The sequence below is a fragment of the Oleiagrimonas sp. MCCC 1A03011 genome (genome assembly GCF_003267965.1).
In the GTDB taxonomy this organism is placed as follows: domain Bacteria; phylum Pseudomonadota; class Gammaproteobacteria; order Xanthomonadales; family Rhodanobacteraceae; genus Oleiagrimonas; species Oleiagrimonas citrea.
This window is the reverse complement of sequence record NZ_MSPY01000002.1, coordinates 1-115,343: the sequence shown is the minus strand read 5'-3', so window position 1 is coordinate 115,343 and position 115,343 is coordinate 1. Positions and strand designations below refer to the sequence as shown.

The following is a 115,343-nucleotide window of genomic DNA, read 5'->3' as shown; positions in this document are numbered from 1 at the left end:
GATGGACAAGGCCATCGCCGGAATGCTGTCCGGCCTAGATCCGCACAGCGCCTATCTGGGCCGCAAGGGACTGGACAACCTCGCCGAGGACACCAGCGGCCGCTACAGCGGGCTGGGCGTGGAAGTGGCGCAGGTCAACGGCGAGCTGATGGTGGTCGCGCCGCTCGACGGCTCGCCCGCCGCGCGCGCCGGCATCCGCCCCGGCGACGTCATCCTCAAGGTCGATCAGGCCCCGGTCGATCCCGCCGACATCAACGCCTCCATCGCCAAGCTGCGCGGCGCACCCGGCACGCCCATCACGCTCACCGTGCTGCACGACAAATCCGGCCTGCCGGTCGACGTGGCGATGACGCGCGAACGCATCGCCCTGACCAGCGTGACCCTGCGCGAGCTGGAGCCGGGCTACGCCTACCTGCGCGTCAGCCAGTTCCAGGAAGACACCAGCGACGACCTGCAGCGAAAGTTCACCGCGCTGGTCAAGGCGAACGGTCCCCAGCGAGGCGCGGTGCTGGATCTGCGCAGCAATCCGGGCGGCCTGCTTACGGCAGCAGTCGGTGTCAGCGACGCCTTTCTCGACCGCGGCCGCATCGTCCGCACCCGCGGTCGCCTGCCCGATGCCAACATGGCATTCGATGCGCACGCGGGAGATCTGCTGCACGGCGCGCCGCTGATCGTGCTGGTCGACCACGGCACCGCCTCGGCCGCCGAGATCGTCGCCGGCGCGCTGCAGGACAATCATCGCGCACTGATCATGGGTCGACGCACCTTCGGCAAGGGCGTGGTGCAGACCGTCATCCCGATCGACGAAAACCATGCCATCAAACTGACCACCGCGCGCTACTACACGCCGGACGGCCGCTCGATCCAGGCCGAAGGCATTGCCCCGGACATCCGCATCGCCGACCTCGTCGCGCGGCAGGGCGACCACGGCCCGTCACTGATCGGCTCGGAAGCCGATCTGCCCAACCACCTCGCCAACGAGCAGCCGGACGTCTCCCGCCCGACGCCGATCAAGCCCGACGAGGACGGGGCGCTGGCGCGCAGCGACTACGCGCTGGCGCAGGCATTGAACGTGCTGAAGGGACTGGCGCTGAGTCGGCGGCAGACGCCCGCCGCCGCGCACTAGCGCGGCAAGAGCGTCACTCTTACGCGTCGGACGCGGCGTCGTCCGGACGCACCAGCAGTTTCGCCGCCAGAATCCCGGCCTCGAACAGCAGGTACATCGGCACCGCCAGCAGCACCTGGGACATGACGTCCGGCGGCGTTAGCACCGCGGCGGCAGCGAAGCACACCACCACCACGTAGGGCCGCGACTTGCGCAGCTTGTCCACCGAAAGCAGCCCGATCGCGACCAGGATCACCACCGCCACCGGCACCTCGAAGCACAGTCCGAAGGCGAAAAACAGCGTCAGCACAAAGCTGAGGTAGTGGTTGATGTCGGTCATCATCTCCACGCCCTGCGGCGTCACCGCCGTCAAGAAGCGGAAAGCCGCGGGCATGACCAGGAAATACGCAAACGCACACCCGGTGTAGAACAGCAGCACCGCCGACACCAGCAGCGGACGCGCCAGTCGCTTCTCGTGCCGGTACAGACCGGGGCTGACGAAGGCCCAGAACTGGTAGATCACCACCGGCATCGCCAGCACCAGGGCCAGCACGGCGGTCAGCTTGATGGGGGTGAAGAACGGGCTGGAGACCTCGGTCGCGATCAGGTGCCCGCCGTGCGGAAGGTGTCGCACCAGCGGCTCGGCCAGCTCGGTGTACAGCCATTCGCGGAACGGAAACAGCGCCACGAACAGCACCGCCACGGCGAGCACGCTGCGGATGATGCGCGAGCGCAGCTCGATCAGGTGGGAGATCAGGCTCTCCTCAGCCTGCGGCTGCTCGGTCTCAGCGCTCATCGCGACGCTCCTCGCCGGAGGCGGCGCGTGCCGTATCGTCCGGCTTCGGGGATGCATCCGCAGCGGCGGACTGCTCCGCGGGGCGCTCGGGATCGTCGTCCTCGCGCAGCGGCTGGCCCTTCATCGCGTCGGCGGCCTCGCGCACGCGATCGGCGCCTTCGCGCACCGTGTCCTTGGCCTGCTCGCTGGTCCGGCGGATGTGTTCTTGCGCTTCCTTCAGGTTGCGCTTCATCTCCTCGGCCTCGATCTCGCGCTCGACTTCCGCGCGCACGCTCTCCCAGCCGTTGCGCAGGCGGCGCAGCAGCGTGCCGACCGTGCGCGCGGCACCCGGCAGACGCTCGGGACCGAGCACCACCAGGGCCACCACCGCGATCAGCAGCAGTTCGCCGAAACCGATATCGAACATGAGGCGGGACGGAGCCGGTCAGTGACCGGACGTATCCTGCGAGGACTTTTCGCTCTCGCTCTCGCGCTTGGCGTCCGCCGCCGGGGCCGGGGCATCCGCCTTCAGCTTCTCGGAGGCGTCGTCTTCCTTGTCGTCGTCGCTCATGCCTTTCTTGAAGCCACGAATCGCCTTGCCCAGGTCGGAACCGATATTGCCGAGTTTCTTGGTGCCGAACAGCAGCACGATGATCAGCACGATCAGCAGCAGTTGGAAGGGACCTACGCTCACGGGGTTTCCTCAATCAAAACAGCACAGTAAAAGGGCGATCCGCCACGCGGATCGCCCGGTCCGGACCGCCTTCGCGTGCCGGGCTACTTCGCAGTGTACTCCTCCAGGCGGTCGCGGAAATCCACCACCGGATTGGGCACGTTGGTGACGCCGCCCTCGAAGATGCGGCGCGGAGTGATGCCGGGACCGTAGACGGCGGCGTCGGCGTCGTAATCGATACGCAATACCGAACCGTTCAGGGACACGCCGGCGAACAGACCGCGCGAGCGCGAATAGGAGTAGATCTCGGCCTTGAACTGGGCATCGGTCGAGGCATGCGCGTTGCGGCCGACCGGGCCGGCGGCGGCGGCCGCGTCCACGCCCAGCGTGAACTTGCCGTCGACCAGCGAATCGACGCCGCGCTGGGTGCGGAACACCAGCACCACGTCGGTCGCGGACACGCCGGCCTGGAAACCAATGCTGCCGCCGGTCAGGCTGACGAAGACCGGGTTCGACCAGGTGCCGTTGGCCGTGCGCACCGAGACCAGACCGCGGCCGTGCTGGCCGCCGAAGATCAGACCGGCCTTGACCACGTCCGGCACCACCACGATGGCCTTGGCGTTGCGCAGCAGCTCCTGCGGAATGGCCTTGTCCGGCGCCTGCTGGATCTGCGCCAGCACGGTGACGGCCTTGCTGGCGCGCTGAAGCGCTTCGCCGCGATCGTCGGCATGCGCCGCCGCCAACGGAAGGAAGGCGCTGACCGCGACCAGCAGAAAAGCGTGAAAACGCTGCTTGGACATGAAAAGTCTCCGAACGCTGTAGAACTTCAAACGCACCGCCGGCTTCGTCCCGGCAAGCGCGCATGGGCTTGTGGCAGACTGCATCGAATCCCGCGCGAATCCTGGCCCGATGCAAGCATCCACGAACTATACCGGCCTGGCCGGCTATCGCCATGACAGCCTACCGGCGGCAGGTGTACTGCTGGTAAATCTGGGCACGCCCGAAGCGCCGACGGCCAAGGCCGTGCGTCCGTATCTGGCCGAATTCCTCGGCGACCCGCGCGTCATCGAGTACCCGCGCTGGCTGTGGATGCCGATTCTGCACGGCGTGATCCTGCGCGTGCGCCCGCCGCGCTCGGCCGAGGCCTACGCCAAGATCTGGACCGAGCAGGGTTCGCCGCTGCGCGTGTTCAGCGAATCGCTGGCTACCGGCATGCAGGCCGAACTGGGCCGACGCCACCGTGGCCCGATCCGGGTCGCCCTGGCGATGCGCTACGGGCAGCCGAGCGTGGCCGACACCATCGCCCAACTGCAGCGCGAAGGCGTGCGCCGGCTGCTGGTGCTGCCGCTGTACCCGCAGTACTCGGCCACCTCGACCGGATCGGTCCTCGATGCCGTGGCCGACACCCTGAAGACCCTGCGCTGGCCGCCCGAGCTGCGCATCGTCAACGACTACCACGCCGAGGCCGCCGTGATCGACGCGCTCGCCGCCAGCGTGCGCGCGCACTGGGACGCACACGGGCGCGGCGACAAGCTGCTGCTGTCCTTCCACGGCATCCCCGAGCGCTATTTCCACGCTGGCGATCCGTACTTCTGCCAGTGCCAGGCCACCGCGCGCCTGCTGCGCGAGCGACTGGGCATGGGCGAGGACGAACTCGTCGTCAGCTTCCAGTCGCGCGTCGGCCGCGAACGCTGGCTGCACCCCTACACCGACGAAACCGTGCGCCAGCTGGCTACCGATGGCGTGCGCAAGCTGGACGTGCTGTGCCCGGGCTTCGCCGTCGACTGCCTGGAGACACTGGAGGAAGTGGCGATGCAGAACCGCGACTTCTTCGTCGAAGCCGGCGGCGAGACGCTGCGCTACATCCCCGCGCTCAATGACCAGCCGGCCCACATCAGGGCGCTGACCGACCTCGCCCTGCGGCACATGCAGGGCTGGCCGGAAGTCGCCGACGACTACGATCCCGCGAGCGCCACCGAAACACTGGCGGACGCGCACCGCCGCGCATCCGCTCTGCGCGAATCATGATCGAACGTGATCTCGACGCCGCCGGCCTGGCGCTGAAGGCCTGCATCCACGGCCCGGCCGACGCTCCGCCCGTGCTGGCACTGCACGGCTGGCTCGACAACGCCGCCAGCTTCGAACGACTGGCGCCGCACCTGGACACCCATCGCCTGATCGCGCTGGACCTGCCGGGCCACGGCCGTTCCGCACACCTGCCGGCCAGTCCGTTCGTGGCCTACGGCATCGCCGAATACGTCGCCGCCGTGCTCGCCGCGGCCGACGCACTGGCACTGCAGCAGTTCGACCTGCTCGGCCACTCGCTGGGTGCGGGCGTCGCCAGCCTGGTCGCCGCCGCCGCGCCGGACCGCGTGCGCCGGCTCGGCCTGATCGAAGGGCTCGGACCGCTCGCCGACGATCCCGCGCGCAGCCTGCAGCGCTTCCGCGACGCCACCGCGCGGCGACTGCGCCGCGGTACGCGTCGACTCAGCGTCTTCCCCGATGTCGACAGCGCCGTCGCCGCACGTGCCGCCGCCACCGATCTGCCCGCGGAGCAGGCGCAGGGCATCGTCGAGCGCGGCCTGATCCGAGTTGGCGATGGCTACCGCTGGTCCAGCGATCCGCGCCTGACCCTGCCCACGCCGGTGCGCATGGACGAAGCACAGATCCGCCGCCTGCTCGCAGGCATCGCCGCGCCGACGCTCCTGCTGCTTGCGCGCCCGCAGACGCCCTACCTGCCCGACACGATGATGCACGAACGCGCCGCACACGTCGCCGACCTCCGCATCGAATACCTTGCCGGCCACCATCACTTGCATCTTGAACACCCCGAAGCGGTGGCGACCCTGATGCGCGAGCACTTGCGCTGACCCACCATCACCTACCGTCTGAGACAGCACCGCAGATCAGAAATCTTCGCGCAAGCAAACACGCTCTCGTTCACGAGTACGCCTTCACTCAACCGCATTCGCCCAGATCGCCCCCCGGCGAGGACAAGCATCCACTCGTCCATCGCCGCCAGCATTGCGCTACTTTGTAGCTAAATCACAGCCCGGACAGAAAAGGCGATGCCATGCGCATGATGCACAGTGGCCAATATCTGGGGGAAAACCAGCAAAGCCGGAAGGTTGCTGGCATTGTCGTGAGCAAGACGATATACCGACGCGGGGTCTATGAAGGCTGGCATGCCCACAGCAGCACCCATATCACCTACGTGCTGCGAGGCGGCAATCGTGAAGTGCGGAAGACCTCGGAACACGAAGCGCGCCCCGGCAAAGTGCTCTTCTACCGTCAGAACGAACCGCACCGCAACAACAACACGCAGCTGCCCACGTTGAACATCAACGTGGAACTGACCCCGGCATGCCTGCGCAACAACTTCATTTCAGAAGCAGACCTGCACACAGGACTGCAGCAACATCCGAATGCCCGCCTGGTGCTTCTGAAGATGTACAAGGAAACCCTCCTCAACGATGAGCATGTAGACGCATCGCTGCAGATGTTTCTACATACATTGACGACATTCTCGGATCGAAGGTTCTCTCCGGAAACATGGCCGGACTGGATGAAAAAGGTCCACCAATGCATCCACGATCAGTGGCACAGCCGGATTCGACTCGATCAGTTGGCACAGGCGAGCGGCGTGAGTCCGGTCACGATCTCCAAGCACTTTCCGCGCTACCTCGGCTGCACGCTCGGAGAGTACATGCGCAGACTCAAGATCGATCATGCTCTGGCGTGGATGAAGACGAGTGACCGCAACTTGGCGGACATCGCCTATGCATGCGGTTTCGCCGACCAAAGTCATTTCACGCGGACATTCCGCCAGCAGACATCCATGTTGCCGACGCAATTCCGGGCGCTCTAAAGCCAAGTTCAGCCGCCTGGCTTTGTGATTGCCAGGCAAAAACCGTTCTAGCCGCACGTGGCGCCACCGACTACCTTGCAGTCTCTCCGGATAATGATGCTTAGTACCCGAGCATCACCCATTCGGAATCGCTGCCATAGGGACCCGGACCGGAATGCACATCGCACGCATGAAACTCGCAATCGGCCACACTCGATGTCTCGGCCTCTTTCTGGGCCTGGCTCTGGCCGCACCGCCCATGTCGGCATGGGCCTTCCCGCCTCCACCGCCTCCACCGCCCCGTCCAGCTACTAATGCTCCGGTGAAACCTCTGACGCCCGAAGGCGCCAATCCTTCGCCGAAACCTGCGATCCAGGCCATTCTTTCAGCGTTCGATCACTATGAAGTCGTCGCGATGAGCGCCGGTCATGCGGACAAGGACATGGACGATTTCATCTTCAGGCTGATCCGCAATCCGGCGTTCCCTGAAAAGGTCGACGATATCGTCGTCGAATGCGGGAATTCGCTCTATCAACCGCTGCTCGATCGCTACATCGCCGGCGCAGACGTGTCTTTGGACGATGCGAGAAAGGTCTGGCGCAATACGACGCAACCCATGTGCGGTGTCTCGGGTTTCTACGACCAGCTTTTCCCCCTGATTCGCAGGATCAACAGGACGCTCCCGGAACCCAGAAAAATCCGGGTGCTGGCCGGGGATCCGCCGATCGACTGGTCAAAGATACGAAACCACGCCGACCTGATGCGCCAGGACTTCTCGCGTGACGCCAACATTGCAAGAGTCATGGAACGGCAAGTGCTGAGCAAGCATCGCACAGCGCTCATGCTGTTCGGCGTGGATCACCTGTTCCACGACGTGAAGGACTCCGCGGTAGGCAAGTATGAAAGGAAATACCCCGGCAAGACATTCGTTGTCGCCAAGCATGACGGCTTCGGTCTGGGCACGCCCTACGAGAAATACGACCGACCATTCGAAAAGCGCATGGCGTCGTGGCCCAGCCCCTCACTGGTCACGCTCAAAGGCACCTGGCTAGCGGACTTGTTGAGCAAGCTGCCGAGCACGACCTACTCCATGACGACGAAAAAAGGGCCGAATGGTCACGACATCACGACCTATGTGCCGAACGATATCGACAAGGTGACCGCAAAGACCGTCGATGCCTATCTGTATCTGGGACCGGCTCGCCTGGCGCTGAGCGAAGCCATCCCTGCATATATTTTTCTGGATACGAAGTACGTCCACGAACTCCGACGCCGTGCAAGAATCGTCGACAATCCCGTGTACGATCAAAGCCTGCCAAGCCACGTGTTCGATACCGACCACAGTCGATTTCTGCATGCCCCTCCACCTGCGGGCTCCGACTGAGCGGACCTCCCCTAGGCAGGTGTAACGGAGGGAACCCCTGCATGACGCTACTCGTCATACAGGCCTCTCGACCTCGGATCCACTACGAAAGCGGTCTTCGGACTGCGCTCCGCCGATCAGCAGCAAAAGCCTGATCGGCGAAGCATCGGCATCAAGATGTCTAACGCACGGACGATGATGCGCTCACCACACCATCATCCAGTCCCAACACCTTCGCCCCTTGCTCAAAGCGGATGTCGACCGGAATGTCGGCCTGATCCAACCGTTTGAGATCGGACGCCAGCTGCGGGCCGACGACACCCATCGCGTCGCCCATCTTCTTCGCATCGGCGTAGTCGCCGTCGCCCTGCAGGGTCAGGATGCGCGTGGTCAGCGCGGTCATGGCCTGGGTCATCTTGTCGAAGTGCACACGGTAGCGGCCGGTGGCTTCATCGCGGGTGATCGCGCCGTGCTTGAGGAAGTAGTTGAAGCGCAGCATGTTGGCCTGGGCGTGGGCGTCGGTGGCGCCGAAGCGGACCGAGCGCAGCATGCCGGCGAGGAAGGTGACGTAGTTGTCCATCAACTTGGTCTTGTCCAGCTCGCCCATTTCGCCGAGCTTGCGCACCATGTACAGGCCGAGGATGTCGGCCTTGCCTTCCTCGAAGCTGGAGGCGTATTCCTTCAGCGCCTTGCGCACCGTGCCCTTGCCGTCGAGCGTGTTCTTGATGCCCAGGCCGTGCGCCACTTCGTGGAACATGGTGTTCTGGAAGAACGCGTCGAAGGTGACGTGGTCGAGCTGATCCTTGGCGATCAGCGTCGCCGCGATCGGCTTCATGATCTTGTCGAACTTCGCCTGCATGACGTTCTCCAGCTGCAGACGGCGCGTGCCCTTCTTCAGCTGCACCTGTTCGTCGTTGGGCAGGTTGATGGCGATGGTCTTGGCGCCGACATTGGCGTCGCCGGCGTAGTACACCGCGAAGTAGGCGTTGAGATCGGCGTCGGAGCCGGGCTTCTCAGCCTTGTACTTCGCCGGCACCGGCAAGTCGCGCTGCAGCTGCGGCAGGTACTTGGCGAAGCGCTTGAGCCGCTCGCTCCAGGCCTGGTCCTTGATGAGCACGTAGGACTCGTAGGCGGCCTTGTAGCCGAACAGCTGGTCTTCGTAGGTCTCGATCGGGCCGATGACGATGTCGACCGGATTGTTCTTCATGTCCATCCAGGCGAAGTCGCTGGGCTGGTAGTCGTCGGTCTGCAGCGCGTCGGCACGCATCTTCAGATACTTGGCAAAGCCGGGGTCCTCCGCCAGCGTCGAGGCCTGACGCAGCAGATCCGCCGCCTTGTCCAGCTGCGGCTTGTAGGCCACGTGGTAAGGCACCGTGACCAGCTCGCCGGTGTCCTCGCGGTGCAGCACCGGGCGCAGCAGCGTGTACAGGCTGGTCTTGTCCTTGAGCGGCGACTTGTCGAATTCCGCCTTGGTCATGTCGGCCGGATAGAACTGCGCGCCGGGCGGGCGCGGACCGACGCCGGCGACGAAGGGATGATCGGCGTTGAGCCGGTCCCACGGGCCGTAGTTGATGTCGAACAGCTCGCGCGTGGCGTCGTCGTGGATGCGCGCGCGCAGGGCGTCGGCGTTGGCCACGGACTGCTTCCAGTAGATCGGATTCATTTGATCGGCCGCCTGGATCAGCAGACCGACCATCTTCTTCTGCTTCGCATCGAGGTGCGAAAGATCCGCGGTCAGCTTCACCGTGGCGTAGTCGCCGAGATGACGACTGGCGTAACGGGCGCTGCTGGAGGCCGCGGCCGGCGCGACCGTGCTGGCCGCCGGCTTCGCGGCCGCCTGGTCCGGCGTCGCCGCGGGCTTGTCGTGACAGGCCGTCAGCAGCACCGCCGAAGCGAGCAGCAGGCCAAGTGCAGGAATGGACGTACGCATGGAACTCTCCCCCGAACATGGAGAGTCCAGTCTATCGGGATGCCGCGGTCGATACAGCCGTGCCCCGCCGCGCCGTAACGCGACGGGGCACGGACTCGCTCAAGCCGAGATCGCCAGGCGCTCGGAGGCGTAGACCCGCACCGTGGCCAGCACCGCCACCAGCGCGGTCAGGAAGCCGCTGACCAGCACCAGCCCGACCTGCACACCCGTGACCGAACCACCGCGCAGCAGCTCGGTGATGCCCAGCTGCTGACCCAGCAGCGGCACGGCGTACATCCAGTCGGCCGACTTCACCGGCATGAAGCTGAGGATCATCGACGGCAGCATCGGCAGCAGCATCAGGATCGACAGATAGGTCTGCGCCTCGCGATAGCTCTTGGCGAAGGCCGACACCAGCGTCTGCAGCGAAGCGAACAGTCCCGCCAACGGCAGCATCAACAGCAACACCGTGCCGGCGAAGGCCGGCCCCAGATCGATGGCCATGCCCAGCTTGTCGGTCGGCAGAATGTAGCCGGCCAGATGGAACGCGACCAGACTCAGTACCAGACTGGCGGTGGCGAACGCGGCGGTCGCACCGAGCTTGCCCAGCAGGATGCGCCAGCGCGCCACCGGATTGACGAACAGCGGCTCCAGCGACTTGCGCTCGCGTTCGCCTGCGGTCAGATCGATGGCCAGGTACATGCCGCCGATGAACACGCCGACCACGAAGAAGTACGGCATGAAGGCGAACAGCTGCCCGGCGCGCGACTGCGGCGTGGACTGGTCGCGCGTAGCCACCACCACCGGCGTCGCCACCGCGGGCGACAGACCGCGCGCCAGCAGGCGGATCGCACCCTGGGTGCGCGAATACCGTTCCAGCATGGTTCTTACCCGCTTGACCGGAGTGTTCGCGTCACGGCGCGAGGCGTCGTAGATCACCTCGACCTGCGCCGGATCGCCCTTGTTCCAGGCCTTCGTATAGCTGGCCGGAATACGCAGCACAACATCGGCCAACTGCTGCTTCACCGCGGCCTCGGGGTGCTCGATGGCCGGCTCGACCACCAGGCCGTACTGCTCCAGCGCGTGGACCAGATTGGGCGCGCGCTGAGCGCCGATCACCGGCACCTTGAGCGGCGTCTCGGCCTTGTCCAGTTGTTTCTGGATGATGACGTTCATCAGCATCACGAACAGGAACGGTCCCAGCAGCGGGCCCATGACGAGCGCGCTGGTGATGGTGCGGCGGTCGCGCAGGTTCTCGCGGACCTCTTTCAGGAATACGGTCAGGGTGGCGTTCATGCGGCCAGGCCCTCCTCGGTACCGATGATCTTCACGAAGGCGTCCTCGAGATTGGATTCGCCGGTCTGTTCGCGCAGTTGGTCCGGCGACGCGTCAGCGGCGACACGGCCGTGCGCGATCACCACGATGCGATCGCACAGCGCCGCCACCTCCTGCATGATGTGGCTGGAGAACAGCACGCACTTGCCTTCGTCGCGCAGCTTGCGCATGAAGGCGCGCATGGCGCGGGTGGCCATCACGTCGAGGCCGTTGGTCGGCTCGTCCAGGATCACGTGGTCCGGGCCGTGCACCAGCGCGCGGGCAATGGCAGTCTTGACCCGTTGTCCCTGCGAGAAGCCCTCGGTGCGACGGGCGGCGAAATCGCCCATGCCCAGCGCCTCGATCAGCGCCTCGCGCTGCTGCGCGATCGCGGCTTCGTCCATGCCCTGCAGACGGCCGAAGTAGTCGATGTTCTCGCGCGCCGTCAGTCGCTTGTACAGACCGTGCGCATCGGGCAACACGCCCAACCGCTTGCGCACCGCCACCGGGTCGACGGCCGGGTCGACGCCGTCGACCAGCACCTGGCCGCGGTCGGGCGACATCAGCGTGTAGAGCATGCGCAGCGTGGTGGTCTTGCCGGCGCCGTTGGGGCCGAGCAGGCCGGTGATCTCGCCGTCGCGCGCGCTGAAGCTGACGCCATCGACGGCCTTGACCTCACCGAAGGTCTTGTGGAGATCCTTGACCTCGATCATGGCGTGGCTCCGTTGAAATTGACGTAGGGGGGCGTGGGGCCGAGACGATCCAGACACTTCGCGTCCAGCGTTTTCGGATCGGGCTGGTCGATGAAGCGTCGGATCACCTTGGGCATGCAACCGCGCATGAATTCCGAGTGGCCCTGCCCCTTGAGCACCAGCTGCCGAGCGTTGTCGAGGTCGGCCACGATCTGCTTGCCCCATGCGGGCGGCGTCACCGGATCCAGTTGTCCCGACAACACCAGTGTCGGGATCTTTCCGCGCAGCGGCTGATGGAAATCGGCCGGGCGCGTGCCGTGCGGCCAGATCGCGCAGTTGGCCTTGAGTTCGCGTACGAACCCATCGCCCAGCAACGTGTCCTTGTCCTGCGGACGCGGGTGGATCAGGTCGGCGTCCTCCGCACAGGTCACGCTCAAACCCATGCCGGAATTGATGTCGCTGCCGAGATCGCCACTGACCAGCCGCTCCTGTCCCATCAGCGGACCCGGATCGCCGTGCGCCGCCGCATCGATGCTGAGCGGCAGCAGCGCGATGGTTTCCGGCGAATAGGCGAACAGGCGCACCACGGTCGCCAGCGACTTCTGATTGAACATGCGCTGGCTGGGCTTGTACGTGCGCGGATCGCGTACCGTGACCATGTGCGGATGGGCGCGCACGTCGGCCACCAGTTTCTGCAGCGTCCGGTACGGGTCGCCGTAACGCTTCTTGCACGCCGCATTCGCAGTGCACAGCGCGAAGTCCTTGCGCAGCGCGTCCTGCAGATGCTGGGCGATCAACTGACCCAGTGCGACCGTGTTCGGCACCGCCGAGTCCAGCACCATGCTGCGCACCGCGTCGGGGTGGCGCATGGCGTATTGCTGCGCCATGCGCGTGCCGTAGGACACGCCCAGCAGGTCGAACTTCGGCGCGCCCAGCGCCTGCCGTACCGCTTCCAGGTCGGCCACCGCATCGGTCGTGGTGTAGTAGCGCGGATCGGCCTTCTTCTCGACTTCGGCCAGGCACTTTTTCAGGTACGCGGCACGCGCGTCCGGGTCCTGGCTGTAGTCGATGTTCGGGTCGGCGTCCTTCTCGGTCTGCGCGCAGGTCAACGGGTTGGAATCGCCGGTGCCGCGCTGGTCCAGCAGCAGGATGTCGTGGTGCTTGTGCAGTTCCTCGAAGCCCTTGGCCGCCATCACGTATTCACGCGTGGCCGCCTGGCCCGGACCGCCGGCGAGGAACACCACCATGTCCGGATCAGGCACAGTCGCCGCGCTGCGCACGATGGCGAGCTTCAGGCCGATCTTGCGGCTGTGCGGGTCGGCACGGTTCTCCGGCACCCGGAACGGCGAGCACCAGGCCGCCGCGCGCCGGCCGGAACCCGGCCGCGTCAGTTCGCAGGGCTTGAAGGTCAGCCGGCCGCGCTTCCACACCTGCGGCTTGACCTCGACGTGCACGGGCTTGGCCGGCGCCTGTGTCGACGCCGCACCGGCGGGCGCCGACGCGTCGTGCTTGAACACCTGCCTGCCGCCGAAAATCGCCACCGCGATGCCCACGGCGATCGCGATGCGTACTCCTGGTTTCATCTTCACGCTTGATCCCCCGGATCAAAAATGGATTCGATCGACGACCCGAATACCCGCGCGATGCGGAAGGCCAACGGCAGGCTCGGGTCGTACTTGCCGGTCTCGATGGCGTTGACCGTCTGCCGCGAGACATCGAGGCGCTCGGCCAGATCGGCCTGCGACCAGCCGTGTTCGGCGCGCAATGCGCGCAGGTGATTGTTCATGGTTCGCCACCGTCGTAGCGGCGACGGATCCACCACACCGCCACGCCGTACACCGCGAACATGGCCGGCAGCACCAGCACCAGCGCGTTCTTCAGCAGCACCACGCCGGCGGCGGCCATGAAGCCGAGTGCCAGACTCACCAGACCGACGCTGAGACTGGCGATGGAAATGGCTTCCAGCTGGATACGACGTTCGAGTTCATCGCTGGCCAGCACCAGCCGCACCATGGCGCGCACCACGAAGGCCACCGGCAATACCGGCAGCAGCGCGATCAGAACCCGCAGGCCATTCGCATGCACATGCTGCAGCAGCGGCCACACCGAGAACAGGATCACCACATAGGCCACGATGGCCGGGAAGAATTCGCGTGCGTAGCGCCGCTGCGGCGCGCGTAGCGGCTCGTCGCGGGTGAACAGCGAGAACAGCAGCCACAAGCCGCCCAGCACCAAACCCAGAATACCCAGCCGCACCAGCGCCGCCGCGGGGAACAGCATGCCCAGCCATATCATCGTCAGCCCCAGCGCCAGGGCCGCAAGGCCCGCCCAGCGCAGGAATCTTCGCTTGCTGATGGATCGATCGCCCATGTTCCGCTCCGCCGGTTGCCGACTCCGGCATCCAGCGCCGGGCGAACAGACCCGGGCACGTGCGTCGGACGACATGTAAAGTATGCTTGACACAGAGGATGCGCCATCCGCTCGGCGCATGTCAAGGGTCCTTTACTTGGTCAACCAGTCCGAAACGATGCGCGCCGCACGCCCGTCCCGTCGCCTGGAGCGATGTCGCACTAGGGCTGCCGCGACGCCCCGTCGGCTCCGGACGCGTTGCGACCAGCTGGCTTGGGCAGCTCGAACCACTGCGCGGGAAGCGTGCTGTCCCGCACCGCCACGGCGTGCATGACATAGGTCAGACCGGCCACATCGCGACCCTCGAAGGCGAGCACGACGCCGGTCTTGGCATCCAGCCAGAACGTACCCTGATCGGTGCCCTGTGGCCCTTGTCGGCCGGCTTCGCGGTAGCGCCAGCCCAGTACCCGACGCCCGGCAATTTCGCGTTCGCCCTGCTTGTGGCAGACGAAGCCGAGGTGGAAACACGGCGCGTGCAGGGGAAAACGGACCCGCGCGCCCAGATGCAGCCAGTTCGCCGGCAGCGTCCGCCCGGAAGGCAGACGCAGGACCGAATGATCGCCATCGCGGTAGATCCGGCCGCGCAGGCGCGACGACAGTCTGAAATCCACACGCACCCGGTTGCTGTCGCCGGATACGTAGACGGTCTCGACCAGCGTTCCACCCTTTCGCGACGACTCCATCCCCGAGGGAATGCCCGTGCCGGTCAGCACCGCATCGACCCGCAGGTCGGTGGCCTGCGCCGCGGACGCCCCGATGCACGACAACATCATCGCGCAGACCACCCTGAATATCTCTCTGTTCATGACGCCCCTCGGCAATTGCGATGCATCAGCGGATGCGCCGAAGCACGTAGAGCCATCCGTCGCTCAGGTAGACGAGCCTTCGCGCGCCGCCCACATCGACGAATTCGAAGTTGTAATACGGCGTCGGGTCGCGATCGGCGGGACTCCGCACCTGCAGCGTCACGGTCTGTTCGCGCGCGCCTGCGAAGCCGTAGAAGTCGCTCTGCCGCGAATGCGCTGGAGGGACGTCGCCCTCCGCTCGTGCGGCTCGGCAAGCAACACGGTAGATCGGCCGCGCAATCGTGGCGTTCCCGCGTACCGCAGCATGCGCGCGGGACAGCGAAATCATCTGCTGCCCCAGGTGCTGCATGGCTTGCTTCCGTCGGGTCAAGCCGCCGCCGTACTTGTGCACGGCGATCACGCGGTAGTCGCCGAGATACCTCGCCAGAAGCCGGGCTCCGGAGCACGGTGCGCCGACAGCATGCGCCGCTGGCGTCGAACCCTTCGCCGCGAACGCCACCAGCAGGATGCCGATGCACAGACCCATTCGCGCTCCGACCCATCCAGACATCGCAGCACGCCCCCCTACTGCACGAAATCCGCGAGGGGAATCGGAGCCGCCGGAATGCTCGGAACCGTCGTTCTCCGCGGCAAGGCATCACCGCCCCAGGCGATGAATGCACGCACCGGTATGCGAACGCGCGCAGCCAGCGCGCAGACCTCCCGCGTCCGCGTGCAGTCGGCGTTGAAGCCGAGAAGGTCGGCCTGCAGCCAGCGCGCGAACAGCGGAAAGGCCGCCTCCAGTTTCGCGCGATTCGGTGCGAAAACGAGTACATGCGGACGAGCGCCCGCTCTGCGGATACGTTCGCGATAAACCTTCATCGAGCGGATCGCGGGTGTCACCCCATCATCCAGCCGCACCACATTGCTGACAATCACCGCCAGCATCATCCGCCCGTCCGAATCGTAGACTGCGACAGACTGCTGATTGCCCTCGCCGAACTTGAAGCCCCAGGTCACGAAGCGCCCGTCGTGCGTTGCGAGTCCAGACGTCCCGGCTTCGAATCCATCGAGGACACGATCGGCGATCGCCACATCCGCATTCTCGGCATCCGGCGCGATCGCGCCCAGATTCGTACCACCAATCCATGCCCGAAGCACGCGCGCGTCCGGCACGCGCTCCTGTGCCGTGCTCGCCTGGCTCGACGCCAGGGCACCACCGCACGCCCACAGCGCCAGCATGCAGGCCCCGACAAAACCCGCGAGCTGCCGCAAAGCACTCCTGCGTCGACGCCCCACCGCATCGAAGATCGGCATCCACATGGATTCCCGCTCCGAAACCACAGCCACGTTCAGTGCAGGTAACCCAGCGCATGCAGTCGCTTCAGCACGCTCGACTTGTCCTGGTACGGATAGGTAACCGACTTGCCCTCGCGAGTGCCGTCGAAGCCGCCCAGGTTGTCGATCTTCTGTTCCAGATCGGCATACTCCTTCCAGCCCGACGCCGTGCCGGCATCCGGCAGGCCGAAAGCCTGCGTCTGATAGATCGCGCCTTCGGTACCAATGGCGGACAGTTCCGAATGCCACTTCAGAACCAGGAACAGGGTCGGCCCCAGCCCCTTATCCAGCTTCGCGCTGAACAGGACCGCAATCACGGGCGGCTCGCCGCCCTCGCTGTCGAAGTCCTGGCGGCGGGTACGCGCCTGGCCCTGCGCGTCGGTGTAGTGCAGGCACCCGACCAGGGTCGGCCCGTCACCGCTGTCGTCCTGCGGTCGCACGTAGAAAAACTGCAGCCCCGAGCCGGGCTGCGGGAAGTCCACATGCTGCACGGTGGATGCAGCGAACACGTTCGGCATGCCCTGCACCTGCGCGCGCTGGAATTCGATCGCCGGACTCCACGCACGCACGCGCCCGAGCTCGGTCACGGCATGACGGTCGAGGCTACAGAGCTTGTCGGACACCGGCTGTGCCTGCGCACAGCCACTGCACGCGATCGCCAGCAGCACGAACGACAAGCCCCATCGAAAACGGCGGAGAATGGAGGCGCGGCGCATATTTCGTTTCATGGATACGGTCTCTGAACACATGACGGGGATCGCTGGAAAATGGGGTCGACAGATCGGCTCATGGGAACAGCGAACCGGGCAGCTGTCCCTGGAACGGCCCGCCACCGGACTGCGGCAACGAGCAATCGACCTGCTGGAAAGTACCTGCGTTCCAGATGTCCTTGAAATGCTGGCAACGCTGGCTGTAGCTCTTGGTGTAGCGGTTCACGACCCGGGTGATGGCATTCGTCGTCGTGCACGGCTTGGCCGGATCGGTCTGGTCCGCTGTGGTGTCGAGGTTGTTCTGTTTCCAGAATGCCACGGACGTGCGCAGAGCGAACTTGGGCTGCGCGAGCAGGTCGGGATTCTTCACGAAATCGATCGGCGGCTGGGGGCTGAAGGTCTTGTTGTACCAGCCCTCGGCATCCTTGTAGTTCGACTTTCCGGTGACCTGGAACAATCCACGTCCGCGGTAGCTCCAGCCATCGCCGCTGCTCACGTCGCCGTTGCCCAGGCGGTTGGCGTAGGCCCGGTTGGCAATCGCCGCCTGATCGGCGGAGTGCTTGGAGTCGTACTTGGGGTAGCTGCTGCACGCCTTGATGTCGGCACTGCTCTTCACGTATCCGTACTGGCACGCTTCCTCGGGATGGTTCTTGAAGTAGGAAAAGGTCAGTTTCAGTGCGCGCGCGGAGTACACCAGACTCTCCGATGTTCGCAGGGTACTGCCGGTCTCCTCTCTCGCCTGGGCGAAGAACTGTGTCAGGCGTTTGGGCGTGTTCAGGCCGTACAGCATCAGGTTGCCGTTCATCTCGTCGACCAGTTGCTGCAGTTCGGTCTGCGAGGCGCCCGGATAGACGTTGCTCAACTCATTCGTGGTCACGGCGCAGAACGTGCAGGTGTGCTGCGCGGCCCAATCCGCCTTGGCCTGTTTGTCGCGGAAGCACATGCCGGGGTCCGGACAGGCCGAGAGCGTCTGCGGCGAGCTGCTCTGCGCGTGCGCTGGCGCGGGCACGCTCAACACGCCCAGCAGCGTCGCCAGCATCAGCTTGACCAGCAGCACACCGACACCGCATGCCAGTCCCGACGAGAAGCGCTGTCCCGGCGTGTTCGCGACTCCCTGTTTCACGGCTGACCTCATCTTCCTCCTCCCTTGATGCCTCAATGCCTCACTCCCCGTAGGCCGGCAGCGAACTGCGCACGTGCATCAGCACCTGATCGACCACGTCCCGACGCGCGCCGCTGGCACGCAGGATGCGGCCCCTGTCGTCGCGGAACAGAATCATCGGCGTGCTGCCGCCCCACCGCGCCCAGTCCTGCGCAAGCTCGACGTTGGCACGGGGCAACGCGAAATGTTTGCCCGCCGGCGGCAGATAGCCGCCGTGCGAATCCTTGTAGTCGTTGTGGTAATGCAAAAAGTTCGTGTCCAGACTCGCCACAGGGTCCGGCGACTGCAGGATCGCGGCGGCAACGCGCCCGCTGTCCTTCAGCAGATAGTCGATCGGCACCCAACGCACTGCGACACCCGGGTGACCGCGCCGGAACATGCGGTAGAGACGGGCGCAGTACGGACAATTGACGTCCACGATGACCTGGATCTCGACCGGGTCGGAAGCGGTGCCACCGGTGCGAACACCCTCTGCCCGCGACACCTTCTGCCAGGCCGATGCGGGCAGCACCGACATCAGCACTCGCGCCTGCACGGCCGGCCGGCCGGCGGCGAGCAATGGATGCACCGCGAACAGCAGCAGCATCGCCACGACACCGCGCATGAATCGGTTTTCTGCATGCATCATCACGCACCTCCCGGGCAGGTCGGCGGCGGACCGCCGTCTCCCCCGCCATCACCGCCACCGGTGTCACCACCACCCGTATCGCCACCACCAGTCCCGGTCCCGCCGCCCGTGTCACCACCGCCGGTACCGCCGCCGGTATCCGAACCGCCGCCCGACCCCGTATCGCCGCTTCCGCCCGGATTGCCCTCCGGTAACAGATCGCGATCGCGGATCGGCGTCTGCATGCGCACAATGGCCTGGGCCACGATCGGCAGGCTGTAGACGCTGTGGCAGCCGCCCGGCTCCAGGCAGGTGGCGGCGGACCGCACCGCGTCCAGATGGCCGATCAGGCGATCGATCACCGGTACCATCAGCGGATAGTTGTAGCGGACCTTGATCTTCAGCAGGTTGGCGTCCTGCACCGTCACGCCGGCCTTCGGGGCGTTGCCGCGGAAGGCGAGGCTGTCGTTCGGGATCGCCTCGACGCCGTCGTACTGCGGTTCCTTCCAGGCGTCGAACATCTGCTGGGTCGGATTGACGATCTGGATTTTGCTCGCGCCCGTCGTGACATCCAGCCACGCCTTGGCGTATGCCTTCTCCGCCGCAGTGTTGCTCGGCTCGTGCGTGTACAACGGCAGCAAGCCGCGCGTGAGCCCGTCCTTCATCGCGGACATCTGCGCGAAATGCGTGGCGCCGCTACGCGCGGCCTGCAGCGCGGCGTAGTCGACCACAGACTTGGCGCGATAGAACAGCACCGCCTGCAGGATGCCGAGGATCACGGCCCCGAAGACCGGGATCACCACGACGGCCTCGACCAGGCTCTGTCCGCGCTGACGACGTTGAACCGTTGCAGCCTTCATGGCCCCTCTCCCTTGACTGGCCTCCCCATCGCGTTCGGCGCCTGCGCAGCCGTTGGCGTCCCCTGCGCGGGCGCGTGACCGGCATCGGCGCCCGCGATGTCTTCCAGCTTGGTGGCCATGTGCATGCTCTGGTCGCGCAACTCCGCATCGCGATCCGCCGTCCGCGCGCTCTGCACGAACGCCGCAGCGGCCTGATGCAGGTAGATCACGCCCAGGTTGTGCCAGGCCTTGGCGTGCTCCGGATCGCGCTGCAGTACGTGCCGGTAGGCTTTCATCGCCGCATCGGGCTGGTTCAGTCGCGCGTAGACATTGCCCAGACGAAACCACGAAGCGGTGTCGTCGGGCATGTCGTCGGCCAGCTGCCGATACGCCTTGAGCGCAACGGCCAAGTCGCCTTTCGCGTAGGCCCCGGCCGCGCGCTGCTGCAGGGCGACCTCCTGCTGCAGCGCGCGATGCGGCGCCGAAGCGCAGGCTGTCAGCATCAAGACTGCGGCGAGTGCCCCGCCGCATGCACGCAGTCGATTCATTGCATATGCCATTGCCAGGCCTCTCCTGTTTGCGGTTGCAGCGCCGCGATCCCGCCGGGAGCCAGTTCCACGGTGTGACGCGCGCCACGGCAACCGCGGAAACGGCCCGGGCGCAGATGCTCGTGCATGGCCAGCACGCGCCCGTCGCGGTCGAGAAAGACGATGTCCAGCGGATAGCGCATGCCGACCGTGTGCACGCTGCCGCACGGCGTCAGCCACAGTGCCTGGCGTGCCCGGTCGAGCAGCGCCGGTCGACCCAGCAGGCCGCGCATGCGGCTCCATGGTCGATCGGCGCGCCAGGCCTGTGGCACCAGCACGCTGCCATCGCGTCGGATCGTTCCGAGATTCACAGGACACCCTCCTGTTTCATGCGCAGGAAGATGAAGTAACCCAGCACCAGGAAGATCAGCGGGAAAAAGAACATCACCAGCGGCATCATCATCTTGACCGGCGCTTCCAGCGCCAGCTTCTCCGCATACAGGAAACGCTCCTCGCGCCGCTGCGCCGCCTGCGCGCGCAGGGTCGCACCGAGACTGGCGCCGACCCGGTCGGCCTGGATCAGGGCGCTGGTCAGGCTGGAGATCTGCGACATGTCCATGCGCTCGGCCATGCGTGTGAGCGCTTCCGAACGCGGCAGGCCCGAACGCACATCGCGCAGAAAGCGCATCATCTCCTGCGACAGCGGACCGTTCGGCCCCTTGCGCGTGGCCTGCTCGATGCCGCCGTTGATATTCAGCCCGGCTTCCACCGACATGGTGATGAAGTCGAGGAACGTCGGCAGATCCTTGATCACGCGCCGGCGTCGGCGCTTGCGCCGCTCGCTCAGCCACAGCGACGGGTACAGCCAGCCGATGACCAGCCCGAGCACCGTGGCGGTGACGTAGAGACCCACCTTGTCCTTGTCGAGCATGAGCAGCAGCACCCAGAAGAACGCCGCCGCCAGCCCCGCCCCCACCAGGCGCAGGCCGTACAACTGTTCCGGACTGAGCACGAAATCCTGTCCCGCGGTCTGCAGTTCGCGGTGCGCCTTTTCCAGCTTGTCGGGCGTCAGGCGCGGCCCCAGCAGATGGGTCGCCACGTTGACCAGCGGCCAGATCATGCGCAGCCCGTAGGGCAGTGGATCCTGATAGTCGCGGTCGGCCTCGGGCACCTCGCGGATAAAGCCGTACAACGCCCAGAACGCCAGACCGATGCACCCGGCCGCCGTCAACGCCAGAATGAGAATGATCGGGTTCAAATGTCGATACTCATGATTTTGCGGCACATGCGATAGCCGAGGTACTCCATGACCGCGGCGATCGCGAACACGAGCCAGCCCAGCGGCGTGTGATACATGGCGCGCATGGTGTCGGGATAGGCGAAGGTCAGGAACGCGACCAGGGTGACCGGCATCATGGCCATGACGATGCCCTGCAGACGCCCCTGCGCAGTCAGCGAACGCACCTTGTTCTCCATGATGAGACGCCGGCGCAGCGTGTCCGCCAGCGAGGCCATGATGTCGGCGAGATTGCCGCCGACGTCGCGCGAGATGTTCACGGCCGACACGAACAGGCCCACGTCCTGGACCGGCACGCGATCGTGGAAGTGCTGCAGCGACTCGTCCAGCTTCACGCCCATGCGCTGCTGACGCAGGATCAGCGCGAATTCCTGCGACAGCGGCGGATCGACGTCGTGGGCGATGCTTTCCAGCGATGCCGTCAGACCGAGTCCGGCGCGCATGCTGCCGGCCATCATCATCAACGCGTCGGGCAACTGCTGCTGCACTTTGTCGATGCGGCGCTGACGCAGCCAGCGATAGACCTTCTTCGGCAGCACGAACAGCACCACCAGGGCGATACCGGCCACCAGCGGATTGTCGGTGATCCACCACAGCAGCAGCGGCACGGCGGCCAGCGCCACGGCGTTGAGCCGGAACAGATGCCGCGTGTCCATGAACAGGAACAGGTCGGCGAGATTGAAGCGCGCCTGCTCGGTGAAGGTCTCCTGGTAGCGACCCCAGAATACCGTCGAACTGCGCAGCGCGAGGTAGCCGATCAGCGCCACGCACAGGAACACCGTCACCACGATCGGCAGCATGGCGGGATTCATCGATCGTCCTCCCCATCCGGCTTGAAGATCGACAGGTCGACCGGTACGCCGCGGTTGGCCAGCTCCTCGTAGAACTCCGGCACCGCGCCGGTAGCGTGAAAATGCCCGCGCACGCGGCCGTTGGGGCCGCCCTGGTCGCGCGCCTCGAAACGGAACAGGTCCTGGGTCTGGATGGTGCCGCTCTCGATGCCGGTGATCTCGCAGATGCAGGTGACCTTGCGCGAACCGCAGGGGAAGCGGCGCTGATGCACGATCAGGTCCGCTGCCGAGGCAATCTGCTCGCGCACCACCGACACCGGCAGGTCCATGCTCGACATCAGCACCATCACCTCCAGACGCGACAGCGCGTCGCGCGGTGAGTTGGCATGGGCCGTGGTCAGCGAGCCCTCATGGCCGGTGTTCATCGCCTGCAGCATGTCCAGCGCCTCGCCGCCGCGGCACTCGCCGACGACGATGCGATCCGGACGCATGCGCAGCGCATTGCGCACCAGATCGCGGATGGCGATCTCGCCCTTGCCCTCCAGATTCGCCGGCCGCGCCTCCAGCGACACAAGATTGGGCTGGCTGAGCTTCAGCTCGGCGGCGTCCTCGATGGTGACGATGCGTTCGTTGTCCGGAATCGCGTTGGACAGAATGTTCAGCAACGTGGTCTTGCCCGAGCCGGTGCCGCCGGTGACGATGATGTTGCGGCGCTCGCGCACGGCCATGTGCACGAACTCGAGCATGTCCTCGCTGATCGAACCGAACTGGAGCAGATCGTCGCCGGTCAGCTTGCGCTTGCTGAACTTTCGGATGGTCAGGCTGGGACCGCGCAGGGCGACCGGGCTGATGACCGCATTCACGCGCGAGCCGTCGGCCAGACGCGCGTCGACCATCGGCGAACTCTCGTCGATGCGGCGACCCAGCGGCGCGACGATGCGCTCGATGGCGGCGAGCACCGCCTTGGCGCTGGTGAAGGTGACCGGCGAGGTCTCGATGCGGCCCTCGCGCTCGATGAAGATCTCGTCTTCGCGATTGACCATGATCTCGGTCACGCTGTCGTCGTCCAGCAGATCCTCCAGCGGCCCCAGGCCAATGGCCTCGTCCAGCACTTCCTTGGCCAGGCGACGGCGATTGATGGTCTTCGGCAGGCGGTCGGCGAACTCACCCTCGATGATGTCCCGGATCAGCGCGGAGGTCTTCTCGCGCAGATCGCTGTCGCTCATGCCGCGCACATCGACCCGGCGCAGGTCCATCTGCCGCACCAGCGACTTGTGCACCTGGGTGCGCCACTCGAGCATGTCCTTGTCCACACGCACCGCGGGCAGGCCGGGCTTCTCCTCGACCGCCGCCGGCTTCGCGTGCTTGTGCTCGGGCGCCTCGCCGGCCGGGCGCGCGTCCGTTTCCGCGACGGCTTCATCGGCGCGGGCATGATTGGCCGCCTTCTTCGGCGCCTCGACCGTCTCGGTCTCCACGGCACGGTCCAGCAACACGCGCAGCTCGTAGGCGCCGATGCTGACCACGTCCTCGCGGTGCAGCGGGCCGTACTCGCCGTCCACGCGCGAACCGTTGACCGCCACGGCCGCGCGTCCGCCGCAGACCTGGATGAACACGCCGCCGTTGCGGAACTCGAACACCGCGTGCTCACGCGCGATGTTCCAGCCTTGCAGCACGACGAGATTGTCCTCGCCGCGCCCCACCCCACAGACTTCATTGAGGCAACGCACCTGACGCGGCGTGCGGTTCTTGGTTTCGATCAGGACTTCGAACACGTGCGTCTCCTCACTCGACGATGTCGCGACCGATCGTCTTGCGGAAGTCGTCGCGCAGACGGTTGCTCTTGCCGATCATCTTCTTGTTCTCCGGCGAATCGGGATTGACCACGAACGGCGTCACGAAGATGACCAGGTCGGTGCGGTTGGCCTGAAAGTCCCGCGAGCGGAACAGCGCGCCGAGAATCGGGATCTGACCGAGCCCGGGCATCTTGTCGAACGACTTGGCCGCATTGGCGTCGACGAGTCCGGAGATGACGATGGTCTGCCCGGTGTGCACGTTGACCTCCGCCGTGGCGCGGCGAGTGATGAAGCCCGGATAGCCGTTGACCGTGACGCTGGGATCGATGCGGCTGATCTCGGTTTCCAGATCGGTCGAGATGTCGCCAGCGCTGTTGACCACCGGCTCGATGTGCAGCTTGATGCCGTACTTCTTGTACTGCACCGAGGTCGTGCCCAGCCCCTGCTCAACCGGGATCGGCACTTCGCCGCCGACCAGGAAATCGGCCACGCCGCCGCTGCGCGCGGCCAACTGCGGCTCGGCCAGCTCCCAGGCGTTGCCGGTCTGCATCATCAGATTGATCTTCGAGGCGATCGACGTCGCGATACCGAAATAGGCGGCCGTTCCGGACACCTTCAGCGGCAGGTCGCTGCCCATGAACTTGGTCGGCGTCCGATACAGCGAATTGGTGTTCCAGTCGTGCACCAATCCGCCAGTCGGACCATCGATGACCGAATCCCACTTGATGCCGATCTTGTTCATGGCGTTCTTGCGGAACTCCATGATGCGCACCTTCATCATCACCATCGGCTTCATCTGCACCGCGTTGGCGGTGGTGAAGTCGAGCACCTGCGGATACATCTTCTTGATCGCCGCGACATGCGCCATGTCGACCTTCGAAAGATTGCTACCGGTCAGCACGACCTTTCCCGCAATACCGTTGACGGCGATGGCCGAGTCCGCGCCCAGCAGCTTGCGTACCAGCACCGCCGTCTGGCCGGCGTTGCCGGCGCCGATATGCACGGCGACGCTGCGCTGCGAGCCGTCGCGCATCCACAGCTGCAGAGACGTGTCGCCGGTCTTGTTGGCGATCAGCACCATTTCCCGACGACCGATGGTGCGCACCTCCAGCAGCTTGCCGTTGCCGACCGCTACACGACGCAGCGGTCCCGGTGCCATGCGCACCAGCGCCTGACCGCTGTACATGGTCACCTGGTCGGCAATGACAGGCGTCGCGGTCACCTCGGCCGCCGCCGATGACGGCGGAACATGCGCGTACCCGAGCAGCGTCAATGCGGCGATCGCGAGAGCGTGTGTAAATCCTTTACGAACGTCCATGAATCAACCATTCCCCCCGATGATGAATTGGATGCCGCTGCCGCGCGCGCGTCGCTGCATGCGCAACAGATCGGCCTTGCTGAGCAGTTTCAGATGGAACGGCTCGTTGCTGTTGGGCGGACGCAGCATCACGCGCAGAGCGCCGACTTTCTTCGCGATGCCCACACGCTGCGCCTCAGTTGGCGTCAATTCGAGCGTGAGGTTGGAATAGTGGTCATCGCCACTGCCGTCACTGCGCACGCCCTTGGCGCGGCGGCCCGTCGCCAGCACCAGCACGTCACCCAGCAGCGGCCGAATGCGGTCGTTCTTGTCCTCGGACGTCAGCAGCATCAGATCGATGTGATCGCCGGGCGTGATCAGGCCGGAGATCGAGTTGGTGTTGTTGACCTGGATCGAGTAGGCCACCTTGCCCGGCGCGATGATGTTGGAGAAGTGATCGCTGAGCCGCTCCACCGCACTGGCCGGAATCGGCGCACCGTGCTGCAGCGGCGCGCGCAGCACCTGCCCCAGATAGTTGCGGTAATCGGCCGGCGTGATCGCGTCGGCCGGCACGAATTCGGCCGGCACGTCACGAGCGGCGACGCCGCTCGCGCTCAGCATGTCGCCCTTGGCCAGATCGCGCACCGGCACCACCACTTTCACGGTGCGCTGCGGCGTGGTGTGCGTGCGCTTGGCCACCTGCGTGTTCACGTAGTGCACCGCCAGGACGCTGGCCATCACGCCCAGCAGAACAGCGACCCCCAGAAAAATGAAATTGCGATTGATCTTCGGCATGTCGAATGCAAGTCCGTCCTAGAACCAGGAAATGGAAAGTGTGTAGACAAAGCTGGTGTACGCATCGCGCAGCGCATCCACGAGCTGGGTGACCGGCGCGGGATTGCCGGACGTGCCGACGAGGAGCGCGAAAATCAGGATGCCGACCACGATGGCGTACTCGACCACCGCACTGCCGCGCTGCCGGTCCCGACGCCACGGACACCGTTTCCTGACGATCAGCATGCGTACCATTTCGCTCCCTCCCTCACGGCCGCTGCACATTGATGATCACCTTCGAATACCCGGACCGACCGCGCTCGGCGACCAGCGTCAGGTGGCTGTCCCCACGCGAGTAGTGCTGCACGCAGGCATCCGGGTCCGTGCAGCGCTGCCGGCCATCGGGCTTCCAGCCGTCGCCCTCCAGGCGCTCGCGGAAGTAGCCGGCGTTCTGCAACGGCGACAGGGTATTGGTCATGGCCACCGTGCGCGCCGGCACCGGGTCGTCCGGATAACGAATGTCGTTGAAGACCTTCGAACCCATTGGCCGCGGCAGCCCCTTGCCGGGTTCGAAATGCTTGGGCGCGTCGCCCACGTCGACGATGCCGATCTCGCCCTTGCTGCCGCCGGCGTAGTCGCTGACCTTGATCGTGATGTAGTAGTCGCCCTCACGATGCCCGATGACTTTCGCCTCGCCCATCGGATTGACCACGGCCTTGCCGTGCCAGGCCTTGCGGTAGAAATCGATGATCTCGGCCTGGCTCTTCTGCGAGCGGAACATCCGCGCCTGCATGTCCAGGCCGTTGAAGATCATGCGCCGCGCGACCATCGTCGACTGGGTCGCTTCCGGCACCGGAACCTTCGGCCAGGAAGCGGCCGCCACGATCAACGGCCACGCGAGCGCGAGCGCGAACCACTTCTTACTTGGCATCCTTGTACTCCACCAGTTTGTCGTGCGGCATCACGTCAGGGGCGGTCTTGCCGAAATGGAATTGATCGAAACCGGGCGTGAAGATCCAGTTCACGATCGGAATCTTTCCGAGCACGTTGACGATGGTGTTGGTCGCCTTGTCGAACTTGTCGCCGACCAGCGCAGTGGGCACCAGCGGACGGATGACATTACGCACGGTGCGCCGATTACCCGAGCCCGCGCCCTCGCCGTCGAGGCTCTCACCGCCGCCCGCCGCGTCCCAACTGTCGGCCAGCACCACGGTCCTGGCCGAGAAGTCCAGCTTCTCGGTCGCCAGCGATCCCAGGAACGACAGCGGCGTGCCGCCCCGTCCAACAATCTGTTCAGGCTGGACATGCACCTCGGCCGTGACCAGGCCCTTCGTGTTGGGCGGCAGATTGCCCAGGTGCTTGGTCGCCTTGCCGATGATGTTCAGTCCCTTGTCCAGGTAGCTCGGCGAAGCCGCCTGCGAATACACCGAAAGCGTCACGCCTTCGGGCTTGAGCAGCGGCTTGTCCGCAAACGTGGTCAGCATCGGGTCGCCCAGGGTTTCCGGCGCCTGCACGTCGCTCTGGATGGCGGCGTCGGCCGAACCGAACTGGCGCGCAAGGATCACCGTCTGCATGTGCTCCTTCTGCGGCAGCGATTCGTCGATCAGCGCCGGATCGGCCGTGGCCGCCCAGGCGGCTTCACGCGCGGCCGCCTGGGCACGCTGACGCAGGTGGACGTACTGGCCGATCAGCGCGATGCCGGCGGCCAGCGGCACCAGCGCGACGAGCATGATCGCCATCTCGGCCAGGCTCTGGCCGCGTTGGCGATGCCGGGCGCATCCTCGGCTTGCAGCGCCCTTCCAGTGTCTTGTCGATGTCCTTGCTTCCTGCACGACATGTCCCCTCGGGCCGCAGCCCACTTCGTTCAGCGCACCGTGTCGGGCACGCTGAATACACGTTCGTCAAAGGGCTTCCCCACCGTGATCGACTGCGTCGTCAGATAGGACCCATCGCCACCGTCAGCCGGCTTCTCCCACAGGTTGATGGCGTCGGTGTACGGCGAATCGCCATATGCGCCACCGGCTCCCGCCACATCGTTCGCCCCGTCGAAGCCCCAGTCTTCGGCCGCCGACAACGCGCAGTAGCGCCGTGTGGTGTCGACGTGCACGGTGCAGAGTTGGCCGTCCACCTTGCGCTGCCCTTCCTGCTTGCTGGTGCCGCCATAGCCGCGCTGATGCAGTTCGGCCATCACCTCGGCTTCCTCGTCCTTGTCGGTCTGGGTGACCGCCGCCTTCGCGCGATGCACCACAGGGCCGCCCAGGTAGACAATGTGCGCATCCGCACCCTGGCCCAGCTGATGCTTCGCGCTGCTCAGTCCGGGCTGATAGAACCAGCGCTGGGACAGGTGCGTAACCTTGAACACACACGGCTGCTGACCGGAAAGCGTGAAACCCCAAGTATCGGCCTTCACGCTCAGACGGTCGCCTTCGTACCAGGCCTCGTAATAGGTGCGCCCGAGCTTGCCCACGTCCTTCGCCGGAATCGGCGTGAACCCGCTGGCATGCCCGCAATCCGCGCTCGCCTGCTGATACTGGTGCTGCACCACGGGCTGGCCGTCACGCAGGGTCACCGCGGTCTGGCGTAGATGGATCGGCGGCGTCTTGCTAGCCACGTTGACGGCCGCATCACTGGATGAAGGCGCGTCCCCGGCGCTGCATGCGCTGATGGAGACCAGACTCGACAAAAGGACAGCAAGGGCGATCGGACGGTACATGTAGTTCCTCGAAACAGATGGGGTATTCATGATCAATGCAACAGGCACGGCAAGGGCACCGGTGTCACGCCGCTGCCGGCATACAGCACCTCGATGCCATGACGCACACTGCATGGCGTGTCCACCAGCCGCGCCTGCCAGTACGGGCTGAACAGGCTGCCGAGCTCGCGCCTGCCCGGACTGACCAGATTCGCGAACAGACTGCGCGGACGGCTGAAGTAGACCTGTGCGGAACCCACGGCCGTCATCTGATCGGCGAGGGTCTTGTCCGGTACTTTGAAGTTGGGCTTGGCCAGGGCATTGCTGCTGGCCGAAGTTGCCGGCGCATCCGTACTGCCCAGTCCGTCCAGATTGTCACTGGTGTGCACGGTATTCATCGGCTGCTCGACCAACACGGTGAAGATCGGCCCGACATCGTTGGCTTCCACACCATTGTCCGCGGCACTCTTTCCGTTGAGGTACGGCACGGTGGCCTTGTTCGGATCGATGTCGTCGTAATCCTGCAGCCCCGGCGCGGTGCCGTACGTCTTGATCCAGACCTTGTCCGAACCGCCCATCGCAGGGCTGCGCAGCACCAGACTGCTGGCCGCATTGTTCCTGAGCGCACCCGAATACGGGGCGTAGTGCCGTTTGTCGGTCTCGTAGCCCGCGTCCCATCCACTACCACTGTGATAGCCGGGACTGGCCAGACTGCGGAACGATTCCTGCGGCGGATTCTTGACCGCGGCGCCGCCGCCCCAGGCCAGCGGCACATTGAGGTTGATGAGACAGCCCCAGAAGCCGCACCCCCACTTGAACCGCACGTTCAGCGTGTCGATGCCGACCCAGTTCTTGTAGTCGATCAGATCGGTGCCGCCGCGCTTCTTGATCGGACCGAAGCTGCCGTTACGCTGCTTGGAGAAACCGTCGCGGGCCTCCATCACCACGTTGGCGAAGCGTTCCGAACCGTCGCGATCCGCACTGCGGGTGCTGATGTGGTAGCGGCGCGTGTACGTGATGGCCTGCGTGATGCCCTTCATCAGGATCGAGCGGCCCCGCCAGTCCAGCTTGGCCTTGCCATCGGTGTTTTTGGCGACGATGTCGGGCACGATCTTCTGCGCTTCCAGCGCTTCACCGACAGTGATGACCTGCGATGCCTTGGAATACGCGTCGTTGAGGATCGCGATCGCGGTTGTGGCCACCGATAACGCCTTCTGCAGGACATCGCGCGTCTTCTGCACGACCGTCTTCACTTCGTTGAGCACGGTGACGACTTCCTGCAACATGGTGCCGACTTCGGCGCCGACGATGCTGATGTCGAACAGGATCGCGATGGCCTGCACCGCATCCTTGAAATTGTCGGTGCCGCGCAACGCGAAATTCATCCATGAGTACCAGCTGACGAACTGCGCCACGGCCACTTCGTTGGCGACTTCCGCACGGTTCATGTAGGCGACGAGGTTGTACGCGCGCGCCTGCTGCACCGCCGCGCTGTAGGCGGCCGCATCCGCGGCGTTCACCAGCTGCACTTTCTTGTTGACCGCCTGCCCGGTGTTGAACAGCACGATCACGCCGATACAAAGAACCAGCAACGCGATCATGCCCAGCACCAACGCCTGGCCGCGCATGTGCGATGCGCACGCGACCACGCGCAGGCGGTTCACGGCACGTGCCGTGAACACCGGAACTCCATTTCTGATCCGTGCAAGCATGATGTCCCCCTTCCCCGGGGCAACGCGAAAACAATGCCCCGCATCGCGCTGCATCCGACGCACGCAGTTCCCGTTCTCGCTTCTTCCTGAGTTCGAACAGTCAACGCGCTCCAACGCGCTCACTGCCCGTTTCGAATCGACGGAACCCCGCGCTCCCGACCCGCAAGTCGAGAACGTTCAGACGCAGCGTGTGATGTCTTGAGTAAAAACCGGGAGCGATATCCGCATTTTGCGCTGACCGACAGCCGAACCGCGGTCAGCGCAAAATTGCGCGAAGATCAGCCGCCACCAGCGCCTTTGTTCACTTCGCTGTGATAATTGGCGAGATTCTTGGCGGCATCGCCTTCTCCAGCCGCATTGCTGGCTTGCGTGCCTGCGTTGTCCATCTGCGGCTTGCCCGAATTACCGGACAGTTCCTGAGCCATGGCGCCGACTTGCTCGCGCGCGGTGTGGCCGAAGTAGGTGACCGCGCCGATGGCGGCGATGGCGATCAGTGCGGTGATGATGATGTACTCAGTCATTCCCTGACCGCGCTGCCGGACGCGGATTCCGTTGCGACGTTGGCTGTACGATTTCATTGTTGCTTCCCCAATTGCGTATCCAGATTCCAAAACACCCCGCGAACCCCTCGCGAGACGAACTACTGAATCAGAAACGCCCCCTGTGCGATTCATCATGAATCACGTTTCACCTGGCCCCCTCCAGGGGCCTGGCGACTTCCAAACTACACCGCAATGGCTACAGTTCCGTGAAGACGCACAGGCCTGGTCCTCGATTTGAGGACCTCGTCGCAAAATATCGGGACAGCCACCCGGATGCAACTCTTTCGCGCGCAAGCGATGCGTAGACTGCCCGCGAGTCGCCACGCACGACAGGATGTCCCATGCCCGCTTCCCACGCCTCCTTCATCCATGCGCGCCGCAACGCATGGTTCCTGATCGCCGGATGGCTGCTCGCATGCGTCGCGCATGCCGCATCGACGCCATCCGGGGACCTGCCCGGAAGCCATGACAGCAAAGTCATCCATCGATTTGCCGGCTCGAGCATCGTCGGATACCAGGCGGCCGATTACGGCGAAATCACGCTGCCTCTGGGCGCCTATCGCGGTCACCGGCTGTCGAAATCCGAAGCGGCCCGCGGCGAGATTCGTCGCATTGCATACATCGCGCCAGCTGGTGTCTCGGCACTGGAAGTGTTCCACAATTTCCACCAGGCCATGCTGCAGGCAGGCTTTCACACGCGCTTCCGCTGCCATGGGAACAACGGATGCGGAAGCGGCTATGCCATGGCCAAGGCGATCTATGCCCCCGTGGCAAACCAGCTCAGCGGCGGCCTGCATCAGAAGATCCTGCGCAACAACACCTTGCTGGCCAGCGGTGGCGACGTATACGTGGAAACCACACGCCTGAAGAAAGCCGACGGCGTCCTGGACAGCGTGCTGCTGGTCAGTCACCAGAACGGCAGACCGACCGGCATCCTGATCCAGACGGCACGTCACGCCCCCATGAAGACCGGCGAAGTGAAGATCGACGCGGACGCGCTGGATCGCAGCCTGACGTCCTCCGGCCACATGGCCCTGCGCGGTATCCACTTCGCGCATGACCGCAGCACACTGACGAAGACCTCCGATCCGACGCTCTCGGCGATGGCCGAACTGCTCAAGCGCAAGCCCGCACTGAAGGTTTTCATCGTCGGTCATACGGACAATACCGGCACGCTCGAGCACAACCTGTCGCTATCCCGCCGCCGGGCACAGAGCGTCATGCACGCGCTGATCCAGCGATTCCACATCGCCGCGACACGTCTCGCCGCCGAAGGCGTAGGTCCGTATGCGCCCGTGGCCAGCAACGCCACCGCAGCCGGGCGCGCCATGAATCGCCGCGTGGAAATGGTCGTGCGCTGATCGGCAACGCTCCTACTCACCTGGGACTCGGCCGCGCTCATCTCACGCGCGGCGAGCCATCCCGCCTCACTTCAACCATCCGCCACGCATGCACGGCCCCTGCGCCGCATGCCGGGTGACGACCGGGACTCGCCGAAACCGTGCCGGACTGGCAGCGCAACCGCGCCCTGCCCCTCATCCGCAAGTCCGCGCGCGAACGCTTCACTGGCCGCACATGCAACGACGGCTCAAATCGGCATTTCGTCACAATTTTCATGATTTCACGACGGCACGCCCACTTGCCCGTGCACGCGGCCCGACATCGCCTCCACGTCATTGGAGAACTCGGTCACAAATCCGGCCAGCGCGCACTCCGCGCCCAAAGCAAGGGCAGCTCGCCTCGCGTGAACATAAGTTCATAATTTATTTTAGAATGTACGACTTTTGACGCGGAAAATCCCGCCTTGAAAGGCAAATCCCTCCGGCCGAGCGCTTCTCGGCGAACCTCGGAAAATGTGACGCGCTTCGCACATGAGGTGCCGAAGTTTGTCAGTTTTCTCCTACTTCGCCCTCGGACAGCGCCCGCACCGATCTCGAAAAATTCCAGCACATGCCTTGACATGTGATATGTCAACAATAACTGGCATAACTTTTGCTTTATGCCTTTTGCCCAACCAACACACCGGGGAAACCAGTAATGAAGATGAAGTACAGCCTTCTCGCCGCCGCCCTCGCTCTTGGCCTGAGCGGCGTCGCCAACGCCGACCAGAACTCGGGTCCGGACGGTAGCATCACCATCAACGGCAAAGTCATCGCCCAGACCTGCCAGGTCGACGGCAACGCCACTGGCACGGCGGACAACAAAGTCGTCAACCTGCCGGACGTGCTGACCACCGCACTGGCCAGCAGCGGCGACACCGCCGGCGACACCAGCTTCAGCATCAGCGTCACCGGCTGCGACTCGAGCCTGTCGTCCGTGCAGACCTACTTCAGCGGCGGCAACATCAACACCGGCGACGGCTACCTCGACAACATCGCCGCCAGCCCGGCCAGCAATGTCCAGGTGCAGCTGCTGAACGCCTCTGGCACCCCGATGGATCTGAGCGGCGCCGACGCCACGGCCCAGGGTTCGCAGCAGGTCGCCCTCTCCGGCGGCGCCGCAACGCTGAGCTACAAGGCGCGCTACTACGCCACGGGCGCCTCCAGCGCCGGTGCGGTGAAGTCGACCGTCGACTTCACGCTGATCTACCAGTAAGTCTGGCGTCCCTCGCTGCGGCGCACCGCCGCCGCAGCGACAGGGGGCACCGGGCGAAGAGTGAGCGCCATGCTCCCGTGATTTTTGTCTCATCCGGTACATGTCCCCATGAATTTTTCTTCGCGCATCCTGTGCATCCTCGTAGCAGCTCTCTGTTTCTGGACCGGCACCGCCCAGGCCAACGTCGTCATCGGCGGCACGCGGGTCGTGTTTTCGGCCAGCCAGGGTGAAACGACGCTTCGCCTGAGCAATCAGGGCAAACAGCCGGCGCTGGTCGAAGCCTGGATCGACGAAGGCAACCTGCATTCCACCCCGAACAACACGCACGCCCCGTTCCTGATCACGCCGCCCCTGTTCCGCATGGAGGCCGGCAAGGACCAGAGCCTGCGCATCCTGTTCACCGGCCAGGCGGACAGCCTGCCGAGCGACCGCGAATCGCTGTTCTGGCTCAACGTGCTCGAGATTCCGCCCAAGCCGAAGCAGGCCGCGGACAAGAACATCCTGCAGTTTGCCGTGCGTTCGCGGCTGAAACTGTTCTATCGGCCGGCCAATCTGGACGGCAATCCGCTGAAAGCGCCGGGAAAACTGATCTGGAAGGCCTCAACCGACAGCCAGGGCGTGCAGCTGACTGTGCATAACCCCACGCCCTACTACATCACCATCACCAAGGTGTCGCTGAAGAGCGGCGATACACAGGTCACGGCGAAGTCCGGCATGGTCGCCCCGTTCGGCGATCAGCACATCGCACTGTCCGATCTTCATCACGCGCCGGCCGCGGGAACGCACATTGCGTTCACCACCATCAACGACTACGGCGCCGCAGACGCCCACGAAGGGGCCATCGCCGCCCAATGAGCCGCCGTCGCGCCACGCACCCGGTCTCGCCAGCTCGCGGGCAGCTGCCCGCGCGGCTGGCCTTGGGCGTGGCGATGACCTCCGTACTGCTCGGCCTGTCCAACGCGTCGCTTGCTGCCGCGGCGGGACCGGCGAGCGCGGCCAACACCTCCGCCGAAGGCGGTTTTGCGGACTTCGACCCGAGCATGCTGTCCGGTGGCTCGCATAACGCCATCGACCTCCGCCGCTTCGAGCGCGGTGCCGTGGTGCTGCCAGGCATCTACAACCTCGATGTCTACCTGAATCGAGACTGGGTCGGTCGCCTCAATGTGCATTTCATCGCACCGAAACCCGGCGCCAGCGCGCTGCCCTGCATCACGCCGGAACTGATGGATCGGATGGGGCTGAAGCCGGCCGAGGGTGCACCCGCTTTCGGTCCGGATCACGCCTGCATGCAGATCGAGCAGCTGGTGCCCGGCGCCCACGCGCACTTCGACCAGCCCGACCTGCGCCTGGACATCAGCGTGCCCCAGGCCTACATGCACCAGCTGCCGCGCGGCTATGTGAACCCGTCCTCGTGGGACGCCGGCGTACCCGCCGCGCTGCTGAACTACAACTTCAATGCCTATCGCACCGACAGCAACGGCATCAGCCAGACCAGCACCTACCTCGGCCTGAATGCCGGCCTGAACATCGGCCCCTGGCACCTGCGGCAGAAGTCGACCGCAACCTGGCAGTCCAGCAGCAACGGCGCCCCGTCGCGCCAGCGCTGGAACAACATCGCCGCCTATGCGCAGCGCGACCTGCCTTCGCTGCGCTCGACGCTGACCGTCGGCGACAGCTACACCGACGGCACAATATTCGACAGCCTCGGCCTGCGCGGCGTGCAGCTGGGCACCGACGACCGCATGCTGCCGCAGTCGCTGCGCGGCTACGCGCCGGTGGTTCACGGCGTAGCCGAGACCAATGCCAAGGTCACCGTGACCCAGAACGGCGTGCAGATCTACCAGACCAGCGTCTCGCCCGGTCCGTTCACGATCAACGACCTGTACCCGACCGGGTACGGCGGCGATCTTCGCGTCACGGTGACCGAGGCCAACGGCCGCACGCACAGCTTCTCGGTGCCCTACGCCTCGGTCTCGCAGCTGCTGCGCGCCGGCACCACCCGTTTCGACGTCGCCTTCGGCCGGCTGCGCAACCTGGCCATCGACCACGAGCCGAACCTGATCCAGGCCACGGTCCAGCACGGTTTCAGCAACCTGTTCACCGGCTATGCCGGCCTGCAGGGATCGCAGGGATACGCCGCGGCACTGGTCGGCGGCGCCTTCAACACCCGTTACGGCGCGTTCGCGATGGACCTGACCCAGGCCGGCACCACTCTTCCAGGCCACCGGGCCATGGACGGTCAGAGCATCCGACTTAGCTACAGCAAGCTCATCCCGACTTCGAGGACCGCGCTGACCGTGGCCGCCTACCGCTATTCCAGCAGCGGCTACCTGAGCCTGTCCGACGCCGTTCGCGCGCGCGACTACGCGCGCCGCGGCCTGAGCCTGACCCAGTATCTGCCTTCGGAGCAGACGACCGTCGACGGCGTTTCCATCATCAACGGCCTGACGCCGGCCCAGCAGGCCGCGCTGTCCGGCAACGCCTCCACCAGCTCCATCACTCCGGTAGCGACCGGCCTGATACACCGCCGCAACCACTTCACACTGTCGCTCAACCAGCAACTGGGCGGCGATGCCGGCTCGCTGTACGCCAATGCCTCGATCAGCGATTACTGGCAGCGCAGCGGCCACGACACGCAATTCCAGGTGGGCTACAACAACCGGTTCCGCGAGATCAGCTACAACGTCTCGGCTACACGCACGCGCGGTCCGCTGGGGCGGTACGACGATCAGTTCTTCGTCGGCGTCAGCATTCCGCTCGGCGAATCCGCGCGTGCGCCGAGCTTCACCCTGAACCTCAATCACGATGACGCGAACGGTTCGCAGCAGCAAGCCATGGTCAATGGCACCCTAGGCTCAGCCAACCAGTTCACCTACGGCGTCACCGCCTCGCATGCCGACAACGGCGCCGGAAGCGCCGGCTCGGTCAACGGCACCTATCGCAGCCGCTACGCCGTGTTCGGCGCCAGCTACGGAAAGGGAAGCTCGTATTCACAGGCGTCATTCAACGCCAGTGGCGCGGTGGTCGCGCACTCGGGCGGCATCACGTTCGGGCAGCCGACCGGCGACACCATCGGCATCGTCCACGCACCCGGCGCTGCCGGTGCGCGCGTCACCAATGCGCCCGGCGTGCGCGTGGACGACTCGGGCTATGCGCTGGTGCCGTACATGAACCCGTACCAGCTCAATACCGTCCGGCTCGACCCGCAGGGTCTTTCCCTGGGCGTGCAACTGGGCAGCACCAGCGAGCAGGTCGCGCCCTACGCTGGCGCTGTGGTCATGCTCGACTTCAAGACCAGCCAGGGGCGCGCACTGATCGCGCACCTGCATCTGGCCGACGGAAAGCCGGTGCCCTTCGGGGCCGAAGTCGTCGATGCCGAAGGGCACAACCAGGGCGTGGTCGGCCAAGGCGGACTCGCATTGCTGCGGGTGAAGGACAAGAATGGACGCCTGAGCGCGAAGTGGAAAGGACCGCAGGAATCCTCCCACCGCTGCCAATTCGAATACGCGCTGCCTGCCGACGCCAGCCGCCCGAATGCCCAGTCGGTGATCGACGTCACCTGCGACGCACATCCGGCCACGCCGTCCAGCGAGGGGAAATCATGATGCGCCACGCCACCACCCCGAACCGCTCCTCCGGACACCTGCGCCAGGCCCTGCTGCTGGTGAGCCTGCTGCTCGGACTGCTCTTCCTGCCGCGCGCGGCGCGCGCCGATTGCGGGTTCGTATCGGGCTCGGCCACCACCGTGACCTTCAACGCCGGCACCATCACGCTGACCCCCAGCACGCAGGTCGGCGCGGTACTGTGGACATCGAACTCGGCGAGTCCTGCCAACCCGCCCGAGCTCGCCTGCGACGGAAACACCAACGGCGGCATCTTCAACACCATCGCCGCGTCGACCCCCGTGAACGGTGACAACAGACTCTTTCCCACGGGCATCCCCGGCATCTCCTATCGCCTGCTGCACCCGGACTCCAGCACCCTGCTGGCGCTGTACCCCTACTACCCCACGGGAAGCGGCACGTTCAGCGTGCCCACCAACCTGCAGCTGGTCTACACCGGCCCGTACCTGCCGCCCGACAACAGCACACTGAGCGGACAGCTTTCGCAGTGGAAGATCGATATCTGCGACAACCCGCGCATCAACGGCAATCAGTTCTTCGGGTACTCCTACCGGGGATGTCGCGGCTCCGTATCGCCGCAGCCGGTCGAAACCTTCAACGTCAACGCCATCATCCACATCCAGGTGCCCACCTGCACGATCGATCCGGGCTCGGTCACCAAGTCGGTCACGCTGCCGTTCGTCAATACCCAGCAGTTGACCGCCCAGGGCACCACCGCCGCCAGCACACCCTTCAGCCTGCTGCTTACGCAGTGTCCAAACGGCCTGCACGTGTACATCACGCTGGACACCAGCAATCCGCAAACGGGCGCCACCGGCGTGATTGCCCCAACCACGGGAACGGGCTACGCGAGCGGCGTCGGCGTGCAGATCCTTCAGGCGGACGGTGTCACGCCGGTCACGTTCGGCACGGCCATCAACACGGGCACCACGGCGGCCAGCAGCTACACGATCGACCTTTATGCGCGCTACTACCAGACTGCCACCACGGTCTCCAGCGGCAACGTCAAGGGCGTGGCCACCTACACGATCAATTATCAGTGACCCGATTCCGGGCGTGACGCCCCTGCCTGCACACCGAACCGCTCGACGCCACCATCGGGCGGAACCATCGCACGAACCGCGCCATCGAGCCGAAGCGGTCAACGCCATGCGATACCGGCAATGTCTGCGCGAAGTCGGCCCGGTCTTCGTCAACGCTATCCCGGACCGAACTGGCAGACTCACGACGCACATAGCTTGCAGCCCGCCGATCAGTCGCTTAGTGCGATCGACCGCGCCGTGACTCACTCGAAGCGCTGCACCACCAGCTTCATCGCGCCGCGATGCTGCAGATAGTCCGGGAAGTATGCGCGCACGCGGCCGTCGAGGAGATTACCGGGCATCGGCATGACCTCCATCGAATACTGCCGCGCAGGTGCCCCCTCGGCCGGACGCCGGGCGCTCGGGCAGGCGTGAAGTGTCGCACCCTGCACCGAACCGGTCACAGGCAGCACGGGACTGCACGTCGGCGCACGCACCCCGCCATGGAACGTGATCCGCCCATTGGCGGCCTGCGCCGCCGGCACCATCAACACAGCAAGACACATCGCACCCAAGGTGCGCTGAACCCATTTGTTCCTGCCAATTAGGTCGGGCATGTCCGTGTCCTCGCAACATCTTGACGCTGGAAGCGCGAGTACAGGATGTAACCGTTTTCACTCGAAATTTCGTGACGAATTCCGCACAATTTTGCGAATAGACCTTTCGGTCGATGCCGTGTTGTGCGCTACGTCACGCTTTTTTTCGTGCCATGCACGTTTTCGGAAACAGATCTCAGATCCATGGCCATCCGATCTGGGGGATGCGAACTGCTTCACGGAGGCCGTCAAGGCGCCTAGCGCGAGGAAATGTACTTCTCGCGACGGATCTGACGCACCGAAAGGCCGCGTTCCTTCAGCTCGGCGAAGGCCGCATCGACCATGTTCGGGTTGCCGCAGAGATAGGCGATGTCACGCTCGGGATCGGGCTCGAATTCCGGCAGGATCGCCTGAACGTAACCCAGACGGTCGTGCGGACGCGGATCCGGCCGCGCGCCGCGGCTCAGGCAGGGGTGGAAGTGGAACCCCGCGTGCTCGCGCGCGAACGCCTCGAATTCCTCGCCGTAGAGCAGCTCGGTCTCGTTGCGTGCGCCGTACAGCAGCACGACCTCGCAGCCGCGCTCGCGGATGAGCTTGCCGATTTGCGGAAGCATCGCGCGGTAGGGCGTGACGCCGGTGCCGGTGGCGATCAGCAGATAGCGCCGATTGGCGTCCTCGTCCATCAGGCAGAAACGCCCGTAGGGGCCGCTGGCCTCGATCTCCTGCCCATGCTCGAGTTCGCCAAGCAGCTGGGTCGCCGCACCGCCGTCGACGTAGCTGACCGCGATCTCGATGCGCTGCACCGATTCCGCGCCCTCTTCGCCCACGGTCGCGACCGAATAGCTGCGCTTGGTCGGCTTGCCGTCGTCGTAGTGGAAGTGCACCTGCAGGAACTGGCCGGGTTTGAACGACAGCGGCGCGCCGTCCGTGCGCTCGAAGGCAAGGTGACGGACCGTCGACGCGAGCATGAAACTGTCGACGAGGCGAAGCGGGAAGTGTTCGATCATGGATTCGGCATGCCGGGAAACGCTGCGTGCACGGCACCGGCATGGTGCGTGTGGACAAGCCCGCTATCATAGAAGGCTATGCTCCGGCTGGAAACCGCCGCCCGGGAACGCGCTGCACGCGCTTCCGGGGGCCGAAACCGCGCCGGTTGCTTGATTTTCCCCGCACGGCCATCACTCTCGATGGCTTGAACCTTCGGAACCCCGCGCCATGACCCAAGCTCCGGCACTGGAAATCACCGATCTGCGCAAGACCTACGGCAACGGCACCGAGGCGCTCAAGGGCGTCTCGCTGACCGTGCAGCCGGGCGACTTCTTCGCCCTGCTCGGCCCCAACGGCGCAGGCAAGTCGACCCTGATCGGCATCATCAGCTCGCTGGTCAACGCCAGCGGCGGCACAGCGAAGATCTTTGGCGTGTCGATCCACGAGCAGCGCAGCCAGGCCATGCACTTGATCGGTCTGGTGCCACAGGAAATCAACTTCAACCAGTTCGAGAAGCCGTTCGACATCTGCGTCAACGCCGCCGGCTTCTACGGCATCCCGCGCGCCGAGGCGGTGCGTCGCGCCGAGAAGTACCTCAAGGAACTGCGCCTGTGGGACAAAGCCCAGCATCCGGCGCGCTCGCTGTCGGGCGGCATGAAACGCCGCCTGATGATCGCCCGCGCGATGATGAACGAGCCCAAGCTGTTGATTCTGGACGAGCCCACCGCCGGCGTGGACATCGAGATCCGCCGCTCCATGTGGCAATTCGTCACCGGCATCAACGAGGCCGGCACCACGGTGATCCTGACCACGCACTACCTGGAGGAAGCCGAGCAACTGTGCCGCAACATCGCCATCATCGACCACGGAACCATCGTCGAGAACACCGGCATGAAGCAGCTGCTGGCCAAGCTCGACGTGGAGACCTTCGTGCTCGACACTGGCGAACTGCCGCAAACCCTGCCCAGCATCGACGGCATCGAACTGCGCCGCCGCGACGACCACACGCTGGAGGCGGAAATGGCGCGCGGGCACGATCTCAACTCGTTGTTCACCATGCTCAACCAATCCGGCATCACCGTGACCTCGATGCGCAACAAGGCCAATCGCCTGGAGGAACTGTTCGTGCGTCTGGTCGACAACGGCAAGCAGGAGAAGGCCGCATGAGTCATACCTTCGCCCACAACCTGGTCGCGCTGAGGACCATCGTCCGCCGCGAAGTCATGCGCATCGTGCGCATCTGGTCGCAGACGCTCATTCCGCCGGCGATCACCTCGACGCTGTACTTCATCATCTTCGGCACCGTGATCGGCAGCCACCTGCACAAGATCCACGGCTTCGACTACATGACCTACATCGTGCCGGGCCTGGTCATGATGAGCGTCATCACCAACAGCTACGGCAACATCACCAGCTCGTTCTTCGGCGCCAAGTTCCAGCGCTTCGTCGAGGAGATGCTGGTTTCGCCGATGCCCAGCTGGGTGATCCTGTCCGGCTACATCATCGGCGCGATGGTGCGCGGCCTGGCGCTGGGCGTGATCGTGATGCTGATCTCGCTGCTGTTCACGCACCTGCATATCGAACACCCGCTGATCACTCTGACCACGGCGATGCTGACTTCGATGGTGTTCGCGCTGGCCGGCTTCGTGAATGCGGTGTTCGCCAAGAAGTTCGACGACATCGCCATCATCCCCAGCTTCGTCCTGCAGCCGCTGATCTACCTGGGCGGCGTGTTCTACTCGATCGACCAGCTGGGCGAACCCTGGCACACCATCTCGAAGGCCAACCCGATTCTGTACATGGTCAACGCCTTCCGCTACGGCTTGCTGGGCGTGTCCGACATCCACATCGGCGTGGCCTATGCGGTGATGGTGTTCTTCGCCGTGGTACTGGGCGGCTTCGGTCTGTTCCTGCTGCACCGCGGCATCGGCATGCGCAGCTGAGGCGGCCCGCGAACACCCGCGAACCGCCTCGCCACACGGGCGTCCGCGAACGGTCAACCGCCGTTTCGGCCGCCCCGGCCGCCGCCCTTGGCGCCGCCCTGCTTTTGCATCATGCCGCCGCCCTGGCCCTGTCCCTGCATGCCGCGATGCATCGGCCGCATCGGCATGTCCGGCAAGGTCATGCCACGCGCCCGCGCGCGCTCCTGCATGGCCTTGTGATGCTCGGCGCGAATGCGCGTGCGCTCAGCCTGGGTCTTGGCCGACATCATGCGCTGCCGGTAAGCGGCGCGCTCCGCCGGTGTCATCATCTGACTGCCGTAGATGCGATCCTGCGTGCGTGTCTGATCCTGGACACGGGTCTGATCCTGGCTGCGGGTCCGGTCCTGCGTCTGCGCCATGACCAACGGCGTGACCGCCAACAGCATGGAAAGAAGAACGATACGTTTCATGACCTGAATCTCCCAATGGAAATCGAACACGACACAGTGCCTGTCGGGCACCGTTCGATAAGCATGCGCGCCGTACGCACGGAAAATCTTGACCCCGGTCAATTCCCGCGCCGAAGAGCGCTACGCGTTCAGCCGGCAGCATGAAAACCTCCGCGAACGGTTACCATTCGGCCATGCAGACCCCGCATTCCCCCCAAGAGGCTCCCAGCCTCGCCTCCCTGGCCGAGCATGGCTATGCCTTCGTCCAGGGCCCGGCGCTTCACGCGCTGCTGACCCACACCGGCGACCTGAGCGACTGGGATGCCTTCGCCGACAGCTGGAACCGGCTGCAGCTGGACACCCACATGGCGGACCAGGGCCGCTACCGGCGGCGCAGGCACGCCGCGTTCCGGATCGATCGCGAGCACGGCATCCAGGCGCAACCGCCGCAGCCGCACTTCCAGAGTATCGAATACAACCGCCTGAACGGCGGGATCGAGCGCTGGTACCAACCGGTGGAACCGGCCATCGCGTCCGGCCCGACGCTGACCACGGTGCTGAAATATGCCTGGTCGCTGTTCGGCACGCTGGCACCGACAGTGGCGGCCTGGCACGTGGAAGTCCACCAGTTCCGCATCGAGGCGCACCCCGACTGGGCCGGCCGACCGACGCCCGAGGGCGTGCATCGCGATGGCGTCGACTATGTGCTGGTGCTGCTGGTCGACCGCCGGAACATCGACAGCGGCACCACCACCATCCACGCTCCGGACGGCACCGAGCTGGGCAGCTTCACGCTGGCCCGACCGCTGGACGCCGCGCTGGTGGACGACGCCCGCGTGTTCCACGGCGTGACGCCGGTGACCCCGCACGACGCGAGCCGCGAGGCCCATCGCGACGTGCTGGTGGTGACGTTCCGCCGCACCTGAAAACGAAACGCCCCGGCCGCAGAGCGACCGGGGCGTTATCGATGCAGCGGTTACGACGGCTTACTTGCCGTTCTGCTTCGGCAGCGGCGCCAGGCTGAAGCTGATGGTGCTCATCTTGGCGTCCAGCGCCTTGACCACGTCATTGGTCAGATCGTTGGCTTCGTTGCCGCCCAGCACCGAGTCGCGGTCGACCAGGATGCCGCATCCGCGGCGCTTGTAGATGCCCGACAGCAGCGGGCCGATCTCGTTGCCAATGCGGTTCATCGCCTTGCCGCGGGTGATGCGCAGACGCTGGTCGTACTGCTGCGCTTCCTGCTGCACCGTGGCCATGCGCTGCTGCAGTTGCTTCTGCTTCTCCGCACGCTGCTGCGGCTGCATGCTCTGCGCCTGCTGCTGGAACTGCTGGATGTCCTTCTGCAGCGGCTCGCGCAGCTTCTTCACCGTTTCGCCCGCCTGCTGGGCAAGCTGTTGCATGCGCGCGCTGGCGGCCTGACCGACCTTCGACTGCGCCAGCACCTGATCGCGCGAAAGCATGCAGACGCCGGCCACCTTGCCGCCCAGCGAGGACTGCGCGTGGGCCGGGAGCGCCGGCAGCGCGAACAGGCCGGCCAGTGCGGCGGCGATCACGACACGATGTGAAAACATGGTAGTACCTCTTTGTGTTGAATTCGTCGGCGCAAACGCCGATTCCAATGCGTGCAAGTTGTTCAGCATAGCAAGAGCCTGGCCCGAAGCGGCTGAACCGCGATGATCGGACCGGCCCATGCTCACTTCTGTTTCTTGGCGTCCTTCGCCTCGCGCAGCGGAGCCAGCGACTCGAACTTGCTGGCATATTCGTCGGTGATCTCCTGCGCGTCGCTGCTGCTGGTGATGACGCGTGGCGTGATCAGCACGATCAGTTCCGTGCGGTTGCGATGCCGGCTGGTGGTGCCGAACAGGCGGCCGATGACCGGAATCCGGTTCAACCCGGGAATGCCGGTGTCCGTCTTGCCTTCATCCTGCTGGATCAGGCCACCCAGAAGCACGGTCTGACCACTCTGGACCGCAATCTGCGTGTTCAGTTCCCGCTTGTCGATGGGGAAATTGCCGAATTTGTCGGCAATACCGGGCTTGCTGACCACCTGATCCAGCGTCAGGTAGACCAATCCGCCCGGATTGACGCGCGGACGCACCTGCAGGATGACGCCAGTGTCCTTGTAGCTGACCTGGCCCAGCGTGCTGAGGTCATTGTTCGAGCCCGTGCCGATGCCGCCGGCGATGTAGGTCTGGTTGACCGGCACCTGCGTGCCGACCTGGATCTTGGCTTCCTGGTTGTTCATCACCACCAGCGATGGCGCCGACAGCACCTTGGTGTTGCCGCTGGTCTCCATCGCGTGCACGGCAGCCTGCAGATTGTGGTTGACGAACGAGTAGAAGAAATTGTCCGTACCCGGCACGAAACTCGCACCGCCGCCGCCCAGCGCCCACTGCTGCTGGTTGCCCGGCTGGCCCGGGGTGAAGCCGCCGCTGCTGTTGGCCTGGCCGTTGATGAGGCCCTCCAGATACCACTGCACGCCGAAGCTGAATTGACCGGTCAGCTGCACCTCGAGGATGCGCGTCTCGATCTGCACCTGCAGCGGCACGATGTCCAGGCGCTGGATGGCCGACTCGATCTCGGCCCATTGCGAGGGCCGGCAACGCACCAGCAGCTGGTTGTTGGCGTCCACGGCGGTGATGCCGATGCCGCCCTTGTCGGCCTGGCCCAGGGTTCCGGTGGTGGCCTGCGCCTGCTGCCGCTGCGGCAGACCCGAACCGGAAAACGACGACGCACCGCCGCCGCTATCGCTCAGTCCCGAGCTGCCACCCAAACTGCTCGACGAATTCATGTTGCCGCGCCCCGAAGACGTGCTGCCACCCGTCTTCGAACCATCACCGTTGCCGGCGAAGCCGCCGATGGTGCCACTGCTCAGGCCCGGCCCAACCGACCCGCCGGTATCGGAACTCCCACTGCTGGAGGTGCCGTTGTAGATCTGGTTGAGGTAGTCGGCCAGGTACGTCGCCTGCACGTTCTTGACGTCGTACACGTAAAGCTGCGGCTGGTTGCCGCCGCCGCGGTCGATGCGCTCGATCCAGTCGCGCACTTCGCTGAGGTAGGCCGGCTGCGGCGTGATGACCACGATCGAGTTGGTGCGCTCGATCGGGATGAAGCGCAGCATACCGGCCAGTGGCGTGTCGCTCTTCGGGCCGAACATCTTGTCCAGCTGTGGCATCAGCTTCGCGACATTGGCCCGCTGCAGACCGAACACGCCCACCGACATGCCCTTGAGCCAGTCGACATCGAAGGTGCGGATAGTGCGCTGGTAGTTGGCCAGCTCCTGCGGCGTGCCGCCCATCACCAGCAGGTTGCGCGCCGGATCGACCAGCAGGAAGGCCTTGTCGCGCGCGAACGGCTTCAGCAGCTTCTGCATCTGCGTGGCCGAGATGTAATGCAACGGGAACAGACGCGCCTGCATGCCGCTGCTGGGCGCAGCCGCGCCCAGGCTCGGCGAGATGTTGCCGGCCACGGCTTCCTTCGCCGGCAGCACCAGATAGCTGCCGTTCTTCTCCACCAGGGCGTTGTCGGTCCACGACAGCAGCGTCTCCAGGATCGGCAGCGCCTGGTTGCGCGCGACCGGCTGCGAGGTCGAGAACGTGATGCTGCCCTTCACGCCCGGAGCAATGGCGTAGTTGCGCTTGAGCAGATCGCCCAGCACCGCCTTGACCACGGCCTGGATCGGCTGATTCTCGAAGTTGAACGTCACCTTGCCCGCCGACTCGGCGGCCTTGCCGGCGCCGGCGCGCGTGTTGCGCACGAACACCCCGGTGCCCTTGGCGATCTCGCTATTGGGCGGCGCCACGGGCGGATTCTGTCCACGCAGGGGGCGCGCTGGCGGTTTCGGCGGTGGCTGATCGACCCCGGCCATGGCTTCACGCTGCAGCGCGCTGTTGTCGCGCGGCTGCGGCAGGGTGCTGCACCCGGCAAGCAGGGCCACCAGCGCGGTCAGGAGAATGGCGATCGACTTTTGCATGGTTTTCATTGTCCCTGATTCTGTTGCGCCTGCATCTGGCGGCGTCGGGCTTCGATGCGTGCTTTCAGCGCCTGGATGCGGCGCTCCTTTTCGCGTTGACCGGCCTGGTCGCGCGCCGAAGACGCCGCTTTCCGGCCCTGCGGCGTTCGCTGGAACTGCAGGGCGCGCCCATGCGGTCCGGTTTGCGGCGGCGGCTTGTTCGACGACGACGGCTGGACCTCACTGGCCTCGGCCTTGCCGCCCCCGCCCGGCTGGCCGGGGCCGGCATTGGCATCGATGCTCTTGGCCACTTTCAGCTTCAGCTCAGTGCGCTGGCCATTGCCGGTGAACACGGCACTACGCGGCGAAAGCTTGGACAGCGTCCAACTGCTGTCGGCCAGCGTAGCGCCTTCGCGCACCTGCACGTCCTTGCCCGAGCGGTCGTGCATCAGGGCCATGCGCAGATCCGGCGTGATGATGATGCCGGTCAACTGCAGGTCGCCCAGGGCGACGTTGCCGCCGCCGCTGTCGCTTTCCGGCGCAGGCTTGCGGTCGGTGGTGAACAGCGGTTTTTCCCAGGTCGTGGCGAAATCCTTGAGCGGCGGCGCCGCGCGGCGCGCCACCGAAGCGGTCGGCGGCAGCTTCGCCGCCGGACCCGGCGCGTCCCAGTGCACGGTGCGGCCCAGTCCCATGGACAGGGCCGCCAGCAGCCCCGCGCCAAGCGCGCAGAGCACGCCCAGCACCGGCGTCAGGCGACGTTGATCGGCGGCGTTCATGACTTGCCTCCCGCCGATGCCGGCTGGCGCAGGTAGCCGCTGAGACTGAACTGCACCTGCAAGGGCTGCAGACTGCCGTCCGGGCTGTGCACCGGGCTGCGGTAGGCGCTGAAGTTATCGATGAACAGGTAGGGCGTTCCCTCTTCGAGATCGTGCAGCACCCCGGCCAGGGCATGCATGCCGCAACGCAGGCTGATGTTCACCGTGACCTTGCGATAGGGGCCGTCGCCGGGGTCGCTCTGCACCGGCATCTTCTGCGTCACCGAGCACGGTCCAAGACCGGTATGCGCCGCGGCCACCTCGACCGCGTGCTGCATCAGATTGGCCGACGCCGTGCTGGGATCGCTGTCGGCCAGCAATGCACTGCTGGTCGCCTGCCCCTGCTGCAACTTGGCCAGGCGCTTCTGCAGATCGACGCGCTCGGCGATGATCGCCGCGTAGCGGTGCTCATCGGCACGCAACTGCTGCATCTGGTCGGCCATGCCCAGCTGCGGCGCGACGAACCACCAGTGCACCAGCAGCAGATAGGCCAGCGCCAGCGTCAGCAGCGCCAGAAACACAGCAAGCACGCGGCTCTCAACGGGTTTGAGCTGCATCGTCGCCCCCCTTGTCGTTCGGCTTGCCGGCGTCGTCGGTCTTCAGATGCGCAGTCAGGAAGAAACGCTCCTTGTGCGTGCGCGGATCGGTCTGGATCACGCCCTGGAAGCCCGGTTCGGACAGATACGGCGACTTCTTCAGCAGATCGACCAGTCGCGCGGCCTGCGGACTCTGCCCCTGCATCCCGACGCTGCCGTCGTTACCGATGTTGAAGCGCTCCAGCCAGGTATCAGTCGGCAGGCGTTTGCTGACATCGTCGAGCACGGCCAGCACGGTCGGTGACTGCGATCGCTGGCGCGCCAGGAATCCGGCCGCGCCGGCGCTGGCAACCAAGCGCTGACGCAACTTCATCACGCTGCGCGCCTGATCGTGCATGGCGTCGACGTGCGCCTGCATGGCGTCGATCACCGCTCGGCGGTTGTGCAGCCACTGGCCCATGGCCAGCACCACCAGCAGCACGAACAGCGCGCCGAGCGCCAGATTCAGTCGCTTGCGCGGGTGCACGCGGCGACGGCGCTGGTCCGGCGGCAGCAGGTTCGCGCCCAGGCGTCGGTCGCCATCCAGCGCATCGACGGCGTCGAGCTCAATGCCGGCCTCGCGCAACTGGGTCAGCATCGGCTCCAGACGCTGCCGCGGCGCCGCCACCAGTTCCACCTCGAGCGGGCCGGACGAACCGCCGGATGCTTGCTCGAACGGGTCGAAATACACCTGATCGGCCGTGAACGGCGTCTGCCGATCCATTTCGTAAGCCACCACCTGACGCAGATTGGCGGTGGCTGCCGTCGGCAGTTTCAGATGCCGGCGCAGCACCGCCTGCGCGGGCAAACACAGCGCCAGGTGCAGATCCTGCGGGTCGATGCCGGCACAGGCTTCGCGCAGAGCGGCCTGCTGCTGGGCCGGAGACAGGCTGGCGTCGATCTGCACCAGCACCGCTTCATCGCCGGGCGCGCGCACCTGCCAGCGTGCGCCGTCCGGAAGCAGTATCCGCCATTGCGCGCCGCCGCTCAGGCTGGCGCGCCAGCGCGCCGGCAGACAGGCGCGCAACTCCGCGCCCCACCAGCGCAGGAATCCGGGCAACGGCGAACCGCGCCAAGCACGGCGCACCTGTTCGAGCTGCGGACGCATGGACTGCGCCAGAGAAGCCATCATCCCTCCCGGATCATCATCAGCACGCACGCCCCCCTCCGTGCGCATTATCCCCACACGCCAACCGTCGAAGCAGCCTCTGCGGCGCATGAACCCGGAACCATACTATGAGTGCGCGGTGTTTTGCTTGCACCGACGCACGAAGCACATCCAGATCGTAAAGCCTCCGACCGCGAGCGCGAACAGTAAGTTCAGCGTCGCCTGCACAGCACCTCCATGGCGTGAAGCCCCTCGCAAACCGTCGTCCGGATCGTAGAACAACCATCCGGCGCAAGGTGACAGGTTCCGCCGGCATCTGATAGAACTTGCCTGACGCCGGCGCGGGAGGCTCCGGCGGTGAAGGATCACTGGGGAAATCACGATGTTTCGTCGCATGACTGTGGCCGCGCTGGCCTGTCTTCTGCTGTCCGCATGGCGGCCCGCGCTGGCCGGAAGCCAGCCGCTCAGCGCGGACCAGGCCCGCGCCTTGTTGCACGCGCTGCAGTTCCGGCAGGGGCGCATCGCGATTCCCGCCGCGCACGCCTCGCTCCAGCTCACGTCCGGCTTCAGCTTTCTCGACGCCGCCGACGCGCGCAAGGTGCTGGAACAACTCTGGCGCAACCCTCCCGACACGGGTGTACTAGGCATGATCGTTCCCGGCAAGGACGCGCGAGGTCTGGTCGCGGACGATGGCTACGCCGTGGTCATCACCTACACCGGCGACGGCTACGTGTCGGACAAGAACGCCGCCGACATCGACTACGACGAATTGCTGGAGAACATGCAGAAAGCGACCCGCGACCGCAACGCCGAACGCCGCAAGCAGGGCTATCGGACCATGACGCTGGTCGGCTGGGCCGAGCCGCCGCACTACGACCGCAGCCATCACAAGCTCTACTGGGCCAAGGATCTGCGGGTCGACGGCATGCAGAACGACGCACTGAACTACGACATCCGCGCACTGGGCCGGCACGGCTACCTGAGTCTCAACGCGGTGGCCGGTATGGGGCAGCTCGCCAGCGTGAAGACCGGCATGCAGCAGATCCTGCCGATGGTCGATTTCGATCAGGGGTCTCGCTACGCGGACTTCGATCGCCATTCCGACCACATCGCCGCCTACGGTATCAGCGCCTTGATCGCGGGCGGTCTGGCGGCCAAGGCCGGACTGTTCGCGAAACTGTTCGCGGTGCTGCTGGCGGCCAAGAAGCTAGTTATTGCAGGCGTCGCCGCCGCCGCGGCCTTCCTGCACAAGCTGTTCAAGCGCAAGCAGGCCTGAATGCGCCTCATCGTGCATGCCGCCACTCGTCCCGACTGGCGCCGCATGCGGGACAGGAAAACGCCATGATCCAGCGCTACCGTGATCCACATGCAACATCAGATGAATGGTCCACGATCGCATGAAAGAGCCACTTCGTCGTAGCGGGTCGTGGTATCTGAAGTGGCTCTTGGCCAGCTACGCTGCAAGCTATGCGCTCTTCTTGTTCATGGTCGTGACAAGCCTCCCGTTCTGCGGCTACCGGTTCTCGAATTGGTGGTTCACGCCCATCGGTGGCAATGTTCAACTCGGGGTGGCCATGCTGGTTTCGCCCTTCGTCTACAAAAGACTGCGGTGACGATGTCATCCGGCCGTTCATGCAAACGGACATCGTGAAGCGCGCCGTATGATCTAAGAGTTAGGCTCCAAATGGAGAACGCATGAAAATTGATCATGACTACCTTAAAGGTCTGCTGGAAGCATTCGAGGCATCTCCTGACCCTATTACCGACATTAATTCGTTGAGAGCATCCGGCTACGACTACGATAATCGACAATTCATATTCCACATGGGGATTCTTGAAGATAAATGTCTTGTTCAAAGAGACGATGGTGACGCAGGATTTGGGATGGTTCGTGGAATCGATGGACATATCTCATGGTCCGTTCTTCCTTTGAGGCTGACCGCGAATGGTCATGAGTTCATTGAGGCCCTTCGCAACAAACAAGTCTGGGCGACGATCAAGAAAGATTTCAAAGAAGCCAGCATTGAAACTTTGTGGCAAGTATCCAAAGACCTTCTAGAAGGTTACACAAAGAAAAAAATTGCGACGCTAACCGGTGTTGGCACCTAATCACTTACTCAAGCGGACAAACTGATGCATGCCGCTTAATTCAAGAAATATCCACTGCCAGCATCAGCCCATTCGGAGGCACTTGTCATGAAACGCATCCTCGCCGCTGCTCTTGTCGCCGTGGGACTGATCGCCGGAGGCTGGTTCGTCGGTCACGGTTTCGAGGCCGGCCGCTCGCATCGCGCGGTCACCGTGAAGGGCCTGGCCGAGCGCGACGTGAAAGCCGACCTGGCGCTGTGGCCGATCCGCTTCGTCGAGGCCGGCAACCACCTCAAGGCCGTGCAGACCGCGATCCAGCGCGACGACACCAGCGTCGACGCCTTCCTGAAGCGGCACGGCATCGGCGACGACGCCATCGACTTCCGCCAGCTCGAAGTCACCGACCGCGCCGCGCAGGCCTACGGCAACGCCAACTACCCGAACCGCTTCATCATCACGCGCACGGTGATGGTGCGCACGCCGAAGGTCGACACCGTGGCCAAGGCCTCGCAGGCCACCGGCGAACTGGTCGACGCCGGCGTAGTGCTGAGCGATCAGAACGGCGGCAGCGCGCCCAGCTACCTGTTCAACGGACTCAACCAGCTGAAACCGGCGATGATCGCCGAAGCCACGCGCAACGCCCGCGCCGCCGCCGAGCAGTTCGCACACGATTCCGGCAGCCATCTGGGTGGCATCGTCCAGGCCAACCAGGGCGTGTTCCAGATCCTGCCGCGCGACAAGGCGCCGATGCTGCAGGAACAGCGGCAGGTACAGAAGACCGTGCGCGTGGTCGCCACGCTGCGCTACGCGCTGCGCGACTGATCGCGCGCGGCCGGAGGTCCGACGGAACGGGCCTTCGCTTCAACGCCCCGCATGCCGGCGGGTGCGATGCGTGGGCGTGGCCGACCACGGATCGTCCGGCCACGGATGCTTGGGGTAGCGACCTTTCAGTTCCTTCTTCACCTCGGGATAGGTGCGCTCCCAGAACCCGGCCAGGTCCTGCGTGACCTGCATCGGACGCCCCGCCGGCGACAGCAGATGCAGCGTCACCGGCACGCGCCCGCCACCCACGCGCGGCGTGTCGGCCAGACCGAACAGTTCCTGCAGCTTCACCGCCAGCACCGGCGGCGCATCGGGCGTGTAGACCAGCTTGTGCGTACGACCGCTGGGCACGGTCAGCGCCTCGGGCGCCTGGGCGTCGAGCTGCTGGCGCTGGCCGTAGTCGAGCAGCGCCAGCAGCGCCTGCGACAGCTCGGCCGCGGATAGCGCATCCAGCTTGCGCTTGCCGTCCAGATACGGTCCCAACCAGGTCTCCAGCGTGGCCAGCAGGGTGTCGTCGGAGACATCCGGCAGGCCCGATTCCGGCATCCAGCCGCGCAGTGCCTGGATGCGCGCACGCAGGCGGCGTGCCGCGTCGCTCCACGGCAGGCTTTCCAGCCCGCGTTCGCGCACGCGCGCCAGCAACGCCGGCAGAGCATCCTCGGCGCGCACCGGCACGCTGCGGCGTTCCAGCACCAGGGCATCGAAACGACGCTCCTCGAAGGCCTCCACGGCCTCGCGATCGGCGTTCCAGCGCACGGCGCGCTGGGTAACGAAACGCTCGCCGTAGTCGCGCTGCAGCAACGCAGGATCGAACGGCGCGGCGGCGAAGATCAGGCTGTCGCGGCTTTCCAGACGCAGATCCAGCACCACCAGCCAGGGCTCGCCGAGCAGCGCCGTCGCCTCGTGCAGGCGCGCACCGCGACCGTTGCTGAGCTGATAGCGCAACGGCTGTCCCTCGACCTGCATCGCGATGCGATCGGGGAAGGCATGCGCCAGCAGATCGCCCACCGCATGACTGTGCGGCGTGCCGCTGGCCGCCGCGCGCGCGCCGATGCGCTGCCGCCAGCCGCGCGCCGCGCGCTCGATGGCCGCCAGTGCGCCGGCGTCGGCGCCGAACCGTCGCGCCGCCGAGGCCCCGCCATCGCGCCAGACATGCAGGGCCTGGACGCGCTGCCGGAAATCGTCGTTGCGCGCATGCTCGCCACGCAGCGGCGAACGCGCATCGAGCAGCGCCAGCAGATCCGCCATCAGGCCGTGCTGCGCTTCGTTCGCACGCGTGACCGCCGCCGCCAGCCGTGGCGTCGCGCCCAGCGCATGCATGGCGCGCCCCAGCGCGGTAATGCGATGTTCGGCATCGAGCGCACCGAGGCGGCACAGCAGATCGCGCGCCTGCGCCAGCGCGCCGGACGGCGGCGGGTCCAACCACGGCAGCGCGTCGTGGCCCCAGGCAGCCAGCTCCAACGCCAGACCGGACAATTCGGCCTGAGCGATCTCGGCGATACGTTCGGCGTCCAACCGCTGGCTCTGCGGCCACAAGCGATAGGCGACGCCGGGTGCGACACGGCCGGCGCGGCCGGCGCGCTGATCGGCCGAATCGCGGGCGACGGTCACCGTGCGCAGCCGGGTGAAGCCGGAATTCGGATCGAACTGCGGCACCCGCGCCAGTCCGCTGTCGACCACGGCGCGGATGCCGGGCAGCGTGACGCTGGATTCGGCGACATTGGTGGCCAGAATCACGCGGCGACGCGCATCGTCGGCCGGCGCCAGCGCAGCCTGCTGGTCGGCCAGCGCCAGCTCGCCGTGCAACGGCAGCACTTCGATGTCCGCGTCCAGCTGCTCATCGAGCAGCCGGGTCGCGCGGGCGATTTCGCGCTGTCCGGGCAGAAAAGCCAGCACGTCGCCCTCGATCTCGGCCAGCGCCTGCCGTACCGTGCGGGCGAGATGCTGTTCGGTCGACTCCTGCGCGCGCGCCGGCGGGTGCTCGATGCGCACCGGAAAGCTGCGGCCCGGACTGCTGATGCGCGGCGCATCCAGCCACTGCGCGATGCGCTCGCCGTCCAGCGTGGCCGACATCACCACCAGACGCAGGTCCGGACGCAGCCCCGCCTGCACGTCCAGCGCCAACGCCGCGCCCAGATCGCCGGCCAGATGCCGCTCGTGGAATTCGTCGAACAGGATCGCGCCGACATCCTCCAGCGTCGGATCGTCCTGGATGCGGCGCGTCAACAGGCCTTCGGTGATGACCTCGATGCGGGTCGCCGCGCTCAGCCGCGACTCGAAGCGGATCGCGTAACCCACGCGACGGCCCACCGCCTCGCCCAGTTGCCCGGCCATGAACGTCGCCGCCGCGCGCGCGGCGATGCGGCGCGGTTCCAGCAGCAGGATGCGCTTGCCGTCCAGCCACGGCGCCTCCAGCAGCGCCGGCGGCACCTGTGTGGTCTTGCCCGCGCCCGGCGGCGCCTCCAGCACCAGGCGTGTGCTGTGTTCCAGAGCCTCGAGGATCTGCGGCAACAAGGGAGTAATGGGGAATTTCATACCTGCGCAAGTGGGGACGGAGGGCGTTAAGCAGCAGCTTAACGCCCTCCGTCCCCGACCACTTACAATGTGCGTTTTTGCCAAGCCAGCCACGCATGGAATTGATCGACATCGGCGCCAACCTGACGCACGAATCCTTCGCGCACGACTTCGACGCCGTGCTCGAGCGCGCCCGCACACACGACGTGGCGCAGATCATGGTGACCGGCGCCAGCCGCGAGGGCAGCGAACAGGCGCTGGCACTGGCGAAGACGCATCCCGGCCGGCTGTTCGCCACGGCCGGCGTGCACCCGCACCATGCAGTCGAGTACGACGCCGACACCGATGCCCTGCTGCGCCGCCTGGCCGACGAGGCCGAAGTGAAGGCGGTCGGCGAAACCGGCCTGGACTACCACCGCAACTACTCGCCGCGTGGCGTGCAGCTGGAGGCGTTCGAGAAGCAGCTCACCATCGCCGCCGAGCGCGGCATGCCGGTGTTCCTGCACCAGCGCGACGCACACGCCGATTTCCTGGCCCTGCTGAAGTCCTTCCGCGACGCCCTGCCGGCAGCGGTGGTGCATTGCTTCACCGACACCCGCGAAGCGCTGTTCGACTACCTGGACCTGGACTGCCACATCGGCATCACCGGCTGGCTGTGCGACGAGCGCCGAGGCACTCACCTGCGCGAATTCGTGCGCGAGATTCCCGAGGGCCGCCTGATGATCGAGACCGACGCGCCCTACCTGCTGCCGCGCACGGTGCGCCCGAAGCCCGATCATCGCCGCAACGAGCCGATGTTCCTGAAGCACATCTGCGAAGAACTGGCGCGCGACCGCGGCGAGACCCTGGAACAGACCGCAGCCCACACCACCGACACCGCGCGCGCGTTCTTCGGCCTCGAAGCGCCTGCTTCCTGAGCAGGCGCCGTTGCGCAAGAGGAAGGCGCAGCGACGACGGCGCGGGATCTGTTCTTGTTTCCCTCGCCGACGCAGAAACGACGTCATTGACCGGAAACCCGCGTAACAACCGACCATGCTGACAAAGCGACCGTCTGACTGACGCTGTCGTCTTCGCGCTAGACCTCGGCCTTGAACGTCCGGCCCAGCGACGGGCCGCCGCCGACGTAGTGGCGGAACACGTAGAGCAGCGGACGGAAGCGCTGCGGGTCGACATGATCGCTGCCGGCGAGCGTCATGTCCGCATGGGCGTGCACGCGAAGCACCTCGGTCTCGACGATGGCGAACCCACCCGCCGCCTCGCGCCAGGCCGGTAGCGCGCGCCGGCGGATCTCGACCACGCGCGCCTCCATCTGCAGCGGACATTCCGCCACCCGGGGCGGAGCCACGATCTCCGAGGGCCGCGGCGTCAGTCCGGCCAGCGCGAACTTGTCGGCGGCATGCCGGTAGCCCGCCTTCCAGGACGGCACCGGATCGCATCCGGTGGTCGGCGCCAGCGCCTCGACCGCGCGCCAGGCATCGGGACCGGCCACGTTGAGCGTGCACTCACCCTCCCGTTCGAGATTCGCCAGTCCCTGACCGCCGCCGGCCAGACCCAGCACGACGCGGTCGGCCAGCGCCCACGCCGAGGACATCGGCGTCAAGTTGGTGCCGCCGTCGGCGTTGCGCGTGGCGATGAGCAGGACCGGCGTGCCGAAATAGAGCACGCGGGGACGAATGGTGCGGAGGGCGATCGAATCGGACATGGCCGCATGATGCGCGGCCAGACACGACCGACGTTTCGACGGCGGACGAATCATCGGTGTGCGCCGCACGCTAGCATGGCGCGCATGGCCGTCGTCCCCACCCGTTACCAGCTCGCCGAGATCGGCAGCCTGCTCGCCGATCCCTCGCGGGCGGCGATCCTGCTGGCGCTGGCCGACGGTCGCGCACGTCCGGCCGGCGAACTGGCGCGGATGGCCCGGATCGCGCCGAGTACGGCCAGCGCGCACCTGGCGCGCCTGGTCGCGGGCGGCCTGCTTAGCGTGCTGCAGCAGGGACGGCACCGCTATTTCCGCATCGCCAACGACACCGTGGCCCATGCGCTGGAAACCCTGCCGCTGATACGACCGATGCCGCGCGATGTCCCGGTACCCGCCAGTCAACGTCCGCTACAAGAGGCCCGCACCTGCTACCGCCACCTCGCCGGCCGCCTCGGCGTGGCGCTGCACGACCGGCTGCGCGAATGCGCGTGGATCGAGTTGGGCGAGCGCGCGGTCCATCTCAGCACATCCGGCCTGCGCGCACTGGCCGATGCCGGTCTGCTCACGACGGAGGATTCGCTTTCGCTCGCGGGTCGGCAGTGCCTGGACTGGACCGAACGGCGGTTCCACCTGGGCGGCCCGCTCGGGGTGACGCTGACTGCACGCATGCGGCAACGCGACTGGCTGCGTCCGCGCGACGGTTCGCGCGCGCTGCGTCTGACGCCGACCGGGCGGACCGGACTGAACGCGCTCGGCGTCGCGCTCGACTGACGATGCCGCTCAGCGCGGCGCGCGGCCCGCGCGGACGTGGAAGTCCCAGTGCACAACGCGGGTCGTCTCCGGGTCGCCCCAGGCGCGGCACAGCGCCTTCTCGATCGTGGCGACGGCATCCTCGCCCGTGGCCTTGCGGTAGCGCTGGCTTCCCGACCATGAGCGCAGATAGGCCAGGAACTGTTCGGCCGTCCACGACGCCTGCATGGCGAAGACCGGCGTATCGACCGTCTCCAACGGCATCGGGATGTCCGCGTAGCCGGACTCGACCAGACGTCGCTCGGGCGGCCAGTAAGGCGCGGTGAGCTCGCCGTAGACGCGCTGCTTCAGGACGTCGATCTCCGGCGCGACATGGCAGTCGGCATAGGTCCAGGCGGCGAACAGACCGCCCGGCCTGAGTACCCGACGCACCTCCGCGAAGAAGCGCGCGGCATCGAACCAGTGCAGCGCCTGCCCGACCGTGACCAGATCGACCGACGCATCGTCGAGACTGGGTTGCTCGGCCGGCTCCACGCGATAGTCGATACGCGCGTGCGGCGCGGCTTGCGCGACCTGCTCGGCGCTGGGATCGGTCGCCCTCACCCGCGCGAAGCGCTCGGCCAGCGCCACGGCCACCTGGCCGTTGCCGCAACCCGCGTCCCACGCCAGCGTGGTGCCCGGCGCCTGCACGGCGAGCCAGTCGAACAGCGCCGACGGATACACCGGACGCGCCTGCCGATAGAGTTCGGCATGGCCGGAAAAATGGTCCTTGAAGCTCATTTACGAGGTACTCCATCCGTGCGCAGGGCAGCCGCAGCATCGCCCTGCAGTTCGGTCCAGTCGCCCGGCGCCAGATCGCCCAGCTCGACCGCGCCGACGCGGGTGCGCACCAAGCGCAGCGTCGGCAACCCGACCGCGGCCGTCATGCGTCGCACCTGGCGGTTGCGGCCCTCGCGAATCGTCAATTCGAGCCAGGCCGTGGGAATGTGCTTGCGGAAACGCACCGGCGGATCGCGCGGCCACAACCAGCCCGGCGCGGTCGCGCGCAGTTCGACCTGCGCCGGACGCGTCATGCCGTCCTTCAGCCGCACGCCGCGCTGCAGCTGCTGCAACGCCTGGGCGCTCGGCGTGCCCTCGACCTGCACCAGATAGGTCTTGGGTTGCTTGTGCCTGGGATCGGTAAGGCGATGCGCCAGCGGGCCTTCGTCGGTCAGCAGCAGCAGACCTTCGCTGTCGCGGTCCAGCCGTCCAGCCGCGTAGACGCCCTTCTGCGCGACGTAATCGGCCAGCGTGGGGCGTCCCTCGCGATCGGTGAACTGGCACAGCACGCCGTACGGCTTGTTGAGCGCGATCAGCATGCCTCGCGGGCGCACCCTTCGTGCGGGCGCGCCATACTCCGTCGCCGCAGCCGACTCATTGCGCGGAAGACGTCGCGGCCGGCAGCACCGGCTTGACGAAGCGCAGCGTCATGCGGTCCGACTCGCCGATGGCCTGGTACTTGGCCTTGTCCTGATCGCCCATGGCCAGCGTCGGCGGCAGCGTCCACACGCCCTTGGGATAATCCTTGGTGTCCTTCGGGTTGGCGTTGACGTCGCTCTTCGCGTCGAGTTTGAAACCGGCCTGCTCGGCCAGCTTGATCACGTAGTCCTGCGGCAGGTAGCCGCTGCCCCGGACCGAGGCCAGCGTGACGTCGGGCGCGGCGCGATGGTCGACCACCCCAAGCGTGCCGCCCGGCTTGAGCACGTCGTAGAACGCCTTGAACATGGCTTCGGCGGTGCCGGCCTGCACCCAGTTGTGCGCGTTGCGGAAGGTCAGGACCATGTCCACCGAACCGGGCGTGCCCAGATTCGGCGTCTTCGGATCCATGCGGATCACGCGCGCCTTGCCGAACACCTTCGGCGCCGAGGCGAACAGCGCCTTGAGCGTGTCGGCGTCCTGCTTCGCCTCGTCACTGGAGGACGGCATGAATTCGGCGGCGATGTACTGGCCGTTGTCACGCAGCAGCGGCGCCAGGATGCGCGCGTACCAACCGCCGCCCGGGGTGATCTCGATCACCGTCAGATCGGGGCGAATGCCGAAGAACTGCAGCGTCTGCAGCGGATGGCGATAAGTGTCGCGCGCCTTGTCCGTGGCCGGGCGCCAGGCGCCGGCGAGCACGGCGCGGATACGCTGGGCCGACATCTGGCTGGCCGTGGTCGGCGGCACGATCTGATTCGGCTGATCGTCGGCCATGGCCGAGGCGTTGGACGCCTGCGCCGCCCCGGCCGCAGAGGCCGATGAGGCCGGGCTGTCGGACGACGCGCCCTGCTGCGCGGAGCCGCAGGCGGCGAGCAGGGCCGCCAGGCCCAGAATCCAAAGTTTCTTCATGACGTATCCCTCGACGACGTCGTTCCACCCCGGCCCCCGCCGCAGATTACCATGCCGCAATGCGCACACTCCGGCGCGCACGCGCTACATGACGCAAATTCAGTAGGGCCGCGGACAGACCGACTGCAGGCCGTCGACGTGCTCGTTCAATTCGGCGGCGATACCCTGCCACATCGGATCGAGGATGAAGTCGATGCCCTCGCGGCGGGCCAGCTTGGCGGCCGGAATGAAATCGGCGTCGCCGGCCACCAGCACGATCTGGTCGACCTGGCGCTTGTACGCCATCGAGGCGATGTCGATGCCGATCTTCACGTCGACCTGGGTCTGGCGCATGTCCAGTTCGTAGTGATCGTCGCGCAGATCGTCCCAGGACAGCGCGCCTTCGCGCAGGCTCTGCAACGCGGCGCGCTTGAGCTGCCACTCGCCGCCACGATCGCTCAGACGACCCAGACGCAACGCCATCTTGCGCTGGCGACGCAGGTTGTCGTGAAGGTCCCAGCGAAAATGCGCCATGCCGCTGTCGCCGAAGTCGATCTCGTTGCCGCTCACCGGACGCTGGAACACCTTGTCCAGCGGCTCGCAGTCGTAGAAAAAGATGCGGAACAGCGCATCCTTGGGCCGATCCAGCGCGCGGATGTGCTCGATGGCCATGGTGAAGGCGGTCTTGGCCACGACGCGCGGATCATTGGCGTCGCGATCGGTGTAGACCTTGCGGAAACGGGCGAGAAAGAACGCCCCGTCGATGAGAACGGCGGTCGAAGGCATAGAACTGGATGTCCATAATCGTGAATTGGGGTCTCGCGCGCGCTACGCGCGCACGAAAAGAGGCGATATTACATAGGCCTGGACCGGAAGCGTCAAGGCATCGCAGCGCTTGCTGCCCACTGGCGCACACACGAATTTCGCTCCGATCTGCCTACGGCACAGGCACCCGGCGCACCGTTCAGCAACCCCTGCAATCTACCGAGCGGATCTCTTCTCCAGCTTATCGCCGAATCGCGGTCCGGGGCAGCGGCCCGCGATTCGGCGTCCAGACGTCGGCTCAGTAGCGGATGACCGAGCGGATCACCTTGCCCTCGTGCATCAGGTCGAAGGCGCGGTTGATGTCCTCCAGCGGCATCACTTCGGTGATCATCTCGTCGATCTTGATCTCACCCTTTAGATACCGCTCGACGTAGCCGGGCAGCTGCGTGCGGCCCTTCACGCCGCCGAAGGCCGAACCGCGCCACACGCGGCCGGTGACCAGCTGGAACGGGCGCGTGCTGATCTCCTCGCCGGCGCCGGCGACGCCGATGATGGTCGACTCGCCCCAACCCTTGTGGCAGCACTCCAGCGCCGAGCGCATCACGTGCACGTTGCCGATGCACTCGAACGAGTAGTCGACGCCGCCGTCGGTCATGTCGACGATGACATCCTGGATCGGCGTGTCCGGGTAGTCCTTCGGGTTGACGAAGTCGGTCGCGCCGAGCTTCTTCGCCATATCGAACTTGTCCGCATTCAGGTCGACGCAGATGATGCGCGAAGCCTTGGCCATGACCGCACCCTGCACCACCGACAGGCCGATGCCGCCCATGCCGAAGATGGCCACGGTGGAACCGGGTTCGACCTTGGCGGTGTTGAGCACCGCACCGATGCCGGTGGTGATGCCGCAGCCGAGCAGGCAAACCTTGTCCAGCGGCGCTTCCTTGGAAATGTTGGCCAGCGAGATCTCCGGCACCACGGTGTACTCGGAGAACGTGCTGGTGCCCATGTAGTGCAGGATTTGCTTACCACCGAGGGAGAAGCGCGAGGTGCCGTCCGGCATCACGCCCTTGCCCTGGGTGGCGCGCACCGCCTGGCACAGGTTGGTCTTGCCGGACAGGCAGAACTTGCACTTTCCGCATTCGGCCGTGTACAGCGGAATCACGTGGTCGCCGGGCTTGAGCGAAGTCACGCCCTCGCCGACTTCCTCGACGATGCCGCCACCCTCGTGGCCCAGGATCACCGGGAACAGGCCTTCCGGATCCTTGCCCGACAGTGTGTAGGCATCGGTGTGGCACACGCCGGTAGCGACGATGCGCACCAGCACCTCGCCCTTCTTCGGCTTGGCGACTTCGACTTCCTCGATGGACAGCGGCTTGCCCGCTTCCCATGCAACGGCGGCTCTGGATTTCATGGAGGATTCCTCTCTCGGGAAAGTGCACGTCCGCGCGCAACGCAGACGGAAAAGGGAACGTTGCACGGCGCCGGCGACGCCCATGCGTTTCGACGGCGGCCGCTACCGGCCGGCAGCGGCTCGCGATGCGCTCATCGTAACCGGGATGGCCGCACATGCCGACAGTCGTTTGTCGGTCAGGCGCGCTCGACCGGATAGCGTCCGTCGCGATAGCGATCGCCGTGATAGCCCTTGATACCCAGACGATGCGCCATGGCGCCCAGCACCGCGCCACCTTCGCGCACCCGCGCGAGCACGGTCGCGAAATCGTCGCGCGGTTGCCAGCCCAGCGCCTCACGCGCCCGGGCATTGTCGTAGACGCGATCCAGCGACGGCGCCATGCGCCAGCCCAGCGCCGCGTAGGCCTCACGCCAGCCGGGCACGCGGCGATCCATCACCGCGGCGGGGTCGCGCCGCAGGGCCGCCGCGTCCTCACGCCGGAACGGCGTGGTCGCGCTGATGATGTAGCGGCCGAAACCGAGCTGCGGCGCGCGCTCGATGGCGCGCAGATGGGCATCAACCGCATCCTCGATGGCGACCCGGCGATGCAGGAATTCGTTGGTTTTCAGATTGGCGTCGGCAAAGGTCTCGCGCGACGCCGGCAGGTCGTCGGCCTCGGGGAAGAAGCGCGAGGTGCGCAGGATCAGACAATTCAGCCCCTGGTTGCGATGCGCCAGCCGGCACAGATCCTCGGCAGCCAGCTTGGTCGCGCCGTAGATGTTCTTCGGCTGCGGCACGGTGTCCTCGGTGATCCACGCCGCCGGCGCATCGGGTGGCGGCGTCATCGCGTCGCCGAAACTGCTGGTGGTGCTGGTGAAAACGAACGCGCGCACGCCGACATCGACCGCGGCATCGAGCAGATTCAGCGTGCCGGTGATGTTGGTGTCGATGAAATCCTGCCGCGCGTGCGTGGCGATGTGCGGCTTGTGCAACGTGGCGGTGTGCAGCACCACGTCGATGCCGCCGACCGCCGCGCGCACGGTGGCGGCATCGGCGATGGAACCGACACGGTCCGTGCAGGGCGAAGCCACGCGATCCAGGCCCACAGCCTCCTGTCCGTCCGCGCGCAACGTGCGCATCAGGGCTTCGCCCAGATGGCCCGCACTGCCGGTCACCAGTATTCGCATGCCGTTTCTCCTTGTCGAAAGACATCGGCGCCGCACGAACCGCGCGACGCCGATGTTCCATGATGGATCAACGGTCCCGGTCAGACCGGACGTCGATCACACCGATTGCGACAACTTCGCCAGCGCGGCGTTGAAGGTCTTGCTCGGACGCATGGCCTGACCGACGCGGTCGAGATCCGCGTGGTAGTAGCCGTGCATGTCCACCGGCTGACCCTGCACCGCGTTCAGCTCGTCGACAATGGCCTGCTCGTTCGCCGCCAGCATCTCGGCCAGCGCGCCGAACACCTGCTTCATCTCGGCGTCGTCGTCCTGCGCGGCCAGGGCCTGCGCCCAGTACATCGCCAGGTAGAAATGGCTGCCGCGGTTGTCCAGCTCGCCGACCTTGCGCGAAGGCGAACGGTTGGCATCCAGGAACTGGCCGGTGGCCTTGTCCAGCGCATCGGCCAGCAGCTTGGCGCGAGCGTTGTCGTAGGTCTTGCCCAGGTGCTCCAGCGAGGCCGCCAGGGCCAGGAATTCGCCCAGCGAATCCCAGCGCAGGTGGTTCTCCTCGACGAACTGCTGCACGTGCTTGGGCGCGCTGCCGCCAGCGCCGGTCTCGAACAGGCCGCCGCCGGCCATCAACGGCACGATCGACAGCATCTTGGCGCTGGTGCCCAGCTCCATGATCGGGAACAGGTCGGTGAGGTAGTCGCGCAGCACGTTGCCGGTCACCGAAATGGTGTCCTTGCCTTCGCGAATGCGCGCCAGCGAATGCTTCGTGGCCTCGACCGGCGACAGAATCTGGATGTCCAGACCGTCGGTGTCGTGGTCTTTCAGGTAGGTCTCGACCTTGGCGATCAGCTGCGCGTCGTGGGCGCGGTGCTTGTCGAGCCAGAACACCGCCGGCGTGTCGCTGTCGCGGGCGCGGGTGACGGCCAGCTTGACCCAGTCGCGCACCGGCGCGTCCTTGACCTGGCACATACGCCAGATGTCGCCGGCCTCGACGGCGTGCTCGAAGACGACGTTGCCGTCGGCGTCGGTCACCTTCACGGTGCCGTCGGCCGGGATCTGGAACGTCTTGTCGTGCGAGCCGTATTCCTCGGCCTTCTGCGCCATCAGGCCGACATTGGGCACGCTGCCCATGGTCGCCGGATCGAACGCGCCGTGCGCCTTGCAGTCATCGATCGTGGCCTGATACACGCCGGCGTAGCAACGATCGGGAATGATCGCCTTGGCGTCCTGACGCTCGCCCTGCGCGTTCCACATCTTGCCGGAGTCGCGGATCATCGCCGGCATCGAGGCGTCGATGATGACGTCGCTGGGCACATGCAGGTTGGTGATGCCTTTGTCCGAGTTGACCATCGCCAGCGGCGGACGCTCGGCGTACAGCGCGTCGATGTCGGCCTTGATCGCGTTCTGCTGGTCTTCCGGCAGCGATTCGATGCGCGCGTACAAGTCGCCGATGCCGTTGTTGGCGCTGAAGCCGATCTGCTGGAGCGCGTCGGCGTGCTTGTCCAGCACCGCCTTGTAGAACTCGCCCACCACGACGCCGAAGATGATCGGATCGGAGACCTTCATCATGGTCGCCTTCAGATGCACCGAGAACAGCACGCCGGACGCCTTGGCGTCGGCGATCTGCGCGTCGATGAAGGCCGCCAGCTGCTTGCGGCTCATCACTGAGCCGTCGACGATCTCGCCTTCCAGCACCGGCACCGATTCCTTCAGCACCGTGGTGCTGCCGTCGGCGCCGTGCAGGGTGATCTTCAGCGCGCCGGCCTTGACCATCGTGGCGGACTTCTCGCTGCCGTAGAAATCGCCGTCGTCCATGTGCGCGACGTGGGTCTTGGAATCCTTGCTCCACGCGCCCATGCGGTGCGGATGCTTGCGTGCGTAGGCCTTGACCGACTTCGGTGCGCGGCGGTCGGAATTGCCCTCGCGCAGCACCGGATTCACCGCACTGCCCTTGACCTTGTCGTAGCGCGCGCGGATCGCCTTCTCCTCGTCGGTCTTCGGCTCGTCCGGGTAGTCCGGCAGCGCGTAGCCCTGGCTCTGCAGCTCCTTCACCGCCGCCTTGATCTGCGGCACCGAGGCGCTGATGTTGGGCAACTTGATGATGTTGGCTTCCGGCGTCTTGGCCAGCTCACCCAGCTCGGTCAGGTCGTCGGACACCTTGTGCTCGTCCTTCAGCATGTCCGGGAACTGTGCCAGGATGCGTCCGGCCAGCGAGATGTCGCGCGTCTCCAGCGCCACACCGGCGGTATCGGTGAAGGCGTCGATGATCGGCAGCAGCGACTGCGTGGCCAGGAACGGAGCTTCGTCGGTCAGCGTGTAGATGATCTTCGGGGTCTTGGACATGAGTGCTCGGGCTCTCTTGCGAATTCAGGGGGCGGCGCGACCCGGCGCGTAGCGCGGAACGGCGCGAATGCGCATAGGGACATGCGGGCGGATGCGGGCGTTGCAAGCATTCGACGCGACGCACGCCAATGCCCATTGTCGCGGTTTCGCGCGGGCGGGGCAAAGCGCCCAGCCATGGCGTCTTCTGCACGAGGCCGCGAACGAGCGCATGGCGAAGCACGCACGACTACCATGCAAGACACCACATGGGCACGCCTGCGCAGGGTTCGGACTCCATGCCGCAGATCGACTGCGGATCAACAAGCGCCTTCAGGCCATGCGCAGCCGCCGTTGCCGACGACGTTCGCGTCGCCGCGCGCGGAAGCCCTTCCAGCGCTCGGACAGGCATGTGAAGACGAGATAGATGGCCGGCGTACTGAGCAGGGTCAGGCTCTGCGAAATGAGCAGGCCACCGATCACGGCCACGCCCAGCGGACGCCGCAGTTCGGCGCCCGCGCCGAGGCCGATCGCCAGCGGCAGAGCCGCGAGGATCGCCACCATGGTGGTCATCATGATCGGTCGGAAACGCACGATGCAGGCCTCGAAGATGGCGTCGCGCGGCGACATACCCTGCTCGCGCTGCGCGACCAGGGCGAAGTCGATCATCATGATTGCGTTCTTCTTCACCAGCCCGATCAGCAGCACCAGCGCCATCATCGCCACGATCGACAGCTCCATGTGCGCCAGCAACAGCGCCGCCAGCGCGCCGGTGCCCGCCGAGGGAATGGTCGACACGATGGTGATCGGATGGATCAGGCTCTCGTAAAGCATGCCCAGCACGATGTAGACCGCGAGAATCGCGCCCAGCAGCAGCACCGGCATGCTGGCGGCGCTTTCCTGCAGACGGCGGAAGCCGCTGCCCAGATTCAGCTGGATGTCGCCCGGCAGACGCATGTCGCGAATGGTCTTGCGCACGGCCGCCATGCCCTCGCCCATACCCACGCCCGGCGCGAGATTGAAGCTGAGGTCCATGGTGGTGAACTGGTCTTCGTGCGTGATCTGGGTCGGTGCCAGCCCCGGCTCCTGCCGCGCCACAGCGGAAATCGGGATCATCGTGCCGTTGGTCGTGGTGACGTAGACGTGATCGAGCGCCGCTGGCGTGGCGGTTTGACTGGGCAGGGCATTGACCACGACCTGGTACTCGCTGGTATCCGAGTAGATCGTCGACACCTGCCGCTGGCCGAAGGCGTTGTACAGCGCATCATCCACCGCCGCCGGCGTGACGCCGAGGCGGCTGGCCGTGGCGCGGTCGATGACGATGTTCTGGCGCAGACCGGATTCGTCCACGTCCGAACCGACGTCGCGGAAGATCGGATTCTTCTTCAATTCGTCGACCAGCTTCGGCAGCCAGACCTGCAGCTGCTTCAGGTCGTTGCCCTTCAGGCCGACGCTGTACTGCGCGCCCTGACTGGTACCGCCGCCTCCGCCGCTCCACAGGTCCTGGTGCGCGCGCATGCGCACTTCCAGATCCGGGAATTTGGATGCCTTGGCGCTGAGCCGCGCCACCACCCGCTGGGTCGAAACGCGCCGCCCCTTGCCCAGTGGCTTGAGCTGGATGCTGAATCGGCCACTGCTGCCGTGCCGCCCGCTGCCCAGATTGGCGCCGACGTACTCCACCGCGGGATCGGCCAGGAACATCTGTGTGATGCGTTTCTGGCGCGCCTTCATGTCGGCGAAGGACAGCGTGGCGCCGCCGCTGGCGCGGGCCCAGATCAGGCCGGTGTCCTGCGGCGGGAACAGGCCGGCGTGGATGCGGCCGAACAGGAACACGGTGACGAAGATCAGGATCAGCGGTGACAGCGACATCAGCAACGGATGCCGCAACGCCCAGCGCAGCGAGCCGCGGTAGACGTTGAGCATGCCGTCGTGGAAACGCTCCAGCACATGGCCGACGCGAGTGGTCTTGGCCGCCGCCGTCGGACGCAGGAACACCGCGCACAGCGACGGCGTCAGCGTCAGCGACACCACCGCCGAGACCAGAATCGCGGCGACCAACGTGACGGTGAACTCGTTGAAGAACAGCCCGATGAAGCCGGGCGCGAACATCAGCGGAATGAACACCGCGACCAGCGAGGCGGTGATCGAGACGATGGTGAAGCCGATCTCGCGTGCGCCCTTCAGCGCCGCCTCGCGCGGCGGCATGCCCGCATCGACGTGCCGGATGACGTTCTCGATCATGACGATGGCGTCGTCGACCACGAAAGCGATGGCGATGACCAGCGCCAGCAGCGACAGGTTGTCCAGCGTGAAATGCAGCAGATACATGGCGATGAACGCGCCGGCCAGCGACATCGGCATGGCGATGGCGGCGATCACTGTCGGCGCCAGGCGGCGCAGGAACAGCGCCATGGTCAGCACCACCATGCCGAGACTGATCAGCAGGGTCAGCTGCACCTCGCGCACCGAATCGCGGATGGTCGGCGTGCCGTCGTAGTACGGCGTCATCTTCGTGCCCGGCGGCAGCAGCGTGCGCACGCCCGGCAGTGCGGCCTTGATGCTGTCGACGGTGTCGATGATGTTGGCGTCCGGACGCTTGAACAAGTCCAGCTCGATGGCCGGTTTGCCGTTGAACCAGGCCGCCTGGAAGCTGTCTTCGGCCCCCTGGTAGACGTGCGCCACATCTTTCAGGCGCACCGGCGTGCCGTTGCGCACGGCGATGATGAGGTTGGCGAAATCCTCGGCATTGTGCAGCTGGTCGTTGGCGGTCACCGCCATGGTGCTGTGGCCGTCGTCGAGGAAGCCCAGCGGCGAGGTCACGTTGGCCGCGGTCAGCGCGTTGCGCAGTTCATTGGACGACAGACCCATCGCGTTCAGCGCGCGCAGGTTCACGTCCACACGCACGGCCGGCTGCGCGCTGCCGGACACGTCGACGTTGGACACGCCCGGAAGCTGGCTCAGACGCGGTGCAAGCAGCGTGCTGGCGCGGTCGTAGAGTTCCGACAGCGGCTCGGTGTCAGAGGTCAGCGCGATCTGCAGCACCGGATCGTCGTTGGGATTGGCCTTGCGATAGACCGGCGGCGAAGTCAGGCCCGAGGGCAGATCCGGCTGCGCCGCGTTGATCGCCGCCTGCACCTGCTGCGCAGCCTGGTCCAGGTTCACCCCGCCCTGGAAGAACAGGATGACGAACATGCTGCCTTCGGAACTGCGCGAGCGCATGCGCTCGACGCCCGGCACCTGGCCGAGGTGGCGCTCCAGCGGGGCCGCCACCGTCGTGGCCATGGTCGAGGCGTCCGCGCCGGGTTGGCTGGCGGTGACGAAGATCGCCGGGAAGTTCACCTGCGGCAGCGCGCTGATCGACAGCAGGCGGTAGCAGACGATGCCGGCGATCAGCACGCCCAGCGCCAACAGCGAGGTGCCGATGGGGCGGCGAATGAAGGGCGCGGAGATGTTCATGTTCGATCGCCGCCGGTCACGCCGCTCCCTGCCGCTCGGCCAGACGCAGCGCATGACGCTCGCGACGCGCGGCCAGCCAATCGGCGAAACGCTCCATGTACAGATAGATCACCGGCGTGGTGTACAGCGTCACCAGCTGCGACAGCAGCAGGCCGCCGACGATCGACACGCCCAGCGGCTGACGCAGCTCGGAACCGATGCCGGTGCCGAAGGCCAGCGGCAGCGCGCCGAACAGGGCCGCGAAGGTGGTCATCATGATCGGCCGGAAACGCAGCAGACAGGCGCGTCGGATGGCGTCGTGCGCGTTCATGCCGGTGCGCTTCGCCTCGATGGCGAAGTCGATCATCATGATCGCGTTCTTCTTCACGATGCCGATCAGCAGGATGATGCCGACGATGCCGTCCACCGACAGGCTCATGCCGAAAATCATCAATGCCAGCAGCGCGCCGACGCCCGCCGGCGGCAGCGTGGAGATGATCGTCAGCGGATGGATGTAGCTCTCGTAGAGCACGCCCAGCACGATGTAGATCACCACGATGGCCGCCAGCAGCAGCAGGACCTCATCGCCGACCGAGGACGAGAACTCAGCCGCCTTGCCGATGAACTGCGCCTGCACCGACGCCGGCGCGTTGAGCTGATTCTCGGCCTTGTGGATGGCGTCCACGGCCTCGGACAACGAGTAGCCCGGAGCCAGATTGAACGAGATGGTCACCGCCGGCAGCTGGTTCTGATGGCTGATGATGAGCGGCGCGTTGTTGACCTTCGCGCTGACCAGACTGGCCAGCGGCACGTTGCCGCCACTGCCCAGCGGAATGCCGGTGTTGGACTGGCCGATACCGGTCGCCGTCGACGAGTTGGCCGACCTCACCATGCCGTAGCTGGTCGCGTTGGAACCGGTCAGCGCACCGCTGCCGTTGCTGCGCACGGTGAGCTTGTTCAGCAGGTCGGCGCTGTTGCGGAACTGCGGTGCCACCTCCAGCACCACGCGGTACTGGTTGAGCTGGGTGAAGATGGTGGAGATCTGGCGCTGGCCGTAGGCGTCGTACAGCGTGTCGTCGATGGTCTGCACCGGCACGCCGAGACGGCTGGCCTTCTCGCGATCGATGGTCAGGTGCAGCGCGCGGCCCTTGTCGGCCAGGTTGTTGTCGACATCGGCCAGCTGCGGCAGCTGGCGCATGGCGTCGGTCATCTTCGCCGCGTAGGTGGCCAGCTCGTCGCTGTTCACGTCCGACATCGCGTACTGGTACTCGGTAGCGGCCACGCGCGTGTCGAGGGTGATGTCCTGCACCGGCTTCAGGTACAGCGCCACGCCGGGAATATTGGCCACGTCCTTCTGCAGCTGCGCGACCACGCTCTGCAGGTCGCCGCGCTCACCACGCGGCTTCAGCACGATACTGAGCTGGCCCTGGTTCAGCGTCGGATTCACCGAGCCGGCGCCGATGAAGGCGGCCACGCCGGACACGGCCGGATCTTTGCGCAGCGCGTCGGCAACCGCGCGCGTGCGCTGCTCCATCGCCTTGAAGGCGATGTTGTCGTCGGCCTGCACCACGCCGGTGATCATGCCGGTGTCCTGCTCCGGCAGCAGGCCCTTGGGGATGGCCATGTACAGGCCGACCGTGACCAGGACAGACAATCCGAACACCAGCATGGTCAGTCGCTGATGGGCCAGCACCCAGTCCAGGCTGCGCTCGTACAGGCCCACAGTGCGCGACCACAGGGTGCGCTTGCCGGCCTTGGCCGCGCGCTCGTGCGCGTCGTCGCCCTCCGGCAATGCGTCGGCCTTCAGCAGGTAGGCGCACATCATCGGCGTCAGCGTCAGCGAAACCAGCATCGAGATCGCCACCGCCGCCGTCAGCACCCAGGCGAATTCATGGAACAGGCGACCGGTGACGCCGGGCATCAGCAGCAGCGGCAGGAACACCGCGATCAGCGAGACGGTCAGCGACAGCACCGTGAAACCGATCTCGCGCGCGCCGAGCTCGGCGGCCTCGGGACCATCCTTGCCCTGCTCGATGTAGCGCACGATGTTCTCGATCATCACGATCGCATCGTCGACCACGAAACCGGTGGCCACGGTCAGCGCCATCAGCGACAGGTTGTCCAGCGACAGACCGGTGAACGACATCACCGCGAACGTGCCCAGCAGTGACAGCGGCACCGCCACCGACGGAATCACCGTCGCCCACAGTCGTCGCAGGAACACGAAGATCACCGCGACTACCAACAGAACGGTGAGGATCAACGTGAACTGCACATCGCGCACCGAGGCGCGGATGGTCACCGTGCGGTCGGCGAACACGCCCAGATGCACGCCGTCGGGCAGCACGCTGCGCAGCTGCGGAATCATCCGGTGGATGCGCTCGACCGTACCGATGATGTTGGCGCCGGGCTGGCGACGGATGTCCAGCAGCACCGCCGGCTTGCCGTTCGCCCAGGCCGCCAGCTGGTCGTTCTCGACGCCGTCGATCACCTTGGCCACGTCGCGCAGATGCACCGGCGCGCCGTCCTTGTAGCTGATGATGACGTCGCCGTATTCCTTGGCGCTGGACAGCTGATCGTTGGTGCCGATGGAATAGGTCTGGGTAGCGCCGTTGAGGGTGCCCTTGGCGGCGTTGACATTGGCGCGGGTCAGCGCGCTGCGCACGTCCTCCATGGTCAGGCCGAGATTGCCCAGCTGCGCCGGATTGACCTGCACGCGCACCGCCGGCTTGACGTTGCCGGCAATCGACACCAGACCGACGCCGGATACCTGCGACAGCTTCTGCGCGATGATCGAGTCGGCGTAGTTGTTGACCTCGCGCAGCGGCAGGCTGTCGGAGGTCATCACCAGAGTCATGATCGGCGCGTCGGCCGGATTCACGCGGTTGTAGACCGGCTGGTACGGCAATCCGCCCGGCAGCCTCGCGGCGCGCAGCGCGGACTGCACGTCCTGCGCGGCGACGTCGATGTCGCGCTTCATGTTGAACTGCAGCACGATGGTCGACAGCCCCGCGGAGCTGTCCGAACTCATCATGTCGATGCCGGAGATCTGGCCCAGCTGGCGCTCCAGCGGCGTGGTCACCAGGGTGGCCACGGTCTGCGCGCTGGCGCCCGGATACTGCGTCGTCACCACCAGCGTCGGCGCGTCGATTTCCGGCAGCGCCGACACCGGCAGGGCGCGGTAGCCGAGGATGCCTAGCAGCAGCACCGCCGCCATCAGCAGCGAAGTGGCGATCGGACGGCGAATGAAGATGCTAGAGAAGCCCACGCTATGCGATTCCTGCGATTGGGGACGAAATCCTGTCCATGAACGTTCTGCGCGACCGGATCAGCGCCGGCGCCGCCCGCTGTCCTGCGCCGCCTTCTTGATTTCCTCGGCGGTTGGCGCCTTGGGCACTTCGCCCGGCTTGTAGGCCTTGACCTTGCGTCCCGGCTTGAGGCGGAACTGGCCCTCGGTGACCACACGCTCGCCCAGCTTCAGTCCGCTGCCGATCAGCGACTCGGTGTCACTGGCCTCGCCCGAAACCTGGACCGAACGCATCTGCACGGTGTCGTCCTTGCCGACCACATATACGTAGTCGCCGTCCGGGCCGCGCTGCACCGCCTGCGTCGGCACCACCAGGCCGTTGTCGACCGTGTTCACCTGCATGCGCACATTGACGAACTGGCCCGGCCACAACTCGTTGTGGGCGTTGGCGAACTCGGCCTTCAACTGGAAGGTGCCGGTGCTGGTGTCGATCTGGTTGTTGATGACCTTCAGCTTGCCGCCATCGGCCACGACATGGCTGTCGACGCGATCGAGCGCGGTGACCGGCAGACTGCCCTGCGCCGCCTGCGCGCGGCGCACGCGATCCAGGTCCTGCTCGGGCAGGGTGAAGAGCACGTTGATCGGATGCACCTGGGTCAGCACCACGATGGTGTCGCTGGTCGACAGCACATTGCCCGGGTCGGCCTGGCGGATGCCGGCCAGGCCATCGATCGGCGAGGTGACGTCGGTGTAGTCCAGATTGATCTTGGCGTCGCGGATGCTGGCGTTGTCACCGGCCACCGCCGCCTCGAGCTGATGCACGGTGTTGCGCTGCGTATCCAGATCCTGGCGCGAAATGAAGCCCTTCTTGATCAGGTCCTCGCTGCGCTTGAGATTGCCTCGCGCGGTCGCCAGCTGGGCCCGGTCCTGATTCCGCCGGGACACGGCCTGATCGTAGGTGGACTGGTAGGTGCGCGGGTCGATCTTGGCGATCACCTGCCCCTTCTTCACCGGGTGACCTTCATCGAACGTCAGCTTCAGCAGCTGGCCGCCCACCTGCGGGCGCACGCTGACGGTGTTCAGTGCCTGCACCGTGCCCAGCGCGGTCAGGTAGACCGGCACATTCTTCTTGGTCACCGGCACCACGGTGACCGGCACCGGGGCGTTGTCACCATTCTGACCGTCTGCCTTGGCCGCCGTCGGCGCACCATTCTTGCCGTCCGCTGCGACGTTCTTCGCACGGTGTTGGCACATGCTCAGACCGAGCAGGGCAAGAACGATGACGACAATGACGATCAGCGCGATTTTCCAACGCGACATGGAATTGCTCCGTTTATGAAATGCCCAGCGCGCTTCGATCCGCGCCCTGCATGAGTCCGTCCGCCACGACACGTCGCCGGACCGTTCCCCGCTCCCGCGGAAATGGTGTCGACGCGCACTGCAAAGCGGCCTTCTTGCCCATCTTTGCGCGTAGCATAGAAGGTCCTAAACGTTCTGTAACACTGCCAGTTGACACAGACGCGACATGACTGATGGCACAAGCCATCGGCGAATCGCTTCCGGATGCGCTTTTTCCACCCCGCCCGGCCCGCTATACTCGCAACCTTTGCATGCGCTGAGCCGGCAGCTCTCCGGCCGTATTCAACACAATGAGGAACGACGAGTGAGCGGTCCTATCAGCAAATCCGACCAGAGTTTTCTGCGTCAGTTCTCCATGGTCATCTTCTTCCTGGTGCTGGTTGCGCTGGTCCTGATCTTCCTGGCCTGGCACATCTATAGCGATGCGCCGAAGGATGACGTTCCGGGCGCACGCCAGGTGACCGAGCAGCGTATCGCGCCGGTCGGCGGCGTCTACGCCGGCAAGTCCGGTTTCGCCGCCATGCAGGCCGCGCAGGCCGCTGCCGCCAAGGCCGCCGCCGCACAGGTCGCCTACGGCGGCACCACCGACGGCAAGACCATCTACGGTCACCTGTGCCACAGCTGCCACACCGCCGGCGTCGCCGGCGCGCCGAAGCTGGGCGACAAGGCCAACTGGGCGCCGCGCATCGCCCAGGGCATCGACACCCTCATCAAGCATGCCGAAGAGGGCTACACCGGCCCGGACGGCAACCACATGCCGGCCCGCGGCGGCAATCCGTCGCTGTCCGACGCACAGGTCGCCGCCACCGTGAAGTGGATGGTCAGCCAGTCCAAATAATCTTCGCGGGCGCGCATCGCGCCTGCCCGTGGACTTGAAATGCCGCCTTCGGGCGGCATTTTCGTATGCGGACCCGCTCCACCGCAGCGTGCAGCGGCTTTGCACAACATGACTGGCGACCCTTGCCGCTCTCCGGGAACCCGGTTATTAATCAAATTCAATCAGACACTTGTGGAATCGCGCTCCGCCCACCTCACGCACGCGGGCAACGGCGCGGTTATGATGTTGCGATGACCGAAACCACCCTATCCCCCGCACCCGAGACGTTTCCGGACGCGGCGTGCAGCTTCGCGCTGCGCGGTCCCGTCGGCCGGCTCGAAGTGGCCGTCGACCTGCCGGAAAGCAGTGCGCGCCGCGGTGTGGCCATTATCTGCCACCCGCATCCGCAGCACGGCGGCACCATGCACAACAAGGTCGTGACCATGCTCGAGCGCAGCCTGCGCGAATCGGGTCTGGCCACCGTGCGCTTCAACTTCCGTGGCGTCGGCGCGTCGGAGGGCGAGTACGACGAAGGCATCGGCGAGGGCGACGACCTGGCCGCCGTGGTCGACTGGGTGCGCAGCCGCCGCACCGACGATGCAATCTGGCTGGCCGGCTTCTCCTTCGGCAGCTACGTGGCGCTGCGCAATGCCGCGCGCCTGGGCGCCGACGCACTGATCACCGTGGCGCCACCGGTCGGGCGCTGGGACTTCGAAGGCTTCGAGATGCCCGCCTGCCCCTGGCTCATCGTCCAGGGCGAAGAAGACGAGGTGGTCGATCCGGACGCCGTGTTCGACTGGGCGGAAAAGTTGAAGCCCGCGCCCAACCTGGTACGCATGCCCGAAACCAGCCACTTCTTCCACCGCCGTCTGATGGACCTGCGCGGCGCGATCAAGAACGGCGTGCGCAGCTGGCTGCCGAGCGAGCGCGATGCCTGAGTTCGATCCGGCGCCGCACGCAGACGCCGACCACGCGATCCGTCCCAGCCAACGCTACCGCGAAGGCGTGGCCGCGCATCGCTGGGAGAGCGATCCGTCCCAGCAAGCCGCGCTGGTCGAGTTCGACCGGCTGCACGACGCACTCTGCGCACGCCCGCGTCCTGAACGCGGCGTACTCGGCCGCCTGCGCTCGCTGCTGAACAACGATGTGCCGGACGCGCCCGACGGCCTGTACCTGTGGGGCCGTGTCGGCCGTGGCAAGACCTTTCTGATGGACCTGTTCGTCGCCGGCCTGCCGCAGGGCGTGGCGTTGCGACGACATTTCCATCGTTTCATGCGCGAAGTCCACGAGGCCCTGCGCGAGCACGAAAAGCGCCAGCAGAGCGACCCGCTGCAGCAGATCGCCGCCGACCTCGCCGCGCGTGCCCGCGTGCTGTGCCTGGACGAGTTCATCGTCGACGACATCGGCGACGCGATGATCCTCGGCGGCCTGCTACGCGGCCTGTTCGCGCGTGGCGTGGCGCTGGTCACCACCTCCAACACCGCGCCGGCGAACCTCTACGCCGACGGTCTGCAGCGCGCGCGCTTCGTGCCCGCCATCCGCCAGATCGAGCAGCACTGCCGGGTGCTGGAGATGACCTCGGGCCACGACTGGCGCCTGCGCGCGCTGGAACAGGCGCCGATTTATCAGACGCCGCCCGGTCCCGAGGCCAGTCACGTGCTGCAACGGATCTTCGCCGATTACGCCGAGGGCGACGTCGACGAGGGCGGCGAACTGCGCATCAACGACCGCCCGATCGCCGTGCAGCGTCGCGCCGACAACATCGCCTGGTTCGACTTCGACGCGCTGTGCGACGGCCCGCGCGGCAACGACGACTACATCGAACTGGCGCGGCGCTTCCCCGCCGTGGTCATCGGCAACGTGCCGATCTTCGGCCTGTACAACAACGATCCGGCGCGGCGCTTCATCCATCTGGTCGACGAGTTCTACGACCGCCACGTGAAGCTGGTGCTGTCGGCCGCCGCACCGATCATCGACCTGTACGAGGGCGACCGCCTGCGCGCCGAATTCGGACGCACCGAATCGCGCCTGATCGAGATGCAGAGCCAGGACTATCTGGCGCTGCCGCATCGCCCCGACTGACGCGCGCTCAACGCAGGTGACCGGCCTTCACGAAGACCGTGCAGCCCTTGTCGCTGGACACCGACTGCCGCGAGCCGCGCGGAAGCCGCAGCCAGGTGCCGGCCGGATAGGTGCCATCGTCGTCCCGCAGTGCGCCGCCCAGCACTAGCAGTTCGCAGCCGCCCGCATGTCGGCGCAGCGGCACGCGCGTGCCGGACGCCAGCCGTACAAGCGCAGCGCGCTCACCATGGAAACCGCCCAGCGGCATGATCTCCAGTCCGCGCACGGCACTCGCGCACCAAGGGCGTTCGGCAGTGTCAACGACGACCCGCTCGGATTCCAGCGGGTGCATGTGCCGCAGCTTGACGAAGATCGTGCAGCCTTCGTCGGTGCGCGGCGCGTGGCTGGAACCTGGCGGATTGCGCAGGTACGTGCCGGGCGGATAGTCGCCGAACTCGTCGCCGAAGGTGCCCTCCAGCACCAAAATCTCCTCGCCGCGCGGATGCGTGTGCGAGGGAAAGCGTGAATCGGGCGCGTAGCGCACCAGCGAGGTGGCGCGCGCGGCCTCGGCGCCATCGCGCTCGATCAGGCGCCGCTCGACGCCGGCCGCGGGCGAAGGCGTCCACGGCAGCGCGAACGCGTCCACGCAGGCGCGCAGATCGAGATCGGCGTGCAGTTTCAGGGGCGCGGTGACGGTCATGGCTCCACTATCGACGCGGGCGCGACGCCGATCAAGCGCCGCGCCCGCCTCCGGGGATCAGCGTGAAGGCGTGTAGCGCAGCGTCAGGTACGCCGTGCGGCCGGGCTGATTGAAGTAGTAGACCGTCTCGTAATCGCGGTCGAGCGCATTGGCCAGGCGCGCCTGCAACTGCCAGCGCGGACGGAACTGCCAGCTGGCGCGCAGATCGACCGTGGTGTAACCGCCCAGGCGATGCAGGTTGGCCGCATCGTCGTAGCGGTGGCCGTAGGCCGACACCGTGGTCCCGACCGAGAACGCGCCGAACGTGCGATCCAGGTCGATGCGCGCGCTGCGTCCGGCGCGGCGCGGCAGCCAGTTTCCATCGTTCGGTCCGCCGTCGCGGTTCTCCGGCTGCAGCCAGGTCGCGTAGCCGGCCACGCGCCAGGCGCCGACGTCGCCGCCGACCTGCGCCTCGGCGCCGCGGATACGCGCGCGGCTGATGTTGCCTGGCGTGAAGTGGCTGTCCAGCGCGATCAGGTCGCGGATGGTGTTGCGGTAGGTATCCACGCGCCAGTGCCAGTGCGTGTGCACCGCGCCCAGGCCCAGCTCGAGATTGCGCGACTTTTCCGGTTTCAGGTTCGGATCGGCGCTCGGCGGAAAGCCGGGGTACGACGGGTAGTACAGATCGTTGAAGGTCGGCGCGTGGAACGCCGTGCCGTACGACGCTGTCAGCAGCAGACCGCCGTCGAAGTGATAGCCCCAGGCCAGCGCGCCGGTGTTGTGGTTGCCGAACTGCTGGTTGTGGTCACGGCGACCGCTGATCTGCACTTCGTTGGCGCCGAAGCTGGCCTGGTACTGCGCGTACGCGCCGACGTCCTCGCGCGCGGTGCGCAGGTAGGCGGTGTCGCTGTCGATGTGCTCGTGCTGATCGTCGAGACCGACGGTCAACAACTGGCCGTCGCCCAGCGCAATGTCGTTCTGCCAGCCGAACTGGTTGCGCCGCGAATCGCCGTAGCCGACGAACGTGCCGTTCTTGTAGTTGCTGGCCTTGTCCAGACTCTGGCCCGCGGTCAGCGTGACCGTCCAGGCCGCGGTCGGCTGCAGGCGCAGACGCGCGCCGGCCACCTGCTGCACGTGGCGGCTCTGGTTCTGGTAGCTGCCGTCGTATTCGACGTAGCTCTTGTTGCGCAGGAAATTGCCGGCCAGCTCGGTGCCGTTGTCCCAGCGGTAGCCGACGTTGAACAGGCCGTTCCAGGAGCGATAGCCGTCGGCGTCCGGCTCGTTGGTGAAGCAGCCGGCGAACACGGTGCCGGCGCCTTGCTTGCAGCTGTTGATGCCGCGCGTATAGGTGCCGCCGACGCTGAGGTTGTACCAGGCGTGCCGCGTGCCGCCGGACAGACCGACCTGGCCGTCGCGATAGCCGTGCCCGCCGCCAGTGAGGCGGAAAGACGGCGTGATGCCCTCGCCGGCCTGGCCGTGGCGGGTGAAGATCTGGATCACGCCGCCGATGGCGTCGGCGCCGTACAGCGACGAACGCGGGCCGCGCACGACCTCGATGCGCTCGATCTGGTCGACCGGAATCTGCTCGAACGCAGCCAGCCCGGCACTAACCGAACCGACGCGCACGCCGTCGATCAGCACCAGCGTGTGGGTCGAACTGGTGCCGCGCAGGAACAGCGACGTCTGCTGACCGATGCCGCCCGAATTGGCCAGGCTCACGCCCGGCAGACCTTCCAGCAACCCGACCAGCGAGGTCGGCTGCAGGCGTGCGATGTCGTCGCGAGTGAGCACGGTGACCGGCGCCAGCGTATCGTCCAGCGACACGTCGGTACGGGTGGCGGTGACCACCACCGGTTTCAGATCGCTGGAAGCGGGCATCGGCGATGCAGCCGTCGCGGCGGCCGATGCCGTCAGCAGGGTCAGAAACGCGAACGGCGCGCCCGGAATCTTGATGTACATGCAACGTCTCCTCGCCGTGCGCCCCGCGCGACGGCATGGTGCGGATGAAGGCGACACGAGGAAGAGAAAACGGACGGACGCGGAAACCCGGAACGGGCGCGGCTCGATCCGCCTTCGCCCTCCGCGAAGCCACCGGACAATGCGCCGCGGCGCAAGCCGCAGTCGCACGTATCGGGCCGGTCTCCGGGCTTGTGGCGGATCCTCCAACCTCGGACCCGGCGTGACCGCCTTCCCATGCCGCGAAGCACAGTGGCGGAAGGTCACGCCGCGGCATCCATCGATGCCGTCGCGCACTCACCGTTGCGGGGGCAGCGCCGGATTCACACCGGCTTCCCGTTTCATCCCGCGTCGCGAACACGCCGCAGGACACCCGAAACGAGGGCGCAGCGTAGCGCCCGCGCGCGTCGCGCACAAGCGCCATGCGGCACGCAACATGTGCCGGAACGGCAACTGTCTGATTTGCGAAGCATCTCCATATTTCGCGTTGACCCACCCCGCAAAACCCCATATCTTGGGTTCGTCGGTGTTCGCCTCGCGGCGGACACAATAGGGAATCCGGTGTGAATCCGGAGCTGCCCCGCAGCGGTAAGCGGTATCGAACGCCTTGATGGGATCACTCCCGCGCACTGGGTCGCTGTACCCGGGAAGCGAAGGCCAGTAGGTGAGTCGCACGACTCGAGCCGCAAGCCCGAAGACCTGCCGACACGCCAGGCCGTCCGGCCGTCGCAGTCCGTGAGATGCGAGGGACCGAACCTAGAAGCCGCCTGGTGCGGGTGACCGCTTCCGCGGGGAGGCGCGTCGCTGAAGGGACCGGTCCACCCCGGTCCGTTGGCGAGCGTGATCCGCATGGCGACACCCTCAGGCCCTGCGCGAGGGAGCAGGCGTTTGAGTCACGGACCCGTCGCGCTATCCCAGATCGGCGCGGCGGGTCCACCCATCCGGAGGTCCGCCATGGATCCACTCGACACCCTGCCGGAAACGGCTTCATCGCCCGTGGACGCGGCGTCTGCCGACGCGTCCGTCCCACCCGCATTTTCGCCGTCCACCGCCGCGCGCGGCACGGACGAATCCTTCCGCCTGACGCCGGCGCACAACGCCGCACAGATGCACGTCGCCAAGCGCAACGGCGCGCACGAGCCGGTCGACGTCAACAAGATCGTGCGCGCGGTGCAGCGCTGCGCCGACGGCCTGCACGCCGTCGACCCGATGCGCGTCGCGCACAAGACCATCGGCGGCCTGTACGACGGCGCCAGCACCCGCGAACTGGACGAGTTGTCCATCCGTACCGCCGCCGCGCTGACCGCCGAGGAACCCGAATACGGCCAGCTCGCCGCGCGCCTGCTGGCCGCCACCATCGACAAGGAAGTGCGCGGCCAGGACATCCAGTCGTTCTCGCAGTCGGTCGCGCGCGGCGCCGAGCTGGGCCTCATCAACGAGCGCCTCCAGACCTTCGTGGCCGCCAACGCGCGCAAGCTCGACGACGCCATCGACCACGACGCCACGCGCCGCTTCGAGTACTTCGGTCTACGCACCGTCTACGACCGCTACCTGCTGCGCCATCCCGAAGCGCGCCACGTGATCGAGAGCCCGCCGTACTTCTTCATGCGCATCGCCTGCGCGCTGGGCGGCGGCGACATGGGCGAGACGCTGGCGCTGTACGGCCTGTTTTCCTCGCTCGACTACATCCCCAGCTCGCCGACGCTGTTCAACGCCGGCACGCGGCACGAACAGCTGTCCTCGTGCTTCCTGCTCGACTCGCCCGCGGACACGCTGGAAGCGATCTACGACAAGTACGCCGACGTCGCCAAGCTGTCCAAGTTCGCCGGCGGCATCGGCCTGGCCTACTCCCGCATCCGCTCGCGCGGCTCGCTGATCCGCGGCACCAACGGCCACTCCAACGGCCTGGTGCCGTGGCTGAAGACGCTCGACGCCTCGGTCGCCGCGGTCAACCAGGGCGGCCGCCGCAAGGGCGCGGCCTGCGTGTACCTGGAACCGTGGCACGCCGACATCGAGGAATTCCTGGAACTGCGCGACAACACCGGCGACGACGCCCGCCGCACCCACAACCTCAACCTCGCCAACTGGATCTGCGACGAGTTCATGCGTCGCGTCGAGGCCGGCGCGGACTGGTCGCTGTTCGACCCCAAGACCGTGCCGCAGCTGGTCGACCTGCACGGCGACGACTTCGACGCCGCCTACCGCAAGGCCGAGGCCGACGGCCTGGCCGTGCGCACCCTGCCCGCACGCGAGCTGTACACGCGCATGCTGCGCACGCTGGCGCAGACCGGCAACGGCTGGATGACCTTCAAGGACCGCGCCAACGCCACCTGCAACCAGACCGCCGTGGCCGGGAACACGGTACACCTGTCCAACCTGTGCACCGAGATTCTGGAAGTCACGTCCAACGATGAGACCGCGGTGTGCAACCTCGGCTCGATCAACCTGTCGCGCCACCTCGCGCGCGACGACGAGGGCCGCTGGTCGTTCGACTTCGACAAGCTGGCCGACACCGTGCGTCTGGCCGTGCGCCAGCTCGACCGCGTGATCGACCTGAACTTCTACCCCATCGACACTGCGCGCGCGGCCAACATGAAATGGCGTCCGGTCGGCCTCGGCGTGATGGGCCTGCAGGACGTATTCTTCCGCCTGCGCCTGCCGTTCGACAGCGACGAGGCCCGCGCGCTGTCGGCGCGCATCGCCGAGGACATCTACTTCCACGCCCTGGACACCTCCAGCGAACTGGCCGCCGAGCTCGGCGCGCACCCGGCCTTCGCCGACACCCGCGCGGCGCGCGGCCAGCTGCAGTTCGACCACTGGACGGACGCCGCGCCGCACGACGCCGAGCGCTTGCAGACCCTGCGCGAAACCATCCGGCACACCGGCCTGCGCAACTCGCTGCTGATCGCCATCGCGCCGACCGCCACCATCGCCTCGATCTGCGGCTGCTACGAGTGCATCGAGCCGCAGGTGTCCAACCTGTTCAAGCGCGAGACGCTGTCGGGCGACTTCGTGGTGGTCAACCGGCATCTGGTCGAGGAACTGAAGACACTGGGCCTGTGGACTGCCGAGGTGCGCGACGCCATCAAGCGCGCCGAGGGTTCGATCCAAGGCATCGCGGCCATCCCCGAGCCCCTGCGTCGCATCTACCGCACCGCGTGGGAACTTCCTCAGAAGGCGCTGATCGACCACGCCGCCGCACGCGGTGCCTACATCGACCAGAGCCAGTCGCTGAACCTGTTCATGGAGAACCCCAACATCGGCCAGCTGTCGTCGATGTACATGTACGCGTGGAAGGCCGGCATCAAGACCACCTACTACCTGCGCTCACGCCCGGCCACGCGCATCGCGCAGACCACCGTCGGCCACGCCGCCGCACAGACGAAGCCGGACGACAACGCCGCCGTGGTCTGCTCGCTGGAGAACCCGGAGTACTGCGAGGCCTGCCAGTGACCGACGCCTCCGTCTGACCCCTTCGTAGCCATGGACGAACCCGCCGCACGGATGCGGCATCACGGACGACCCGACGACACGGATGCGCATGGACGACGCCTGCCGCACGAACGCGGCACCCGCCTCGGGTCGACCGACACGCACGCACAAGGAATGCCCATGAACCCTTCATCCCGCCTGCTCGACCCCGGCTTCGCATTGACCCTGCGGCCGATGCGCTACCCGCAGTTCTACGAGATGTACCGCGCCGCGATCCGCAATACCTGGACCGTCGAGGAAGTCGACTTCGGCATGGACACCGCCGACCTCAAGCAAAAGATGAGCGACGCCGACCGCCACCTGGTCGAGCGCCTGATCGCCTTCTTCGCCACCGGAGACACCATCGTTTCCAACAATCTGGTGCTGAACCTGTACCAGCACATCAACGCGCCCGAAGCGCGCATGTTCCTGTCGCGCCAGCTGTACGAGGAGGCGCTGCACGTGCAGTTCTACCTGACCCTGCTCGACACCTACCTGCCCGATCCGGAGGCGCGTCACAAGGCGTTCGCCGCCATCGAGACCATCCCGTCGATCCGCGCCAAGGGCGACTTCTGTTTCAAGTGGATGGATTCGGTGCAGCAGCTGGATCGTCTGGAGACGCACGAACATCGCCGCCAGTTCCTGCTCAATCTGATCTGCTTCGCCGCCTGTATCGAGGGCCTGTTCTTCTTCGCCGCCTTCGCCTACGTCTACCACTTCCGCGCGCGCGGCCTGCTGCACGGCCTGGCCGGCGGCACCAACTGGGTGTTCCGCGACGAATCGGGCCACATGGCCTTCGCCTTCGCCGTGATCGAGCAGGTGCGCAAGGAAGAGCCGGACCTGTTCGACGAAACCATGCAGGCCGACGTCGAAACAATGCTGGAGGAGGCCATCGCCTGCGAAACGCAGTTCGCCGAAGACGTGCTCGCCGGCGGCGTCGCCGGCCTGTCGCTGAAGGACATGCGCCAGTACCTCGAATACGTCGCCGACCAGCGCCTGCGCCAGCTCGGCATGACGCCGAAGTACGGGGTCGCCAATCCGTTCGACTTCATGGATCTGCAGGACGTGCAGGAAGTGACCAACTTCTTCGAGCGCCGCGTGTCGGCCTATCAGGTCGGCGTCGAGGGCGAGGTCGCCTTCGACGTGGCGTTCTGAGCATGGCTGCCACCGATACCGATGCAGCACCGCGCGAGGCGGTGCTGATGGAGATGGTGTTCCCGCACCACACCAACCACCTCGGGACGCTGTTCGGCGGCCAGGCGCTGGCGTGGATGGACAAGGCCGCCTTCATCGCCGCCTCGCGCTACGCGCGCCGGACCGTGGTCACCGGCCGTTCCGAGCAGGCCGACTTCCACGTGCCGGTGCGCCAGGGACAGCTGGTCGAGCTGCGCGCGCACGTCGCCGGCGTCGGCCGCAGCTCGATGCAGGTCGAGGTGACGCTGACGGCCGAGGACCTGCTCAGCGGCGACCGCCGCGTGTGCACGCAGGCGCGGTTCGTGATGATCGCGCTGGACGCGCACGGTTCGCCGACGGCCGTGGCCGGACTTCCCGATGCCCCCTGATGTCCACACGCATCCGTACGCCTACCGGGCGGCGCATAATTTCCGCAACATCCATCAGATGGGCATGTCCCGTCAGCCCGCACCAGCCTTACAAAAGGGCCTGCCCGGTTCCCCGGGCAGGCCCTTGATATCGACGCGGCCAACGTCATGCATGATGGCGAACGGCCAACGAACTCGCTCACTCTAAACCGCATGCCGACGATGACCTGTTGCCGTCGCCAGCAGCGCGAACTCAGTGACGATGCATCTTCTTCATCCACTCCGGCAGCTCGAAGTGGAACGCCGGCGGCGGCGTGTCGCCGGCGAGATGCTTCACGAAGTAGTCCCAGCGACGGCGCATGGCGTACATCGTGCCGGTCAAGCCGTAGCCGTGGTGCACGTTCGGAATGATCAGCATGTCGAAGTTCTTGTTGGCCTTGATCAGCGCATCGACCACCAGCAGCGTCTCGCCGGTCGGCACGTTGTCGTCGATGGAACCGTGCACCAGCATCAGATGGCCCTTCAGGTTCTTGGCGATGTCCTGATTGGCCTGGTTGTCGTAGTTGGTGCTGCCGTCCTTGTGCTTGACCAGCAGGCCCTGGTACTTCTCGCCCCAGTCGTTCTCGTAGTTGCGGTTGTCGTGGTTGCCGCTCTCGGCCCAGCCGACCTTGAAGAAGTCCGGGTAACGGAACAGCGCATCCGCGGTGGCGTTGCCGCCGCCGGAATGGCCCCAGATGCCGACGCGTGACAGGTCGATCCACGGATAACGCTTGGCCAGTTCCTTGATGCCGGCCACCTGGTCGGGCAGCGTGTTGTCGCCCATGTCGCCGTACCACGTGGTGTGGAACGACTTGGAGCGCCACGGCGTGCCCATGCCGTCCAGCGCGATCACGACGAAACCGAGATCGGCCAGCGCCTGGTTGTCACCACGCGAGGCCAGGAAGTTGCGGCCGCGCACCGAACCGGTCTGCGGGCCCGGGTAGATGTAGTCGACGATCGGATACTTCTTGTGCGGATCGAAGTTCGCCGGCTTGAACATCATGCCGTACAGCGTGGTCTTGCCGTCGCGCGCCTTGACCGTGAACGGCACCGGCGGCACCCAGCCCGCGGCCTTCAGGCGCGAAATGTCGGTCTTCGCGATGGTGGCGATGACATGGCCGTCGGCGGACGAACGCAGCACCGTCACCGGCGGCGTGGTCGGCGTCGAGTAGCGGTCGACGAAGTACGTGCCGTCCTTGGACATGGTGATGTCGTGGTCGGCGTCTTCCGGCGTCAGCAGCACCGGCTTGCCGCCGTCCAGACTCACCTTCCAGAACTGGCGGTAGTACGGATTCACACCCGACGTGCGACCGACGCCGACGAACCACAGTTCGCGGTTCTTGCGGTCCACGTGACGCACCTGGGTGACGTTGCCCTCACCCGTGGTGATAGCGTGCAGTTCCTTGCCGGTCTTGAGGTCACGCAGGTACAGGTTGCCCCAGTTGGTGCGCTCGGAGAACCAGATGGCCTGGTCGCTGGCCGGCAGGTACTGCCAGTTCACCATGCCATGGCCGCTTTCGTAGAAAGTCTTGACCGAATCCTCGAACACGGTGCGCACGTCGCCGTTGGCGGCGTTAACCACGTGATACCACTCGTGATGACGGTCGCGCGAGGTGGTGACGATGGCGAAGCTCTTGCCGTCCGGCGCCCACTTCACGTCGTCCCAACTGCCGTCGCGGTTGCAGTCGATGTCGTCGCACAGGCTCGACAGGCGCTGCTGCGGCTTCATCTTCACGCGCACCATCTTGTGCGTGTCGACGTCGATCACCACCGGCTCGATCATGAACACGTGCTTGTCGCCCGGCAGCGGGTACTTCCAGGCATTGAGCTTGGGATGTCCGACCTGGGTGCGCAGGGTGTACATGTCGCCAACCTTGCGCTGGTCCTGCTGGTAGGTGACCACGTGCGTCGAGTCCGGCGACCAGCGCACGATGGCGCCGTTCGAATGCAACCAACCGGCGTTATCGGTGGCGTAGCCGAAGTTCTTCACGCCGTCGGTGGTCAGCGGGAATTCGTCACCCGTCTTCAGGTCGCGCACCCACAGGTTCCAGCGGCGCACGAACACTTCCTTGGTGCCGTCCGGCGACAACACGCCAGGCTCGTCGCGCGTGTCCGACATCTTCTTGCGCGACGCCTCGGTGCGCACGGCGCGCCCTTTCACGCAGACGTCCCTGGCGCCAAGTCCGCAGGTATACCAGCCACCGAAGGCCGAAACCTGCAGACGACCGTCCTGACCGAAGCTCCAGTCGCGCACGGGCAGATGCCCGGCATCCACCGGCTTGCCGGACGCCGCCGCGAGACGCGTGGCCAGCTGCGCCGGATCGAAGGCGACGCGCGCCTTGCCGGTCGCGGCATCCATGCGCATGTAGGCGGTCTTGCCGCCGGTCTGTTCCCGATACAGAACGACGTGGTCGTTCTGCCAATGCACGCCGCTGACATCGTGGTCGATCAGCGGGTTGGTGTGAATCGAAAGTGCCTGCGCGGCCTGCGCGTAATCCTTGGCGTTCAGGGTGCGGCCCTGGGCGGCGGCGGCCGTGCAGGCCAGCGCCAGACCGAGGCCCAGCAGCGTACGGGAGGTACGGTTCAACGAATGCATGAAAATCCCCTTGGACAAACTGCGGACGCAGCGCAAGCGAACATCCTAGCGCGGACCGGCCCACACCGACCCGTGCCATGAGTTGATCTGAACGAATGCCGCGCCCGCCGCCATATCGCCCCGAAGCAGCGCGTACAATGCGTCATTCCGTCCCGCCGAATCCGCCATGACCACCCCCGAAGACTCTCAGCTCGGCAAGGCCACCGCGTACCGCAACCGCTACGCGCCGGACCTGCTGTTCCCGATTCCGCGCAGCAAGGGCCGTGCGGAACTGGGCCTGCACGGCAACCTGCCATTCCAGGGCGTGGACATCTGGAATGCCTACGAACTGTCCTGGCTGGACCCGCGCGGCAAACCGGTGGTGGCGCTGGCCGAATTCCACGTACCGTCCGATTCGCCAGCAATCATCGAGTCGAAGTCGTTCAAGCTGTACCTGAACAGCTTCAGCGGCGAGCGCCTGGACGAGGCCACACTGGTCGAACGCCTCGCGCGCGATCTCGGCGAGGCCGCGGGCGCGCCGGTCGCCGTGCACCTGACCCCGGCGGCGGATTTCGGCGCCCAGCGCATCGAGGAACCGGAAGGCGTGCTGATTGATGCGCTGGATCTCGACATCGACGTCTATGGCCCGCCCGACCCGTCGTTTCTGCGCGCGGATACCAACGCCGCACCGGTACGGGAGACCCTGCTGTCGAACCTGCTGAAGTCGAACTGCCCGGTCACCGGCCAGCCCGACTGGGCCAGTCTGCGCATCGACTACGTCGGCGCGCCGATCGACCGCGAAGGCCTGCTGCGCTACATCGTCTCGTTCCGCGAACACCGCGAATTCCACGAGCACTGCGTCGAACGCATCTTCATGGACCTGATCCGGCACTGCGCGCCCGCGCGACTGGACGTCAGCGCACGCTATACGCGCCGCGGCGGCCTCGACATCAACCCGTTCCGCAGCAGCGAATCCGGCCACACGCCCGGCAACCCGCGCGGGGCGCGCCAGTGAACTGGCATGCGCTCATCGAACGGGTCGCGCACTTCATACTGACCTACGGCTTCCTCGCCGCGCCACTGGTCGGCGCGATCGCCTTCGCCGAGGGCATCGCCGTCGTCGGTTCGTTCGTCCCCGGCTCGACACTGCTGGTCGCCATCGCCACCAGTGCCGGCTCGCAGCATGTCTCGCTGACATGGCTGATCGTGTGGGCCACCCTGGGCGCGGTCGCCGGCGACCTGCTTTCCTACGAGCTGGGCCGCCGCCACGGTTCGCGCATGCTGGCGATGCGCCCGTTCGCCTACCGCCCGGAATGGACCGCGCGCGCCACCGACCTGCTGGCCCGCCGCGGCGACGTGGCCGTGTTCGTCGGTCGCCAGGTCCCGCCGCTGCGTGCGCTGATGCCGGTGCTGGCGGGCATGTCCGAACTGACGCTTCGCCGGTTCCTCCTCGCCGACGCATTCAGCGCCGTGGTCTGGGCCGGCCTGCACCTGGGCTTCGGTGCGATCCTCGGTCACTGGCTGTTCTCGCTGCAGTAGCCTGCTCCACAGCAGCGGTTCTTCAGAAACCGCCTGGCGCACCATTTCCGACCTCGGAAAACGGCGCGCTGAGTGCCCGAACGGCGCCGAATCATCCTCACCCTCGGGAGCACCTGCCTAGGCAGGTGTCCGGTTCGCGGGATTTGGCTAGCCTGAGCGCTCCCAACGACCCGCGACCGCTTCACGTATGGAAACCACCGCCGCGGCTCCGGCCGGCAAAGGCGCGCTGCCGCGCCAGATTCCCTACATCATCGGCAACGAGGGATGTGAGCGCTTCAGCTTCTACGGCATGCGCAACATCCTCACGCCGTTCCTGATCTCCAGCCTGCTGCTGTTCGCCCCTGAAGCCGAGCGTATCGGCATCGCCAAGGACGTGTTCCACACCTTCGTCATCGGCGTGTACTTCTTCCCGCTGCTGGGCGGCTGGATCTCGGACCGTTTCTTCGGCAAGTACAACACCGTGCTGTGGATGTCGCTGGTGTACTGCGCCGGCCACGCCTGTCTGGCGATGTTCGAGGACAACCGCACCGGCTTCTACACCGGCCTGTTCCTGATTGCGCTCGGATCGGGCGGCATCAAGCCGCTGGTATCGGCCTTCGTCGGCGACCAGTTCGACCAGTCCAACAAGCACCTGGCGAAGGTGGTCTACGACGCCTTCTACTGGATCATCAACTTTGGCTCGTTCTTCGCTTCGCTGCTGATGCCGATCATCCTGCGCGAATACGGTCCGACCTGGGCCTTCGGCATTCCCGGCATCCTGATGTTCATCGCCACGGTGATCTTCTGGTCCGGCCGCAGGAAATACGTGGTGGTGCCGCCGGTCGCTTCCGACCCGCACAGTTTCCTGAAAGTGGTGCGCACGGCGTTGTTCGCCAATGCGCCGGACAGGGGACGCCCGGGCCTGATCCTGGCCGTCACCGGCTTCACCTTGGCCCTGATCGTGCTGGCCTGGCTGGCCGTCGACGACTTCGTCATTGCCGTGCTGCTGGCGCTCGGGCTGATCATCGGCTTCGGCGGCGCGGGCGCGGCGATGCAGATGGAGCGCGCGCGCAGCGTGCATCCGGAAAGCGCGGTCGACGGCGCGCGCGCGGTGCTGCGCATTCTGGTGGTGTTCGCCATCGTCACGCCGTTCTGGTCGCTGTTCGACCAGAAGGCCTCGACCTGGATCATCCAGGGCAACGCCATGGTCATCCCGCACGATCAATGGTGGTGGCCGAGCTGGCTGGTGAAAGAACCGGCGCAGATGCAGGCGTTGAACCCGATCCTGGTGATGCTGCTGATCCCGTTCAACAATCTCGTGATCTACCCGCTTCTGCGCCGCATGGGCATAAAGGTCACCTCGCTGCGCCGCATCGGCGCGGGACTGGCGTTCTCCGGCGTCGCCTGGGTGGTGGCGGCACTGATCCAGCTGCACATCGACGACGGCGACGCCGTCTCCATCGCCTGGCAGATCGCGCCCTACGTGCTGCTGACCATGGGCGAGGTGCTGGTCTCGGCCACCGGCCTGGAGTTCGCCTACAGCCAGGCGCCGCAGCAGATGAAGGGCGTCATCATGAGTTTCTGGCTGCTGTCGGTGTCCTACGGCAACCTGTGGGTGCTGATCACCAACGCCGCGGTGCGCAATGAGGCCGTCACGCACCAGATCGCGCAGAGCGGCATCGGCGAGAACGCATTCCTGATGTTCTTCTTCGCCGGCTTCGCCTTCCTCGCCGCCCTGGTGTTCGCGCTCTACGCGCGGCGCTATCCGCTGCAGGATCACTACCGCACGGCGTAACCCGGTCGACCAAAAGCACGCGAGGTGTACACCGTCGCGCGTGCTACGAAAGTCATGTTGTTACTTTATAACATCAGTTTGATAATGGCTGGACGGCGCTCTGCGCGCATCTCAAAGGGAGGCATATCATGAAACGACTCGCTCTGACCCTGCTCACGGGTCTGCTGCTCGCCACGGCCGGATCGGCCATGGCCGACGAGGGCATGTGGACGATGAACCACCTGCCGATCAAGCAGATGCAGCAGAAATACGGCTTCACGCCCTCACAGCAGTGGATCGACCATGTACAGCGCGCCGCGCTGCGTCTGGCCGAGGGCTGCTCCGGCTCGTTCGTGTCCGCCAACGGTCTGGTGATGACCAATCACCACTGCGCCAACACCTGTCTGTCGCAACTGTCGGACAAGAACCACAACTACATGCAGGACGGCTACGTCGCCAAGGACGACAAGGACGAGCCGAAGTGCCCGGACATGGAGCTGAATCAGCTCGAGAAGATCACCGACGTGACCGCCCGCGTGAACGCGGCCACCGCCGGCAAGAACGGCGCGGCGCGCATCAAGGCGCAGCGCGCCGTCGACAGCGCCATCGAGAAGGCATGCGTCAACGGCGATCCCGACACCTGGCGTTGCGACGTGGTCACGCTGTACCACGGCGGTCGCTACGCGCTGTACAAGTACCGCCGCTACCAGGACGTGCGCCTGGTGTTCGCGCCGGAACAGTCGATCGCCTTCTTCGGCGGCGACCCGGACAACTTCAATTTCCCGCGCTACGACCTCGACGTCACCTTCTTCCGCGCGTACGTCAACGGCAAGCCGGCGCATACACCCGATTTCTTCCAGTTCGACCCCAAGGGTCCGAAAGCCGGTGAACTGACCTTCGTGGTCGGCAATCCGGGTTCCACCCAGCGCCAGACGCCGTGGACCTCGCTCGCCTACATGCGCGACAAGATCCTTGTCCCACTCTTCGGCTACCTGTCCGAGGAACGCGGACTGCTCTGGCAGTACAGCCGCATGGGCAAGCAGCAGGCCAAGGAAGCCCAGGATTCGCTGTTCGGCATCGATAATTCCCTGAAGGTGTACAAGGGCTGGCTGGAAACGCTCAACAACGAAGCCTTCGTGGCCAAGAAGAAGCAGGAAGACGCTTCGCTGCGTGACTGGATCAATGCCGACCCGGCACGCGTGAAGAAATTCGGACATCCGTGGAAGATGCTCGACAAGGCCCAACAGCGCGGCGCGCAGCTGCGTGAACGCTACGCCATGATCGAGCGCGGCCAGGGCTTCGGCAGCACCCTGTTCAGCGATGCGCGCATGCTGGTCCGCGCCGCCGCCGAACGCACCAAGCCCGACGCCGACCGTCTGCCGCCGTACCGCGACGCCAACCTGCCGGCGATGCAGCAGCGGGTGGAAGCGAAGACCCCGTTCTATCCGCAGTACGACGAGACCAAGCTGGCCTGGACCCTGGAGAAGATGCGCCAGGCCCTGGGCGCGGACGATCCGTTCGTGCACGAAGTGCTGGGCAAGAAGTCGCCGGAACAGCTGGCCCACGAGCTCGTCTACAACAGCAAGCTCGGCGATCCTGCCGTGCGCAAGCAGCTGTGGAACGGCGGCGAGAAGGCCATCGCGGCCTCGCACGACCCGATGATCGAACTGGCGCGCAAGATCGACCCGGTCGCCCGCAAGCTGCGCAAGCAGTACGAGGACGAAGTCGATGCGCCGATGCGCAAGGCCTCCGAGGCCATCGCCCAGGCCCGTTTCGCACGGGACGGCGCGTCCAGCTATCCGGACGCCACCTTCACCATGCGTCTGTCCTACGGCACCGTGAAGGGCTGGATGGAGAAGGGCAAGGAAGTGCCGCCGTTCACGCACTTCGCCGGACTGTACAAGCGCGCCACCGGCGCTGATCCGTTCAAGCTGCCGGAGAGCTGGCTGAAAGCCAAGTCGTCACTGGATCTGTCCACGCCGATGGATTTCGTCACCGACAACGACATCATCGGCGGCAACTCGGGCAGCCCGGTCATCAACAAGGAAGGCCATGTCGTCGGCCTGATCTTCGACGGCAACATCCACTCGCTGGGCGGCAACTTCACCTTCGACGACAGCGTCAACCGCGCCGTCGCCGTGGACACCGCCGCACTGGATCAGGCACTGCGCAAGGTCTATCACCTGCCGCGTCTGGCCGAGGAACTGGAAAAAGGGCACCAGTAAGCCCCATGCGCCCGCCGCGGAATGACTCTTCCGCGGCGGGCGTCACGCTCCTGCACGCTCAATGCGTGCGGGGCGGTTTGTAGTCCTTTCCGGGTTCCAGCGTGGTCACGTACGGCCCGCTCCAGTCATGGTCGAAGATGCCGGTGAGCGTTTTCGCCGGCCCGGCCCCATGCGCGAACACCGACGCGTCCACTGTGTTGTTGAAGTAGCTCCAGCCCCAGTTTCCGGTGCCGATGTACACACTGCGATCATCGGCCACCGCGTACTTGGCGTGCTCCACGCGGGCGTAGTCGATGAAGCCCTGCGGCGACGGTGGCAGATGACTGAACTTCACCGTGATGTGCGGCAGCACCGCCAGGCTCTTCAGATAGGCCTGCATGGGTTCGCGCAGGGCCCAGTCGGCGACGATGATGCGCACATCGACACCGCGCGCGGCAGCATCGCGCAGAGCCGCATCGACCGGCGTCCACCAACCCTTCGGGCCGTACTGCCGGATCGCCGTCAGCGTCATCACCTGCACGCGCAGAACATGGCGCGCGTCGTGGATCATGCGGACCAGCGCCGGCTGCTCGGCGCTGACGCCATGCGGAATCAACGATGGCGGGCTGAAGGCCGGAAAAGCGCTCAGGGCTTCGCCCGAGGTATCGTGCAGCGTCACCGGATCGGCCGCGGTCACCGGCGCGAATGGCAACGAGCGTTCGGCCCGCTTCGCCAGTTTCGGCATGTCCGGATGCGCCGCCGCATGCCAGTCGAAATCGAAACTGGCCTCGAAGGTGCGCGCGAAGCGGGCATTGCGAATCCGCGCGCCGATCTCGTGAATCTGGGTCAGCGCGCGCCAGTCCCAGTTGGCGCTGCCGACGAACACCTCGCGGCCGTCGACCACCATGTACTTGGCGTGCAGGACACCGCCCGTCAGCGCGTCCATCGGCAGCACGCGCACTTCGATGTTCTTCACCTTGCGCAGTCTGTCCACGCTGTCGCGGCTGTATTTCATGAACGTGCGATCGAGCAGGAAGCGCACTTTCACACCGTCGCGTGCACGAGCAATCACGGCGTCCAGCACCGGCGCCAGCGCACTGCCCGGCTTGTCGGCAAGGTAGAACGCGGCCACGTCGATGCGCTTGTGCGCGCTGTGGATCATGTCCAGCCACACGGCCTGCGTGCGCGGCACGCCCGGCGCGCCGTAGTTCGTTGCCTCCGGCACGCTTTCCACTATCTGGAAGCCCGGCGTGATTTCCGGTCGTGCCGCCCCGGCGACGCATACAACGCCCCAGAGCAAGCCTGCTATGGTGATCGACCATGTCTTTCTTTGCATGTGCATCCGCCCCGATCTCTGCGCACGCGGCTGAACTTGCGCGGCCGCATGATGACTAAGAACTCAATGTACGTGATCGACCAGTGCCGCCGCCCACATGAACACCACGCCGCCGATCATGCCCACTGCGGGCGCGAGGCGGCTGCGTGCGTCGAGCCGCTGCCACACCGCCGGCAGCACGTCGACGCAGGCCAGATAGATCGTGCATCCGGCGGCGAACGCGAGACCGTAGCCGACGAACCCGCTCGCGCTGCCCAGCCCGAGCGCCAGCCCGGCGCCCAGCGGTACCCCGGCGGCCGCCAGGATCGACAACCCGAACGCGCGCACCGGCGCATAGCCCCCGGCGACCAGCACTCCGGCGTGCCCCACGCTGCGCGGAAGCTCGTGCAGCAGCACGGTCACCGCCACGAACACGCCCAGCGAAGTGTTGGCGGTGAAGGCCGCGCCGATGACCACGCCGTCGACCACGTGATGCAGCGCATCACCGAGTACATCCATACGCGCGAACGCCGCCACATCACGGCTCGACGCCCATACGCGCACCAGGTTCTCCACACACACCAGCAACAGCACGCCAAGCGCGATCACGCCGCCGGCCGCATGGCCGGGCACGCCGTGGGACATCGCTTCCGGCAACATGTGCAGCAGACCGTCGCCGAGCAGCAGCCCAGCCGTCGCCGCCTGCATCCACGGCAGCCACGCCTGCACCCGACGCATCGGCGTCAACACGACCCAGCGCGTCGTCACGCTGGTCGCGGCCACCGCGACGCTGGCCAAGAGGGCGGGAATCCATGGGGACATATCGGCTTGCCGCATCACTAAACGTTACGTTATAACATAACAATTTATCGCAAAGACACCATGAAGTACATCGCCACTCCCTTGCTGCTCGCGCTGACGGCACTTTCCGCCCTGTCCGCATGGAGTCTTGTTGTCGCATGGCATCCGCAACCGGACACCCTCTCACCGCGGACTGCCCAAGCGAACCCGACACAGCCGGCGTCTCCAGCCGTTCCGCTGGCGCCGCCGCCCCCGTTCACGCCGCCGGCCCGGCATCTCGCGCACAATGTCGCACTCGCCGCCGCGCATGCACGGCACGTTCCGGTCGCGAGTGTCCGCGCCCTGGTGGCGCGGCTGCGTCACCGCGACGTGCGCTGGACCACCATCCGCGCCGCGCTGGCCTACGTGCACCGCTACTGGGCGCACGCTGGCCGCTTGCCGCATCACGCACGCGTCGACATCCGGTTCGGCAAAGCGCCTACCGACGACCACAGCGCCTATCTCGCCCTCGCGATGCGCCACGGCGATCGCAGCCAGTGCGTGTTCCTGGTGCGTGAGTCACACCACGGGCTGCTGCTGGCCGACGGCCACGGGCGCATGCTGCAGGCGATCAATCTGCGTAACCCGGTCGTGCACACCCGCATCTCGTCCGGCTGGGGCTGGCGCACGCAACCCGTGCTGGGCTGGCACGAGTTCCACAAGGGTATCGACTACGCCGCACCGATCGGCACCCCGGTCCGCGCGGCCATGAGCGGCGTGGTCGATCTGGCGCGATGGCACGGCAACTACGGCCGCCTGGTCGAAGTCCGCCACCCGGACCATCTGGCCACCCGCTACGGCCACCTGTCGCGCTTCGCCAAAGGCGTCACCCGCGGCACGCACGTTCGGCGCGGGCAGGTCATCGGCTATGTCGGCACCACCGGACTGTCGACCGGCCCGCATCTGTACTTCGAGCTGTGGCGGCACGGACGGCGCATCGACCCCCTGCGCGCCGCACTGGTCCGCATCCACCCGCGCACCGCCTCGCACCGAGAGTTGCTGGCCTGGGTCCGGCATCAGAAACACCGGTCGCCCGCCTCGGAACTCGCCGCGCCCTGACGAAGCCGGCCGCATCTCGCGTCGACGGTCTTGCAAGGACTCCCGTGCGTGGTCCGCGCCTGCGCGACACGCCGAGGACTAGACGAACCCCACCGCAGACCTCCGCGCACGTGCTCGGCGCGGACCACGGAAGTTCTCGCGAAGCGCGAGCTGAAACACAGCGCACCGCACCGCGCCACGAAATCCTGCACCCAGGCGCAGCAACTGATCGGGGGATGCCTGACATCGCCGCCGAACAGCGCGCGCTCCGCTCGAGGACAGCTCGATGGACATGTGCCCGACGCTGCGTCCCGACGTCGTGTGGAAACGAAAATGATCGTCCGCCGCGGAATGCACGACACGGTTTCACAACCAGAACGACACGCCCTGCACGGCATACAGCGAGAGGCTGCCCAGCGCGCCACCGATGACACACGCCGCCAGCACGTCGCTGGGATAGTGCAGACCGAGCACCACCCGCGACAACGCGACCAGCACCGTGAACGGCATCAGCACGGCGGCCAGCACGGGGAAATACGCCAACGCCACCAGCGTGAACGCCACAGCCTGCAGGGTGTGCCCGGACGGGAAGCTGAATTCGTCCAGTGGAGGCACGTGCGCGATCACCCCCGGACAGGCCCGGAACGGGCGCGGACGCTTGGTCCACCCCTTTAGGGCGCGATAGAGCAGCAACGCGGACAAGCCGGTCGCCGCCATGTGCACGGACGCCTGCAGTCCGCGCGCGCCGCCGAAGATCGCCAGCGCCGCCATCGACGCGTACCAGAACATGCCGTCGCCGAGCCGGCTGACGACGGCGAAGAAGCGTCCGATCGCACGCCGCGTGCCCCAGCGGTTGGCACGGCTGCACAGCCGTGCGTCCAGCGTCGGATGCGGCGCGACGGGGGGCTGGATCATCGGGTTCATGTGCGTGCTCCGCTGTCCCGGGGATGACCGCTGAAACCCAGCGCACGCGCCTGACGCGTCGTGCGCCCCGGCGCGCTGACGCCGAGTAGGAGGGCTTCGAAATCGGCGATCACGGCGTCGGGGTTCAGCGCGGCCACGCTGCTGCGCGCACTGGCGCGCATGTCCCGATACCGCTCGTCGCGAATCAGCTTGACGCAGGCCGCGGTGAATGCCGCCTCGTCACCGTCCTCGATGCAGTACCCGTTGTGACCGCTGCGCAGATGCTCGTGCGCAGCGCCGCTGTTGAAGGCGACCGTGGGCAGACCGCTGGCCAGCGCTTCCAGGATCACGTTGCCGAACGTCTCGCTGCGACTGGGAAACACGAACAGGTCGGCACTGGCGTAACAGCGCGCGAGCGCCTCGCCATGCTGCATGCCCATGAACACGAATTCGGGGTGAGCGCGCTGCACCGCCTCGCGCGCCGGACCGTCGCCGACCCAGACGTAGCGCAAGTCCGGACAGCGCTTGCGCATGGCGTAGAACGCGTGCACCGCCAGCGGCAGATTCTTCTCCGCCGCGATGCGCCCGACGTACAGCATCACCGGCGCCCGCGAACCGGCGCCCCATCGGGCACGCAACTCGGCGTCGCGATGCGCCGGATCGAACTGTTCGGTATCGACGGCGCGATGCAGCAGGCGCACATTGTCCACACCCAGCCTCCGCAGCTCGCGGGCCAGTGCGTCGGTCGGCACCAGCGTCGCTGCGGCGCGCCGGTGGAAACGGCGCAGATAGCCGCGAACCATCGGTGTCAGCCAACCCACGCCGTAATGCGAAGCGTAGTGGTCGAACCGGGTATGGAATCCGGTCGTCGCCGGAATGCCCAGGCGGCGCGCACAACGCAGCGCACTGGCGCCGAGCGGCCCCTCGGTCGCGACATAGATCGCATCGGGTCGCCGCGCACGCCAAGCCCGAAGAAGTCGTCGATCCGCCGGCAGACCGAAACGCAGGCCCGCATAACCGGGAATCGCGGCACTCGGCGTGAGCATCGCGTCCGCCTCGGGCACGGCGTCCTTCGCCTCGCCGTATTGCCGCGGACGCACCAGCATCACGCGGTGGCCGCGCGCGCGCATGCCCTGCACCATGCTCTGCACGGTCAAGGCCACGCCGTTGGTCTCCGGCGGATAGGTTTCCGTAACGATGGCGATCTGCATGCGGCACGCCCATGGGGTCTCGTGTCCGCAGCATGCAGGGTTCATGTTGCAGCGACTTTATCCGCGCATGACGTTGATATGACTGAAAAATCGATGCCACCCCTTCCATTGGCGGTCATCACGAAGACATCCGAGCCGATATAATCGCCCCTCGATGGGCCGCGCCCCGCCGGCAAGACACTGCAAGGACACGAAGGTCTGCATGCCGAACTCAAGCTCTGCACACGCAAACACGTCCACGCGACGGGCCATGGCGCTGCTCGCCTGCCTGCTGGTTCTTCTAGGCTTCGCCTTCCAGGGCACGCGCCCGCTGTGGAGCCGCGACGAAGGTCGCTACACCGGCAATGCCCTGCAGATGATCGCCAGCGGCGACTATCTGGTGCCGGCCTACAACGCCGACCGCACCAACTTCAACAAACCGCCGATGACGGCCTGGCTCATCGCCGGCTCCATGCGCACGTTCGGGCAGAACACCTGGGCCGTGCGCACGCCTTATGCGCTGGCCTTCATCTTCACCGCCCTGCTGCTGGTCGGCATGGGACGCACGCTGATCCCGGACAAACCCTGGCTACCGGGACTGGTCTATGCCTGCACGCTGTACCCATTCCTGACCGCGAACATCGTCAGTACCGATGTCTTCCTGACGCTCTTCGAGGCCCTGGCCGGCTTCGGCTTCGTCCGCGCCTTCCTGGACCAGGACGCGACGCATCCACGCAGATGGCGCGTGCTGATGTGGCTGGGCTTCGGCCTGGCTTTCCTGACCAAGGGACCGCCGGGACTGATGCCCCTGCTGGGCATGGTTCCGTTCGTCGCGCGACGCGACGGCTGGCGCGGACTCGGCCGCTTGTTCACGCCGCTCGGCCTGCTGGTCTTTCTGGTGACCGGCCTGGGCTGGTACGCCGCCGTGGTGCTGACGCATCCCGGTCTGCTCGAGCACTATCTGCGCTACGAGGTCTACGATCGCATCTTCACCAGCGTGCACGATCGCCACGGGCAGTGGTACGGCTGGATCAAGGTCTACGTGCCCGCCCTGATGCTGGGCACGCTGCCGTGGTGGTGGTCCCTGCTGCGCGGCCTGCGCCGCACGCTCGCACCGAGCCGGCTGCGCACGCTCTGGCGTGTGCCCGGACCGCGCCTGTTCCTGCTGCTGTGGTTCGTGCTGCCGCTGTGCGTGTTCATCCTCGCGCGCTCGCGCCTGCCGCTGTATCTGCTGCCGCTGTTCCTGCCGCTCTCGCTGCTGCTGGCCTACGTGCTGCGGACGCGCATCGATCTGCGCCGTCGATCCCAGCGCGTACTGCTGGTCGTGTGGGTGCTGATCCTGATCGGCCTGAAGGGGGGCGTCTCGCTCTACGAACACCCCAAGATCGACAACCGCCTGCGCACCCGCGAGCTGCTCGGCATCACCCGCGACGTGCACTTCGATTCACTCGTCTTCGTGCGCAACAGCGACTCGGAAAGCGACGTCGACGAAACCACGCCGTGGGGCATGCGCATGTACCTGAACCGCCCCCTCTACGGCGTCGCCTGGCGCACCGAAGGCAGCCAGCAACGCGCCTGCGAGCTGGCCAAGCAGCACCCCGACGCGCTGTTCGTGACCGGGAGGTACATGCCGAACGGAGCGTTTCAGGCAGGACTGAAATCGGTGTGTCCAGCGCTGAAACCGATGCCCGTCGGGGTCTGGCGCAAGCAGAAACTCTGGCGATTCCGCTGAATCGAACCCGCACTCCCTCAGCACAGTTATCGCGAAACCACGTCACACTTGGTTCGACGTGGTGGTCACTCCGTTGACGACCCGCTCCACGATGATGTTGTGCCGACGCACGTACTCATTGAGCGCATCGAGCAGTTCCGCGTAGTCGTTGTCGTGCCTCGAGAAATAGATCTTCCGGGTCTTGGGCCGGGTCATCGAGTGATCGCGAGGCATGATGTTGTACCCCGTCACAGTCACCTTGTTGCCGGACTTTCGCAGCGGAAAGACTTTTATTTTCGCCACGTTCCGCCAGTCGATGGACTGCACGATTTTGCCGAAAAGCGCCCTTGAGACAGCACCGTCATCCAGAACCATGTCCGCTCGCGCAAAGGCGTAAATTCTTCCTATGAATGTCAGAAAAGCAATCGCGAGAATCAGGATCGCGACCATTCCGACACCCACTCCACGCTCCTGCACGAGTGACACGACAAGCACCACCACGAATGAAACCAGCATGCATGCCAGAACGAGAAGCGGGAACCAGAGCCCTCCGAACTTGAAACTGCGGGAAGAGTTCGCGCCTGCGTCATCGCCCATGATGTCGGACACCTTTTTCCAGCCCTGATCCTACGGAAAGATTCCGTGCTCACTCCTGGCCCGAAAGTGTTGGGTTCGATGGCAACGCGGATGGTGCGCCGCTTCACGTGTCAGTGCTTCGCGAGAACCGCGGACACACTGTGACCCGCTCGCGAGTCCACCGGGCATGAGCGGAAAGCCCTGAAAAGATGGCTCGGCGTCTTTCGAATACTACTTACAAGTAGATGAAATAATGCAACATAGAGTGCCGCACACACTCTGCTTACTCACTATCTTACTCACTTCTGATTTTTCGCCTTAGCGAACATCAAAGAACCCAGTGCCGGCACGCGAAACAGGTCCGCTGACGACCGATCCTCAGCCAGAAATTTCGACCCATATGGTGATCTGCATGCCTCGGTGAGGTGCCTTGCAGCCATGCAATATGGCTACAAGACACCCATTAGATCCTGGTCGATTCAGCCGCCCACACTTAACTACCAGTTCTCATCCTGGTTTTGAGCTTTCGCCTTCTTCGCCAAAGCATGGTGCTTGATGGTCAAGTGCTTGTGGGCCCTGCCTCCAGCCTCATGATCATGCGCTTTGGCGGCCTTGGTCACGACTACCCCCCGAAGCTCCATGCTTCCAGGCTTGAAGTTCATGGGAGCATGGAAGGATTCGTCGACTATGTGACCGTAAGACAGCCTTAGGGTCACCCGATCGATCTGAACCGTGCAGCAAGGGGTTTCCGATGGCCCCAGGGAAATGCCAGACTGGGGATCGACCAAATTCTTGCCCAAGTAAACAGCCTGGTACTTCGCACCTGCCTGGACCAGATCACCGCCCTGATTGATCGTCACTTGGCGACCATTGAGCTGAAGTACCGCAGGTGGGAATGTGTTCTGCAGGATTGTTGAAATGATCTCGTGATCAAGTGCCCCCATCATCTTCGAGGCCAGGGACGCTCCATCAGCTGATGCTCCCAGCGTGGTGGGCTCGGAGTCAGGCAGTTGATACTTGAACGACTGGGACATTACCAGCTGCCCAGTCGCTGCATTCACCACGCGGAGTGAAATATTTCCGCCACCCGTGTACCACTCCAGCTTCCTACCACTTAGCCGCAAATTTCGGACGTGGCGGCGATATTCAAACCGGTCGATGGTCGGTATCACGATCAAGTCGGTAGCAAGCATCTGACCGAGTCGGGCCGTATCACTGACACTCGCATTGCCTGAACGCACCAGGTCCAGCTCCTGCTGGATGTTTGCGTTGTCCTGACGATCCAGCACCGTGAAACGATGCGTCTGGGTCAAGGCATCATCAAGGTTCGTCCGTATCTCCTGCGCGACCTTGGTAGCAGCGATATGGCGATCACCAACTTCGTATTCGGTTGTATCAGTGTGCGGAAGAGCCACTACAACACGAGTTAGCTTGGCACCCGCTGCATGCCGATACTTGGCCACGTCTACGCCAATGCGTACTTTCCACAGCGTCACGTATTCGGTGTGTTTGGCGCTGTACTCGACACTCTCCGGGCCGGATGCCCGATCCCAATGCCCACTCAGCGAGCCTTGGGTATGGCCTTCCGCCAACGCGTCACCGGCCTTGGCTTTGCCACTGGCTTCTGCACTAGCCGAGATATCTCCACGATCATGGCTAGCACCACGACTTGCCTTGAGGCTCTCCTCACTGACGCTCTTCTCCGGATGCAGTTGCGACTGGGAGAGTATCTGGAAACCTGTCACGGCCCCGTGAGTTTGCATCGAAAGCCACTGGCTGTATGCCGGCGAGCCTGGCGAGGAGCCCTGCTTTTCTGACAGGAACTGCTGCGAAGTCAGCAAGGATGACAAGTCGCCTCCAACTCGCACTCCATTGACCTGCTGCACCGCCACTCGAAGTGCATGGTCTATCGCCGCCTGCAGCGTTGGACCAGTAGCCGACACTTCGACGTGCTGACGGGAAACGCCTCCAAAATCTGGAGCCTTGCGAGGCGCGCTTTCTGCGGGGGCCGGGGCTGATCCGACTGCCTTGGGCGGCGAATTGACCTGGGCAGAGCCCGTGTCTGCGTGCTTGTTGCACCCGACAGCCAGCAGTGTGAAGGCAAAGATGCCGCCACACCTGAGGAGTCCAGGCAACAGAGGCGTTGCCCGGTTACTCATTCACCCAACCCTCCAAGGGCGTCTGTGGCATTGGCAGGAACGGTGACGCCATTCTTCTTGCCAATCATCACGGTCTTCTTGAAGACGGTGTACAGCTCTTTCGAATAGCCCGGCGTTGCCTTGGCGATGTACAAGCCTTCCTTCAGCTTGCCGAAGCCTGAAGCAAGACCCGCCAAACCGCCACCCGCCGAAGACTTGACCGATGAAGCGAACTTTTCAGCTTCCTGGACCGTCTTGCGCGTACCAAGTACCCCCTTGGCGAAGTGCGGCAAGCTCGCCGAATAAGCCTTCTTTTCTTCCGCATTGAGCTTGACTTGCTTGGCCTGCTTCTCGGCAATCTTCTTATTGGCTGCCTTGGAAATTTCCACGGTTTTTTTCAGCGAGCTCTCATCGACGGACCCGCTCGAAAGCGCTTTCTGCTCAGCCTCAAGCTGCTCAGCCTGATCTTTCATTCCGTAGGCACGGGAAAGCAGGGCCTGAGCTGTCAGAACCTCCTTCTGGGACCCCACAAAATCCTTGACGAGAGCATCCTGCGAAGCAGACATATCCGTGTTGCTCTTGGAATGACCAAAAACGTGTGAAAGCTGCGGTGCAGCCTGCACGAAAGGAACCATGGCAAGGGACACGGCAAGCGCGGCGGCAACAATCTTTTTCGAAGTCTTGATACGCATTTCTTCCTTCCTTTTACCTGACTGGAAAATGGACTCAGTGGATACCGCGGTTGGCAAGCTCATCGACCATGTGCTGTGACGCTTTACGTGAAGCAATGGTCAGCGCATTCGTCTTCGCCACTGTGGAATTCGGGCCAAGACCGGCGTACTGAACGGGGCCTATAGAAACCAATGTGCGCGCGAATCGGCCGGACACGTCATAGACCTTGCCCGTCACCGTGACAAACACGCGAGTGTTCCCGCTCACCGGATCCTTGTCCGGCAAGCCAACGTCCAGCGTTCCGATAGCCAGCAACTTGATGCCTGCGGCATGCACCCCCTGGGTTGTCTGGTACATCAGCTTGGACGGCAGGTCGTTGCCTGTGCTGTAGGCCGCACGGATCTTTGCAATGTCCAGGAGTCCATTGCTCGCACCTTCCACTTGGCCGGCATCAATCACGTCATAGCCAGCGTTGGCAAACGTACCCGTCATGGCCGTATTGATCTCGCCGGCCTGAGCGACGGTCCACTGCACTTTGTCCGCCTTGTTTAGAGTGCTACCACCGGAAACGGTGCGAACACTTGCGTGTTCCTTGATGCCACCGGAGGTTTGCACGTCATGGCGGCGGATGGCTTCCCCTTCATCGGTGTGACGGCTCGCGGAAACATCCACATCAGCGCGCTTATAGACCCTGCTATCGAACTTCTGCACGCTCGACTGACTGCGTGCCACAAAGAGAAACGTCAGCATCTCGTGGCTCTGCGATGCGATCTTGTTCGCTGACGCCGCACCTGCTCCAAGATCATTGAGCAACCGAGTGGTGTTGATCGTTGCTCGGACCACCACAGTGTATGTTTTTGCCCCTTTGTCGCGCTGCTCGGACAAAACGGTGGCATCCAGGACGTAATCACCGATGTGCGATGCGAATTCGGCTTGCCGAGACTCGAACATCTGCGATCGTGCACTGTCGGTATTGGCGATGTAGCGCTCCAGTGCGTTGACTTCCGCCTTCTTCATTGCCTCCTGCCGCTGTACGGCAGAAAGCCGCCACCCATAGGTCACCATACCCATGCCCTTCTGGGACACGGTCTGAGCGAAACAAGGCTGAACGCCTACGATGAGCGCAAGTACAAACAGGAAAGCATGGGCTGGCCTTAACGACATGATTTGATGAGCTCCCGTAGGGTAGATAGCTGCTTCTCTACATCACGACCTTTCGGCATGGCTGAGTGCACCCAGGGCGCGCCAGGGGTAGAGATGGACTTCGTGAAGTTGTTGAAAAGCATCAGCAGGGTTTCGTAGGAAGCGGCCCAGTCATCCGTCGCTTTCTGGGACACAGGAACGATCTTCGATGCTCCCTGGCGCATACGCTGCGCGAAATACACATGCCCCGATAGTGGCTCGGTCACTTTCACGTCTACGAATGCTCCGTAGAGGTACACAGTGGCCGCTGCATCGCTGCTACGCGCAATCTTCTTGAACCCTGCGACATTCAGGGCAATGTCGTAGTCGGCATCCGGGATCTTCAGCTGATATGCATCGCCTTCAGCAAAACGGGCCGGCATCGACCCACCCAGCGCCTGGTTACTGCTGTACGGGAGCAATGAAATGCCCTGGTTGGTCGCAAGGAATTTCCCAAATTCCTGGGCAACCTGCTGCTTGAGCGCAGTAATGTTTTCGTTCGGGGCCACCCTGGCCAAATACTTGATCGTTCGTGGTGAAAGCGTGACCTTGCCCACCCTCAGATGACGGATCGAAGCATCTGGCACATGCGCGCGCTGGATCGTCTTGACGAATTCGGACTCCAGAGACGGACGCCCGGACGCGCCGAAAATCAGGCTTTGGTAGAGACCCTTGATGTATGCATCCGATGGAGGGGTGTCCCGCGCATCGATGTATTCCAAGGTGAAAGGGAAGCCGCCTAGGATCTGCTTGTCTTTGAAATTGAAGAAGAGCGCTTGGGCACCAATCTCTACGCGCACCTTGTAGGTATTACCGATACGCTCGACAGAAGTCGATTCCCTGTCGATGGCCAAGGCAAGCGCTGTGGCCTTCTGCTCATCGCTTGTGGACCCAAGCGAATCGAAGGAAATCTTCAGGGGAAGACTCTGGTCGCTCAGAAGCCTGTGCAAATCTCCGTCCAGGCGGACCGTGCCATCCGCAGACAATGCTTCGGATATGTGTGGATACGTGCTCGTGATGTCCGCGGCGTCGCTTGTGTACGCCACGCCTGCAAAGTAGACGTGCGAAGCATCTTGCGCGGAAGCACATGAGAGCGCGCCTAGAAAACAGAGCAGAACAACCGCACAAATTTGGCGCGATAGGCTCCGCAAATTGGGCACACACACGTGCCACATCTTGCGACTCATTCCTTATACCCCCTGTCACCACAGATCCTTTCAAACATTTCTGTGACGAACATCCAATCTTGCAGACCCTAACTCAGAATTTCTTCAGGTGGAAGTGGGTGCGTCTATCATGCACAACTAGTGGGCACGGCCCTATCAAGGCTCGCACTGCTTTTATGTCTAATGAGATTGGGTTGCGAGCAGGCCGCGCACCCACATCGTTCGGACAACCGAGCTCTTAGTCTGTGGGAGCAAGGCATAGTCCATGCCAACATTAGCTCAGATGCCCCAAACAACGCATTTGAGGCCCTGTCGCTGACTCACATCGATGACGGCCTACCCCTGTGGCGTGCAGGAGACAGCCATGGCTTTGACCGACCGGAAGGACTTGAATCGTCTAAAAATGCTGGTACAGGCCACTGAGCCGGCGACCAAGCTGGAAAATCTAGTCGCAGGACTAATCGGCGACTTGATCGGGATCAGCGTGGCGGTAGCGAAGTCTGGGTTCCAACACGGGGCGGATGCCGGCACGACGGGCCGCCAGGGTCGCTTCCTGCGCATGGAATGCAAACGTTACCGCGATACGACCAGCTTAGATGAGCGGCAGTTGCTCGGCGAGATGGACCACGCCTTTGCCCGTGATGCTGCGCTCGAGCTGTGGATCCTTGCTGCATCGCGTGAAGTACCCGAGCAACTTGAAAAGAGCCTGACGGCCAAGGGCGAGGGGCATGGGGTGCCCGTATTGATCTTGGACTGGAAAGACCACGAGACGCCATCATTGGCAGTGCTGCTGGCCTCGCAACCAAGCTTGGTCGAAAACTTTGTGAACAAGGAGGCCAGCGAAATCGCGATGCGCCTTCAGGCAGCCGTCGGCCCACGGATCGAGCAGCTGCGTCGTGAGTTTGCAGGCTGGCAGATTGGTGCAGCTATGTTGCGGCGCTTGTCGTGGGAACGACTCGACTCGGTGTGGAAGAACCCGCGCCAGTCACAGGCGCATTTTGGCCAGGTGGTCTCGGGCGGGAAATTGGCTCTCATCCACAGGGATCAACTGTTGCAGAAGCTCGACGCTTGGTGGGACGCGCCACCTGAGCTGGGCTCACCGATGTGCGTGAACGGGATGATGGGCGTCGGCAAGACCTGGGTGGTAATCGACTGGCTGATCCAGCGAATGGATGCATTGCCCAGCGTCTTGCTGGTGCCCGCGTCGGCTCTACGGGGAGCTGGCAATGGATTGGGCTCCGCGTTCGGGGTCAAGAGCTTTCTTGCCGAGTGTTTGCGGGACCTGGCGCAGATTAGGGACCTCGGTTATTGGCGTGCGCGGCTGGAGCGCATGCTACGGCGACCGGAAGTGGAAGGCTGCGCGCTGGTAGTGGTGTTCGACGGCATGAACCAACAGCCGACGGTCGATTGGGTCGCGTTGCTGAAGGTGCTCCAGGCCGATGAGTTCCGTGGTCGCATCCGCGTCGTAACGACCACACGATCCCATCACTTCGACAACCACCTTCGCCGGTTGGGAAGCTTGGCGGACCGAGCCGTACCAGTCGAGGTAGGCGTCTATGATGCGCAGCCCGGGGGTGAGTTTGACCAGATGCTCGCGCTTCACACGCTAACCCGGAGTGACCTGCACTCGGACCTGCACGAATTGGCGCGTAACCCGCGCCTGTTCGACTTGGTCATTCGATTCCGCGAGCGACTGGTCGATGGTGGCACCGTGACGCTACATCGGCTGCTGTGGGAATACGGTCGCGACACCGCCGGCGAATCGCACAACCGGGAGTTTTCGGAGGCCGAGTGGGAAGAGTGGTTGCAGACCGCTGCCAAACGGCTACGCGATGGGATCCGGACCTACACCACGCAGGAACTCAGCGAGCTCACGGCTCGTCCTTACCTCGATCCTAATGCCATCTATAACCGCTTGAGCGAGATCATCGACACGCCGTTCGTGAAGGCAGGGGCCGACCGTACGCTGGAGTTGTCTCCCGTGCTTGTCGCCCACGCGTTGGGTGCCACGGTGGTGTCTTTTCTGGAGTCGACTGGAGGGGATGACCGCAGCGAACTCGAGGAGATACTTGCCAAGTGGCTTGACCCTATCGCCGGCCTGGACCAGCGCGCCGAAATCCTTAAGGCGGCTGTGGCCATCGCGCTGGAGTCCCACCAAGCGAGGTTACTGCTGGGAGTCTTGGTCGCTGCGTGGCTGCAAACGCAAAACCTAGGGGAGGCGCATGTGCGCGAGGTGTACCTACTGGCGGCGGAAATGCCAGAGGCCCTGCTCGATACGATCGAGCTCTCGAATCGACACACACATGCTTCTAGTCAGCACCATGCGGTCAACGCTCTTCGCAGGATAAATCGAGATAATACGCGTGCCAGGGAGCAAGTCCTGACCCGCGCGGCGGACTGGTTGCGCGTAGTGTCGCGTAACGTCGACCCCCGAGCCCAACCCGAGCCTGAAGTCGAACGGCATAGACACGAACGCCTGATGTCGCGACTGGGCGTGGATGAATCGGGTGAACAGTTCATCCTAGGCGAAACTATGCGTCTGGTGGATCGCGATGACACCCTATGGGCCGAACACGTGCCGGCGCTTCTGGAGGGCTACCCACTGAAGGCAGGCGTCCCGCTTCTGCAAATCGCGGCCATCGCCGCTTCGGTTGCTTTCAATCATTCGGCTTGGAAACAGCTGCGCTGGGCGCTCCTGCTCAATCCAATTGACCCGCAAGAGGTGGCCGACGCGGTCCGCGCAGCAGCGGCAGAGATGCAAACCCGGGTGCCCGAACCGGGGCGCCATCCGAGCTTGCCGGCTCTGGCTGCCGAGTTGTTGTTGCACATTACCGGTCGTCGACACGACGACGAGGCCGCGGCAGCGCTCAAGGTCGAGTTGGGCAAAACCTACGACTATAACCTCGACTACCTGGCCAACCCGGCGCGCAGCCTGTTCGCGCTCGAACGTCGGCATGCGATGGACGCGCTGAACGACCCCTCGCTGAGTCTCCGTAATCGGGTCGGTCGCTGCGGCGACATGTGGTTGGATCCTAGCTTTGAGGCCCCTTTGGCCGTGTGTCAGGAGGTAGCAAGAGCAGTCCAGGAGATCGACGTTAATCAGCTTTACACCGGGCGCAATGTCACCCGGGAGGACCAAGACTTCGAAGAACTCCAGGCCATACTCGCGCGATGCGCACCCAGTGAGCTGGCGGCGCTGCGCCGTCGTTTGGCGCGCGCGCCTGCCACCGTGAAGGAACGTGCCGCGCGGTCGTGGGAAATCAATCGCGCCTTGCTGCTCTACGGGCCGGATGAGGCGGCCGGCGCCCGACAGACCCGCCTACAGGGGCGCGAAAGCCGCGAGGGTGATGAAATGGTGGCGACCTCAGAGCTTCTCCTTCCTGAGCTCGTCGGCAAGGATGCCTTGACTCAGGCGGTGACGGTCATCGAGGCGGATATAGCACACATTCCGATATCGATCGCTGACGCCGTCGAACCGTTGACTGGCAATCAAGCCGACCAACTCATTCGACTTTTCGAAGCGGGCTCCTCGAAGCAGCGGCGTAACGTGCTCGCCCTGCTAGTTACGTCGCCACCTGTACTGAGCAATTTCGCTTGGGCGTGGGTGTACGCGTACACCGCGTCGGAGGATGAAATCGACGTTCGACTGGCGTACATGGCATTGGAAGCTTCTGATCCGATGCGGCTAGGCCTCGATCTCAATAAGCAGGGCTGGCGGTTCACTGCTGGCGTGGACGCTTTCCTGGCGCATGCGGCCTCAGGGGCGCTCATCACCGCGACCAAAGCCCTACCGTTTGAGCAGGTCGCCGCACGGCTGGCACCTTGGCGATTGCTAGAAGCCGTGCGCCATCGCGGCGGGGATCCCTCCGAAATACGCCTCGCTGCGGAGTTGCTTGATGCGGTCTTAGCAAGTGGGCCTGCGCAAACGCTGGATGTCGGCGCACAGCTGACGGTGCGTAGAGACACAAACTCCACTTCACCCACTTGGTACTCGATCAATCCTCACCCACCAGCCGACCCGAATTCGGCCGAAGCTATGCGTCAGGTTTTTAATACGGAGGCCAGGATAGCGGCATTCGACCGTGCCAGCGAAGTGGCAAAGGCGCGAATTCACAAGGCACGGCAGGAAGGCGCGAGCCTGTTCCTGGAGTTCGTGACATACGAGGACGGCCTCGCGCTATGTCGTCATGCCCCCGAAGACGTGGAGCGCTGGGTCGCCGGTCATGAGGATTTGAGCCCGGATTTTGTACGTCGCGTGGAACAAGCCGAGGGCTTATTCCTGGCCATCTGCGAGGCGCTGCTAGTCATCAAGCCTACGCTAGGCGCAAGCTTGTGGCAGGCTCTGCGGCGCTCACTCCGTACGCACATCGAGGGTCCGGCAAAGTTGCCGGAATTGCTGCACTTGCTGTTCCGCGCCCCGGACTCACCCTCAGTTTTGGAGGCGCGCCATGACTTGTTGTCGTTGACTTCAGCTAACACCGATGCTGATCTTTACGAAGTCGCGCTTGTCGCCACGCTGAACGGGCATAGCGATTGGGTGGAGGCACACATCGCAAGCGATGCGGCGTCTGACCTACCATGGCGTCAACTGCGCGCCGCCACGCTGGCTGGCTTTCGGATCGGCAACACGCTCCCCGTCGCTGATGCCTGGCCTGAAGGTCCACCGACGTCGTGGGCGGAGGATGTGGAGCGTCGCTCGGCGCGACTTCAGTTCCTGGAGGCCTGTGCGCACCACTGGTGGAGCGAGTATTGGCGCCGCGAGGATCTCGACGAGGCTTACGCCGCGTGGGTGCTGTTCTGCCAATGCGCCGACCGGCGAGCCGTGGCTTGGATGGCGTCGGAGGCCGAGCGCTCAACAAACAGCGAGGCACTTAAGACTGCGAAGTTGCGTCATTGGCGTGCCAACCGGCTGGGATGGAAGCACGGAGCCGATAAGAGCAATCTCAACCTTGATCGCAATTTTCTATGGCGAACCACCGAAGACAAGGTCTGGCCTTGGCGTGCAGGCTGACTGGGCCCCAAGTTAGTTCCCCCTGCGCGGATGTGAGTGTCGCCCCTCAAGGAATTGATCGACCCGCCGCGCAATAATGCGCAATGAGGGAGCAGTGGGAATTAAGGCCTCGTTGTGGTCCGCTTCAGATCGCACGGTGCCTCTGAGGTTACATGGGCAGCATACGGCCACGAGAGGACACTAAACGTCCTAGCAGCTTGCGTTAATATCGGCCCTCAGGCCAATACTTGAAGAGTTGTTGTCTGAACTGAAGCGGACGACATCGCACTACCTAACAGGGAGGGGGAAACATGGACCATTTCGAGCAGCAACCCTTTGCGGATGCTGAGTTTGCGGAAAATCCTGAGCAACGATGCCCCTGCATCTTGCTGCTGGATACATCGAGCTCCATGAATGGAGCACCGATCAATGAACTGAACGAGGGACTCCAATCGTTCAAAGACGAGCTTCTCGCAGATCCACTAGCGTCCAAGCGCGTCGAACTGGCTGTTGTGACATTTGGTCCAGTGAATATCAGGACAGAATTCACGACCGTCGATAGCTTCTACCCGGAGATGCTGGAGGCCAACGGCCTCACCCCGATGGGTGAAGCCATCACTCGGGCCCTGGATCTCTTGGATGAGCGCAAGGATCGCTATCGCTCGAACGGTGTCAAATACTATCGGCCTTGGGTCTTCCTCATCACGGACGGCACCCCGACCGATGAATGGCACGCAGCGAAAGGGCGAATTCACGAGGGTGAAGAACAAAAGAAGTTCATGTTCTACGCCGTCGGCGTCCAGAGTGCGGACATGTCCATCTTAACGGAGCTCACCACGCGGAGGCCACTGAAGCTCAAGGGCCTAGCGTTCCGAGAGCTGTTCTCTTGGCTGTCGAGTTCACTGAGTGCGGTGTCTCAGTCCAATCCTGGCGACCTCGTCGCTCTGCCCAATCCCGCGGCTCCCGATGGGTGGGCCGTTGCTGGATAAGCAGACCTGGCGCTGGGCAGCGGCATCGAGAACCGGCACATCGCATCTACGAACAGGGACCAGAAAGCAGGACGCTTACCGCATCGTCCAGTTTCCCCAGGGTGCGCTCTGTGCGGTCGTCAGCGACGGTGCCGGCAGCGCCAGCCATGGCGGTCAAGGCGCATCTCTCGCCTGCAGGCACCTTGTGGCCTGCATGAAGGCTTGGTTGCTCGAACATGAGCAACTGCCCGACCTCGGAGAGGTGCGATGCTGGATTGATGATCTGCGTGATCGCTTGACCGCCATCGCGAAGCGGCGCGAACTCAGACTCCGCGATTTCGCATCCACGCTGGTCATGCTGACCATTCATGGTGACCAGGGGCTCGCGCTGCAAATCGGCGACAGCGCTTTAGTGGCCCGCAAGGAAGGCGTCTGGGAAGCCGTGTGTTGGCCGGAAAATGGGGAGTTTGCTTCGACCACGTACTTCATCACGGACCAGCCCGAGGTCCGTCTCCATGCTTTTCCGTTTGACCTCGAACACGACGCCTTTTCCCTCTTTTCCGATGGTCTGGATTCCGTGGCTCTGGAGCAGGCGAGCCAGAAGCCTTTCTCCCGCTTCTTTGATCCGATGATCAAGCCCGTCGACGAAGCCGAAGGTCAGGGAAAGTTGGCCAATCTTTCGCAGGTGTTGGGCAACTACCTCGACAGCGAAAATCTGTGCGAACGCACAGACGATGACAAAACCCTCATCCTGATTTCAGGAAGATGAGCACCCCATCCATTCGCATCGGGGGCAAAAGCATTCCCTTGGGCAAGAGTCTTGGGAAGGGGGGCGAAGGTGATGTGTTCGCATGTGCTGCCAGTTCAGACGTTGCCATCAAGGTCTACAAGGAAAGACTTCGCAACTCCCGTGAAGGGAAAGTGCGGGCGATGGTCGAGAGCAAACTTGCCAGCCAGTCCAGCCTGGTTGCGTTCCCGGCAGCCGTGGCTACCGATGCGAAAGGTCGCTTCGCCGGATTCGCAATGCGGCTTGTCTCGGGATACAAGCCCGTCCATGAGCTGTACAGCCCCAAATCTCGCAAAGTTCACTTCCCGAACACCGACTACCGCTTCCTGATCCGAGTCGCGCAGAACATTGCTCGGGCCGTGGCAACCGTCCACCAAACCGGATGCGTGATTGGTGACTTCAATCACTCCGGCGTCCTGATCTCCAAGGACGCCACTGTCGCGTTGATCGATGCCGACAGTTTCCAGTTCAGCCTGAATGGACAGACATACCCATGCGTGGTCGGCACCGAAGATTTCACGCCACCAGAGCTACACGGCAAGCGCCTGGCTGAAGTCACACGCACACGGGCGCACGATAACTTCGGTCTCGCCGTGGTGATCTTCCAGCTCCTGGTCATGGGTAAGCATCCATACGCCGGGCGATACAACGGTCCCGACATCGGCCTCGGGGAAGCCATCGCTCAGAATCGATTTGCCTATTCAATTCTTCGCCAACGCGAGACCCAGACGATACCGCCACCGGCGTCGCTGAGCCTGGACCAATTCCCTCGACCGATCGCGCACGCGTTCGAAGAAGCTTTCGGACTCACCCCTTCATCCCGCCCTTCCCCATCTATCTGGATCACGCTTCTCGAAGAGTTGGAGAAGAGCCTGCGGCGCTGTGCCTCCGTAAAGACCCACTTCTTCCCACATGCCTCCGGCCGCTGCATCTGGTGCGAGTTCACCCAGCGCACCAGCGTTGAGCTTTTCCCTGACACCTCTGGCGCTGGATCTATCCCCAGATCCGGCCCATTCGACATTAAGCGCGTGATGGCGGCCATTCGATCCATCCATCTTCCGCGTCCGGAAGATCTGATGCCGAAGTGGAGTGGCAAGCCTGGCCCTCCCACATCAGCAATGGACGAAGCCAAGCAGTCTCGTAACGCTCAACGCGGCGTCGGCACAGTGTTGGTGCTTGCGGCAACCGTCGCTATGTTCGTGGCGCCAAAGTTGACCTTGATCTGGCTGGCCATGGGTGTTTTTGGCTTCACCCGCCTGTTGAGTGGAAAGATCGATCCCGCACCGTTGATCAGGGCTTACACCGACGCGGACCATCGCATTCACTCGGCCATCGAGTCCTACTTGAGAAGCACCGGGTACACCGAAGCTTATGGCTTGCGGAACCAACTGCAGGACCATGTAGCTCAATACCAACAACTCGATCAACAGCTGAATGCGGCGCTCAACCACCTACAGTCCACGCGAAGAGAGCGGCAACTCGACGAGTTCTTAGATGGCATCAAGATTCGTGAAACAAAGATCGCGGGGATCGGGCCATCTAAAACGGCCACATTGTCATCTTTCGGGATTGAAACCGCCGCGGACGTTGTCTACCGAGACGTGCTCAGCGTGCCTGGTTTTGGACCGGCACTGACTGGGAACCTCGTCCAGTGGCGCAAGAAACATGAAGCACGGTTTCGCTACAACCCGACGCCGAATGCGTCAGACAAGCAAGCAGAGAACTCCGTTCACGTGGCCGTCGCCAAAAAACGCATCGAACTGGAAAGCAAGCTGAACTCAGGCGTGGCCGCCTTGAACGCGGCGGCATCCAGACCCGCGACACGAAAAGGCGCCGCTGCCTGGCCAGAGCTCACGGAGTTGTTGGCCAAACGTGCTCGGCTCGAAGACGAAGCCAAAGAACACGGAATCAAACTGCCAGCCAGGAGGCCTATCAGTGCTCCGGTTCCGCAGCCAGCTCCGGCATCGGCATCGGCACCGAGCCCATTCCAGCAAACCAGGCCGCCTCAGCCCTCCTCACAGCACGCTTCAACCCGCCAACACACGCATACGGCCAGTTCTGGCGGAACGCCTACCTGCCCCATCTGCCAATCGCAGATGATTCGTCGAAAGGCAAGAAGAGGTCCGAAAGCGGGGAAATACTTCTGGGGGTGTTCGCGCTACCCCGCATGCCACGGCACTAGGAACTAAAACGGCAAGAGCTATCCCATCGACTGGACAGTCATTCGACGAAGATGGAAGCCCGCGCGGCCCTCACTTCACCTATATTTCCCCAAATTAAAAAATTTCAGATCCATATCACGACCAGGAGAACGGAAGACTTGTTCTCAACTAAGGCGGGACATCCTTCCCCGCGATCTTGCTCAAGGAGCCTTTCGTGATATCCATTGCCTCTCCCCTCGAGTATCTGGCTGCGTTCGCCGTGGTCTTCCTGGTCGGACTCATCTCTGGTGCGAGTAAGCACCTCTGACTGAGTCATCGTCCGTACGACCAGAACCACCACGTTAACGATCAGTTGCTGATCGTCTCAAGACCTCAGCTACCAACCTCTCGAAATCACACGCAGAAGCGCACACGGGCCGGCATTCGCTGGCCCGTGTGCGTTATGCCGTGTCCAAAAGGAGCACTTCCATGCCTTCTATTCCGTCTTCACTTTCCTCCACCTGCCGCCCCATTGGGGAACACGCCATTCTCGCGGCTGCCGAGCTGATTCTCTCGAAGAAGCTCAAGCGGCTTGGGAAGATCAACAACCCAACCGATGCCGCTGAGTTTCTCCGTGCCCGTATGGGCGGTCTCATGCACGAGGAATTTCATGTGATGTGGCTGGACAACGCGCATCGCATTCTCGATTGCCAACGGCTCTTCACCGGCACCATCGACGGCGCCAGCGTGCATCCTCGCGAGGTCGTTCGGGCTGCCCTGCAGATCAACGCAGCGGCCGCCATCTTTGCCCACAACCATCCGAGCGGCGTGGCCGAACCCAGTTCGGCAGACAGGACCCTCACGCAGGAACTCCGTGATGCGCTTCGCCTGGTCGGTGTCCGCGTGGTGGATCACCTGATCATCGGAGCCGAATGCGTCAGCCTCGCAGAGCGCGGCTTGATGTAGCCAGATGGCATGCCGTCCACGGATGGTTCTCTCGCCACTCGCGGCAAACCTCACCCGCTTTATCACCCCTCCCTTCACGGCATAACGCCCGGTTTCGGCCAGGCGTTATGCGTTGGGGCATCCGCATCGCTCAAGGAGTTTGTCATGCATCTTGTTCAGTCGATGGCCTATGCCGGCGCTACGCCGTGGCACGGCATCGGTACTTCGCTTTCCCCGCATCAACCGATCGAAGTCTGGGCCCGCGAGGCGGGAATGGACTGGCGGATCGAGTCCTCGAACGTATGCTTTGTCGCCGGCACATCCAGGCTGGGGGCCTTGCATCCTTTTCCGGGCCAGAAGGTTCTGTATCGCTCAGACACCAAGGCACCGTTGTCCGTCGTCTCGGATCGCTACCAGGTGGTGCAGCCTGCCGAAATCCTGGAGTTCTATCGGGATCTGATCGAGGCCGGCGGTTTCGAGCTGGAAACGGCGGGCGTCTTGAAGGAAGGTCGCAAGCTCTGGGCGCTGGCGCGTACGGGCCAAAGCGTCACGCTCAAGCGCAAGGACCGTGTTGAGGGGTATCTGCTCCTGGCCACCGCCTGTGACGGCACGCTGGCCACGACAGCCCAATTCACGTCGGTGCGTGTGGTTTGCCACAACACGCTCGCCCTGGCGCTTGGTCGAGGACAGGGTGCGGTCAAGGTGCCTCATCGAAGCCAGTTCGATCCGGACAAGGTCAAACTGGAGTTGGGGCTGGCCGTGTCGTCCTGGGGTGACTGCACCGACCGGATCAAGGCTCTAGCCGACTGCCATGTCCGACCGAAAGCTGTCGAGGCGTACTTCCGCCAAGTGTTGAAACTGCCAGCCTCAAATGGCAACCGGAACGCACGCCCTGCGCGAACGCTCAAGGCCATGCATGAACTTTTTCATGGCCGTGGCATGGGCTCTGATCTTGCATCCGCGGATGGAACAACCTGGGGGTTGGTCAACAGCGTGACCGAGTTTGTCGATCACCATCGGCGCGCGCGTAGTCATGATCACCGCCTGGACGCGGCATGGTTTGGCCAAGGCGCTTCGTTCAAGCAACGAGCCTGGGATGAGGCGCTGAAGCTGGTCGCTTGACGCCAATCGCGGGACCTGCAGTCAGCCCAACCCTGAATTTTGTCGTCATTGGCGGGCGCTATTCAGCGCTCAGCAGAAGGCAAATATCCACATCCAAGACCACGCCAAGCTTGCACAACACCAGAAGTGACGGGTTGCCAATGGCTCGCTCGATCTGACTGACATAAGTGCGATCAACATCCGCCTCCAACGCAAGCTGCTCCTGCGAGAGTCGCTTGCTTTTACGGAGGGTCCGGATGTTCCGCGCCAGTTCTTGGCGCACTTGATCGATGTCCCGAGGTGGCATGCACGCAAGGTGCGCGTTGCGAGACCTTTAATCCACGGGATATATTCATCAAACTTAACTTCATGCCGATCTACACGTAGCACGCGCTACACGGGCACTTCGGCATGCGTCGGGCTACTCATGGGCAGCCGAACCGTGGAACCCACCCACAAGTACACGCCCTCAGGCGAGCACACATGTGCTCGGAGAGGATGTGTTCGTTTTTCAACAGAAAGGAATAGCTGTCATG

At 64.9% G+C, this 115,343-nt stretch carries 98 protein-coding genes, 1 pseudogene and 2 riboswitches (1 of these 101 running past the window's edge); of the genes and pseudogenes, 36 read left to right on the top strand and 63 right to left on the bottom strand.

The genetic code is table 11. The annotated features are described in order from the left end of the window. Positions 1-1,126 carry the 3' portion of a S41 family peptidase gene (locus BTJ49_RS04145; RefSeq protein ID WP_113064129.1) on the top strand. 218 nt of this gene lie to the left of the window's left edge, so the window shows 1,126 of its 1,344 coding nt (coding positions 219-1,344); its start codon lies beyond the left edge, outside the window; its stop codon occupies positions 1,124-1,126. Between the two features lie 19 nt (positions 1,127-1,145). Here BTJ49_RS04145 and tatC read toward each other — a convergent pair whose 3' ends face one another. The 4 genes and pseudogenes from tatC to BTJ49_RS04125 form a co-directional block, all read right to left on the bottom strand. Further along, positions 1,146-1,901 carry a twin-arginine translocase subunit TatC gene (gene tatC / locus BTJ49_RS04140; RefSeq protein WP_113064128.1) on the bottom strand — a complete coding sequence of 252 codons (756 nt, stop codon included), beginning with the start codon at positions 1,899-1,901 and terminating at the stop codon, positions 1,146-1,148. A 151-nt stretch (positions 1,902-2,052) separates the two neighbouring features. Beyond that, positions 2,053-2,307 (bottom strand): annotated as a pseudogene (gene tatB / locus BTJ49_RS15940) (Sec-independent protein translocase protein TatB); the annotation flags it as partial. Between the two features lie 18 nt (positions 2,308-2,325). Beyond that, positions 2,326-2,574, bottom strand: a complete 249-nt coding sequence (tatA, locus tag BTJ49_RS16095) for a twin-arginine translocase TatA/TatE family subunit (RefSeq protein ID WP_113064126.1) — start codon at positions 2,572-2,574, stop codon at positions 2,326-2,328. Positions 2,575-2,657: 83 nt separating this feature from the next. Next, the gene (locus BTJ49_RS04125) at positions 2,658-3,353 is read right to left on the bottom strand and encodes a lipid-binding SYLF domain-containing protein (protein ID WP_113064125.1); all 696 of its coding nucleotides are present in this window, start codon (positions 3,351-3,353) and stop codon (positions 2,658-2,660) included. A gap of 109 nt (positions 3,354-3,462) precedes the next feature. On the opposite strand from BTJ49_RS04125, the gene hemH reads away from it, so the two are divergent. From hemH to BTJ49_RS04105, 4 genes are all read left to right on the top strand, one after another. Further along, positions 3,463-4,581 carry a ferrochelatase gene (gene hemH, locus BTJ49_RS04120; RefSeq protein ID WP_113064124.1) on the top strand — a complete coding sequence of 373 codons (1,119 nt, stop codon included), beginning with the start codon at positions 3,463-3,465 and terminating at the stop codon, positions 4,579-4,581. Beyond that, on the top strand, positions 4,578-5,423 hold the full coding sequence (locus tag BTJ49_RS04115) for an alpha/beta hydrolase (RefSeq protein ID WP_113064123.1): 846 nt from the start codon (positions 4,578-4,580) through the stop codon (positions 5,421-5,423). Before hemH ends, BTJ49_RS04115 begins: the two co-directional genes overlap by 4 nt. Positions 5,424-5,626: 203 nt before the next feature. Further along, entirely contained in the window at positions 5,627-6,421 is a 795-nt protein-coding gene (locus BTJ49_RS04110; RefSeq protein ID WP_113064122.1) for an AraC family transcriptional regulator, read from the top strand. Between the two features lie 169 nt (positions 6,422-6,590). Beyond that, positions 6,591-7,784: a hypothetical protein gene (locus BTJ49_RS04105; RefSeq protein WP_146742263.1), complete on the top strand. Its 1,194-nt coding sequence runs from the start codon at positions 6,591-6,593 to the stop codon at positions 7,782-7,784. Positions 7,785-7,944: 160 nt separating this feature from the next. On the opposite strand, the gene BTJ49_RS04100 is transcribed toward BTJ49_RS04105, so the two are convergent. The 26 genes from BTJ49_RS04100 to BTJ49_RS03975 form a co-directional block, all read right to left on the bottom strand. Continuing rightward, positions 7,945-9,693 (bottom strand): Zn-dependent hydrolase, encoded by a 1,749-nt coding sequence (locus BTJ49_RS04100; RefSeq protein ID WP_113064120.1) that lies wholly within the window; start codon positions 9,691-9,693, stop codon positions 7,945-7,947. A 99-nt stretch (positions 9,694-9,792) separates the two neighbouring features. Then, entirely contained in the window at positions 9,793-10,968 is a 1,176-nt protein-coding gene (locus BTJ49_RS04095; protein ID WP_113064119.1) for an ABC transporter permease, read from the bottom strand. After that, positions 10,965-11,699 carry an ATP-binding cassette domain-containing protein gene (locus tag BTJ49_RS04090; protein ID WP_113064118.1) on the bottom strand — a complete coding sequence of 245 codons (735 nt, stop codon included), beginning with the start codon at positions 11,697-11,699 and terminating at the stop codon, positions 10,965-10,967. The genes BTJ49_RS04095 and BTJ49_RS04090 overlap by 4 nt, the downstream gene beginning before the upstream one ends. Further along, complete coding sequence (locus BTJ49_RS04085; protein ID WP_113064117.1) at positions 11,696-13,261, bottom strand: alpha/beta fold hydrolase; 1,566 nt, start codon at positions 13,259-13,261, stop codon at positions 11,696-11,698. The genes BTJ49_RS04090 and BTJ49_RS04085 overlap by 4 nt, the downstream gene beginning before the upstream one ends. Before the next feature lie 2 nt (positions 13,262-13,263). Continuing rightward, the gene (locus BTJ49_RS04080) at positions 13,264-13,464 is read right to left on the bottom strand and encodes a helix-turn-helix transcriptional regulator (protein WP_193568406.1); all 201 of its coding nucleotides are present in this window, start codon (positions 13,462-13,464) and stop codon (positions 13,264-13,266) included. After that, the gene (locus BTJ49_RS04075) at positions 13,461-14,048 is read right to left on the bottom strand and encodes a hypothetical protein (protein WP_113064116.1); all 588 of its coding nucleotides are present in this window, start codon (positions 14,046-14,048) and stop codon (positions 13,461-13,463) included. The genes BTJ49_RS04080 and BTJ49_RS04075 overlap by 4 nt, the downstream gene beginning before the upstream one ends. Positions 14,049-14,248: 200 nt before the next feature. Further along, complete coding sequence (locus BTJ49_RS04070; RefSeq protein ID WP_146742262.1) at positions 14,249-14,893, bottom strand: hypothetical protein; 645 nt, start codon at positions 14,891-14,893, stop codon at positions 14,249-14,251. A 25-nt stretch (positions 14,894-14,918) separates the two neighbouring features. After that, positions 14,919-15,419, bottom strand: a complete 501-nt coding sequence (locus tag BTJ49_RS04065; protein WP_113064114.1) for a hypothetical protein — start codon at positions 15,417-15,419, stop codon at positions 14,919-14,921. A gap of 38 nt (positions 15,420-15,457) precedes the next feature. After that, positions 15,458-16,195 (bottom strand): hypothetical protein, encoded by a 738-nt coding sequence (locus BTJ49_RS04060; protein ID WP_146742261.1) that lies wholly within the window; start codon positions 16,193-16,195, stop codon positions 15,458-15,460. A 29-nt stretch (positions 16,196-16,224) separates the two neighbouring features. Then, positions 16,225-16,938 carry a hypothetical protein gene (locus tag BTJ49_RS04055; RefSeq protein ID WP_146742260.1) on the bottom strand — a complete coding sequence of 238 codons (714 nt, stop codon included), beginning with the start codon at positions 16,936-16,938 and terminating at the stop codon, positions 16,225-16,227. A 58-nt stretch (positions 16,939-16,996) separates the two neighbouring features. Continuing rightward, positions 16,997-18,043, bottom strand: a complete 1,047-nt coding sequence (locus BTJ49_RS04050; RefSeq protein ID WP_113064111.1) for a hypothetical protein — start codon at positions 18,041-18,043, stop codon at positions 16,997-16,999. Positions 18,044-18,083: 40 nt separating this feature from the next. After that, on the bottom strand, positions 18,084-18,710 hold the full coding sequence (locus BTJ49_RS04045) for a thioredoxin fold domain-containing protein (protein WP_113064110.1): 627 nt from the start codon (positions 18,708-18,710) through the stop codon (positions 18,084-18,086). After that, entirely contained in the window at positions 18,710-19,549 is an 840-nt protein-coding gene (locus tag BTJ49_RS04040; protein ID WP_113064109.1) for a TadE family protein, read from the bottom strand. Before BTJ49_RS04040 ends, BTJ49_RS04045 begins: the two co-directional genes overlap by 1 nt. Then, entirely contained in the window at positions 19,546-20,031 is a 486-nt protein-coding gene (locus BTJ49_RS04035; protein ID WP_168184663.1) for a tetratricopeptide repeat protein, read from the bottom strand. Before BTJ49_RS04035 ends, BTJ49_RS04040 begins: the two co-directional genes overlap by 4 nt. Positions 20,032-20,072: 41 nt before the next feature. Further along, a complete protein-coding gene (locus tag BTJ49_RS04030; RefSeq protein ID WP_113064107.1) occupies positions 20,073-20,426 on the bottom strand; it encodes a DUF192 domain-containing protein in 354 nt (117 codons plus the stop codon). Continuing rightward, positions 20,423-21,313, bottom strand: a complete 891-nt coding sequence (locus BTJ49_RS04025) for a type II secretion system F family protein (protein WP_113064106.1) — start codon at positions 21,311-21,313, stop codon at positions 20,423-20,425. The genes BTJ49_RS04030 and BTJ49_RS04025 overlap by 4 nt, the downstream gene beginning before the upstream one ends. Next, positions 21,310-22,164, bottom strand: a complete 855-nt coding sequence (locus BTJ49_RS04020; protein WP_113064105.1) for a type II secretion system F family protein — start codon at positions 22,162-22,164, stop codon at positions 21,310-21,312. The genes BTJ49_RS04025 and BTJ49_RS04020 overlap by 4 nt, the downstream gene beginning before the upstream one ends. After that, entirely contained in the window at positions 22,161-23,915 is a 1,755-nt protein-coding gene (locus BTJ49_RS04015) for an ATPase, T2SS/T4P/T4SS family (RefSeq protein WP_113064104.1), read from the bottom strand. Before BTJ49_RS04015 ends, BTJ49_RS04020 begins: the two co-directional genes overlap by 4 nt. Positions 23,916-23,925: 10 nt before the next feature. Next, a complete protein-coding gene (locus BTJ49_RS04010) occupies positions 23,926-25,254 on the bottom strand; it encodes a pilus assembly protein N-terminal domain-containing protein (protein ID WP_113064103.1) in 1,329 nt (442 codons plus the stop codon). A 3-nt stretch (positions 25,255-25,257) separates the two neighbouring features. Then, a complete protein-coding gene (cpaB, locus tag BTJ49_RS04005; protein WP_113064102.1) occupies positions 25,258-26,028 on the bottom strand; it encodes a Flp pilus assembly protein CpaB in 771 nt (256 codons plus the stop codon). 18 nt (positions 26,029-26,046) lie between these two features. Continuing rightward, positions 26,047-26,253, bottom strand: a complete 207-nt coding sequence (locus tag BTJ49_RS04000; RefSeq protein ID WP_240601725.1) for a hypothetical protein — start codon at positions 26,251-26,253, stop codon at positions 26,047-26,049. 22 nt (positions 26,254-26,275) lie between these two features. Next, positions 26,276-26,938 (bottom strand): hypothetical protein, encoded by a 663-nt coding sequence (locus BTJ49_RS03995; protein WP_113064100.1) that lies wholly within the window; start codon positions 26,936-26,938, stop codon positions 26,276-26,278. Next, complete coding sequence (locus BTJ49_RS03990) at positions 26,928-27,755, bottom strand: TadE/TadG family type IV pilus assembly protein (protein ID WP_255420372.1); 828 nt, start codon at positions 27,753-27,755, stop codon at positions 26,928-26,930. Before BTJ49_RS03990 ends, BTJ49_RS03995 begins: the two co-directional genes overlap by 11 nt. Before the next feature lie 116 nt (positions 27,756-27,871). Beyond that, positions 27,872-28,720, bottom strand: coding sequence for a hypothetical protein (locus BTJ49_RS15710; RefSeq protein WP_168184662.1), 849 nt, complete (start codon positions 28,718-28,720; stop codon positions 27,872-27,874). A gap of 32 nt (positions 28,721-28,752) precedes the next feature. Further along, positions 28,753-30,381: a pilus assembly protein TadG-related protein gene (locus BTJ49_RS03980; RefSeq protein ID WP_168184661.1), complete on the bottom strand. Its 1,629-nt coding sequence runs from the start codon at positions 30,379-30,381 to the stop codon at positions 28,753-28,755. Between the two features lie 308 nt (positions 30,382-30,689). Then, a complete protein-coding gene (locus BTJ49_RS03975; protein ID WP_240601724.1) occupies positions 30,690-30,932 on the bottom strand; it encodes a pilus assembly protein in 243 nt (80 codons plus the stop codon). Between the two features lie 362 nt (positions 30,933-31,294). On the opposite strand from BTJ49_RS03975, the gene BTJ49_RS03970 reads away from it, so the two are divergent. From BTJ49_RS03970 to BTJ49_RS03950, 5 genes are all read left to right on the top strand, one after another. Beyond that, a complete protein-coding gene (locus BTJ49_RS03970; RefSeq protein WP_113064096.1) occupies positions 31,295-32,314 on the top strand; it encodes an OmpA family protein in 1,020 nt (339 codons plus the stop codon). 676 nt (positions 32,315-32,990) lie between these two features. Next, positions 32,991-33,548: a fimbrial protein gene (locus tag BTJ49_RS03965; RefSeq protein WP_113064095.1), complete on the top strand. Its 558-nt coding sequence runs from the start codon at positions 32,991-32,993 to the stop codon at positions 33,546-33,548. A 108-nt stretch (positions 33,549-33,656) separates the two neighbouring features. Then, positions 33,657-34,403, top strand: a complete 747-nt coding sequence (locus BTJ49_RS03960) for a molecular chaperone (protein WP_113064094.1) — start codon at positions 33,657-33,659, stop codon at positions 34,401-34,403. Further along, a complete protein-coding gene (locus BTJ49_RS03955) occupies positions 34,400-37,153 on the top strand; it encodes a fimbria/pilus outer membrane usher protein (protein WP_113064093.1) in 2,754 nt (917 codons plus the stop codon). Before BTJ49_RS03960 ends, BTJ49_RS03955 begins: the two co-directional genes overlap by 4 nt. Further along, the gene (locus BTJ49_RS03950) at positions 37,150-38,214 is read left to right on the top strand and encodes a fimbrial protein (protein ID WP_113064092.1); all 1,065 of its coding nucleotides are present in this window, start codon (positions 37,150-37,152) and stop codon (positions 38,212-38,214) included. Before BTJ49_RS03955 ends, BTJ49_RS03950 begins: the two co-directional genes overlap by 4 nt. 242 nt (positions 38,215-38,456) lie before the next feature. Here the strand turns inward: BTJ49_RS03950 and BTJ49_RS03945 are convergent, their stop codons facing one another. Together BTJ49_RS03945 and BTJ49_RS03940 are read right to left on the bottom strand one after the other, a co-directional pair. Beyond that, entirely contained in the window at positions 38,457-38,810 is a 354-nt protein-coding gene (locus tag BTJ49_RS03945) for a hypothetical protein (protein WP_146742258.1), read from the bottom strand. A 236-nt stretch (positions 38,811-39,046) separates the two neighbouring features. Then, entirely contained in the window at positions 39,047-39,796 is a 750-nt protein-coding gene (locus BTJ49_RS03940) for an FAD-binding oxidoreductase (RefSeq protein WP_113064090.1), read from the bottom strand. A gap of 208 nt (positions 39,797-40,004) precedes the next feature. Here BTJ49_RS03940 and BTJ49_RS03935 point away from each other — a divergent pair, with 208 nt between their 5' ends. Both BTJ49_RS03935 and BTJ49_RS03930 read left to right on the top strand, forming a co-directional pair. Beyond that, a complete protein-coding gene (locus BTJ49_RS03935) occupies positions 40,005-40,943 on the top strand; it encodes an ABC transporter ATP-binding protein (protein ID WP_113064089.1) in 939 nt (312 codons plus the stop codon). After that, positions 40,940-41,719, top strand: coding sequence for an ABC transporter permease (locus tag BTJ49_RS03930; protein WP_113064088.1), 780 nt, complete (start codon positions 40,940-40,942; stop codon positions 41,717-41,719). Before BTJ49_RS03935 ends, BTJ49_RS03930 begins: the two co-directional genes overlap by 4 nt. A gap of 53 nt (positions 41,720-41,772) precedes the next feature. On the opposite strand, the gene BTJ49_RS03925 is transcribed toward BTJ49_RS03930, so the two are convergent. After that, complete coding sequence (locus BTJ49_RS03925; protein WP_113064528.1) at positions 41,773-42,168, bottom strand: hypothetical protein; 396 nt, start codon at positions 42,166-42,168, stop codon at positions 41,773-41,775. A gap of 140 nt (positions 42,169-42,308) precedes the next feature. Between BTJ49_RS03925 and BTJ49_RS03920 the strand changes: the two genes are divergently transcribed. Beyond that, on the top strand, positions 42,309-43,073 hold the full coding sequence (locus BTJ49_RS03920; protein WP_240601723.1) for a 2OG-Fe dioxygenase family protein: 765 nt from the start codon (positions 42,309-42,311) through the stop codon (positions 43,071-43,073). Between the two features lie 60 nt (positions 43,074-43,133). On the opposite strand, the gene BTJ49_RS03915 is transcribed toward BTJ49_RS03920, so the two are convergent. The 5 genes from BTJ49_RS03915 to BTJ49_RS03895 form a co-directional block, all read right to left on the bottom strand. Continuing rightward, entirely contained in the window at positions 43,134-43,718 is a 585-nt protein-coding gene (locus BTJ49_RS03915; protein ID WP_113064087.1) for an OmpH family outer membrane protein, read from the bottom strand. Positions 43,719-43,840: 122 nt separating this feature from the next. Beyond that, on the bottom strand, positions 43,841-46,120 hold the full coding sequence (gene gspD / locus BTJ49_RS03910) for a type II secretion system secretin GspD (protein WP_240151624.1): 2,280 nt from the start codon (positions 46,118-46,120) through the stop codon (positions 43,841-43,843). Positions 46,121-46,125: 5 nt separating this feature from the next. After that, complete coding sequence (locus BTJ49_RS03905) at positions 46,126-46,875, bottom strand: general secretion pathway protein GspN (RefSeq protein ID WP_193568407.1); 750 nt, start codon at positions 46,873-46,875, stop codon at positions 46,126-46,128. Continuing rightward, entirely contained in the window at positions 46,872-47,471 is a 600-nt protein-coding gene (gene gspM / locus BTJ49_RS03900) for a type II secretion system protein GspM (protein WP_113064085.1), read from the bottom strand. Before gspM ends, BTJ49_RS03905 begins: the two co-directional genes overlap by 4 nt. Beyond that, a complete protein-coding gene (locus BTJ49_RS03895; RefSeq protein ID WP_240601722.1) occupies positions 47,452-48,648 on the bottom strand; it encodes a PilN domain-containing protein in 1,197 nt (398 codons plus the stop codon). The genes gspM and BTJ49_RS03895 overlap by 20 nt, the downstream gene beginning before the upstream one ends. Positions 48,649-48,979: 331 nt before the next feature. Here BTJ49_RS03895 and BTJ49_RS03890 point away from each other — a divergent pair, with 331 nt between their 5' ends. The 3 genes from BTJ49_RS03890 to BTJ49_RS03875 all read left to right on the top strand — a co-directional run bounded on the left by BTJ49_RS03890 (position 48,980) and on the right by BTJ49_RS03875 (position 51,507). Then, entirely contained in the window at positions 48,980-49,873 is an 894-nt protein-coding gene (locus BTJ49_RS03890) for a DUF2167 domain-containing protein (protein WP_113064084.1), read from the top strand. A 419-nt stretch (positions 49,874-50,292) separates the two neighbouring features. After that, positions 50,293-50,706 (top strand): DUF2513 domain-containing protein, encoded by a 414-nt coding sequence (locus BTJ49_RS03880; protein WP_113064082.1) that lies wholly within the window; start codon positions 50,293-50,295, stop codon positions 50,704-50,706. An 87-nt stretch (positions 50,707-50,793) separates the two neighbouring features. Then, positions 50,794-51,507, top strand: a complete 714-nt coding sequence (locus BTJ49_RS03875) for an SIMPL domain-containing protein (protein ID WP_113064081.1) — start codon at positions 50,794-50,796, stop codon at positions 51,505-51,507. A gap of 39 nt (positions 51,508-51,546) precedes the next feature. Here BTJ49_RS03875 and hrpB read toward each other — a convergent pair whose 3' ends face one another. Further along, entirely contained in the window at positions 51,547-54,042 is a 2,496-nt protein-coding gene (gene hrpB, locus BTJ49_RS03870) for an ATP-dependent helicase HrpB (RefSeq protein WP_113064080.1), read from the bottom strand. A 95-nt stretch (positions 54,043-54,137) separates the two neighbouring features. On the opposite strand from hrpB, the gene BTJ49_RS03865 reads away from it, so the two are divergent. Continuing rightward, positions 54,138-54,938, top strand: a complete 801-nt coding sequence (locus BTJ49_RS03865; protein WP_113064079.1) for a TatD family hydrolase — start codon at positions 54,138-54,140, stop codon at positions 54,936-54,938. A 158-nt stretch (positions 54,939-55,096) separates the two neighbouring features. On the opposite strand, the gene BTJ49_RS03860 is transcribed toward BTJ49_RS03865, so the two are convergent. Continuing rightward, the gene (locus tag BTJ49_RS03860) at positions 55,097-55,723 is read right to left on the bottom strand and encodes a flavin reductase family protein (protein WP_113064525.1); all 627 of its coding nucleotides are present in this window, start codon (positions 55,721-55,723) and stop codon (positions 55,097-55,099) included. Positions 55,724-55,807: 84 nt separating this feature from the next. On the opposite strand from BTJ49_RS03860, the gene BTJ49_RS03855 reads away from it, so the two are divergent. After that, on the top strand, positions 55,808-56,491 hold the full coding sequence (locus BTJ49_RS03855) for a metalloregulator ArsR/SmtB family transcription factor (RefSeq protein WP_113064524.1): 684 nt from the start codon (positions 55,808-55,810) through the stop codon (positions 56,489-56,491). A gap of 9 nt (positions 56,492-56,500) precedes the next feature. On the opposite strand, the gene BTJ49_RS03850 is transcribed toward BTJ49_RS03855, so the two are convergent. The 10 genes from BTJ49_RS03850 to BTJ49_RS03805 all read right to left on the bottom strand — a co-directional run bounded on the left by BTJ49_RS03850 (position 56,501) and on the right by BTJ49_RS03805 (position 72,470). After that, positions 56,501-57,250, bottom strand: a complete 750-nt coding sequence (locus tag BTJ49_RS03850) for a class I SAM-dependent methyltransferase (protein WP_113064078.1) — start codon at positions 57,248-57,250, stop codon at positions 56,501-56,503. Next, positions 57,247-57,828, bottom strand: a complete 582-nt coding sequence (locus BTJ49_RS03845; protein WP_113064077.1) for a pseudouridine synthase — start codon at positions 57,826-57,828, stop codon at positions 57,247-57,249. The genes BTJ49_RS03850 and BTJ49_RS03845 overlap by 4 nt, the downstream gene beginning before the upstream one ends. Positions 57,829-57,883: 55 nt before the next feature. Then, positions 57,884-58,702: a methyltransferase domain-containing protein gene (locus BTJ49_RS03840; RefSeq protein ID WP_206098375.1), complete on the bottom strand. Its 819-nt coding sequence runs from the start codon at positions 58,700-58,702 to the stop codon at positions 57,884-57,886. 234 nt (positions 58,703-58,936) lie between these two features. Beyond that, entirely contained in the window at positions 58,937-59,602 is a 666-nt protein-coding gene (locus tag BTJ49_RS03835) for an NYN domain-containing protein (protein WP_113064075.1), read from the bottom strand. Positions 59,603-59,879: 277 nt separating this feature from the next. Then, on the bottom strand, positions 59,880-60,992 hold the full coding sequence (locus tag BTJ49_RS03830; protein WP_113064074.1) for an S-(hydroxymethyl)glutathione dehydrogenase/class III alcohol dehydrogenase: 1,113 nt from the start codon (positions 60,990-60,992) through the stop codon (positions 59,880-59,882). A 176-nt stretch (positions 60,993-61,168) separates the two neighbouring features. Continuing rightward, positions 61,169-62,158: an NAD(P)-dependent oxidoreductase gene (locus tag BTJ49_RS03825; protein ID WP_113064073.1), complete on the bottom strand. Its 990-nt coding sequence runs from the start codon at positions 62,156-62,158 to the stop codon at positions 61,169-61,171. Between the two features lie 96 nt (positions 62,159-62,254). Next, positions 62,255-64,492: an NADP-dependent isocitrate dehydrogenase gene (locus BTJ49_RS03820; protein ID WP_113064072.1), complete on the bottom strand. Its 2,238-nt coding sequence runs from the start codon at positions 64,490-64,492 to the stop codon at positions 62,255-62,257. Between the two features lie 309 nt (positions 64,493-64,801). Further along, a complete protein-coding gene (locus BTJ49_RS03815) occupies positions 64,802-67,924 on the bottom strand; it encodes an efflux RND transporter permease subunit (protein ID WP_113064523.1) in 3,123 nt (1,040 codons plus the stop codon). A gap of 16 nt (positions 67,925-67,940) precedes the next feature. Then, positions 67,941-71,171 (bottom strand): efflux RND transporter permease subunit, encoded by a 3,231-nt coding sequence (locus BTJ49_RS03810; protein ID WP_113064071.1) that lies wholly within the window; start codon positions 71,169-71,171, stop codon positions 67,941-67,943. Positions 71,172-71,231: 60 nt separating this feature from the next. Further along, entirely contained in the window at positions 71,232-72,470 is a 1,239-nt protein-coding gene (locus tag BTJ49_RS03805; RefSeq protein WP_113064070.1) for an efflux RND transporter periplasmic adaptor subunit, read from the bottom strand. Positions 72,471-72,864: 394 nt separating this feature from the next. On the opposite strand from BTJ49_RS03805, the gene BTJ49_RS03800 reads away from it, so the two are divergent. From BTJ49_RS03800 to zapE, 3 genes are all read left to right on the top strand, one after another. Next, entirely contained in the window at positions 72,865-73,347 is a 483-nt protein-coding gene (locus BTJ49_RS03800) for a c-type cytochrome (protein WP_113064522.1), read from the top strand. Positions 73,348-73,577: 230 nt separating this feature from the next. Further along, the gene (locus tag BTJ49_RS03795; RefSeq protein WP_113064069.1) at positions 73,578-74,264 is read left to right on the top strand and encodes an alpha/beta hydrolase; all 687 of its coding nucleotides are present in this window, start codon (positions 73,578-73,580) and stop codon (positions 74,262-74,264) included. Continuing rightward, positions 74,257-75,408, top strand: a complete 1,152-nt coding sequence (gene zapE / locus BTJ49_RS03790; protein WP_113064068.1) for a cell division protein ZapE — start codon at positions 74,257-74,259, stop codon at positions 75,406-75,408. The genes BTJ49_RS03795 and zapE overlap by 8 nt, the downstream gene beginning before the upstream one ends. Before the next feature lie 7 nt (positions 75,409-75,415). On the opposite strand, the gene BTJ49_RS03785 is transcribed toward zapE, so the two are convergent. Together BTJ49_RS03785 and btuB are read right to left on the bottom strand one after the other, a co-directional pair. Beyond that, positions 75,416-76,087 carry a cupin domain-containing protein gene (locus BTJ49_RS03785; RefSeq protein WP_113064067.1) on the bottom strand — a complete coding sequence of 224 codons (672 nt, stop codon included), beginning with the start codon at positions 76,085-76,087 and terminating at the stop codon, positions 75,416-75,418. 57 nt (positions 76,088-76,144) lie between these two features. After that, a complete protein-coding gene (btuB, locus tag BTJ49_RS03780; RefSeq protein ID WP_113064066.1) occupies positions 76,145-78,025 on the bottom strand; it encodes a TonB-dependent vitamin B12 receptor in 1,881 nt (626 codons plus the stop codon). 156 nt (positions 78,026-78,181) lie between these two features. After that, positions 78,182-78,414: riboswitch (cobalamin riboswitch) on the bottom strand. A 115-nt stretch (positions 78,415-78,529) separates the two neighbouring features. Next, positions 78,530-78,744: riboswitch (cobalamin riboswitch) on the top strand. A gap of 232 nt (positions 78,745-78,976) precedes the next feature. Here btuB and BTJ49_RS03775 point away from each other — a divergent pair. The 3 genes from BTJ49_RS03775 to BTJ49_RS03765 all read left to right on the top strand — a co-directional run bounded on the left by BTJ49_RS03775 (position 78,977) and on the right by BTJ49_RS03765 (position 83,055). Next, entirely contained in the window at positions 78,977-81,475 is a 2,499-nt protein-coding gene (locus tag BTJ49_RS03775; protein WP_113064065.1) for a ribonucleoside-diphosphate reductase subunit alpha, read from the top strand. A 153-nt stretch (positions 81,476-81,628) separates the two neighbouring features. After that, a complete protein-coding gene (locus BTJ49_RS03770; RefSeq protein ID WP_113064521.1) occupies positions 81,629-82,648 on the top strand; it encodes a ribonucleotide-diphosphate reductase subunit beta in 1,020 nt (339 codons plus the stop codon). Between the two features lie 2 nt (positions 82,649-82,650). After that, positions 82,651-83,055 carry an acyl-CoA thioesterase gene (locus BTJ49_RS03765; protein ID WP_113064064.1) on the top strand — a complete coding sequence of 135 codons (405 nt, stop codon included), beginning with the start codon at positions 82,651-82,653 and terminating at the stop codon, positions 83,053-83,055. A 232-nt stretch (positions 83,056-83,287) separates the two neighbouring features. On the opposite strand, the gene BTJ49_RS03760 is transcribed toward BTJ49_RS03765, so the two are convergent. Then, complete coding sequence (locus BTJ49_RS03760; RefSeq protein WP_113064063.1) at positions 83,288-85,669, bottom strand: S9 family peptidase; 2,382 nt, start codon at positions 85,667-85,669, stop codon at positions 83,288-83,290. A gap of 166 nt (positions 85,670-85,835) precedes the next feature. Here BTJ49_RS03760 and queF point away from each other — a divergent pair, with 166 nt between their 5' ends. The 4 genes from queF (at position 85,836) to BTJ49_RS03740 (ending at position 91,165) form a co-directional block, all read left to right on the top strand. After that, positions 85,836-86,663, top strand: a complete 828-nt coding sequence (queF, locus tag BTJ49_RS03755) for an NADPH-dependent 7-cyano-7-deazaguanine reductase QueF (protein WP_113064062.1) — start codon at positions 85,836-85,838, stop codon at positions 86,661-86,663. Further along, the gene (locus BTJ49_RS03750) at positions 86,660-87,187 is read left to right on the top strand and encodes a DedA family protein (protein WP_168184660.1); all 528 of its coding nucleotides are present in this window, start codon (positions 86,660-86,662) and stop codon (positions 87,185-87,187) included. Before queF ends, BTJ49_RS03750 begins: the two co-directional genes overlap by 4 nt. Positions 87,188-87,374: 187 nt before the next feature. Further along, positions 87,375-88,961, top strand: a complete 1,587-nt coding sequence (locus BTJ49_RS03745; RefSeq protein WP_113064060.1) for an oligopeptide:H+ symporter — start codon at positions 87,375-87,377, stop codon at positions 88,959-88,961. A 128-nt stretch (positions 88,962-89,089) separates the two neighbouring features. Next, entirely contained in the window at positions 89,090-91,165 is a 2,076-nt protein-coding gene (locus tag BTJ49_RS03740; RefSeq protein ID WP_113064059.1) for a S46 family peptidase, read from the top strand. 58 nt (positions 91,166-91,223) lie between these two features. Here the strand turns inward: BTJ49_RS03740 and BTJ49_RS03735 are convergent, their stop codons facing one another. Then, a complete protein-coding gene (locus BTJ49_RS03735; protein WP_240601721.1) occupies positions 91,224-92,369 on the bottom strand; it encodes a phospholipase D-like domain-containing protein in 1,146 nt (381 codons plus the stop codon). Between the two features lie 174 nt (positions 92,370-92,543). Continuing rightward, a complete protein-coding gene (locus tag BTJ49_RS03730; protein ID WP_168184659.1) occupies positions 92,544-93,257 on the bottom strand; it encodes a ZIP family metal transporter in 714 nt (237 codons plus the stop codon). A gap of 84 nt (positions 93,258-93,341) precedes the next feature. Between BTJ49_RS03730 and BTJ49_RS03725 the strand changes: the two genes are divergently transcribed. Beyond that, positions 93,342-94,358, top strand: a complete 1,017-nt coding sequence (locus tag BTJ49_RS03725) for a M23 family metallopeptidase (RefSeq protein ID WP_113064056.1) — start codon at positions 93,342-93,344, stop codon at positions 94,356-94,358. A 345-nt stretch (positions 94,359-94,703) separates the two neighbouring features. On the opposite strand, the gene BTJ49_RS03720 is transcribed toward BTJ49_RS03725, so the two are convergent. Together BTJ49_RS03720 and BTJ49_RS03715 are read right to left on the bottom strand one after the other, a co-directional pair. Then, positions 94,704-95,252: a phosphatase PAP2 family protein gene (locus BTJ49_RS03720; RefSeq protein WP_113064520.1), complete on the bottom strand. Its 549-nt coding sequence runs from the start codon at positions 95,250-95,252 to the stop codon at positions 94,704-94,706. Between the two features lie 5 nt (positions 95,253-95,257). Then, positions 95,258-96,451, bottom strand: a complete 1,194-nt coding sequence (locus tag BTJ49_RS03715) for a glycosyltransferase family 1 protein (protein ID WP_113064055.1) — start codon at positions 96,449-96,451, stop codon at positions 95,258-95,260. Positions 96,452-96,701: 250 nt separating this feature from the next. Between BTJ49_RS03715 and BTJ49_RS03710 the strand changes: the two genes are divergently transcribed. Next, the gene (locus tag BTJ49_RS03710; protein WP_168184658.1) at positions 96,702-98,162 is read left to right on the top strand and encodes a glycosyltransferase family 39 protein; all 1,461 of its coding nucleotides are present in this window, start codon (positions 96,702-96,704) and stop codon (positions 98,160-98,162) included. Positions 98,163-98,204: 42 nt separating this feature from the next. Here the strand turns inward: BTJ49_RS03710 and BTJ49_RS03705 are convergent, their stop codons facing one another. The 5 genes from BTJ49_RS03705 to BTJ49_RS03685 all read right to left on the bottom strand — a co-directional run bounded on the left by BTJ49_RS03705 (position 98,205) and on the right by BTJ49_RS03685 (position 103,896). Further along, positions 98,205-98,750, bottom strand: coding sequence for a hypothetical protein (locus BTJ49_RS03705; RefSeq protein WP_113064053.1), 546 nt, complete (start codon positions 98,748-98,750; stop codon positions 98,205-98,207). 464 nt (positions 98,751-99,214) lie between these two features. Next, positions 99,215-100,567, bottom strand: coding sequence for a CsgG/HfaB family protein (locus BTJ49_RS03700; RefSeq protein WP_168184657.1), 1,353 nt, complete (start codon positions 100,565-100,567; stop codon positions 99,215-99,217). Positions 100,568-100,872: 305 nt separating this feature from the next. After that, a complete protein-coding gene (locus tag BTJ49_RS03695) occupies positions 100,873-101,547 on the bottom strand; it encodes a hypothetical protein (RefSeq protein WP_113064051.1) in 675 nt (224 codons plus the stop codon). Between the two features lie 34 nt (positions 101,548-101,581). Then, positions 101,582-102,598: a hypothetical protein gene (locus BTJ49_RS03690; protein WP_240601720.1), complete on the bottom strand. Its 1,017-nt coding sequence runs from the start codon at positions 102,596-102,598 to the stop codon at positions 101,582-101,584. 83 nt (positions 102,599-102,681) lie between these two features. After that, entirely contained in the window at positions 102,682-103,896 is a 1,215-nt protein-coding gene (locus BTJ49_RS03685) for a hypothetical protein (RefSeq protein WP_146742256.1), read from the bottom strand. Between the two features lie 343 nt (positions 103,897-104,239). Between BTJ49_RS03685 and BTJ49_RS03680 the strand changes: the two genes are divergently transcribed. The 6 genes from BTJ49_RS03680 (at position 104,240) to BTJ49_RS03655 (ending at position 114,828) form a co-directional block, all read left to right on the top strand. After that, positions 104,240-108,886: a hypothetical protein gene (locus tag BTJ49_RS03680; protein ID WP_146742255.1), complete on the top strand. Its 4,647-nt coding sequence runs from the start codon at positions 104,240-104,242 to the stop codon at positions 108,884-108,886. A gap of 290 nt (positions 108,887-109,176) precedes the next feature. Next, positions 109,177-109,854 carry a VWA domain-containing protein gene (locus tag BTJ49_RS03675; protein ID WP_113064048.1) on the top strand — a complete coding sequence of 226 codons (678 nt, stop codon included), beginning with the start codon at positions 109,177-109,179 and terminating at the stop codon, positions 109,852-109,854. Beyond that, positions 109,844-110,602 (top strand): PP2C family serine/threonine-protein phosphatase, encoded by a 759-nt coding sequence (locus BTJ49_RS03670; RefSeq protein ID WP_113064518.1) that lies wholly within the window; start codon positions 109,844-109,846, stop codon positions 110,600-110,602. The genes BTJ49_RS03675 and BTJ49_RS03670 overlap by 11 nt, the downstream gene beginning before the upstream one ends. Next, a complete protein-coding gene (locus BTJ49_RS03665; RefSeq protein WP_113064047.1) occupies positions 110,599-112,809 on the top strand; it encodes a protein kinase in 2,211 nt (736 codons plus the stop codon). Before BTJ49_RS03670 ends, BTJ49_RS03665 begins: the two co-directional genes overlap by 4 nt. Positions 112,810-113,250: 441 nt before the next feature. Next, positions 113,251-113,727, top strand: coding sequence for a DNA repair protein RadC (gene radC / locus BTJ49_RS03660; protein ID WP_113064046.1), 477 nt, complete (start codon positions 113,251-113,253; stop codon positions 113,725-113,727). A gap of 144 nt (positions 113,728-113,871) precedes the next feature. Further along, positions 113,872-114,828, top strand: coding sequence for a DUF932 domain-containing protein (locus BTJ49_RS03655; protein WP_113064045.1), 957 nt, complete (start codon positions 113,872-113,874; stop codon positions 114,826-114,828). Positions 114,829-114,886: 58 nt separating this feature from the next. Here BTJ49_RS03655 and BTJ49_RS03650 read toward each other — a convergent pair whose 3' ends face one another. After that, positions 114,887-115,090 carry a helix-turn-helix transcriptional regulator gene (locus tag BTJ49_RS03650; protein WP_240601719.1) on the bottom strand — a complete coding sequence of 68 codons (204 nt, stop codon included), beginning with the start codon at positions 115,088-115,090 and terminating at the stop codon, positions 114,887-114,889. Between the last annotated feature and the right edge of the window lie 253 nt (positions 115,091-115,343).

Coding starts and splice junctions, on each gene's coding strand:
- BTJ49_RS03920 (WP_240601723.1), top strand. CDS start 42,309: ATGAAAACCTCCGCGAACGGTTACCATTCGGCCATGCAGACCCCGCAT.
- BTJ49_RS03855 (WP_113064524.1), top strand. CDS start 55,808: ATGGCCGTCGTCCCCACCCGTTACCAGCTCGCCGAGATCGGCAGCCTG.
- BTJ49_RS03725 (WP_113064056.1), top strand. CDS start 93,342: ATGAAGTACATCGCCACTCCCTTGCTGCTCGCGCTGACGGCACTTTCC.
- zapE (WP_113064068.1), top strand. CDS start 74,257: ATGCCTGAGTTCGATCCGGCGCCGCACGCAGACGCCGACCACGCGATC.
- BTJ49_RS03690 (WP_240601720.1), bottom strand. CDS start 102,598: ATGGGTATGGTGACCTATGGGTGGCGGCTTTCTGCCGTACAGCGGCAG.
- BTJ49_RS04060 (WP_146742261.1), bottom strand. CDS start 16,195: ATGTGGATGCCGATCTTCGATGCGGTGGGGCGTCGACGCAGGAGTGCT.
- BTJ49_RS03975 (WP_240601724.1), bottom strand. CDS start 30,932: ATGACTGAGTACATCATCATCACCGCACTGATCGCCATCGCCGCCATC.
- BTJ49_RS04085 (WP_113064117.1), bottom strand. CDS start 13,261: ATGAAACCAGGAGTACGCATCGCGATCGCCGTGGGCATCGCGGTGGCG.
- BTJ49_RS03945 (WP_146742258.1), bottom strand. CDS start 38,810: ATGCCCGACCTAATTGGCAGGAACAAATGGGTTCAGCGCACCTTGGGT.
- BTJ49_RS03840 (WP_206098375.1), bottom strand. CDS start 58,702: ATGGCCGACGATCAGCCGAATCAGATCGTGCCGCCGACCACGGCCAGC.
- BTJ49_RS04095 (WP_113064119.1), bottom strand. CDS start 10,968: ATGAACGCCACCCTGACCGTATTCCTGAAAGAGGTCCGCGAGAACCTG.
- BTJ49_RS03720 (WP_113064520.1), bottom strand. CDS start 95,252: ATGATCCAGCCCCCCGTCGCGCCGCATCCGACGCTGGACGCACGGCTG.
- BTJ49_RS04055 (WP_146742260.1), bottom strand. CDS start 16,938: ATGAAACGAAATATGCGCCGCGCCTCCATTCTCCGCCGTTTTCGATGG.
- BTJ49_RS03955 (WP_113064093.1), top strand. CDS start 34,400: ATGAGCCGCCGTCGCGCCACGCACCCGGTCTCGCCAGCTCGCGGGCAG.
- BTJ49_RS04035 (WP_168184663.1), bottom strand. CDS start 20,031: ATGCTGACAGCCTGCGCTTCGGCGCCGCATCGCGCGCTGCAGCAGGAG.
- BTJ49_RS04010 (WP_113064103.1), bottom strand. CDS start 25,254: ATGGACGTTCGTAAAGGATTTACACACGCTCTCGCGATCGCCGCATTG.
- BTJ49_RS03845 (WP_113064077.1), bottom strand. CDS start 57,828: ATGCTGATCGCGCTCAACAAGCCGTACGGCGTGCTGTGCCAGTTCACC.
- cpaB (WP_113064102.1), bottom strand. CDS start 26,028: ATGCCGAAGATCAATCGCAATTTCATTTTTCTGGGGGTCGCTGTTCTG.
- BTJ49_RS03795 (WP_113064069.1), top strand. CDS start 73,578: ATGACCGAAACCACCCTATCCCCCGCACCCGAGACGTTTCCGGACGCG.
- BTJ49_RS04075 (WP_113064116.1), bottom strand. CDS start 14,048: ATGGGCGATCGATCCATCAGCAAGCGAAGATTCCTGCGCTGGGCGGGC.
- tatC (WP_113064128.1), bottom strand. CDS start 1,901: ATGAGCGCTGAGACCGAGCAGCCGCAGGCTGAGGAGAGCCTGATCTCC.
- BTJ49_RS03685 (WP_146742256.1), bottom strand. CDS start 103,896: ATGAGTCGCAAGATGTGGCACGTGTGTGTGCCCAATTTGCGGAGCCTA.
- BTJ49_RS04105 (WP_146742263.1), top strand. CDS start 6,591: ATGAAACTCGCAATCGGCCACACTCGATGTCTCGGCCTCTTTCTGGGC.
- BTJ49_RS03960 (WP_113064094.1), top strand. CDS start 33,657: ATGAATTTTTCTTCGCGCATCCTGTGCATCCTCGTAGCAGCTCTCTGT.
- BTJ49_RS03950 (WP_113064092.1), top strand. CDS start 37,150: ATGATGCGCCACGCCACCACCCCGAACCGCTCCTCCGGACACCTGCGC.
- BTJ49_RS04080 (WP_193568406.1), bottom strand. CDS start 13,464: ATGAACAATCACCTGCGCGCATTGCGCGCCGAACACGGCTGGTCGCAG.
- BTJ49_RS04000 (WP_240601725.1), bottom strand. CDS start 26,253: ATGCTGATCGTCAGGAAACGGTGTCCGTGGCGTCGGGACCGGCAGCGC.
- BTJ49_RS03745 (WP_113064060.1), top strand. CDS start 87,375: ATGGAAACCACCGCCGCGGCTCCGGCCGGCAAAGGCGCGCTGCCGCGC.
- BTJ49_RS04110 (WP_113064122.1), top strand. CDS start 5,627: ATGCGCATGATGCACAGTGGCCAATATCTGGGGGAAAACCAGCAAAGC.
- BTJ49_RS03875 (WP_113064081.1), top strand. CDS start 50,794: ATGAAACGCATCCTCGCCGCTGCTCTTGTCGCCGTGGGACTGATCGCC.
- BTJ49_RS04100 (WP_113064120.1), bottom strand. CDS start 9,693: ATGCGTACGTCCATTCCTGCACTTGGCCTGCTGCTCGCTTCGGCGGTG.
- BTJ49_RS04065 (WP_113064114.1), bottom strand. CDS start 15,419: ATGGGTCTGTGCATCGGCATCCTGCTGGTGGCGTTCGCGGCGAAGGGT.
- BTJ49_RS15710 (WP_168184662.1), bottom strand. CDS start 28,720: ATGTACCGTCCGATCGCCCTTGCTGTCCTTTTGTCGAGTCTGGTCTCC.
- BTJ49_RS03760 (WP_113064063.1), bottom strand. CDS start 85,669: ATGCATTCGTTGAACCGTACCTCCCGTACGCTGCTGGGCCTCGGTCTG.
- BTJ49_RS03925 (WP_113064528.1), bottom strand. CDS start 42,168: ATGAAACGTATCGTTCTTCTTTCCATGCTGTTGGCGGTCACGCCGTTG.
- BTJ49_RS03890 (WP_113064084.1), top strand. CDS start 48,980: ATGTTTCGTCGCATGACTGTGGCCGCGCTGGCCTGTCTTCTGCTGTCC.
- hrpB (WP_113064080.1), bottom strand. CDS start 54,042: ATGAAATTCCCCATTACTCCCTTGTTGCCGCAGATCCTCGAGGCTCTG.
- gspM (WP_113064085.1), bottom strand. CDS start 47,471: ATGCAGCTCAAACCCGTTGAGAGCCGCGTGCTTGCTGTGTTTCTGGCG.
- BTJ49_RS03970 (WP_113064096.1), top strand. CDS start 31,295: ATGCCCGCTTCCCACGCCTCCTTCATCCATGCGCGCCGCAACGCATGG.
- BTJ49_RS03935 (WP_113064089.1), top strand. CDS start 40,005: ATGACCCAAGCTCCGGCACTGGAAATCACCGATCTGCGCAAGACCTAC.
- BTJ49_RS04045 (WP_113064110.1), bottom strand. CDS start 18,710: ATGATGCATGCAGAAAACCGATTCATGCGCGGTGTCGTGGCGATGCTG.
- BTJ49_RS03965 (WP_113064095.1), top strand. CDS start 32,991: ATGAAGATGAAGTACAGCCTTCTCGCCGCCGCCCTCGCTCTTGGCCTG.
- BTJ49_RS04020 (WP_113064105.1), bottom strand. CDS start 22,164: ATGAATCCCGCCATGCTGCCGATCGTGGTGACGGTGTTCCTGTGCGTG.
- BTJ49_RS03765 (WP_113064064.1), top strand. CDS start 82,651: ATGGCTGCCACCGATACCGATGCAGCACCGCGCGAGGCGGTGCTGATG.
- BTJ49_RS03850 (WP_113064078.1), bottom strand. CDS start 57,250: ATGAGCTTCAAGGACCATTTTTCCGGCCATGCCGAACTCTATCGGCAG.
- BTJ49_RS03715 (WP_113064055.1), bottom strand. CDS start 96,451: ATGCAGATCGCCATCGTTACGGAAACCTATCCGCCGGAGACCAACGGC.
- gspD (WP_240151624.1), bottom strand. CDS start 46,120: ATGCAAAAGTCGATCGCCATTCTCCTGACCGCGCTGGTGGCCCTGCTT.
- BTJ49_RS03820 (WP_113064072.1), bottom strand. CDS start 64,492: ATGTCCAAGACCCCGAAGATCATCTACACGCTGACCGACGAAGCTCCG.
- BTJ49_RS03905 (WP_193568407.1), bottom strand. CDS start 46,875: ATGAACGCCGCCGATCAACGTCGCCTGACGCCGGTGCTGGGCGTGCTC.
- BTJ49_RS04090 (WP_113064118.1), bottom strand. CDS start 11,699: ATGATCGAGGTCAAGGATCTCCACAAGACCTTCGGTGAGGTCAAGGCC.
- BTJ49_RS03880 (WP_113064082.1), top strand. CDS start 50,293: ATGAAAATTGATCATGACTACCTTAAAGGTCTGCTGGAAGCATTCGAG.
- BTJ49_RS03930 (WP_113064088.1), top strand. CDS start 40,940: ATGAGTCATACCTTCGCCCACAACCTGGTCGCGCTGAGGACCATCGTC.
- BTJ49_RS03785 (WP_113064067.1), bottom strand. CDS start 76,087: ATGACCGTCACCGCGCCCCTGAAACTGCACGCCGATCTCGATCTGCGC.
- queF (WP_113064062.1), top strand. CDS start 85,836: ATGACCACCCCCGAAGACTCTCAGCTCGGCAAGGCCACCGCGTACCGC.
- BTJ49_RS03830 (WP_113064074.1), bottom strand. CDS start 60,992: ATGAAATCCAGAGCCGCCGTTGCATGGGAAGCGGGCAAGCCGCTGTCC.
- BTJ49_RS03915 (WP_113064087.1), bottom strand. CDS start 43,718: ATGTTTTCACATCGTGTCGTGATCGCCGCCGCACTGGCCGGCCTGTTC.
- BTJ49_RS03770 (WP_113064521.1), top strand. CDS start 81,629: ATGCCCATGAACCCTTCATCCCGCCTGCTCGACCCCGGCTTCGCATTG.
- BTJ49_RS03710 (WP_168184658.1), top strand. CDS start 96,702: ATGGCGCTGCTCGCCTGCCTGCTGGTTCTTCTAGGCTTCGCCTTCCAG.
- BTJ49_RS03680 (WP_146742255.1), top strand. CDS start 104,240: ATGGCTTTGACCGACCGGAAGGACTTGAATCGTCTAAAAATGCTGGTA.
- BTJ49_RS03695 (WP_113064051.1), bottom strand. CDS start 101,547: ATGCGTATCAAGACTTCGAAAAAGATTGTTGCCGCCGCGCTTGCCGTG.
- BTJ49_RS03995 (WP_113064100.1), bottom strand. CDS start 26,938: ATGCCAAGTAAGAAGTGGTTCGCGCTCGCGCTCGCGTGGCCGTTGATC.
- BTJ49_RS03655 (WP_113064045.1), top strand. CDS start 113,872: ATGCATCTTGTTCAGTCGATGGCCTATGCCGGCGCTACGCCGTGGCAC.
- BTJ49_RS03800 (WP_113064522.1), top strand. CDS start 72,865: ATGGTCATCTTCTTCCTGGTGCTGGTTGCGCTGGTCCTGATCTTCCTG.
- BTJ49_RS03940 (WP_113064090.1), bottom strand. CDS start 39,796: ATGATCGAACACTTCCCGCTTCGCCTCGTCGACAGTTTCATGCTCGCG.
- radC (WP_113064046.1), top strand. CDS start 113,251: ATGCCTTCTATTCCGTCTTCACTTTCCTCCACCTGCCGCCCCATTGGG.
- BTJ49_RS03665 (WP_113064047.1), top strand. CDS start 110,599: ATGAGCACCCCATCCATTCGCATCGGGGGCAAAAGCATTCCCTTGGGC.
- BTJ49_RS03825 (WP_113064073.1), bottom strand. CDS start 62,158: ATGCGAATACTGGTGACCGGCAGTGCGGGCCATCTGGGCGAAGCCCTG.
- BTJ49_RS03675 (WP_113064048.1), top strand. CDS start 109,177: ATGGACCATTTCGAGCAGCAACCCTTTGCGGATGCTGAGTTTGCGGAA.
- BTJ49_RS04115 (WP_113064123.1), top strand. CDS start 4,578: ATGATCGAACGTGATCTCGACGCCGCCGGCCTGGCGCTGAAGGCCTGC.
- BTJ49_RS03805 (WP_113064070.1), bottom strand. CDS start 72,470: ATGTCGCGTTGGAAAATCGCGCTGATCGTCATTGTCGTCATCGTTCTT.
- BTJ49_RS03865 (WP_113064079.1), top strand. CDS start 54,138: ATGGAATTGATCGACATCGGCGCCAACCTGACGCACGAATCCTTCGCG.
- BTJ49_RS03740 (WP_113064059.1), top strand. CDS start 89,090: ATGAAACGACTCGCTCTGACCCTGCTCACGGGTCTGCTGCTCGCCACG.
- hemH (WP_113064124.1), top strand. CDS start 3,463: ATGCAAGCATCCACGAACTATACCGGCCTGGCCGGCTATCGCCATGAC.
- BTJ49_RS04070 (WP_146742262.1), bottom strand. CDS start 14,893: ATGAACAGAGAGATATTCAGGGTGGTCTGCGCGATGATGTTGTCGTGC.
- BTJ49_RS04040 (WP_113064109.1), bottom strand. CDS start 19,549: ATGAAGGCTGCAACGGTTCAACGTCGTCAGCGCGGACAGAGCCTGGTC.
- BTJ49_RS03860 (WP_113064525.1), bottom strand. CDS start 55,723: ATGTCCGATTCGATCGCCCTCCGCACCATTCGTCCCCGCGTGCTCTAT.
- BTJ49_RS03835 (WP_113064075.1), bottom strand. CDS start 59,602: ATGCCTTCGACCGCCGTTCTCATCGACGGGGCGTTCTTTCTCGCCCGT.
- BTJ49_RS03775 (WP_113064065.1), top strand. CDS start 78,977: ATGGATCCACTCGACACCCTGCCGGAAACGGCTTCATCGCCCGTGGAC.
- BTJ49_RS04125 (WP_113064125.1), bottom strand. CDS start 3,353: ATGTCCAAGCAGCGTTTTCACGCTTTTCTGCTGGTCGCGGTCAGCGCC.
- btuB (WP_113064066.1), bottom strand. CDS start 78,025: ATGTACATCAAGATTCCGGGCGCGCCGTTCGCGTTTCTGACCCTGCTG.
- BTJ49_RS03815 (WP_113064523.1), bottom strand. CDS start 67,924: ATGAACATCTCCGCGCCCTTCATTCGCCGCCCCATCGGCACCTCGCTG.